Source organism: Streptomyces sp. NPDC014764 (assembly GCF_043082785.1).
GTDB lineage: Bacteria > Actinomycetota > Actinomycetes > Streptomycetales > Streptomycetaceae > Streptomyces > Streptomyces althioticus.
The window spans coordinates 1-88,045 of sequence record NZ_JBIBXY010000025.1; the positions used below are offsets into that span (position 1 = coordinate 1).

General features: G+C 67.9%; 58 protein-coding genes and 10 pseudogenes. 37 read left to right on the forward strand and 31 right to left on the reverse strand.

All coding sequences use genetic code 11. The annotated features are described in order from the left end of the window. Positions 1–139 precede the first annotated feature (139 nt). A pseudogene (locus ACF1AG_RS32510) lies at positions 140–846 on the forward strand (IS5 family transposase); the annotation flags it as partial. A gap of 372 nt (positions 847–1,218) precedes the next feature. Here the strand turns inward: ACF1AG_RS32510 and ACF1AG_RS32515 are convergent. Further along, entirely contained in the window at positions 1,219–2,013 is a 795-nt protein-coding gene (locus ACF1AG_RS32515) for a MerR family transcriptional regulator (RefSeq protein ID WP_391810856.1), read from the reverse strand. A gap of 78 nt (positions 2,014–2,091) precedes the next feature. Between ACF1AG_RS32515 and ACF1AG_RS32520 the strand changes: the two genes are divergently transcribed. From ACF1AG_RS32520 to ACF1AG_RS32530, 3 genes are all read left to right on the forward strand, one after another. Continuing rightward, positions 2,092–2,454, forward strand: a complete 363-nt coding sequence (locus tag ACF1AG_RS32520; RefSeq protein ID WP_359599778.1) for a nuclear transport factor 2 family protein — start codon at positions 2,092–2,094, stop codon at positions 2,452–2,454. A gap of 38 nt (positions 2,455–2,492) precedes the next feature. Continuing rightward, the gene (locus ACF1AG_RS32525; RefSeq protein WP_359599779.1) at positions 2,493–3,278 is read left to right on the forward strand and encodes an SDR family oxidoreductase; all 786 of its coding nucleotides are present in this window, start codon (positions 2,493–2,495) and stop codon (positions 3,276–3,278) included. Between the two features lie 363 nt (positions 3,279–3,641). Beyond that, on the forward strand, positions 3,642–4,250 hold the full coding sequence (locus ACF1AG_RS32530) for a hypothetical protein (protein ID WP_391810857.1): 609 nt from the start codon (positions 3,642–3,644) through the stop codon (positions 4,248–4,250). Here the strand turns inward: ACF1AG_RS32530 and ACF1AG_RS32535 are convergent. After that, a complete protein-coding gene (locus tag ACF1AG_RS32535; RefSeq protein WP_391810858.1) occupies positions 4,172–5,665 on the reverse strand; it encodes a DEAD/DEAH box helicase in 1,494 nt (497 codons plus the stop codon). The genes ACF1AG_RS32530 and ACF1AG_RS32535 overlap by 79 nt on opposite strands. 344 nt (positions 5,666–6,009) lie before the next feature. Beyond that, positions 6,010–6,213 (reverse strand): cold-shock protein, encoded by a 204-nt coding sequence (locus tag ACF1AG_RS32540; RefSeq protein WP_004986771.1) that lies wholly within the window; start codon positions 6,211–6,213, stop codon positions 6,010–6,012. Between the two features lie 277 nt (positions 6,214–6,490). Here ACF1AG_RS32540 and ACF1AG_RS32545 point away from each other — a divergent pair, with 277 nt between their 5' ends. The 3 genes and pseudogenes from ACF1AG_RS32545 to ACF1AG_RS32555 all read left to right on the forward strand — a co-directional run bounded on the left by ACF1AG_RS32545 (position 6,491) and on the right by ACF1AG_RS32555 (position 8,005). Further along, positions 6,491–6,991, forward strand: a complete 501-nt coding sequence (locus ACF1AG_RS32545; RefSeq protein WP_391810859.1) for a transposase — start codon at positions 6,491–6,493, stop codon at positions 6,989–6,991. Between the two features lie 294 nt (positions 6,992–7,285). Continuing rightward, a pseudogene (locus tag ACF1AG_RS32550) lies at positions 7,286–7,543 on the forward strand (DUF6083 domain-containing protein); the annotation flags it as partial. 264 nt (positions 7,544–7,807) lie between these two features. Then, positions 7,808–8,005 carry a hypothetical protein gene (locus tag ACF1AG_RS32555; protein ID WP_391810908.1) on the forward strand — a complete coding sequence of 66 codons (198 nt, stop codon included), beginning with the start codon at positions 7,808–7,810 and terminating at the stop codon, positions 8,003–8,005. 473 nt (positions 8,006–8,478) lie between these two features. Here the strand turns inward: ACF1AG_RS32555 and ACF1AG_RS32560 are convergent. Continuing rightward, positions 8,479–8,700 (reverse strand): annotated as a pseudogene (locus ACF1AG_RS32560) (transposase); the annotation flags it as partial. A 238-nt stretch (positions 8,701–8,938) separates the two neighbouring features. Between ACF1AG_RS32560 and ACF1AG_RS32565 the strand changes: the two are divergent. Beyond that, the gene (locus ACF1AG_RS32565; RefSeq protein WP_391810860.1) at positions 8,939–10,255 is read left to right on the forward strand and encodes a hypothetical protein; all 1,317 of its coding nucleotides are present in this window, start codon (positions 8,939–8,941) and stop codon (positions 10,253–10,255) included. Between the two features lie 2,392 nt (positions 10,256–12,647). Then, the gene (locus ACF1AG_RS32570; protein ID WP_391810861.1) at positions 12,648–13,118 is read left to right on the forward strand and encodes a lamin tail domain-containing protein; all 471 of its coding nucleotides are present in this window, start codon (positions 12,648–12,650) and stop codon (positions 13,116–13,118) included. A 387-nt stretch (positions 13,119–13,505) separates the two neighbouring features. Here the strand turns inward: ACF1AG_RS32570 and ACF1AG_RS32575 are convergent. The 4 genes and pseudogenes from ACF1AG_RS32575 to ACF1AG_RS32590 all read right to left on the reverse strand — a co-directional run bounded on the left by ACF1AG_RS32575 (position 13,506) and on the right by ACF1AG_RS32590 (position 17,999). Beyond that, positions 13,506–13,959, reverse strand: a pseudogene (locus ACF1AG_RS32575) (ATP-binding protein). A gap of 251 nt (positions 13,960–14,210) precedes the next feature. After that, positions 14,211–14,687: a DUF6233 domain-containing protein gene (locus ACF1AG_RS32580; protein WP_391810862.1), complete on the reverse strand. Its 477-nt coding sequence runs from the start codon at positions 14,685–14,687 to the stop codon at positions 14,211–14,213. Positions 14,688–16,249: 1,562 nt separating this feature from the next. Next, positions 16,250–16,870 (reverse strand): annotated as a pseudogene (locus ACF1AG_RS32585) (NmrA family NAD(P)-binding protein); the annotation flags it as partial. Between the two features lie 409 nt (positions 16,871–17,279). Then, complete coding sequence (locus ACF1AG_RS32590) at positions 17,280–17,999, reverse strand: GNAT family N-acetyltransferase (RefSeq protein WP_391810863.1); 720 nt, start codon at positions 17,997–17,999, stop codon at positions 17,280–17,282. A gap of 619 nt (positions 18,000–18,618) precedes the next feature. On the opposite strand from ACF1AG_RS32590, the gene ACF1AG_RS32595 reads away from it, so the two are divergent. Continuing rightward, the gene (locus ACF1AG_RS32595; protein WP_359599789.1) at positions 18,619–18,984 is read left to right on the forward strand and encodes a DUF1330 domain-containing protein; all 366 of its coding nucleotides are present in this window, start codon (positions 18,619–18,621) and stop codon (positions 18,982–18,984) included. 397 nt (positions 18,985–19,381) lie between these two features. On the opposite strand, the gene ACF1AG_RS32600 is transcribed toward ACF1AG_RS32595, so the two are convergent. From ACF1AG_RS32600 to ACF1AG_RS32610, 3 genes are all read right to left on the reverse strand, one after another. Next, the gene (locus tag ACF1AG_RS32600; RefSeq protein WP_391810864.1) at positions 19,382–19,954 is read right to left on the reverse strand and encodes a TetR/AcrR family transcriptional regulator; all 573 of its coding nucleotides are present in this window, start codon (positions 19,952–19,954) and stop codon (positions 19,382–19,384) included. A 340-nt stretch (positions 19,955–20,294) separates the two neighbouring features. Then, positions 20,295–20,429, reverse strand: coding sequence for a BBE domain-containing protein (locus ACF1AG_RS32605; RefSeq protein WP_391810906.1), 135 nt, complete (start codon positions 20,427–20,429; stop codon positions 20,295–20,297). Positions 20,430–20,569: 140 nt separating this feature from the next. Then, on the reverse strand, positions 20,570–21,337 hold the full coding sequence (locus tag ACF1AG_RS32610) for a transposase (RefSeq protein ID WP_391810865.1): 768 nt from the start codon (positions 21,335–21,337) through the stop codon (positions 20,570–20,572). A gap of 80 nt (positions 21,338–21,417) precedes the next feature. Between ACF1AG_RS32610 and ACF1AG_RS32615 the strand changes: the two genes are divergently transcribed. The 3 genes from ACF1AG_RS32615 to ACF1AG_RS32625 all read left to right on the forward strand — a co-directional run bounded on the left by ACF1AG_RS32615 (position 21,418) and on the right by ACF1AG_RS32625 (position 24,694). Further along, positions 21,418–21,783 carry a hypothetical protein gene (locus ACF1AG_RS32615; RefSeq protein ID WP_391810907.1) on the forward strand — a complete coding sequence of 122 codons (366 nt, stop codon included), beginning with the start codon at positions 21,418–21,420 and terminating at the stop codon, positions 21,781–21,783. 271 nt (positions 21,784–22,054) lie between these two features. Continuing rightward, positions 22,055–22,837 carry a transposase family protein gene (locus ACF1AG_RS32620; protein ID WP_391810866.1) on the forward strand — a complete coding sequence of 261 codons (783 nt, stop codon included), beginning with the start codon at positions 22,055–22,057 and terminating at the stop codon, positions 22,835–22,837. Between the two features lie 588 nt (positions 22,838–23,425). Next, positions 23,426–24,694, forward strand: coding sequence for a helix-turn-helix domain-containing protein (locus ACF1AG_RS32625; protein WP_391810867.1), 1,269 nt, complete (start codon positions 23,426–23,428; stop codon positions 24,692–24,694). A 52-nt stretch (positions 24,695–24,746) separates the two neighbouring features. On the opposite strand, the gene ACF1AG_RS32630 is transcribed toward ACF1AG_RS32625, so the two are convergent. Next, positions 24,747–26,147: a hypothetical protein gene (locus ACF1AG_RS32630; protein ID WP_391810868.1), complete on the reverse strand. Its 1,401-nt coding sequence runs from the start codon at positions 26,145–26,147 to the stop codon at positions 24,747–24,749. A gap of 173 nt (positions 26,148–26,320) precedes the next feature. On the opposite strand from ACF1AG_RS32630, the pseudogene ACF1AG_RS32635 reads away from it, so the two are divergent. Together ACF1AG_RS32635 and ACF1AG_RS32640 are read left to right on the forward strand one after the other, a co-directional pair. Next, positions 26,321–26,557: pseudogene (locus tag ACF1AG_RS32635) on the forward strand (hypothetical protein). Positions 26,558–27,257: 700 nt separating this feature from the next. Further along, positions 27,258–28,931, forward strand: a complete 1,674-nt coding sequence (locus ACF1AG_RS32640) for a HEAT repeat domain-containing protein (protein ID WP_391810869.1) — start codon at positions 27,258–27,260, stop codon at positions 28,929–28,931. Between the two features lie 325 nt (positions 28,932–29,256). On the opposite strand, the gene ACF1AG_RS32645 is transcribed toward ACF1AG_RS32640, so the two are convergent. Both ACF1AG_RS32645 and ACF1AG_RS32650 read right to left on the reverse strand, forming a co-directional pair. Next, positions 29,257–30,537, reverse strand: a complete 1,281-nt coding sequence (locus ACF1AG_RS32645; protein WP_391810870.1) for an MFS transporter — start codon at positions 30,535–30,537, stop codon at positions 29,257–29,259. 210 nt (positions 30,538–30,747) lie between these two features. After that, positions 30,748–30,951 carry a DUF6207 family protein gene (locus ACF1AG_RS32650; RefSeq protein ID WP_391810871.1) on the reverse strand — a complete coding sequence of 68 codons (204 nt, stop codon included), beginning with the start codon at positions 30,949–30,951 and terminating at the stop codon, positions 30,748–30,750. 209 nt (positions 30,952–31,160) lie between these two features. Between ACF1AG_RS32650 and ACF1AG_RS32655 the strand changes: the two genes are divergently transcribed. Then, complete coding sequence (locus tag ACF1AG_RS32655; protein ID WP_391810872.1) at positions 31,161–31,820, forward strand: HNH endonuclease family protein; 660 nt, start codon at positions 31,161–31,163, stop codon at positions 31,818–31,820. 317 nt (positions 31,821–32,137) lie between these two features. Here the strand turns inward: ACF1AG_RS32655 and ACF1AG_RS32660 are convergent, their stop codons facing one another. Next, positions 32,138–35,176, reverse strand: a complete 3,039-nt coding sequence (locus ACF1AG_RS32660; RefSeq protein WP_391810873.1) for a VCBS repeat-containing protein — start codon at positions 35,174–35,176, stop codon at positions 32,138–32,140. Between the two features lie 438 nt (positions 35,177–35,614). On the opposite strand from ACF1AG_RS32660, the gene ACF1AG_RS32665 reads away from it, so the two are divergent. Further along, a complete protein-coding gene (locus ACF1AG_RS32665) occupies positions 35,615–41,737 on the forward strand; it encodes an RHS repeat domain-containing protein (RefSeq protein ID WP_391810874.1) in 6,123 nt (2,040 codons plus the stop codon). A 2,134-nt stretch (positions 41,738–43,871) separates the two neighbouring features. Then, complete coding sequence (locus ACF1AG_RS32670; protein WP_391810875.1) at positions 43,872–44,615, forward strand: GIY-YIG nuclease family protein; 744 nt, start codon at positions 43,872–43,874, stop codon at positions 44,613–44,615. Positions 44,616–44,697: 82 nt separating this feature from the next. Here the strand turns inward: ACF1AG_RS32670 and ACF1AG_RS32675 are convergent, their stop codons facing one another. The 3 genes from ACF1AG_RS32675 to ACF1AG_RS32685 form a co-directional block, all read right to left on the reverse strand. Beyond that, positions 44,698–45,387: an AbiV family abortive infection protein gene (locus ACF1AG_RS32675; RefSeq protein ID WP_391810876.1), complete on the reverse strand. Its 690-nt coding sequence runs from the start codon at positions 45,385–45,387 to the stop codon at positions 44,698–44,700. An 82-nt stretch (positions 45,388–45,469) separates the two neighbouring features. Next, complete coding sequence (locus ACF1AG_RS32680) at positions 45,470–45,754, reverse strand: hypothetical protein (RefSeq protein ID WP_391810877.1); 285 nt, start codon at positions 45,752–45,754, stop codon at positions 45,470–45,472. Positions 45,755–46,633: 879 nt separating this feature from the next. Beyond that, positions 46,634–47,221: a transposase family protein gene (locus tag ACF1AG_RS32685; RefSeq protein ID WP_391810878.1), complete on the reverse strand. Its 588-nt coding sequence runs from the start codon at positions 47,219–47,221 to the stop codon at positions 46,634–46,636. Here ACF1AG_RS32685 and ACF1AG_RS32690 point away from each other — a divergent pair. After that, a complete protein-coding gene (locus ACF1AG_RS32690; RefSeq protein WP_391810879.1) occupies positions 47,220–47,570 on the forward strand; it encodes a hypothetical protein in 351 nt (116 codons plus the stop codon). The two genes, ACF1AG_RS32685 and ACF1AG_RS32690, sit on opposite strands and share 2 nt — an antisense overlap. Positions 47,571–47,617: 47 nt before the next feature. On the opposite strand, the gene ACF1AG_RS32695 is transcribed toward ACF1AG_RS32690, so the two are convergent. Beyond that, the gene (locus ACF1AG_RS32695; RefSeq protein ID WP_391810880.1) at positions 47,618–48,112 is read right to left on the reverse strand and encodes a hypothetical protein; all 495 of its coding nucleotides are present in this window, start codon (positions 48,110–48,112) and stop codon (positions 47,618–47,620) included. A 293-nt stretch (positions 48,113–48,405) separates the two neighbouring features. On the opposite strand from ACF1AG_RS32695, the gene ACF1AG_RS32700 reads away from it, so the two are divergent. From ACF1AG_RS32700 to ACF1AG_RS32725, 6 genes and pseudogenes are all read left to right on the forward strand, one after another. Beyond that, positions 48,406–49,248 carry a transposase family protein gene (locus ACF1AG_RS32700; RefSeq protein ID WP_391810881.1) on the forward strand — a complete coding sequence of 281 codons (843 nt, stop codon included), beginning with the start codon at positions 48,406–48,408 and terminating at the stop codon, positions 49,246–49,248. A gap of 1,062 nt (positions 49,249–50,310) precedes the next feature. Further along, positions 50,311–50,697: a hypothetical protein gene (locus tag ACF1AG_RS32705; RefSeq protein ID WP_391810882.1), complete on the forward strand. Its 387-nt coding sequence runs from the start codon at positions 50,311–50,313 to the stop codon at positions 50,695–50,697. Between the two features lie 35 nt (positions 50,698–50,732). Then, entirely contained in the window at positions 50,733–51,284 is a 552-nt protein-coding gene (locus tag ACF1AG_RS32710; RefSeq protein WP_391810883.1) for a zinc-ribbon domain-containing protein, read from the forward strand. 120 nt (positions 51,285–51,404) lie between these two features. Continuing rightward, positions 51,405–51,554: pseudogene (locus ACF1AG_RS32715) on the forward strand (hypothetical protein); the annotation flags it as partial. Between the two features lie 96 nt (positions 51,555–51,650). Further along, positions 51,651–51,980 carry a hypothetical protein gene (locus ACF1AG_RS32720; RefSeq protein WP_391810884.1) on the forward strand — a complete coding sequence of 110 codons (330 nt, stop codon included), beginning with the start codon at positions 51,651–51,653 and terminating at the stop codon, positions 51,978–51,980. 360 nt (positions 51,981–52,340) lie between these two features. Continuing rightward, on the forward strand, positions 52,341–53,633 hold the full coding sequence (locus ACF1AG_RS32725; protein WP_391810885.1) for a pentapeptide repeat-containing protein: 1,293 nt from the start codon (positions 52,341–52,343) through the stop codon (positions 53,631–53,633). Between the two features lie 741 nt (positions 53,634–54,374). On the opposite strand, the gene ACF1AG_RS32730 is transcribed toward ACF1AG_RS32725, so the two are convergent. Then, positions 54,375–58,406 (reverse strand): NACHT domain-containing protein, encoded by a 4,032-nt coding sequence (locus tag ACF1AG_RS32730; RefSeq protein ID WP_391810886.1) that lies wholly within the window; start codon positions 58,404–58,406, stop codon positions 54,375–54,377. 626 nt (positions 58,407–59,032) lie between these two features. On the opposite strand from ACF1AG_RS32730, the gene ACF1AG_RS32735 reads away from it, so the two are divergent. The 9 genes and pseudogenes from ACF1AG_RS32735 to ACF1AG_RS32775 all read left to right on the forward strand — a co-directional run bounded on the left by ACF1AG_RS32735 (position 59,033) and on the right by ACF1AG_RS32775 (position 70,052). Continuing rightward, entirely contained in the window at positions 59,033–61,210 is a 2,178-nt protein-coding gene (locus ACF1AG_RS32735; RefSeq protein ID WP_391810887.1) for a CRISPR-associated endonuclease Cas3'', read from the forward strand. A 59-nt stretch (positions 61,211–61,269) separates the two neighbouring features. Further along, complete coding sequence (locus ACF1AG_RS32740) at positions 61,270–61,896, forward strand: hypothetical protein (RefSeq protein ID WP_391810888.1); 627 nt, start codon at positions 61,270–61,272, stop codon at positions 61,894–61,896. A 627-nt stretch (positions 61,897–62,523) separates the two neighbouring features. Then, positions 62,524–64,130, forward strand: a pseudogene (gene casA, locus ACF1AG_RS32745) (type I-E CRISPR-associated protein Cse1/CasA). A 62-nt stretch (positions 64,131–64,192) separates the two neighbouring features. After that, a complete protein-coding gene (locus ACF1AG_RS32750; RefSeq protein WP_391810889.1) occupies positions 64,193–64,861 on the forward strand; it encodes a type I-E CRISPR-associated protein Cse2/CasB in 669 nt (222 codons plus the stop codon). A gap of 1 nt (position 64,862) precedes the next feature. After that, positions 64,863–66,056 carry a type I-E CRISPR-associated protein Cas7/Cse4/CasC gene (gene cas7e / locus ACF1AG_RS32755; protein ID WP_391810890.1) on the forward strand — a complete coding sequence of 398 codons (1,194 nt, stop codon included), beginning with the start codon at positions 64,863–64,865 and terminating at the stop codon, positions 66,054–66,056. Further along, on the forward strand, positions 66,053–66,844 hold the full coding sequence (cas5e, locus tag ACF1AG_RS32760) for a type I-E CRISPR-associated protein Cas5/CasD (RefSeq protein ID WP_391810891.1): 792 nt from the start codon (positions 66,053–66,055) through the stop codon (positions 66,842–66,844). Before cas7e ends, cas5e begins: the two co-directional genes overlap by 4 nt. Next, on the forward strand, positions 66,841–67,551 hold the full coding sequence (gene cas6e, locus ACF1AG_RS32765) for a type I-E CRISPR-associated protein Cas6/Cse3/CasE (RefSeq protein WP_391810892.1): 711 nt from the start codon (positions 66,841–66,843) through the stop codon (positions 67,549–67,551). The genes cas5e and cas6e overlap by 4 nt, the downstream gene beginning before the upstream one ends. A 48-nt stretch (positions 67,552–67,599) precedes the next feature. After that, the gene (locus tag ACF1AG_RS32770; protein ID WP_391810893.1) at positions 67,600–69,186 is read left to right on the forward strand and encodes a Mu transposase C-terminal domain-containing protein; all 1,587 of its coding nucleotides are present in this window, start codon (positions 67,600–67,602) and stop codon (positions 69,184–69,186) included. Beyond that, on the forward strand, positions 69,183–70,052 hold the full coding sequence (locus ACF1AG_RS32775) for an AAA family ATPase (protein ID WP_391810894.1): 870 nt from the start codon (positions 69,183–69,185) through the stop codon (positions 70,050–70,052). Before ACF1AG_RS32770 ends, ACF1AG_RS32775 begins: the two co-directional genes overlap by 4 nt. Before the next feature lie 542 nt (positions 70,053–70,594). On the opposite strand, the gene ACF1AG_RS32780 is transcribed toward ACF1AG_RS32775, so the two are convergent. The 4 genes and pseudogenes from ACF1AG_RS32780 to ACF1AG_RS32795 form a co-directional block, all read right to left on the reverse strand. After that, positions 70,595–70,804 (reverse strand): hypothetical protein, encoded by a 210-nt coding sequence (locus tag ACF1AG_RS32780; protein ID WP_391810895.1) that lies wholly within the window; start codon positions 70,802–70,804, stop codon positions 70,595–70,597. Between the two features lie 52 nt (positions 70,805–70,856). Then, positions 70,857–72,393: pseudogene (locus ACF1AG_RS32785) on the reverse strand (UvrD-helicase domain-containing protein). 429 nt (positions 72,394–72,822) lie between these two features. After that, positions 72,823–73,719: a DUF6083 domain-containing protein gene (locus ACF1AG_RS32790; protein WP_391810896.1), complete on the reverse strand. Its 897-nt coding sequence runs from the start codon at positions 73,717–73,719 to the stop codon at positions 72,823–72,825. 161 nt (positions 73,720–73,880) lie between these two features. After that, entirely contained in the window at positions 73,881–74,144 is a 264-nt protein-coding gene (locus ACF1AG_RS32795; protein ID WP_331462408.1) for a helix-turn-helix transcriptional regulator, read from the reverse strand. Positions 74,145–74,666: 522 nt separating this feature from the next. Between ACF1AG_RS32795 and ACF1AG_RS32800 the strand changes: the two genes are divergently transcribed. From ACF1AG_RS32800 to tpg, 3 genes are all read left to right on the forward strand, one after another. Then, positions 74,667–75,395 (forward strand): hypothetical protein, encoded by a 729-nt coding sequence (locus tag ACF1AG_RS32800; RefSeq protein ID WP_391810897.1) that lies wholly within the window; start codon positions 74,667–74,669, stop codon positions 75,393–75,395. A gap of 191 nt (positions 75,396–75,586) precedes the next feature. Next, the gene (gene tap / locus ACF1AG_RS32805; protein WP_391810898.1) at positions 75,587–77,833 is read left to right on the forward strand and encodes a telomere-associated protein Tap; all 2,247 of its coding nucleotides are present in this window, start codon (positions 75,587–75,589) and stop codon (positions 77,831–77,833) included. Positions 77,834–77,845: 12 nt separating this feature from the next. Further along, positions 77,846–78,403: a telomere-protecting terminal protein Tpg gene (gene tpg, locus ACF1AG_RS32810; protein ID WP_391810899.1), complete on the forward strand. Its 558-nt coding sequence runs from the start codon at positions 77,846–77,848 to the stop codon at positions 78,401–78,403. A gap of 46 nt (positions 78,404–78,449) precedes the next feature. Here the strand turns inward: tpg and ACF1AG_RS32815 are convergent, their stop codons facing one another. The 7 genes and pseudogenes from ACF1AG_RS32815 to ACF1AG_RS32845 all read right to left on the reverse strand — a co-directional run. Next, positions 78,450–80,300 (reverse strand): TniQ family protein, encoded by a 1,851-nt coding sequence (locus ACF1AG_RS32815; RefSeq protein ID WP_391810900.1) that lies wholly within the window; start codon positions 80,298–80,300, stop codon positions 78,450–78,452. After that, positions 80,297–83,596 carry an AAA family ATPase gene (locus ACF1AG_RS32820; protein ID WP_391810901.1) on the reverse strand — a complete coding sequence of 1,100 codons (3,300 nt, stop codon included), beginning with the start codon at positions 83,594–83,596 and terminating at the stop codon, positions 80,297–80,299. Before ACF1AG_RS32820 ends, ACF1AG_RS32815 begins: the two co-directional genes overlap by 4 nt. Next, a complete protein-coding gene (locus ACF1AG_RS32825) occupies positions 83,589–84,434 on the reverse strand; it encodes a TnsA-like heteromeric transposase endonuclease subunit (protein WP_391810902.1) in 846 nt (281 codons plus the stop codon). Before ACF1AG_RS32825 ends, ACF1AG_RS32820 begins: the two co-directional genes overlap by 8 nt. A gap of 1,249 nt (positions 84,435–85,683) precedes the next feature. Continuing rightward, the gene (locus ACF1AG_RS32830; RefSeq protein ID WP_391810903.1) at positions 85,684–86,079 is read right to left on the reverse strand and encodes a hypothetical protein; all 396 of its coding nucleotides are present in this window, start codon (positions 86,077–86,079) and stop codon (positions 85,684–85,686) included. Between the two features lie 194 nt (positions 86,080–86,273). Continuing rightward, positions 86,274–86,514: pseudogene (locus ACF1AG_RS32835) on the reverse strand (transposase); the annotation flags it as partial. Between the two features lie 222 nt (positions 86,515–86,736). Then, positions 86,737–87,171, reverse strand: coding sequence for an Imm1 family immunity protein (locus tag ACF1AG_RS32840; protein WP_391810904.1), 435 nt, complete (start codon positions 87,169–87,171; stop codon positions 86,737–86,739). Beyond that, positions 87,168–88,045: DddA-like double-stranded DNA deaminase toxin (locus ACF1AG_RS32845; RefSeq protein ID WP_391810905.1), on the reverse strand; the 878-nt coding region annotated here is incomplete at its 5' end. The genes ACF1AG_RS32840 and ACF1AG_RS32845, both read right to left, overlap by 4 nt.

Below are 88,045 nucleotides of genomic sequence, written 5' to 3' on the forward strand. Positions count from 1 at the left end.
TTCGCGATTTCCCACAGCCCGTCCGGAACAATCCAACTCCATGTACCCCGCCCCATGTCGAGGTCAACGACGCCTCACCACGTAGGACACGGTCTTAGAGATCGTCTCAACTGGCTTGATCACCAGGCTGGCGGCCGTGATGGCGATGGCGGGGCGTCTGGTGCCGGACGGGTTGTGGGAGTTGTTCCAGCGGGTGGTCCCGGCTGCGCCGGTGCGTCCGCAGGGTGGCGGCCGACGCCGCTACGGTGATCGCGAAGTGCTGGCGGCGATCCTGTTCGTGGCCACGACGGGGTGTACCTGGCGGCAACTGCCGCCGGTCTTCGGCCCGTCCGGGCCGACCGCGCACCGGCGGTTCACCGAGTGGAGCCGGGCCCGGGTACGGGGCAAGCTGCACCGCCTGGTCCTGGACGAACTCGGCGCGCGTGGCGAGTTGGACCGGTCCCGGTGCGCCATCGACTCCGTGAACATGCGCGCGACGAAAGGGGGGACCTGACGGGTCCGAATCCTGTAGATCGCGGAAAGAAGGGATCAAAGATCCACTTGATCATCGAGCGGACCGGCCTGCCCCTCTCCATCGGGATCTCAGCCGCGAACACCCACGATAGCCGGGGGCTCGAACCCCTGGTGCGCGGCATCCCGCCCATCCGCTCCCGCCGCGGGCCGCGCCGACGACGGCCCGCCATGCTCCATGGCGACAAGGGGTACGACTACGACCACCTGCGCCGGTGGCTGCGCTCTCGGAACATCACCCCGCGCATCGCCCCCAAGGGCATCGAGTCCTCCCAGCGACTGGGCCGTCACCGATGGACCGTGGAACGCACGGTGCACCGACGTCTGGGGCGGGAAGTATCCGGCGATCGTCCGGCTCTGGGAGAGCGCGTGGGCGGAGTTCGTGCCAACTCCACGAACCGCTCCAGCGCGGCCTCCTCGGTCGGCGCGATGTAGACGCGCCTGAGCGCCTTCGCGACCTTCTCCCAGTCCTGCCGCGCCGCGACCAGGCCGCGCTCAAGTGCGTCTACCTGGCCGTCAAGAGCCTGGACGCGACCGGCACCGGACGCAAACGCCGGACCATGCGCTGGAAGGCCGCACTGCAAGCCTTCGACATCACCTTCGACGGCCGGCTCAGTTTGATCAAGCCTCGGTGCTCCAAACTCGTGAGAGCGCGAGGCTCAACGTGTGCGCCCTGTCGTTCCAAGACTCCGCACCGCACTGACCGCCTCAGGTGACACGGAAGACCGGCCAGCCGATCTCGGTGCGCCACGCAGCGGGATCGCTCGTGTCACGGGGGCCGACAAGGTAGACCTCCCGCACCGGCCCGGCCACCGACATCGCGTTCTCCACCACCCAAGCCCCGAGTTCGCCGTACGTGACATCGATGCCGTCGTGCTCGCCGACATGGGTGGTGACCGCAAGTTCCGCGGCCGGCAGACTCACGGGGTGTACGCGTCCGGTGCGAGGTGGCGCAGCTGACGGCAGGTAGACGAGCGCGTGACCGCGCTCCTGCTCGAAAAGGGCGTTGTCGTAGCTGCCGCCCGGCGGTCCGGTCACGTCGGCGCCGACGGCCGCCTCCAATTCGGCCATCGCGCCTGCGTACCAGGTCTCGATGTCGCGATGCCCGACTACGGCCTCCACCGCCGCGACCGTCCGTGCGGGCTCCGCACGTAGCTCGACATTGATGGGCGCGGGAGCGGGCCGCAGCAGGCGGCGCAGCGACACGACTGCGGCCCGGGTGCGGTCGAGCGCGTCCTCGAGACGTTGCAGGTGCTCGGCGACCAGCACCGCCCGGACACCAGGGTCGGGGGTCCGCAGGATCTGCTGCACATCACCCAGGGGGACGTCGAGCTCGCGGAGCCGGTGGATGACCTGCGCGGTCGGGATTTGATCGACGCCGTAGTAACGGTAACCGGTGGTCTCGTCCACCACGGCAGGTTCCAGCAGGGCCGCCTCGTGATACCGGCGCAGGGTCCGCACGCTCAAGTGGGTCAGCCGCGAGAACTCGCCAATGGTCAGCATCCCCCCATTCTGAAGGTTCCCCCTGGGGGAGAGTCCACGGCTTGACCCTCCCGCGCCGCGAGGTCACACGGTGGGCTCATGACACAGCACACCGATCTTCCGTCCGATCTGCTCCCGCCCGCCGTCCGCCAGTTCTTGGGCGCCCACATCGTCCGCGACGCCGACACCGCCTCGTCGTTCCTCGCCGAGGATGCGGTGATCGTCGACCAGGACGAGACCTTCCGCGGCCGGGAGGAGACCGACGCGTTCCTGCGGGACGCCGGGTCCGAGTTCGAATACACGACCGAGCGGATCGGCGCTCACCGTGTCGATGACACCCACTGGGTGGTAACCGTGCGGCTCGAAGGCACCTTCCCGGGAGGCGTCGCCGAGCTCGACTACCGGTTCGCGCTGCGGGACGACCTCATCGCCGAACTCGTCATCGCCAACCACCCGGTCTGACGGAACCTGCACCACCTCAATCTTCAGTGGAGAGAAAAATGTCTAGCTCAGATCGCGATCGTCTCGACGGTCGCCGGGCATTGGTCACGGGCGGTTCGAAGGGCTCGGGCAAGGCCGTCGTAGAGAGACTGCGAGAGATGGGTGCCGACGTGTGGACCACGGCACGCACCATGCCCGGCGGCTACGAGCGCCCCGACCGGTTCATCGAGGCGGACACTTCCACGGTGGGCGGTGTAGAGGTTGTAGTGTCCAAGATTTCTGAGGTAGGTGCGCTGGACATCCTGGTGCACGTTGTCGGAGGATCGTCGACCCCGCCTGGCGGATTCGCCGCAGCGTCTGAGGAGCGCTGGCTGGCGGAGCTCAACCTGAACTTGCTGGGAGCTGTTCGACTGGATCGAGCACTGCTGCCGGCAATGGTGGAGGCAGGATCAGGAGCAGTTGTCCACGTCACGTCGATTCAGCATCAGATGCCGCTGCACGAAGCGACGTTGCCGTATGCGTCGGCGAAGGGTGCCCTGCGTACGTACAGCAAGGGTCTCGCGAACGAACTGGCCCCACGAGGCGTGCGAGTAAACGCCGTCAGCCCCGGGGGGATTCAGACCGGAGCGTATGCGGGCTTCATCGACCAGCTCGCCAAGGGCAACGGACTGACCCGCGAAGAGGCGGAGCAGAGCCTGATGGATTCCCTCGGAGGGGTTCCAATCGGAAGGTTCGCAACGACGGAAGAGGTCGCGGACCTGGTCGGCTTCCTCGTGTCGGACCGAGCCTCATCCATTGTGGGCGCGGAGTACGTCATCGACGGCGGCACTGTTCCAACCGTTTGAGCCAGACACCGGTTCCGAGCAGCCACTCGCGAACAGTTCGATCCGGTGGCGGAATCCCCTCCGTCACAAGGACCATGCGGGTACGACCCGACAAGCTCTGCACCTGGAGAGCGCCTCTTCCCATGCAGCCAACAGGCCGAGAACCCAGCAGCCGAGCCCGCCACGCCACGGCACCGGGCTCACGACGCTGGCCCTACTCGGCCTCGTCTGATGGCCGGCCCGGCTGGTCTCGCGGAAGCGGACCGGCCGGGTCCCTTCACCTACGCCCCTGAGCGATTGAGAGCATGATGAACGCCGGGACGAACTGGCTGTGGCAGCAGCACGCCGTGAACGAGGCGCTGCCGGATGAGGCGCTTCCCCACGGTGGTCGAGGCGCTGTGCTCGACCTCCCGCGCCCACTACGGCGTCGACGGCCGTGGCGAGGAACGCCGTGTCAAGACCCTCGCGGACGCTCTGCCCGTCCTGCTCAGCCGTGTCACCCGCCCCCGACTGCGCCGCCAGCTCCTCCAGCAGGCCGACGACAAGCAGCTCGCCGAACTCGCCGGTCAGGCCGTCGTTGTGGTCGGCGGCCTGCAGCGCCTCCCCCTCCTGATCAACCAGGGGCACCTGCGCGAGCTGGCGTTCACCGGCCGCACCATCGGCGCCGAGCGCGCCGCGGACATCGGCCTGGTCAACGACGTCCACACCGACCCGGCAGCCCTGCGCCACGCGGCCAGAACCCTCACACCTGGATCTGCTGGTCATCGGGCCGGTCACGGTCGAAGGGACCGGACCGCAGGTCTGGCACGACATGACCATCGAGGTGGCGCTGTGCGTGAGGCGATCCTGCAACTGTTCCCAGCGCCAGAAGGTGCGCCCTACGCAGACGGGCGAGGTTCGGACCGGCGGCGGTTCTATGCGGCCGCAGCGGCCGTGGACCGGAGTGCGCCGGAACGCCGGGTTGCCGGGGCGGGGCGACGTCGGCCGCGATAGGTGGCGCGCTTCTTGGGACGTTCGGCCACCGGAGTGGTGATGACGACCGGGATGCCGGTCGGGGTCTGGGCTCCGGTGATCCGGCTGAGGGCCTCGTCGCCCGGGCTGACCTGGGTGGTCTGAGGCCGGATCCCGGCGTCCGCCATGAGGCGGACCATGCCGCGGCGCTGGCTTGGTGTGACGAGCGTGACGACGCTGCCGGACTCGCCGGCCCGGGCGGTACGGCCGCCGCGGTGGAGGTAGTCCTTGTGGTCGGTCGGCGGGTCGACATTGACGACGAGGTCGAGGTTGTCGACGTGGATGCCGCGCGCCGCGACGTTGGTCGCCACCAGCACGGTGACATGCCCGGTCTTGAATTGCCCAAGGGTGCGGGTGCGCTGAGGCTGGGACTTGCCGCCGTGCAGGGCGGCGGCCCGTACCCCGCTGCTCAGCAGGTCCTGCGTCAGCCTGTCGACGGCGTGCTTGGTGTCCAGGAACATGATCACGCGGCCGTCGCGGGCGGCGATCTCGGTGGTGGCCGCGTGTTTGTCGGCGCCGTGGACATGGAGTACGTGGTGCTCCATCGTCGTGACGGCGCCGGCCGAGGGGTCGACGGAGTGCACGACGGGGTCGGTCAGGTAGCGGCGTACGAGCAGGTCGACGTTGCGGTCGAGGGTGGCGGAGAACAGCATGCGCTGGCCTTCGGGGCGGACCTGATCGAGAAGGCCGGTGACCTGCGGCATGAAGCCCATGTCGGCCATCTGGTCGGCCTCGTCGAGGACGGTGACGGAAACTTGGTTCAGCCGGCAGTCGCCACGGTCGATGAGGTCCTTGAGGCGTCCGGGGGTGGCGACGACGACCTCTGCGCCACCGCGCAGCGCGTTCGCCTGCCTGCCGATCGGCATCCCGCCCACGACGGTGGCCAGGCGCAGCTTCACGGAGCGGGCGTACGGGGAAAGCGCGTCGGTGACCTGCTGCGCCAGTTCACGCGTCGGTACGAGAATCAGCCCCAGCGGCTGCCCGGGCTCGGCGCGCCGCCCGGCGGTGCGGGCGAGCAGGGCCAGCCCGAAGGCGAGGGTCTTGCCGGAACCGGTGCGGCCCCGGCCGAGGACGTCGCGGCCGGCGAGGGAGTTCGGCAGGGTCGCGGCCTGGATCGGGAACGGCACAGTCACGCCTTGCGAGCGGAGCGCGGCCAGCAGTTCCCCGGGCATGTCGAGATCGGTGAATCCCTCCACGGCGGGAAGCGCGGGAGTGATCGTCCGGGGCAGCGCGAACTCACCCTGGACGGCGGCGGGCCGACGGCCGTACCCCCCGGAGCGGCTCGGTCCGGCCGACCGGCGCGGCGCCGGCGAACCGAAGCGGCTGCCACCCCTTCCGGAGTCGGCACTGCCATTACGGGTGCGGGCGTATCGGTCATTGTTGCGTGTGCGGTTCATGCGGAACCTTCCTCGATACGGCGCATATCAAGGAATTCCCGAAGCGATGAGCAGCACGGAGAATTGCAAGAATGGGCCGGTGGGCCTTGAAAGTGAATCTGGCCAACAGGAGCTCTGTGCGGCGCAGGCGCTGGAATCTTGGGGGCGCTGTGGGCTCGATATTCGCAGCGCCCACTGCGCTGCAGCTATGAAGGGATGCGTCTGAGGGACGAATCTCGTGCGTGCGCCGACGACGTCGAGTTGTCGTCTGCAGTCGTAGGCGACGCCACTGCGGGTAACGCATGCAGCTGGGGCCCGCACCCCGAGGGATGCGGGCCCCAGCTACAAATATGTGACAGTCAGCGTCAGGCGGGAACGATGTTCTCGGCCGTCGGACCCTTCTGGCCCTGCGCGATGTCGAAGCTCACCTTCTGGCCCTCCAGCAGCTCACGGAAGCCCTGGGCGGCGATGTTCGAGTAGTGGGCGAACACATCGGCGCCGCCACCGTCCTGCTCGATGAAGCCGAAGCCCTTTTCCGCGTTGAACCACTTAACGGTACCAGTAGCCATGTCATTTCTCCTTCGGGGCAGTGCATACGAGGGCCGCACCGTGCGAACCCCGTGTCGCCGCGATGATCACCCCATCCGGAAAAGACCGGAGATACAAAAACGCTGCCGGGGGCACAAGGCCGACCGGAGCACTTGAAGTTTTGGGAACCACAACTGCAACTCACACGACAGTAGCACGCCGCAGCAGCCGCCGTGCCGTGAAGAGCGCCGCCCTCCTTATTACGGGAAAAAATCTATCCGCATGCTCCGGTGAAATCTCAGCCCGCGGGAACAGATATTGCCCCACCTGCGCGAGAGGGCTCCGCAACCCGGGGCCCGGCCGGTCCAGAGGCGGCCTGACCAGCAAGATCCACCTGGCCTGCGACGCTGGGGGCGACCGCTCGCCTTCACCGTCACCGGCGGGAACACCAACCACTGCACGCAGTTCACCGCTGTGATGCAGACGATCCGGGTGCCCCGGCCGGGTCCGACCCGGCCCCGGGTCCGACCGGGCCACGTCATCGGCGGCAAGGGCTACAGCGCCAAGGCCATACGCACCTGGCTGCGGCGACGCGACATCCTGCACACCGTCCCGGAACGGTCCGACCACAGCTTGCAAACCGGCTCCGACGCGGCAGTAAAGGCGGACGCCCGCCGGCCTTCGACAAGCGGCTCTGCAAGCGGCGCTACATCGTCGAACGGTACTTCAACCGCTTCAAGCAGCAGCGCGAGGTCGCCACCCGCTACGACAAGACCGCCGAGTCCCACCAAGCAGCCGTCACCCTCGTATCGCTGCTGATGCGGGCGCGACATGCGACGACAACTCCTGACAGGCGTTCCTTGTGACCGGCGGTCCGACGGACAGGAACGCCGGCCCCGCGGGCGTCCCCTGGTGCCGCGTCAGACGGCCGGCCGGTCCGGAACCACAGCGTGGATGGCGGTCATCAGGCGGTGAACATGAGCGAGGCGGGCAGTCCGCCGGCAGGGAGAGTCCTCCCGGCCGACGCGGGGGTGTTCCGATGACGAGGTCCCGGTGGAACAGGTGCTCGGGGTTTTCCCCGCCGACGGGGGCTGCTGCACGGCCCAGGTGAGCGTGGACCTCACCGGTCGTCAGGCCCTTCGCAGCGAACGACGGCCCCTCGCACCGCACCCAACCGCAGCCGCCACCACCGACGTGCCCGAAGCCTGCCGCCGGCACATCAGCAACGGCATCGCCTACCCCCACGACGACGGCAGCGGATGGTGCCGCCTGCCACACGCTGCCCGGTGCCCCCGGCCCCCCGCCTCCCAGCACCGCGTCACCAGCCCTCGCCAGGCGCTGCTGATCCGAGACCTCGCCGTCCGCTCCCACCGCCTGATCGACAGCGGTGCCCTCACCCCGGCGCCCTGCACATCCACCCTCACCGAAACTACCTCCCCCGACCGGCCCGTCGTACGGATCCTCCTCACGCCCTACCACGCACAAGAGCCCGTCGAAAACATCCGCAGCATCGCCCAAACCCGCCAGCGACACCGCTGCACCCGGTCCATCCTCGACCCACCCCGCCCCGCAGGACGATGGACCCTACTGCCCGTCCAACCTCACCACAGCCACCCCGCCCTCCCCGGCGGCACCATGGCTGTCCACGACCTCAACCACCCGCCCTACGGCGAACAACTGCGCTGGCGCACCCAACGCTGCACCACCCACACGGCCCTACCCGCCGCCGACCTGCCCCTCGCCGACCGGCAGCTCCTTGACCCCCTCCTGCACACCGCCCACATCCACACCCAGCTGCCGCACCCCGCACCTCACCAACCCAACCCGCGGTGACAAATGCCCCACCACGCACTGGAGATCACCCTCACCCACCCACTGCACCCTGCCGAACTCGACACGATCTGCCGCAGCATGCCGCTCGCGGCCAGCCACGACACCACCCGCCTGATGGCACTCGTCCCCGCCAAGACCCCCCAACGGGCCGCCCACCGGCTGCACCGACGTCTCAAAGACCGGGTCCCCATCGACGCGATCACCACGCACTACCCGGACGCGAGCGGACACGTGCTGCTCAACGTCGCTTTACCGCCCGCCGCACGCACAGCTCTTCAGACGACAGCTATTCGCACAGGACAGAAACCCGAGCGCCTCCTGGAACGAGCCGTCCACCGGGCCCTCGCCGAGCACACCGACCATGCGACGATGCAGTCGCCACTGAACACGGCCAGGTCGTCCATGATCGGCACTTCCACGGCCGCGTCGAGCATCCCTGCAACCTCCTGTTGTCTAGCATCCTGCTGGGCACTCTACGAATGTCCTGATCGGCGAAGGCGCCGGTAGCAGATCAGGGCACTGGCGATGCCAACGAGGGCGAGGAAGTGGCCGGCCTTGCGCTCGTAGCGGCGGTGCAGTCGGCGGCATCCATTCAGCCAGGACATCGTCCGCTCGACCACCCAGCGACGCGGACCCAGACGGTTGGAGTTCTCCACCCCGCGGCGGGCGATGCGCGGCACGATCTGCCGACGGCGCAGCCAACCTCGCAAGTGGTCGAAGTCGTGGCCCCGCTCGCCGCAGTTCGAAAGGGTGCTGGAGTACTGGAGCTACACGTGCGGCGGGGAGATGGAAGCGTTCAGCCGAACCCGTAACCGCTTTCGGACAAAGCATGCCCATGCCATGCATCTGCTTGGATCTTGGCCCTAGCGTGACGGACGTCCGTGGCACCTGCTGATCGTCGGTGCTACGCCGCCTACTCGCGAAGGGAAGATTGTGAGATTCGTTCTCAAAACAACCCTGGTAGCACTGACACTTGCTTTACTGCCCGCTCAAGCGATCGCTGCAACATCGCAGAGTCAGACTCCCGGGCCGTCCGAGCGGACCGCTGCCACAGCCGAACTACCAAAGCCGAAGCCGCAGAAAGCGGAGCGCCCTGCCAACAGCACTGCACGGGCCGACGTCGCCAACTCGTGTGAGGCGGTGCGTTCCCGCTTGAAGGCGCTCGCGACCGAAGGACGTAAGGCCGTTGCGTGCTCGGCACCCGCGCCGGCGCGTAAGCCGTCGGTTCCCCAGACCGATGCCTCCGCCCGCGCGGCTCGTCAACCAGTTCCCCTGCCTGACTGGTGCTACGACGCCTCCAACGGTGACGGCACCTGGTACCACACGCGCTCTCACGCCTGCTCGATCGACACAAAACTCCTCGATGTCATCACCGTTCCCGGCGGTGAGCTCATCGGGCAGATCTACTACCAGACGAACGAACTCGTTTACACAACACACGACTTGCCGACCTGGGGTCACCAGGTGACCATCCGCATGTATGGCGGTTGGGGGCAGATCGCCGGCACCACCGTGACGGGCGCTGCCACGTGCCCTGGGCCGTGCAGCCTCTCGGATGCTGACGTCGATTTCCCGGCGCAGTCCGTTTCGGTGGGTAGCGCGCCCTGGGGCGACGCGGTGCCCACGAGCACGGCCACCGCGGCCGGCGCGATCGGGGAGACGAAGTCCACCATGTACTGGGTGTTCGACAACCCGTCGTGGGTCGAAGACAGCGGACTGATCGGTTCCCAGGTGGCCGTGCCCATCCGCTGTGACAACGACCTCAAGGGCGTATCCACACCCGGGTGCGTTTTCAAGGACTACGCCCCCGTCAACGTTGTCAGCCTCAGCGGCCTCTACCCAAACTATGCGCGGCACATCCAGGAGGCGCAGGCGTCCGGGCTGCCTGGTTCGTACCCGGATGGTCAGCCGTTGACGCGGCTGACCGATGACAGTGCGATCAGAGCCAACCGCAGCACAGCATGTCCCCGGGCAGACAGGCCCGGCGGCTATCCGCGACCTGCCGGATACACCTGCGACGAGTACCCCTTTGCCTCGACCAATGAGGGCGCCACCAGCAACCCTCAGCTCGGACGAACGTTCAGTTGGTGCCAGATCAATTCCCTCTCCAGCCGCACCGGCCCCGGCTGGAGCGCATGCATGATCCCCGGTGATGAAAACACCGCCGCCGGGCGTGACGATCTACGCATCTTCTACAACGAGAACCGCGTCCTGAAGGATGACGAGTTTCACGTGTGGATCGTCCAGTAACAGCCTCTAACATGGGCGCATGACGGAGCCAGCGCCCACCACGGCCTCCAGTGTCGTCCGCGTGGACTACCACACGTTCGAACTGGCCGACTCCGACAAGCGCGTTCCGACCGGGTTCGACACGTCGAACGGGCTGGTCTTCTCTCTGCCAGGCCAGGTTGTGATCTGCACTGGCATCAGCGCAGGCTGGGTCAACGTCAGTGTTGAGGTGCGTCGGTGTCCACCCGAGCGGGTGGACACCGACGCATGGGATGAGGTCGTCGACCACAGCGTAGAGACGACCAATGGTGCCCTACGTGTCACAAGCGTCATGAGTGATACTCCGGACCTGCCTGTACTTACGCCGCAGGGGCCAGGGACCTACCGGGTCCGGGTGCATGCGCGAGGCCGCGACACCGCCCCCGATGGAGCCGTTGACGAACCCGTCGAGGAATACTTGCTCATCGTCTGGCCGACAGACCGTCAACCGGACCAGATCCACAGGCAATCCGACCACTACGGTGCCCAGCTCCGAGCCCAGCCGAGTAGGTCGGCGCCTCAGGTGCCAACCGCCCAGGGCGATGACGACATACGACGGCGCATGCGAGAACGGCTCCAACGCCGACGTACGCCGTGATGAGGGTAGATACGTGCGCGACTATGCCGCATGCGGCCTGGTGTCTTGGTGGTGCACGGACTCCCCAGCTCAGTACGAACGGGTGAGCTAAAGCACGGTAAGCGGTCAGGCGCCAGTAGCCCGGGTGCCTTGCAGAACCGGCAAGGGCCGCGCTAGTGCAGCGACAGGGGGACGCTGCACTGGGCGCGGCCCTTGCCACGCGCGGCTCGGGGGGCGTTCCACGGTGGGGTACCGCACGGATGCCCTTGCCCCCGCCGCGCACACGGCGACCGGTCAGGTGACTTCCCGTTGGTGGGTAGCAGGCCCGTCGACGCGCTCCACCTTGACCGGGCCGGGCGCGGCGGGCAGCAGCTCGAACATTACCCGTCGGCCCGAACCGGGCAGACGCTTGAACGAACGGCATCAGGACCTCCAACACCGCGGCGACCTCGTCCTCGTCGCCCATCACTCGAACTCGCGCCATCACGTTCCATTGGATGCCAGTTTGATGAGGTCAGCGAGGTGCTCTCGTCCCCAGTACCGCACGGGCGACGCCGCCCTGCTCGTGGTCCGCGGTCTGGCGTCGTTCCGGTGGAGCGAGGAGCCGCTGAAGCGCGACCTGACATCCTTCGCGATCATGTCGAGCACGCCGTCGGCGTCCCTGAGGGGATGGCGGATGGACCTTGTTCTCTTCCCGGACGGCCGGCTGTCCGTCGCCGGCGTGGCGGCCGAGTTCCACCTGCTCGAGGCCGCGGGCATCCCTTCCGCTCCGCCGGACCACACGGACCGCACGCTGAGCGAGATCCGTGGTGGGGCTCCGAGTGCACGGTGCTGCAGTCGGCCACCACGGTAGGTACGTGACGCAGACGAGTGGTAGGTGACACAACGGTGTGACCGAAGCGGCCCGTCGGGGTTCTTCCCCGGTGGGCCGCTTCGCTGAGCCGGAAGCCGCGGCGCGCGGCAGGGGGTTCCCACGGGACTTCGGTGAACGTGGGCGGGAGGGAGCGGTCATGCCCGCCCTCTTGCACACGGTTGCCTGCCGCGAACGGTCAGCCGGGTATCACGGGGCGACACGAAGGCCTCCGTAAGTGGTGCAGAGTCGAAACCTGCACCACACACGGAGGCATTCGCCCGGCTGGCGGCCGGACGTCGGGGCGGTCGTCGGGTGTGAGGGGCACGGCCACGGCCAGCGCCGTCGACATGGGCTCCGTGGTCCGTGAAAGGCTGGGACGCACCCAGGACCCGGCGGTCCCCACGGACATGCTCGACCCGGCCGCGGCAGCGCGCACGAGGCACGCGGTGCGGTCCCGGAGCTTCGGCCGGGCGGCGTCCCGGCCGGACAGCTCGAACATGTAGGCGCGCTTGCGGGCGAGGTGCGGTCCGTGGGGAGGGCCACGGCGAGTTCGGCGAGGGTGAGGCGAACCGCAACCGGCCGCGCGGGCGCGGCCGTCCGGTGCCGTCTGGGCAGCAGCCGCCGCAAGACCCCGAAGGTTCAGGCCCGAGCCTGTTACTCACTTTCGGGTGACGTCTGTTTTCCGCCGGGGTGGCGTGCCATGGCGGACTTGAGTGCGAGGCCTTGGCGCCCACCGGTCGACGGCCTGATGCGTCGTCAACCTGATGTATATGGATAATGCAGTCGACAGTCTCAGAATTATGCAGAATCTGTAACGTGGGGCACGATTTCTACACATGGTGGGCACGGTGTGGGCAGGGTGTGGCCGCGGCCAGCCGGCCGCACCCGCACCAGGCACCGTCCCGGCCAGCGCCGGCGGTGCCCGCACGAAGCAGGGGGAACCTGTGTCGAAGAACATCACCGCCCGCCGCATCACCGCCGCCGTCCTGACCGCCGGCGCCCTGACCGCGGTTCTGACGGTGCCGACCTCCGCTGCCGAGGCCCGCCCGCACCGGCCGACTGTGGAGATCTCGGACGTGCAGTACGACTCCCCGGGCCGCGACGACCGCTCCAACCGCTCCCTGAACCGCGAGTGGGTGGAGATCACCAACAACAGCCGCCGCGCCGTCAACCTCGACGGCTGGACCCTCCGCGACGAGGACGGCCACCGCTACACTTTCGACGACTTCCGCCTGCGCGGCCGCTCCACCGTCCGCGTCCACACCGGCATCGGTCGCGACACCCGCTCGGACGTCTACCAGGACCGCCGTCACTACGTCTGGGACAACCGCTCCGACACCGCCACCCTCCGCAACGACCGCGGCCGCTACGTCGACAGCGAGTCCTGGGGCCAGCGCCGCGGCGGACGCCGCTAACACCAGCCGATGAACCGGCGGCCCGCACCGCCGACTCGTCCCGACCAGCTGGCGGCACGCCACCACAACGGTGGCGTGCCGCTCCGTCTTTGCCTGCGTGCGGTATTGGGCTGTCTGTCGCGGGCGTGGACGGTTCCGTGAGTGGCTACGCGCTAATACGGGCGGAACCACGACCGCGTCGGACGCTCACGCGGCGGCCTGAACACGAAAGTCCATCTTGCCCGCGACAGCCGCGCCTTGGGAGGGCAGGATGGGCGGCGCGGAGGTCCGGGGGTCGGGGCGTGCTCAGCCGGTTGCGCGTCGGCCGGGCCGCCGCGCCTGTGCCGAGGCATCAGGGCATTGAGGTGCAGCACCGGATGCGGAGAAGCGGCCCGGTAACCGGGCCGGTCACATCAGGCGGCCTGCGGGGTGCCCGCCGGGATCGTCGGCCAGCACGATCGCGGCTTTGACGCGCTTGCCCACCGGCTCGCGGCGGATCTGGAAGCTGCGGCACACTCCATTACGATCTCCAGGCCGTGCTTGCCGATTCGGTTCGGATCGGCGTCCGGCCAGGACAGGATTGCTGTCCCAAACGCTGATCTCCACGGCGCCGTCGTTGACCTCCAGATCCAGCAGGCACGGGCCAGGCGCGTACTTGTGCCCGTTAGTCACCAGCTCGCTGAAGACCAGCTCCGCCAGGCCCATCGCACGCTCCCGACACCGGGGTGCCGTGAACGGCTTGTACCTCGGTCATGAAACGGTGGGCCGCACTACGGGCCTCACCGATCCGCTCCCCACCCTCCGTGGAGACTGTGGACCGTCGGGGACGGCCGGCCAGCGACTGATCCTCGTCTTCGTGCACTACTGGGCCACGCCGCCCCCTTGTCCCGAGCAACCCCGTTAAAGGGGTTCAGTTACCCCCGAAACTTGACCCTACGCAAACCCTCGCATCACTGTTGCACAAGTCACTGAGCGCGGCGGCGACGTCAGGCGGGGAATGCCGGTGGGGGAGAGGTCGGAGCTGGCGTGGCGCAGCGTGCGGGGTGGCTCCACCGGCCGGAGGCATCGCGGGAGACGCCGCACCACCAGCTTGGGTTCCACCAGAGGTGACGTTCAGCGTCTCCCGGCTGCCCGCCCGGCGGAGAAACGACCGGATCGTCCATGGATGACCCATGCCGCGCCCGGCGAGTGGCCCGGCGACAGATGAGCTGGCCGTCCGGGTGAGGGTGGTGGTGCGGCCGGTGTGCAGCAGGAGACCATCGTCGCCGAATAGACCGGTGGGAGCGGCCAGGGAGCCAACCGCGTCCACCCCGACGGCTGCCGGGGCGTCTGCTCAGCACAAGGGTGAGCCCGCACAAGCCACCAGCCAACTAGCTGGCCATGTGCCACGTGTCCCAGCCGAAGCTCGAGGTTGCGGGGTACGCGGCAAGCGATCCGGCGAGACCGGCGATTGCGGCACGCCCTGAGTCCCGTGGCGAAGGGGCAGCGGACTTCGTTCCGTTCGACGGGGCGGCGTGGCTTGCTGGCCATGTGGCAGTTGCCCGCGTGAAGCTGCAGGGGCAGGCGCCCTTCACCCATGCCGAGTTCCACGATCCACTCCGGAGGTGCGGGCTGCCTTCGACGCGCCGGACGGGTGCCGGGGTAGGCGTCCGCTGTCGGTCGTCGAGCAGGCCTCCGGCGTAGCGGCTTCCGTCAGCGCTGTCCGGGCCCAGTCTGTGGAGGCGCCTGGGCAGGCCACGGGTTGGGGGGAGCAGCGGGGGCAGGGGGTGTTTGCCCTGATCCGAAGGGCGCTGAGCCGACGGGCGCCGCACCAAGGGGGGTTGGTGCGAACGAGGCCGGGACGGCTGACGGCGAAGCCTCGACCGAGCGTCCCCTGCGGGCCCCCACCACGACGGAAACGCCCGCGATCTCTAGAGCGATCCCACCCATACCGAGGAGGATCGGAGTGTGCAGGCCGTCCTCGGTGCCGCAGATTTGTACCGGCTCCTGTCCCAGTTCAGTAGCTCGGCACTGCCACCCTGTGGCGTCGTCCATGTCCCACAGGGCGGCATAGGCGAGTAGGGCAAAGCCGGAGAGCGTCAGGGCTATCTGCAAGATGCGGGCCATCGGTGACATGGTCAGTCACCATAGCGGTCAGGTGCGCTCTTCGGGCACTGTCACGTCGGCCGGCCGGATGGGGAGGTCCGACGCCTCGCTCGGGCTGCGGCGGGGCGACGCCGGGGCGGTGCTGCTGCACGCTGCCGGCGCTGGCACTATGAGATCGCCGCGCTCGACACCGGCGAGGGCGGCGGTGTCACCGGCCACACCATCCGGCGCACGGTCGGCGCCGACTTCGAGTCCAACCACCTCTCCGGCACGGCGATCGCCCTGTGCCCCACGGCCTACCCGCTCGCCGGGAGCGAGAGGCTCTGGCCGCACCAGTAGGCGATCGTGCGAGACATCCTCGCGGATTGCGAAGGCATGGTCGTCTGGGGCAGCGATCTGGACCCCGTGAAGGATCTCGCACCTCCATATCGCCGTCCGCCCCGGAGGCAGTGCCCTGGCCCGGGTCGCAGCGCGACTCGCCCTCGTCTGGGCCACCGCGGCGCGGACCCGGATCGCCGGCACGGTCGCCGCCCCGGCCATCCCGTCCCGCCGCGCCAACGCCCGCCGCCTGCACCGGGCTCAGGGGGAGTGAGCCGCGCGGAAAGGTGAGCGCGGCGACGGGCCACACCCAGGTGTCCAGCCCATCCGCGACCGTCAGCCAAGGGCCGGGCAGCCGAATCACCACCGACTACCTGATCACCGGCCCATACTGGTCTCGGCCCCCTCCGGCTCGCCCGGCGGGTCATCCGGCTCGCGCAGCCTGTGGAGGTCGACGGCGGAGCCCTGGTCGACGTTGCCGCGTCGGTCGGCGCGGCTTCCCCCGTACTCCGCTGCTCGGTTCTCCCGGAGCATTTCGTACGGCCCTGGTCGAGGCGGTGCGGGTGGCCTGGTCCGGAGACGCGCTCGTCAGCCCGCAGATTACTGCACGTATGCGGCAGGCTGGCCAACGGGTGCGGCGAATCCTGCAACCACCGCGGCGGGGATGACGGGGCAGGGCTACTCCAACTCCTCGCCCCAGTCCGCCCCGGCGGGCGATGCCGAGCGTCACAGCGCCGGGTACGCCCTAGCTAGCCGGACACGGGTGTCAGCTGCTCATCCACCCACTCGGCGAAGGTGGTGACCGGGATGCCCAACTCCCGGGCGAGCTCGGGCCGGGCGGGCTGGAGAACCGCGTTGTTCCACTCGTGTCCGGCTCCCCACGCCGGCATACCCGCATCGAGGGCCTCTTCCAGGCTCATGGAGGGCGCGGTCACGGGCTCGCTCCATGCGGCGGACAAGGTCTGCGCGATCTGCTCCATCGTGCGCAGGTCACCGGCCAGTTCCAGTTCCAGTTCCACCTGATGGAAACGGTCGGGGTTTCGAAGGGCGTGCGCCGCAGCCGTGCCGATGTCCCGCACGGCCACCAGGGGCCAGTTCGGTATCCGGTTTTAGTACCGTCAGCAGTCCGCCGCGCGGCCCCTTGGGTGCCAGCAGGGGCAGGTTCTCCATGAAGAAGGCGGGCTTGATCACCGTCCAGCGGGCAAAGCCCGCACCCCGCGCCACCTCCATGATCGCCTGCTGGTGTGGAAGTAGTCCGCTTTCGCCGCCCAGCGGCCCTCGGCCCAGCCGGCGGTCCGGGTGTGCTCACCGACTCCGCTGGTCGAGTACTGCACGAACTGCCGTACTCCTTCAGCCTTCGCCGCGTCCACATCGATGAGTTGGTGAGCCGGGCCCAGGCCGAGGGCCTCAGCTGACCGGCGAGAGCGGGCTGCTGAAGCAGCTGACCGAGCGGCTGCCGGAGTCCGCTCCAGAAGGAGGGATCACCGACCACCTCGGTGGCCAACCGGCCGGTCTGGTGGCTCTGGCCGTCACCACCGGCGGCCGGACTGCGGGTGACCGACCTCCAGGTCCGCGACCTCGGTGATCGGGCCCGGGTCGAGGGGACCCGGCGCTCGTATCGCGGACCGCGGCACTTCCGGCACTCGGCGAGGTGCTCGCCGCCGCCGGCTTCGCCAGCCTGCCCCACCAGGTCGAACCCTTCCGCTCGGGACAGCTCAATTCCAAGTCTTGAAAGCCGCTCGGGTGAGCGAGACATACGCCCGGCCGAAAGGGCGGCGATCAGGTCCCGGTCAACGAGGTCCAGGTTTCCGCGGTGCGGAATCCGAGGCTCTCGAAGAGACCTACTGTCTCAGCGGTCGCGTGGAGGTAGGCCGTGTGTGCGCCGGAGGCCCTGCCGTCGCGCAGAATCCTTTCGATCATGACTCGGGCGTGACCCCTTCTACGGTGCTGCGGCGTCGTGGCGACGTTGATGACACCGAGGTGGCCTTCTACAACGACCCCCAGGCCCGCGGCTACGTCGACCCCGTTGGCCTCGGCCACGTAGGCGGTGATCCCCTGCGCATCCAGAACAGCCGGCGTGTACAGGCTGGAGATGATCACCGCGGGCGCACCGAACCCTGCGGCCAGCACCTCGGCGAAATCGTTGTACTCGTCACCGCTCAGGGCGCGCACCCGCACCTGTCCGGTCTTCGGCGGGAGCGTCGGCGCGTCCTGCAGCGGCAGCACCATGAAGGGCTGCTCGGACCTGCCGGTGAGCCCGTACTCGCCGGCCTTGCGCGTGATCGCTTCGTCCGGGCCGCCGCGCAGGCGGATACTCCAGGGGAATCCGCCGAGGCCCGCCTCCGCGGCCGCCACGGCGGCCAGGTCTGCGATCTCCTCCGCGTCGGGCGTCTTCAGCGTGCTCATCACGACGTTGAGAGTGGGTATCTGCGAGCGGGTGAGGGCGAGGTGAGTGCCCTGGGGGCAGCTGCGCCCGGTGGCGCCGGGCACGACACTCACCAGCCTCTCCATGGCCGACCCGAAAGCGTGCGCGGCCGAATCCGCCTGGGAGGCGAGAGACGTGTGATCCATATGAACTCCATTGTCGAGGTGCTGTGAGGCCGGCGGGATGCCGGACGTGGGGGAAGGGCGATGGTGAGGCGAAGAGCGCCCCTGAGGCCGGGTCCTGCTTCACAGGCTGCATGCGATCCTGCGCGGCACTGCTGGGCCATGACGGCGGTTCATCCGGAGAAGCGCCGACCGGGTGACGTTCGAGCCGGTGCCGTCGTGCGAGCGGCGGAAGTCGACTGACAGCGCCTCGCGGGTTCTGGCGGCGAAGTGCCCAACTCCTGGCCGAGCTCCTGTCCATTCGATCTCAGCCGTTCACACGGTCATTCGAACCTAGTGAGGCGAGTGATGCGTCGGGCATGACGTGCTGCCCATCATGGCGGCCGTCACCGCAGAGCGCACGTTATAGATGTCACTGGGAATCCAAGCCTGGGTGGGTACCGACCTTCAATGCGGGATCCGTCCCTCTGGGGTCCTGAGTTGCGGGACTTGTCGCGACGAGGTTAGATCATAAACATAATCTAATCGTCCTGTGCGCCCAGCGCGCGTGGCCTCCTCGAAGGAACCTTCCATGAGCACCTACCTGATCAACCATCTCCGCATCCCCGGCGACGTCCCGAACGAGGAGGGGCTGTCGTACCTGGAGCAGGTCGAGGCCACTGTCCAGCCGTTCGGCGGGAAGTGGCTGGCCAACGGCGCGCCCGACATGATCGAGGGCTCGTGGCCGGGCCTGGTCGTGCTGATGGAGTTCCCCGACCGTGCCGCGGCGGAGGCCTGGTACCGGTCGCCCGAGTACCAGGCGATCCTGCCGCTGCGCGTGCGTAACGCGATCTCGGACCTCGTCATGATCGACAGCCTGCCCCCGGGTTACACCGTCAAGGGGTTCGCCCAGGAGGTGCGCGCCGCGGTCGCGGCGGCGGCCGGCACCTCCGAGTGACAGCGTCATCCCGATCGCGGTCCAGGTGAATTCGGCCGGGACCCTGGAAGCGCAACGGCCGATATCCGTCGGGACTGACCGTGCCGGGCGGCTGCCTCTACGTCATCGAACGCACGGCCTCCTATGCGTTCGGCATGCACAGCCTGACGACGGCACTCAGGCCAATGCGCAACCTGAGCGGTTCATCACCAAAGGGACGTGGTTGGCCAGGGCCGCAGCGTTGCCGGCGTACTGGGCCGCGGCCTTGGCGGTGGCGCGCGGCGCCCTGGTGGCCCATGCCCCTACCCGTCGCGTGCGGCGCCGAGGGTGCGCGCGGGTTCCTCGGCGGGGGTGCCGGCTGTGCCGGGACGGCCTTTCTGACGTCGAGCGGTTGAGAGTGCCCAGGCGGCGTAGAACGTCAGTCGTTCGACGGCTCAGTGCTGTCGGCGGCCCTCGCCGCCGCGGCGTGTGAAGCTCGCAGGATCTGTTCCGACAAAGGCGTGCCCGCGGTGGCGCGGGCAAGCAGAATGCCGCCGACGAGCGTGGCGTAGGCGGCCAGGCCGGCGTCACCAGGCGCAATCCACCCCGCGAGTTCCTGGACGCCCTTGGCGTAGGTCTCCCTGTGCTCGGGCTCGCGCGCGACATCGCCGGCGAACCCGGCCGCCGGGCAACCGGTACCGGGGTTGTCGCGATGCTCGACCGAGAAGTAGGACTCGAGCAGCGACTGCCACGCCGCCTCATGCTCCCCGGCCTCTTGGTCCAAGGCCAGGAGGTCCTGCAAATTGTCGGCGAACGCCTTGGCGGCCGCTTCGTCAACGAGTGCGGCTTTGGATGCGAACTGTTTGTAGAAGCCGCCTTGGGTGAGTCCGATCGACTTCATCACATCCGCGATGCCTACATTGGCCACACCGTCCTCACGGAACAGCCGTGCGGCCGCGGCCACCACTCGCTCTCGGTTCGCACGCGCTTCTGCTTGCGAGACGCGACTCATCCAACAGCCTCCGTGACGTCGAGCAGTCATCTACTGGCACTGTAAAGATTACGCCCACCGTCTATCGGCGGGCGCAGTCGTCCCCCTCTCGCGCCGCCGACAGGCGCAGGCCGGGTCGTGGCCCGCGGCGCAACGGCGGATCGGGCCGGAGCTACGGCCATCCGCACACTGGGGAGAACGGGTGAAGCCAACCCGTTCCAGGCGGGGGCTGTCCTGCTCCCGGCATGGGAGGGGATGCGGTGGCGGCAACAGCGCCTTGAAGGGCCCGCCCGGAGCCCTTTGGGCCGGGCGGGCCCTTCTGACCCCCTGGCACCGGCACCGCCCCGGCGGCCGAATGCCGTCAGGCGGGCGGGATGTTGTGGTTCACCCGGAACATGTTGGTCGGGTCGTACACCTTCTTCGCGGCGGTCAGACGCTGGTAGCGCTCGACGCCGTATGCGGGAACGGGAAATTGGAATTGGACGAAAGCCGGTATTCAGACCGCGGGGACCGGTGTTGGGGGAGGGGGCGGGGTCAAATATTCGGGTCCGACTGTCCAGTCCGTGGCTAAAGGTTGTCCGGTAACTGATCTTGAGGTCGGTTCTGACGTGGTCGACTGCTGCATGCACTCACCTGTCATCCAGCGAGGATGAGGTTGTGCAGGCGAGCGATGCCGAGCATGGCGTAGTGGATGCCGTCGCCCTTGAGGCGGCAGTCGCGCAGGATCTTCCAGCTCTTCATGCCGGCGAAGGTGTGCTCGACGCGGGCCCGGACGCGTTTGTGGGAGCGGTTGTGTTCTTCCTTCCAGGCGGGCAGGTCCTCGCTCTTGGCCCTGCGGTGCGGGATGATCAGGCCGGTGCCCTGGTAGCCGCCGTCGGCGATGGTCACGGTCTTGCCGACGGCGTCCTTGGCGCCGGATTCCTCCCAGCCGCGGGAGTCGTGCCGGTTGCCAGGCAGAGGACGGCCGGCCACGACGACCAGCCTGGTGTCGGCGTCGATGACGACCTGGTGGGCTGTGGAGTAGCGGTAGTTCTTCGACTGCTCGGCGATCGTGCGATCCCGGGTGGGGACCAGTGTGCCGTCCACGATGAGCACGGTGTCCTTCGCGAACCGCCTGCGTGGCTGGAGCGCGAGCTGGGGCCCGAGGTGGTCGATGATCCGGTCGGCCGCCGACTTCGAGATGCCGAACAGCGGGGCGAGCTGGCGCATCGTCAAGTTCGTGCGCCAGTACGCGATGACCAACAGGATGCGGTCCTCCAGCGGCAGTCTCCAGGGGCGCCCGCGATGCTCCTTGGCCGCAGTTTCGCGGCGCACAGCCGTCACCAGCTTGCCGAAACAGCGTGGGCTCAGCCCGGTGAACGGGGCTATCCAGGACGGCTCCGACGCCGTGATCACACCGGCCATCCGGAGATCGTTCCAGTTGCCGGCACTCGTCCTCGCGGCGATCTTGGGCTATGAACGGCCAAGGGGGCAAGGTGGGACTGATGCTCTTCCCGGGCGACGACGACGTGGCGAGTCCGGACGTCTCCTGGTCATACACCGGCTTCAGCATGTTCAGGAAGTGGTTGGCTCAGGCCGAGGGGTTCACCCTCACCGAAATGAACGGGTTCGGCGGAGAGCGGCGCAGTGTCTCCACCACGCTGGCGCCACTGCTCAACCATCCAGACGACGAGGGCTCTCTCGCGCCCGCTCAATGCGCGGCCATGCTGCCCCGTCTGGAAGCGATTCTCGACCAGCGGCAGTCTGACTACAGCGACCCTGTCATCCGACGGCGCATCGAAGACGTCAGGCAGTTGATCACCGTCCTGCGGTTCTGCGTGGACAAGGACGTCGAGCTCATCTTCGGGTAGCCCCGGGAGCGCAGAGTGCCCCGCCCACGGGGATGGGCCGTGGTTACGGGACAGCCTTTACGAGCTCGTGCACGGTAGGCAGGGAGGCGTCGAGCTTCTGATCGTCGATCATGGTCGTGTGGTGGGGAACGCGTCTCGTGCAGCGATCATCAGCGACCGGAGGATCACGGGCCTGTCGGCCGATGTGATCGCTGAACTCGTGGCTGAGCTTGGCCCGTTGTGGCATGAACGGCACCAGGACAGACTTGCCTCCAGGCCGCGGAAGCGCGCTGTGGGCGCTGGTGCGAAGTACCGGCTGGTCTTCGTCGATCGGCTCCTGGCCACCCTCGTGCACCTCCGACACGGGGTCACGCACGACGTGCTGGCCTGCTGGTTCAAGGTGGACCGCTCCACCATCACCCGCGCCATCGGTGAGGTACGACCACTGCTCGCCGAACGCGGCTGCACCATCAGTCCCGGAGTGCGGTTGCGGACTTTGGCCGAGGTCGTCGACCACTTGGGCACCGCCGGAAAGACCGGCATCATCGACGGCACCGAGATCCGGGTCCGCCGGCCGGCCACCGGACGCAAGGACCGGGAGGCGTTCATCTCCGGCAAAAACAAGCAGAACGCCGTCAAGGCCATGGTGGTCACCGACGAGGACGGACGGGTGCTGTTCTGCAGCCCGGCCAAGCCCGGCAGCTGCGCGGACATCACCCACGCCCGCCAGCTCGGGCTGGTCAGGCTCCTGGCCGACGGACCCGCGGTGGAGATCCTTGCCGACGCCGGCTACCAGGGCCTGGGTGCCCAGACCGGCGGACGGGTGATCACACCACCACACCGCAAGTTCAAGAAGAATGCTCCGGACTGGTACGAGGAGATGTACGAGCGCCAGCGCAAGGCGCACTCCTCGAGGCGGATCCGGGTCGAGCACGGCATCGCCCACTTGAAGAACTGGCGGGCCTTGACCCGCCACCTCGGCCGCCGCGAGCACATGAGTCACACCGTCCAGGCCGTCGCCGGTCTGCTGTCCCACCAGCAGACCGCGGACCTGACATCAGCACGACCGATGTGAACGCCGAGCCCCACCGCGATTCTCGACGCCTCCCTGCCTACCGTGCACGAGCTCGTTAGTGTGACGTATCCGCTGGTCAGGCATGAAGCGATTGCTGACGCGGGAGTCTCGGCTTGTTGCCGGGCGAGACGTCGTGGGGGTAGCGAATGCCGTCGATGCGGGCGGTTCTGGAAGCGAGGCAGAAGGCCGGAGCCTCGCAGGTGAAGGAACTCGAAGCCGAACTAGAACGGGTGCGGGCGGCTCTTGCGGACGCGGAAGAGGCGCCTCGTCGCCGGGTGAACGGCCTGGAGCAGTATCTGGAGGCGTTGGTCGAGGAGGGCGCGGACCCCGACGTGGCTGATGAGGGGCCGGGGAGGATGCCGACCGGACCGCGCCGGGCGGTGCATCATCGGCAGAACACAACCGAGGTGCAGAATCGGTCGCCGGACTACCAGGGGCTTCCGGCCCGGAACCAAACTCATCGACAAGCGACGTCCCTACTGCTCGATAGAGCCAATGGGCTGTCGGTCCCCTTCCGTACCCTTGGCACTCAACTGCTGGGGCTTACGGGCCCGCCGGGCCTTGGACCATGGAAAGCGGGACCGCACAGTGACATCGATCTACCTCTCGTCCGACAACCCCCGGTGGGCACCGAAGACCGAAGCGGACCTCCAGGCCGCCATCATCGGTGGCCTGTTCGAGGAAAGCCACTACCTCGACCTCAAGAAGGCCCCGAACAGCAAGGGCGACAACAAGGAACTGGCGCGCGACCTGTCCTCGTTCGCCGTCGACGGCGGCACTCTGATCATCGGCGTGCAGGAGAACAAGGAAAGCCGCACCTTCGAACTCGCCCCCCAGCCGCTGAACGGACTGCCGGAGAAGGTCGAGCAGGTCGCCCGGACGATCCCCGACCCGCCGCTGATCATCCTCACCGAGGAGATCAGCGCGGCGGCCGACGACGGGACCGGCTACCTCGTCGTGCACATCCCGGCGAGCCCCGTCGCACCGCACATGGTCGACAACCGCTACTTCGGCCGAGGTGACAAGACGAAGTACCAGATGGGCGACGCAGAGGTCGTCGCGCTGCACGCACGGCGGCGCAACACCGAGGCCGACACCCTCGCCCTGCTGCGTAAGGAGATGGACGAAGACCCGCTGCGCGACGTGGGAGCCCAGTCCCACCTCTTCCTGGTCGCCCAGCCCACAGCCGGACGGCGGGACATGTGCCTGTCGATCACCGGCGCCCCGGACTGGAACATGCGCCTACACACCCTGATCCGTCGCGTCCAGGACAACCAGCGCCTACGAGCAGCGCTCGAAGGGCAGGGCTTCAAACCCGACCTGAGCCACGCTCACCAAGGGCACAGGCGCGCCAGGGGCGTAGCTCTCAGCTCCTCCGGCCTCCGCTCCGACCGCACACATGTCGCAGACGGCGGCTGGCGCGACGAAGACGTGATCGAAGTCCAGCTCTTCGAGGACGGCGGACTGCGCCTGTTCATGACCCGTCTTTCCGACGGCCTCAAGAGTTATGCCTCGGAGGGCGAAGAGGAACAGGTCCTCTTCGACGCCGGCGCCGTCATCCTCACCTGGCACATGTTGGAGCTGACGCGCCTGATCTCCGACGACGTGGGCTACCACGGAAACTGGGCCGTTGCGGTCGGGGCCAACAGGCTCCGCGGCCGCCGCAGGTTCTCCGGACAGTCACACTGGCCCAGCAGCCACAGGTACAGCGCCGACACCTACGAGGAAAGCACCGGTACCACGCTGGCGGAGCTGCGTGACGCACCGGGCACGGTGACCCGCAGGCTTCTCGGCCCCCTGCTCCGTTCGCTGGACTCCGAAGAGTTGTTCACCAAGGCCCTGACCGACGAAGGGTGAGCGTCGCTCACGAGACACTGCGGGAGGCGAACTTCCGGCTGTCACGGTCGGGTCAAGGGCTTGGGCTGTCGTCTGACATCTTCTCGTCCAGTACCCGCAGTAGGGCGTGCATGTTGAGCATGGCAGGCAGGACGTACACCTCTCGCAACGAGGTGTAGGAAGCCTCGTGGCACACCGCGTGACGGTTGTGCTGATCCTGCACGAGCGCACTGTTTTTGAACACATGGGACATGGGTCGGGTCACCAGGTGCGTGCGCAGGTCGAAAATTCCGACCCGGCGTTCGGGCATCGGGACGTTGCTGAGTACGAATTCCACGGTCGGTCCGGGGCCGTTGATTCCTCGGATCGGCTGGTTATTGTGGTCGCGGACACTGCGGAATTCCCGGCGGTACCACTCGATCCCGTGCTCTTCCATCGCGGAGTACAGAACGTTCGTAGTCAGGGCGAGAGCACCCTCCCACAGGCCGGCTCTCGCGCACTCGATGGCCCGCATGCCAAGCCGCACGAGGTCCTGCAAAGGCTCCTCGGTGACCTCCTGCATCCCTGCGCTCAGCTCATCGAGCAGTTCGTCCTGATGCTGCAGGAGGTAGGCGTAGCGCCCCTCCCGGCTGTCTTCGGCGAGAAGCGCGCGCAGGTGCCCGGCGCTGGGAGCCCACATGAGGCCGATCCCAGCCTCGGTCGTGATGTCGATCAGCTGAGACCACTCGTTACTGGAGAAGCCCTGCAGATTGGGCGGCAGCAGGAGATCTGCCAGTTCCTCCGCCCGGCGCGGAAGGCTCGGCGCCAAGGGCGCGGTAAAACTGTCCAGCAGACCAGGCAGCCAGACCGAAGCAGCGGCGCCACGTGCCGCCGGGAAAATGCTGCCACTGAGCTGGTCAAGTCCGGCCGCCTTCAACACGCCGCCGTAGACCCCGGTCGTCACCGCGCCCTTCCCCCAGCCGAACGGGTCAGCTCCCCAAGATCCGACGCTGCCACTGCCCCGGAAGGCGTCCAGACCCAGCGCGGCCGTCTTGTAGCTGCCGAAGAAGGACTCACCAAGCAGAGACCCCGTCTTCACCGAGTCGAGGACACCGACGGATATCGACCTCTGCGGCCCCAGGAAAGAAAGAGCGCCGATGCCGCGCCCATACTGCTTCAGGACGCTGCCGTAGACACCGGACCTCGCCATGAACAAACTGCCGGTGCTGTTCCCGTACCGCTTCGTGATGCTGTCGAAGACACCCGTTGCCAGGACAGAGGTTCCGAAGGCATTGAACAGCGGTTGTAGTCCCAGCACCTCATACGTGTTCCGCTGCCTCCGCTTGTTGTCACCCATGCCGACATGATCCCGGAACCGACTGACAAACCCTGTCCAGCCGCTTCGCTCGAACCACAGCGCCTGGGCCTCACCGTCGTCGACCCGTACGTCGACCGCGACGTTCTCGCCCGGCAGATCGCCCGCCAGGACGCCCATCGCCGCGCCTTGGTCGCTTTCATGGACGGCTGGGGCGTGGCGGCAGGGAAGCACCGGCGTAGGTCGCTGCGCCGTGGTCGGGGGCGACCACGGCGAGCCGCACTCCGGCCGCGAGGCCAGGGTCCGGCGCGTCCGAAGTGACACGTGATTCGAACGCGCGATCTGATGCCGGTATGGACGTGACCGACTTCCCCGACAACCTGGTGCAGACGCAAACCGCATGAAACGCCACCTACCAAGCACTCGCCGCACCCCGCCCCCGCGACACCACCACCCTGCGCCGCCGCCTGCTGCTCCTGTCCGTGCGGCTGTGGTGGCACCCCTACTGGGAGACCGTCCCCTCGGTGCCGGCGGCACGCTCCGAGCTGCGCCATGTCGCCCGCGCCCACGAAGCTGTCCGGGCCGCGTGACCGGTCGGCCAGGAGCACGAGGTTGCGCTGGGGGTTGTGCCTATCTGTTGCGCTTGAAGTCGCGCTAGGTGTTGCGCGGCCCGCAGGACCGTCTCCGTGTCCGCGCAGGTCACCACGTTGTTTTGCCGTGGTCGGCCTGCTGACATCCCCGTTGCGGCTGTTCTGCCCGTGTCCCTTGGCTGGAGTGAAGGAGGAAGGGGCGGGCGGGATGGGCGGTGCGGCCGCGACCGGGGATTCGGGCGCGCTCAGCCGGTTGCGCGTCGGCCAGGGCCGCCGCGCCGGGCCGCCGTCAGCGCGGCGTTGACGTCAGGTGGGGGAGAGGTCGGGGCAGGCACTGGTGATGCAGCAGAATTCGTAAGCTGCGCTATTCGAGCTGCGGTTGAACCCTCCTTGCGGGCTGGTGGTCAGCCTCGTTCGTCGGTCCGCCTGGTGTGTGGCCCTGTGAGGTGGTGGCGAGATCGTCAGCCAGGGCTCATTGCTGACGTTCAGCATGGTGTGTCTCTGTACCTGAACGGCCGGTCTCGCCTCTCCGTGCGTACAGCGTCGTGCGGCGTCCCTGAGCGTCGGTGGCGTTCAGCCGGTGCCGTGAACGTCAGCGATCCGTTGGAGACTGTCGTCCGTGATCCATGCACATGATGTTGACTGGACGACCGGCCACCTGCCTGGTCAGGTATGCGGGGTCCCGGGCCACCTCCGAAACATGCTCTGCCCGGACGCCGCGGTACGCACCGAGGCGTTCGAGGAGTTCTATGCGGAGGCCCATGACCAAGGGGCCGTCGACCCGTGCACCGCCGCGAGCTTGCCGTTCCTGTTCGACATGGCCGATGAGCCGGCCACCCCCGACCGGGCCAAGATCGTCAGGCTGCTCCTCAGCATTGGACGCGCAGCTCTGGGCTATGACCCTGAGGGCATCTACTTCACGGTGAACGGCGTCGAGTCAACCGCCCACGTTGCCATCACCGCTGAGATGGCCGAGCGTGCGGATGCCTTCGTCCGTTACGCGGCCGACCCGGATCCGTTGGTGCGCCGCCCGGCGATCGAAGCCGTCGGCCTCTTCCTCGCCGACGGCGCGCGTGCCGCCCGCGTCCTGGCCGAGCGCCTACCGGCCGAAGACGGAATCGTGGAGCGGTTGCTGGTCGTCCGTACGCTGGCGCGTCTGGCCGTCCGACTGCCTGAGACCGGGACGACCGTGGCAACCTGGCTGGACGAGTTGGTCGACGGCCCCGAACGGCCTCACAGCGACGCCCCGGTCCGGCTCTCAGCCCTCACCCACCAGGTCCTGATCAACCCGGCCCGGGACACCGCTGACCTCGTGCCTCGCGCGATCACCCTTCTGCGGGAAAGCACCGTGACCCCGACCACCGAGAAGCTGTGCGACGGATGCCGACGGTGCCAATCGTCGTCGCACGTTCGCGGCCGCGATGGCGCCCCCACGGTGCGCCCCGCTCACCTGGCCGTGGAGCGGTTCGATCCCGACCACTGCTGGGAGGAGCACTCCCCGATCAGCAGCGTCCTGCGCACCCTCCACGCCGTCCTGGGCGACCGGATCGCGGATCGCACGGCTCTCCTCGTCGCACAGCTGACCAGCCCTGATGCCGCCACCCGATACGACGCCATCGCCATGGCGAAGGATCTCCCAGGCCCCCTGCCCCGTCCCGTGCTGACTTCTCTTCTCGGCCTGCTCCCGGACGACTGGGCCGCGGCCCGCATCATTCAGGGCGGATTCAGCCAGTGGTGGGGCGGCCGGCTCACGATCGCCCCAGAGGACACCGCTTTCCTCCTGAACGCCCTCGACGACCACATGGCCACCCTGCGCACCACCTACGGTCCGGACGTCTGGGCAACCGACAATCCCCTCATCCGCGAGGCCTACCAAGAGGCGGTCATGGTCCTGGCCGACCATCGCGACACTCGCGCCCTTCCCGACCTGATCCGCTCCTTGGAAACCCGCGTGGACGACTGGCGCGTCCTCTACGGCGTTGGCGGCTACCCACAGGCCGCCGACCGGCTCGTCCCCCTCCTCGCCAACGGCCTGCGGCGCATCGATCCCCACCACCCCCACGCGCCCATACCCGCCAGCCTGTACCTGTCCTGCCTGGCCGAGCTGAAGGACCCGATCGCCATACCCGTGATCACCGACACCCTCAGGTGGGCCGACCAGCACCAAAGCTGGACCGTAGTGACCGACGCGCTCAACGCCCTCGCCACCTTCGGACTCGACGCTCAACCCGCCCTCGCCCTCATCCATCCCTTGACCAACGCCCCTGACGACGCAGTGCGCGCGGCGGCACGGGTCACGCTCGACGCGCTCACCGACGGCCAAGCACCCCAGTCGAAGCGCAGGAACGGTTACGCAGAGGAACCGCCCTACTGAACCTGCTCGACGCGACTCTCGCCAGTTGGCGTGCCGGGCCTGGCCGACCTTCTCCCACCGCTGGTAGAGGAAGCCGCCCTCCTCCTAGGACTCCGGCCACGCGGTGCGCAGCCGCGCCAGGCGCTGCTTGCTCTTCTTGGCTGCGGCAGTTCGAACTGGACGAAGATGCTGTTCGGGCGGTGCTGGCCATTCATCTGCCTGTGCTGCCGAGCGCGTGTCGAAGGCTCGGGCAGGTTTGGCCGAGTGCTGGCCTCGTAGGCCGGAACCGAAGGCGCGGATGCCCGACCGGGCTGACGAAGTTTCGTCCCTGTAGCCCAGGAGGCCGCTATGCGGCCGGGCTGTCCGTGGCCGGGTACGGAGCCGCTTCTGTCGTTGGCGAGGGAACATGCCCGTTGGACAAGCGTTCCCTTCGCCATGGCAGGAGCAGTGCGCTCGCCATGCACAGCAGGCCGGCGATGAGCAGGGCGCCGCGTACGCCTGCGGCGACGGCGAAGACGCCACCGGCGACTACGAAGGCGGCCTGGCACGTCTTCGCGCCCACCGACCAGGAGGTGCCGACGCGGGACATGAAGGCGTCGGGTGTGGCTGCCATGCGGTAGGTGGTGAAGGACGGGTTGAAGACTCCGGCGGAGAGGAGCAGGCCGAAGTCGGCGGCCACGATGACAAACAGGCCGAGGGCGCCGGAGGGCGTCAGCGGCAGCAGGATCGTCCACAGCGTGCGCGCAACGCCGGACGCCAGCAGAATGCGACGCTGTCCGAATTGCCGGGTGAGGAGCGGAGTCAGGCGCGAGCCCAGTACACCGCCCAGGCACGGCAGTCCCAGAGCGAGTCCGTACTGCCACGGTGCCAGTCCGAGGTCGTCCAGCATGAGGACGGCCATCAGCGGGGAGGCCATCATGACGGATCCGCCGAAGAGCAGCGCGTTGAAGAACAGCGGCCGTAGTCCTGGGTGGCGTAGGAGGTACTGCCAGCCGGCCGCGATGTCCCGGCCCAGGTGAGCGGTGGCGGCGCGTGCCGGTGGCGCAGGTTCAGGCTGCCGGATGCATCGGATGCCTACAGCCGATCCGAGGAAGGACAGCGCGTCGACCACCATCGTGGCCGCCGCGCCCAGTGCTCCGATCAGAAGCCCTCCGACGGGCGGGCCGGCACTGACGCTGATCCAGTTGGTCGTCTCGAAGAGGCTGTTGGCGCGAAGACGGTGCTCGGGCGGGACGAGTGCTTTCAGATGTGCCCCGCTCGCCGCGTCGAATGCGACAGACGCGGCCGTCTGGAGAACGCCGACGACACACAGTTGGGTGAAGGTGAGCCTGTCGAAAGCCATGGCGACGGGAATGCTCGCCAGCAGCACGCAGCGGGCCAGATCGGCGGTGATCATGACCGGCCGTTTGTACTGGTGCTCGATGCGCACACCGAGCGGCAGAGCGATCAGCGCGCTGGCCACCGCAGACAACGCAGCAAGCACCGAGACCTGGAACGCCGAGGAATCCAGCACCAGAAGGGCGATCAGCGGCAACGCACCCATGCCGACGGCACTGCCCGCTGCACTGACCGCGTAGGCGCCCCACAACCGCCGGAAGTCCTGCCCGAGCGTGCTCCGCCGTACCAACCGAACCTCCCGACGCGCGAGGGCGCTCAGCGTAGTCAGTCGGACCAAAGACCACCTCGTGATCAGGCCATCAAAGCCGGTCGGTCACAGGGCCCAAGCCTGCTCAGTCCTGTCGTTGCTGGATGCACACGCCGTATCGATTCGGTAGGGGCGGCCAGGGCCGCGGCAGCTGCACGACCCTGGCCACGACCTCCGGTTCCCCGTCTACGTCTAAGGCTGCTGCCGCATGTCCAGGTAGCAGCGCAGTCGTACGCCTGGTTCGCCGGGTTCGTGGGTGGTGCGGTCCGCCGGCGCGATCGCCCACCGTGTGGCGAGCAGTTCCTGGACGGCGAACGCTGTCTCGTCATCGGCGGCGGCGACTTCCACGACCGCGAGTCCCGGTTCGGCTACGTGCCCGTCGTTGATCGGCTTCATATCCGGCACGACGCACTCGGGCCTGCCGGGGGTTCGCGCGTCCGGGCAGCGTCACCCGACCGGGTACGGCGAGAGGGGCGTGCTGACCATCCGCCCGCGAGCTGCAGCGTGGTGCTGCGGCGGTTTCCGGTACGACCATTGCACCCACACGGGCGGCGCACTCGACGAAGACCCGACAGCGCTCCCCACGGGGCCGTTAACAACGGTTCATGCTCACCACCGTGCTGCGCGGCCTGGCCGCCGCATCCCTTGCCGTACTGCCCCTCACCGCGTCCTCTCCTGCCTCCGCGGCGCAGACGCTCCCTCTGGCCGAAGCCGTCGACCGGCTGCCGGTGGAGGCCGAGTCCCGCGACGGCTACGACCGCGACGCCTTCCGCCACTGGAACACCGGAGACGATCCGTCCGACGGCTGCAACACCCGCGCGGAGGTGCTGCTCGACGAGGCCGTCGAGCCGCCCACGGTCGGGCCCCGGTGCCGGCTGTCGGGTGGGCGCTGGTGGTCGTACTACGACCAGGTGTGGGTGACATCCGCCTCCGGTTTGGACATCGACCACATGGTGCCCCTCGCGGAAAGCTGGGACAGCGGAGCGTCCGCGTGGACGGCACAGCGGCGTGAGGCCTACGCCAACGACCAGGGATCGGCCACGAGCCTGGTCGCGGTCACAGCCCGCTCGAACCGCTCCAAGTCGGACCAGGACCCCGCACAGTGGCTGCCGCCGGCGGCCGAGGTGCACTGCCGATACGCCGCGGAGTGGGCCGGCACGAAACTCCGCTGGAGCCTTGCGGCCGACGAGAGCGAGGTGGCGGCCCTGCGCGAGACGGCGGCCGACTGCCCCGATCAGACCGTGACCTACGAACCCGCAGCATGACCCACCTGGTAGCCAACGGACAGGCCGCCGACCACCAAAATAGGGGCGCGTCCGGCCTCGTGCGCGACAACTCGGAGGCCAGAGCATCCCCACGTCGGTGGGACTGCCTGGGCCCGGCGGTCGTGCGGCGTCCAAATCATGGCTGACCATCTGCAACTCGTTGAAGGGTGATGGCGTCGATCAGCTCTTGCCGATCGACGCCATCACTTTCGAGCCGTTTGAAACGGGGCCCTGGCAGCACCGGCCTTGGTCTGCGCCTGGTGTTGGGTCAGCCTACGTAACACCAGGCCGACGGATCGAGGGTGCGGAGGGGCGGCTCAGCTGATTGCTTGGAAGCCGAGCCAGCCGTTGGTTCCTACTACGGTGGGGGTGCCGTGACCGCTGGTGGTGACGGTTGGGTAGAAGTAAAGGCCCTTTCCGGTTTCGGGACTGGTGGCCCACAGGTCGGGTGTGCCGTTGTTGTCCGCGTCTGTGGGTGAGGTGATCAGGGGGCGGTTCGCCGGCCCCCAGTTGGAGCCGATCTGCTGGCGGGTGGGGCCTTGTCCGAGGCCTTCGCCGGCGGGACCGGTGCCGGGGTAGAGGTAGAGGTATCCGGTGCTTGTGTTGCGGGCGATGATGTCGACGTGTCCGTTGCTGTCGACGTCGCCGGGGGCGATCAGGTCGTAGCCGGACCAGCTGCGGGCTCCGACGAGGACGGGTTCTTGTGTTTCGTCGAGGTGGTAGCTGTTGGCTCCGAAGTAGAGCCAGAGGAGTTCGCCTTCCTTGACGAGGAGGTCGGGGAAGCCGGGGACGTCCATGGTTCCGTCGCCGTCGACGTCCAGGGGGCCGTCGACGTCGCCGATGGCGATGACCTGGTCGGCGTTCTGCCAGTGGTTGTTCGCAGGGTCGTAGACGGCGAGTTCTTGCTTGTCTGTTGTGCAGGCGGTGGACCCTGCGGGGTCCTGCTCGCCGGTGGTGGTGCAGGCGTAGCCGTAGCCGTTGTTGGGGTACAACTGCAGTTTCTTGCTGCCGGCCGTGCCCTGCAGGGCGATGAGGTCTTCGTACCCGTCGTCGGTCCAGTCGCCGCGGTGAGTGATGGAGGCACCGTCGAAGCCGGCGGAGCTGGAGACGGAGTAGACACTGACGGTTCCGTCGCCGGTGCCGGAGTATCGCCACAGCGTGCCGTCGGTGCGCACCGCGTACATGTCGCTGTTGCCGTCGCCGTTGAGGTCACCGGGCCGGTCGGCGATGTTCGGGCTGTTGACGTAGAAGAGGTAGGCGGCGCGGTCGGAGGCGTTTCCGCCCGCGTCGACGCTGCGGGCGTACAGCACGTGGGAGCCTGCCGAGGTAGGCGTCACCCTGACATCCATCGCTCCACCGGGCGCAGCAGGAGTTGCGGTGCGTACGGTTGTGTCCCAGTCCGTCCAGTACTCGTACTTCCTGACGTCGGTGACGCCCGAGCTGCTGAGTGTGAAAGTGCCCTCGGTGCGTACGGTTCCGGTGTCGGCCGGCCAGCCGTCGCCGCCGTCGGGGAACTGGACGGATGTGATGGCGGGTGGGCTCGAGGGGCGCGTGGAGTCGAAGCCGAAGTTGCAGGTAGTGGCCGGAGTCCAGGCGGAGTAGTTCTCGCCGTCGTAGGCGCGGACCTTCCAGGAGAAGACGCCCCCTGCTGCGGCTTCCTTCGCCGCGAGTGTGGCCTTCGGAACGCGGGCTCTGGCGACCGTTCCGGACGTCGCGGAGACGGTCGCGTCGTAGATTTCGGCGCCGCCGGAGCGGTTGTTGTAACCCCACAGACGGAACTGCGCGCGAACGGTGCCTCCGTCGGCGTCGCCGACCTTGGCGGTGAGGTAAATGTCCGTGTTCCCAATCACTGTGTAAGGGGCAGCGGTCTTGCAGCCACCGGAGCTGGGGGAAGTGTCGAGGCCCGTCGGCACGTTCGGCACGGTGTTGAAGGTGGTGGACAGCACGGCTGACTTGGCGTCGAACTTCTTCCACCCGTAGACGTCGGACTCGTCAGAGGCTTGGAGGAGCAGGGCGACGGTGTACCACTTGTTGGTGACCGCGCTCTTTGCCACGGATGTGGTGTCGAAGGCCAGGTTGCCTGCGGGACAGTTCGATCCCCAGCCCAGTGACTCGTTGACGGTGTCCAGGAGGGTGGCCTTGCTGGGCTGAGTGTTCCAGGTTGTCGAGGAGTCGAACACGCCGGTGCGCCAGAGCTCTACCTTCCTGTCGTTGCACGACCAGGACCAGGTGTTCTTGATGCGGAACGTGGAGGCCTTGATGACCTTGTCCGTGCTCCACAAATTCTTGACGTTCATGCGGAAGTACGAGCGGGTGAGGCCGTTGGTCTCGTTCTCGTAGCCGGCGCGGGCCGTTGTGGTGCCCTTGGTGCCGTCGGAGTTGATCCAGCCTGCTCCGTTGTAGAAGGAGCTGTTCGGGTTCCGCTTGTCGACGATGGTCCAGGAGTAGCGTGAGCCGCTGATCGACGGGTCGATGTACACCGGGTACTGCGTGGTGTCGCCGGTCAGCAGGTCCAGGTCCGGGGTCAGCGTGAGGGTTTTGCCGTCCGTGTCGACCGGCACCGGGGCCTGCTGGCTACCCGGGGGCGGAGTGAAACCGCCGTCATCCACCGGCCCCTCCGCGTCGGACGACAGACTGCGAGCCGCGCTCGTGGTTGCCGCAGATGTACTGGGGTCGGTGGTGCTGTCCCACATGCGCGGCGCCGGACCGGTGAATACTTCCTGACCGGCCGGGTTGAGGGCGCGCAGATTGTCATCGCCGTCCTCTTCGAGCTCGACGCCGTCGCTGTGGACGTCGTACTCGAGCTGATGCAACTCCGGGTTGGCTGCGGCTTGTGCTGTCTTCACGACGAGGACCTGGCCGAAGCCCGAGGGGGTGGCATGCAGTTTGAGGTCGACGCCGGGCAAAACCTCACGGTAGGTGGCTGTCTCGCCGGATACGTCGGGGGCCGGCAGAGCTTTAGGCCAGGAGAATGCGAGGCTGCGGCCGTCACGGGTGACGGTGGCCATGGGGGCGGTGCCGCCGTTGGAGAAGGTGACCTCGACCTCTGTGGCTGTGGTCTGCAGGCCCTCGGACGTTGCCTGCAGCGTGGGGTCGATGTCGACGAGTTCGTTCCCCTTGCGTACCCATTGGGGCAGCGCGTAGCGCTCCTCGGTGAATGAGCCGTCGGGGTTGGCGAAGACCTGGGAGGTCTCCGTGCGCTGCCCCAGCACTTCGACCTGCTCCCCGGTCTCCTTTGCTTCGGAGAGGGCCGTCTTGCTCTGGGCGTCGATGGACGCGACGGGCTCCTGGGCGGCTGGCGCCGGTGATGCGGCGTGCGCTGTGTTCGGCAGAAGTTGGATCGAAGCGAGCACCATCGCGGCGAGCGCGATGGAGGCAGACCCCCTTCGGCGCATTCGTCTTCTCGTGTGGTGAGCCGGTCTCACGGTGCGGTTTCCCCTCCCTGGTGGTGATGCAACTACGCACCGTAGAGAGATGAGTGATCACGTAACAAGCCCTTTCGGCCCCGCGGCGTCATTCTCGGTTCATATTCAATGTAGTATTCCAAGAATGGGCACTTTCGTTCCCTTTGCACCTATATTTATGAATAAACGGAAAAGGTGGAGTGGTTAATTTGTGTTAGCCCTCTGCCGTTGATCGGCAACCCGGTGTTACGTTCTTGTTGATCTACGTCCAGATCACGTCCCTGACGACTTCCCAGGGGGGGAACTGTGTCCGGTATGCCCGGTGGGGCTGCCCGCCGACCTCGTACTTTGAGGCAGCGCAGACGACTGGTACGCGGCGTCGCCGTCACGGTGGCGGGCTACCTCGCCATCAGCCTGCTTGGCGGACCCGTCGCCGCGGCAGCAGAACTGACGCTGCCTGACCTGAAGGCGCCCGACCCCGTACCAACCGCCAAGGTCAAACCGCACAAACTCAGTCAGCCCGCCCAGATGCCACCCTCGAAGGTTGCACCGAAGGCGAAATGGCCAAACGTCGGCAGCACCACCGTAACCCTCCCGGAAAAGGGGCAAACAGAGACCGGAAAACATGCGATAAGCATCGGAAAAATTCCCCGAGCGCCCAAGAAGGACCCAAGCCCCGGTAAGGCGCAAGTCCAGGTCCTCAGCCGCGCCACCGCTAAGTCACTCGGCGTGGACGGCGTGGTCCTGGCCGTCCGATCCGCGGACGGTTCCGCCGGCCCCGTCAACGTTGAAGTCGACTACTCCGGCTTCCGCCACGCCTACGGCGGTGACTGGGCATCCCGGCTGACGCTCAAGCAGCTGCCGACCTGCGCACTCACCGCGCCGAACAGCACCAACTGCGGGAAGGGCACAGAGCTGCCCGCCCGCAACGACAACGACCACGCCACCCTTGCCAGCGTGGTCAACCTGCCGGCAACGACCGACACCGCCAGCACCGTCGCCCCGGTCACCTCGGCACCCGCCGCCCGCTCAGCCACCGGCATGACCGCGAACGCAGGCACCGTGCTGCTGGCCGTCACCGCCGCCGCTTCAGGAGCAGCAGGCGACTTCACGGCCAGCCCTCTCTCACCCTCCGCCTCCTGGTCCGCGGGCGGCTCCAGCGGAGCCTTCACCTGGAGCTACGACCTCGACACCCCAGAAGTGGCCGCAGGCCCCGGACCGGACCTCAGCCTCTCCTACAGCTCCCAGGCCGTCGACGGACGGACCGCTGCGACCAACAACCAGGCCAACTGGCTCGGTGACGGCTGGACATTGGACGTCGGCTCCATCGAACGGCGTTACATCGCCTGCTCCGAGGACACCACAGACAGCAACGGAACCGACAAGAGCGGCGACCAATGCTGGAAGAACGACAACGCCGTCCTCACCCTCAGCGGCCAGTCCAGCGTCCTGATCAAGGACAAGGACACCGGCGAGTGGCACCTGGAGGACGACGACGGCACCAAAATTGAAAAGCTCGCCGACACCGCCCGCGCCAACGGCGACGACAACGGCGAGTACTGGCGAGTGACCACCCCCGACGGAACCCAGTACCACTTCGGCTACAACAGACTTCCCGGCTACTCGACAGGCAAGACGGAAACCAACTCCACCTGGACCGTGCCCGTCTTCGGCAACCAGAGCGGCGAGCCCTGCCACGCCACCGCCTACAAGGACTCCTGGTGCCAGCAGGCCTGGCGGTGGAACCTCGACTACGTCGTCACCCCGCACGGCGACGCCACGGCCTACTACTGGAAGAAGGAAGCCAACTACTACGGCCTCAACGTCAACCCCAGCACCGGCGCCTCCACCGCCACCGTCTACGACCGCGGCGGCTACCTCGAGCGCATCGAGTACGGTCTGCGTTCCAACACCGTCTACACCCAGAAGGCCGCCGCGCAGGTCTCCTTCACCGTCGCTCCTCGCTGCTTCACCGACTGCGACACCTTCGACGCCGCACACGCCAAGAACTGGCCCGACGTCCCGTTCGACCGTCACTGCGCCGCCGGCCAGGAATGCACCAACCGCTTCTCACCGTCCTTCTGGACCCGCGAGCGCCTGACCCAGATCGACACCAGCATCCTGACCAACGGCGCCTATAAGCCGGTCGACACCTGGAAACTCACCCACCAGTTCCCCTCCACCGGTGACGGCACCGACCCCGCGCTGTGGCTGGCATCCGTCACCCGCACCGGCCACACCGGGACCGGAGACGTCACCCTGCCGACGGTGACCTTCATGGGCCAGCAGCTCGCCAACCGTGTCGAGGGTGCCACCACGGGAGGATCTCCCGACCCGGTACCGCCTCTGAACCGCTACCGCGTCTACCGCGTCAACACCGAAACCGGCTCCAGCATCGGCGTCACCTACTCCCAGGCCGACTGCAAGGCGGGCGACGTACCCGCACCCGAGTCGAACAACCGCCGCTGCTACCCGGTCATCTGGTCACCCCCGGACGCCCCGGCCTCCGGTTACAAGCCCTACCTGGACTGGTTCCACACCTACGTCGCCACCCAGATTCTGGAGAGCGACAACACCGGCGGCGCACCCATCAAGCAGACCGACTACAGCTACCTGGGCGGCATGGCCTGGGGCAAGAGCGAAGACGAGTTCACCAAACCGGCCTACCTGACCTACGGAGACCGGCAAGGCTACGGCCGCGTCCAGGTACGCACCGGATCCCCCGTCGAGGGAACCCGCTCCCTCGAAGAGCACCGCTACTTCCGCGGCATCGCCGGAGCCAAAGTCACCGACCACGAAGGCAACGAAGTCACCGACCACCCCGCCTTCGCCGGCATGCCCCGCGAACACGCCATCTACAGCGGTCACGGCGGCACCGTGCAGAAGACCATCAGCTACACCCCATGGCGCTCCGCGGCCACCGCCACCCAGCCCCGCACGGGCCTGAGCTCCCTCCAGGCCTACGCAACGGGCACCGCCCAGGAAAAGACCCGCACCGCCGTTGCCACCGGATGGCGCGCAGCCCAGATCAACCGCACCTTTGACACCCGCGGGCGCATCCTCACCGAGTCCGACCTCGGTGACCTGTCCAAGACCGGCGACGAGGAATGCACCACCACCTCCTACGCGTCCTCCTCCACCGGCATTCTGGAATTGCCCAAGGAGGTCAAGAACGTCGCGGTCGCCTGCGGCGAAACGCCCTCTCTGCCGGCCGACCTCATCTCCGTTGCCCGCTACTACTACGACGGCGCCACCAGCCTCGACACCCCGGCAACCAAGGGCGACATCACCCGGCTCGACGAGCAGGACACCAAGGGCACCGGCTACATCACCACCGCGCGCCACACCTATGACCAGCACGGCCGGGAACTGACGGACACCAACGCTGCCAACATCACGAGTACCACCGCCTACGACCCGACCACGGTCGAAGCACCCCGGTCCAAGTCAGAGACCAACACTCTCGAGCAGACCGTCACTACCTACTACGAGCCCGCGCGCGGGGCGACGACAGCCGTCGTGGACGCCAACGGCAAGCGCACCGACGCGGTCCTGGACGGCCTCGGCCGCACCCTGAAGGTATGGAGAACAGGCTGGTCCAAGACCGACCACCCCGACCAGCCCAGCACTGAATTCACCTACACCATCTCCAGGACTGCCCCCAACGCAGTCGAGACCAAGACGCTGCAGCACGACGGCACGTACGTCACGACTTACCAGATCTACGACGGCCTGCTGCGCGAGCGCGCCACACAGACACGCGCATACGGCACCACCAACCGGATCACGACCGAGACGAAATACAACAGCCGAGGTCTGCCGGACAAGACCTACAGCGCCTACTACGCAGAAGGCGCACCGTCCCCCGACCTCACCAGCGCCGCCGACAACACAGTGCCTGCCATGGTGGAGAACATCTACGACGGCCAGGGACGCGTCACCGACGCCATCACCCGCCACTTCGGCGACGAGGCATACCGCACCAAGACCCTCTACGCCGGTGACCGCACCACCGTCATCCCGCCCACCGGCGGCACCGCAACCACCACTCTCACCGACGTCCGCGGCCGCACCACCGAACTCCTGCAGTACACCAACACCGCGCGCACCGAATACCAGACGACCCGCTACACCTACGGCAAATACGACGAACCAGACACCATCACCGACCCCGCCGGAAACACCTGGCGCTACACCTTCGACGCCCGCGGCCAGAAAACCGACGCCGACGACCCCGACAAGGGCACCAGCCACACCGAATACGACAACCTCGGCAACCCCACCACCACCACCGACGCCCGAGGCATCACCCTCACCACCAGCTACGACGACCTCGGCCGCAAGCGCACCCTGAAAAAGGGCACCACGCTGCTCGCCGAATGGACCTACGACACCGCGGCCAAGGGCCAGCTCGCCAGCAGCATCCGCTACATCAACGGCCAGCCCTACACCACAGCCATCACCGCATACACGGACGACTACCAGCCCGCCACCAGCACCGTCACCGTCCCGGACGGCGCCGGCACCCTGGCCGGTACCTACACCTGGACCTACGGCTACAACACCTACACCGGCGCCCAGGAATGGATCCGCCACCCTGCCGTCGGCAACCTCCCCAGCGAACGCCAGACCACCATCTATGGTCACCTCAGCCTCCCGCAGAAGACCACCGCCGGAGCCGTCGCCCTCGTCAACGCCACCCAGTACGACGCCTTCTCCCGCGTCAGCGGCCTCGAATTCGGCACCCTCGGCAAGAAGGTCTACCTCACCCGCGCATACGACGAACTCACCGGCCGAATGACCCGGCAAGTCTCCAGCCGGGACCTGGCACCCAAGAGCATCGACGACACCACATACACCTACGACGACGCAGGCAACGTAACCAGCCTCACCACCGCCAGCGGGCAGGACACCGACCGCACCGTCGACACACAGTGCTTCACCAACGACGCTCTCCAACGCCTCACCCAGGCATGGACCACCACGACTGACTGCAACAACGCACCCGCCATCACCAGCGTCGGCGGACCAGCCCCCTACTGGCACAGCTACGCCTACGACGCGATCGGCAACCGCACGAAGCTGACCGACCACCGAACCGGCGCCACCACCGCCTACACCCACAACTCCGCTGGCGGCAGCATCCCCCACGCACCACAGACCGCCACCGTCAGCGGCGGACCGGACAACGGACAGACCAGCACATTCACCTACGACGCGGCAGGCAACGCCAAGACCCGCACCATCGGAAGCCGCACGCAAAACCTCACCTGGGACGACGAAGGACACCTCGCCACCCTCACCGAGGCCGGCAAGACCACCAGCTACCTCTACGACGCCGACGGCAACCGCATGGTCGCCCGTGACGCCGACGGCAGCCAGACACTCACCCTCCCCGGAAACAACGAACTCAAGGTCACAGCCACAGGAGTCAAGGAGGGAACCCGCTACTACACCCATGGCGGCGAAACCATCGCGGTGAGAACCAGCAAGGGATTCAACTACCTCATCAACGACCACCAAGGCACCGCCATGACAGCGGTCGCCATGACCACCCTCACTGTTACCCGTCGCCGGCAACTGCCCTTCGGGCAACTTCGCTCCGAGCAGACGGAGAGTCTCCCCGGCACTCGTGGCTTCGTCAACGGTACCGAAGACTCAACCGGCCTCATCCACATCGGAGCACGCGAATACGACCCCAGCCTGGGTAGCTTCATCTCCGTCGACCCCCTCATCGACATCACTGACCCCTTGCAGATGAACGCCTACGCCTATGCCAACAGTCGGCCCGTCACTGCATCTGACCCCGATGGACAGATGATCTATGACGATCTGACCGGAAAGGGCTACGGCAATGCCAAGGTCATGAAAAGCGCCTACAAAAAGTACGGCTACCTCGACAGTCAGGGTCGCAAGACTAAGAAGTATAAGAAGAAGCTTGCCTCGGAACACGCCCGCTGGAATGCCTACACCAGCTCCAGTGCCTACAAGTGGGTGGAGAAGCAAACTAATGATTACTACGCAAATTCGGCGAAGCGTAAAGCGCAGCCTAGTGTGCAGAAGCAAGGGAAGAGTGCAGAGGAGGTAAAGCAGGACGGATTGTTCGATAGTATCAAAAAGGGCGTGAGTAATGCGTGGGACGAGACCGGCGGAAAAGTAGTCTCCGCTGTTGGTGATCACTTCTCCGAGAACTGGCGTGATTATACGAATGCAGCCATCACGGTGGGAGGGTTTGCCGCCGCTGGATTTTGTGCAGCGAGTGTGGTCTGTGGAGTTGCGGTGGGGGTCACCGTCGGTGCGGCTACCTACACAGTCTCCAATGCGGGAACGGGAAATTGGAATTGGACGAAAGCCGGTATTCAGACCGTGGGGACCGGTGTTGGGGGAGGGGTCGGGGCCAAATATTTGGGTCCGACTGTCCAGTCCGTGGCTAGTGGCCTGAGAACTCGCGTAGCATTCTGGAAGTTGGAACGAAACTTGACGAAAATCAAGAGGGATATATATGGCGACTAAGAAGAAGATAAGAGGGCGTCACTGGACTGTGTGGCTAGCCGGTGTGGCCTCGGTACTCGCTGTTTTCGTTGTCTGTTCGTATCTTCCCGAGCCTTTCGGCATGGTGATTTCCGTCGCCTATGCAGTAGGCCTAGGAAGTATCCTAGGTCGTCGGAGCTGACCTCCACGATCTAGTGGAGGTACCGTGTGCACGCCGTTCTGCATTCGCGATCGATGTATGCAGAACGGCGGGCGCGCTGCGCCGCTTACCCAAGAGCTGCGGCCCGTGTGCCAAATCGACAGCATCACCGCGCTGATCCGCCGCAGAGTGCGCATCGACTGGCCCGCCTGCGAACGTCGGCGCGATGGCGACAGGAGAGTGAGAGCTCGAGGACGCGGGGTGGCAGGAGACCGACCTGCTGCTGTGGAACCCGCCCACGTCGAGGTCCAGCGACAATGCCTTCTTCGTCCCCGAATGGGACGGGCGCCGACGGCGGAACTGGTACGTCAATCTCGAACACCCCGCAACCCGTACCGAGGTCGGCTTCGAGCCTCTCGGCCTGACCGTGGACTTGGTCGTCACCTCCGACCTCACTCATGTGCGACGCCTCGGCCTCGTCTCCGGCACCGGGCCATCGACGCCGCCCGCCGCGAGGCCATGCCGATGCTCACCGAACGCTCCGGGGTCTTCGCGCAGACGGTGGGGTCGAAGCACTGCGGCCGGCCGCCGGCAGCCGTGTGCAGCGCTGCACCGCGGCCGTGAGCCTGGCACCCTGGCGGCTTCGACGTCCGTCTGCAGGTAGGGGCGGCGATGCGAGTGAACTACGTCGCACGAGACGGATGTTGGTCTAATCAGCGATATAGCTAGGACTGTAGGCGGATGGGTTGGTATCGGGTGAAAAATTCCGAAGCGGTCGAGATCGCTGCGCGTGTCTCGTCTGAGATGAGTGTGGGGAGCCTTGTATTCTACGGAGTCTTCTTCGTTCTGGGTGTGCTCATCGTCGGCAATATTGGACAGATGGCTGATCGAGTCTTCCTGTTCTTGACGGAAGTGGTACCCGGTCCTGCGGCACGGTCTCCGCGGTCGATTCGGTTCGCTGCTGGTGTCATGGTATCTCTTTCCCTCGTCGGTGTGGTGGTCGAGGTCAACGAGGGTCTCGCATAACTGGGGTGGGAGCATTGCTCAGTAGCCGAATTCTTGACAGGGTTGCCATGGGCTGTGGGCTCTTCTAAACCTCACTCCGAGCTGCGGGTGAGGATGACCCGAGGCCTTAACCCCTGGTCTACGCGGTACGCCACCGTTGTGGTGGCGTACCGCGTAGATTTCCCCTGGTTCGGGACGCCATTCGGTGGCCCTCTGCATGGCTTGCTGCTTTGGAGTAATGCGATCCGTCGGTGTCGTGGCTTCGATAGCACACGAGGGCGTCGGGATGGCGGTGCGACTTCTCATTGCAGTGTCCCATTTGTTCTCACTTGGATGTCATGCATTCCTGCTGGTCGCAGCGCATACGCGGTGACATCAGATGAGAAAACTTGGTGACATTGATTGAGAATCTCCAGCGCATCGAGATGAGAAGCCCATGGGGGTGGCCGCCTGACCTGCAGTTTTCTATCCCGATCCCGGTGGATGTCGGTTCTGCGGCTGGTCGTCCGGCGGTACCCTGGGCGTCTTCCCCGGAGGCATCAAGAGGCGTGGCCTCGCTGGTCGTTCGCTGCACGTCCGGATCACGTGTCACGTGCTTCGATGGCCGCAAGATCGGTCTGGGGTTTGCCTGAACGCCGGTGCGACAGACCCTTGCGCGTGCGGGGACTTGCGGCCACGCTCAAGGGGCACCGGAGGGACGGTAGCGGTAGCGAAGGGGATCCCGGCGAGAAGGGTGGCCTGGCGGGGCCTGAACTCAGGATGGCGGGACGCCCGGACCTCTGGCCGGCCGTGAAGCAGAGCCCGAGCTCCTCCTTATGCACCCCCAGTTGCCGGGCCTGTCGCAACAACCTCCCGCGAGGGTCCGTCCAGGGACGCGGCCTGCAGGCGCGGTCTTTTGTCAGACCTCGCTGCCATACTCGCGGTCCGCATGCTGGGAGTGCGGTGTCTTCAAAGGAAGGGCCTGCCGGGTCCCCTTTGAGGCAGTGACTGATCTGGAAGGACTCTTGCGTCATGCGTGGTGCAGGTTTCAGCGTCGACTTCAGCTTCAATGGTCACTGGCTGCGCGAGGTCCCGCTGACCGTGACCGTGGCACGCAGGCGCGGTCCCGTCACGCACGAAGTGCTTGAACCCCGCACAGAGATAGACATGCTGGCGGTCATGGAGATGCTGAAGCTGATTGACCGGGGAGCGGTGAGTGCTGCCGACGTGCGCGGTGTACTGGAGGAGGCCGTAGGAGAACTGAGGGAGGAGTTCGAACGTGGAGAGGAACTCTCCGACCAGGACACGGGCGGACTCGTGCAGCGTGATGCCCCTGCTCGGCAGGAGGACCGCGACGACCGCTTGGTTTATGCCGTGTCCTCGCAGGTAGATCCCAAGGCCGTCAAGATCGGCGTGTCCAAGGATGTTCCTGCGCGGCGTAAGACACTGCAGTCCGGCTCCGGTTCACCGCTGGTCGTGCGGTGGACCTCCTGCGGTGGTGGCTGGCTGGAGGAACGCCTGCACGAACACTTTGTCGCACGAGCGCTGGGCGGCGAGTGGTTCGATTTCCGGGACGTCGCGGACCCAATACAGATGATTGAGCGGGCGGCGCGGAAACTGCTGCGGCAGTCCGGAGCGGTCAGCCCCGGGCCGGTGGGCCACAACCCCTCCCCTCCACGACGCGATGGTGCCGGGACAAGTACCGCGAGGCGACCTGGCCTTGCGGCACAGCGAGCTCGCACCGGAACTGACCGCGTGCGATCGGACAGCTTCTGACACGCCCGGGAGGCATTACCGGGAACAGAGCCAGTCTTGTGCTGGGGACACCGGACGGAACAGCCCCCACCCGCGTTGGGGGCTACTCGCCGCTGTCTTCGACTGACCGGTCGGGCCCGTCGGAGGCTGCTGCCCAGTCATCCGGATGGGAGATGGGCAGGAGCCGAAACTGCTGGGCGTGCGTGCTGTCATACGGCGTAGCAGCCGTTTTCATGCGGGTATGGTCGCTGATGAGCAGCATCTCGATCACGCGTGCGGCCGTTTGCAGGTCGTCCGCCGTGGTGCCGGCCTCCATGGCCGTGGGGGAGGAGACTGTGCCGTCCACGCCGCGATCCACATAGAAGCCCTGCTGCTTGGCGAGGTTGGCCTCACCGGCGGCGCGCTCGGCCTCCTCCTGGCGTTTGCGGCGCGCTTCCTCCCATGCCGCATAGCCCGATCCCCCCTCAGGCACGGCACTGTAGTCGCCCCAGAACTCGGCGAGTCCGTCTCCGAAGACGACGGCCGCAAGGTACTTCCTCGTGTGGCTTCGCCCGTGCTGAGCCAGCGCGTCCACCGCCCGTGACCTACCATCGCCCTGGCTCCAGGCCGTTTGGAAGGCGTCATAGATCCACAGCGCCTTCCCGAGTTCCTCCTGCGCGAGGACGGTGAGGGACCGTGCCCGCCCGAAGGACCCTGCGGACAGCAGCGTGTGGGCGTCGGCGATCAGCGAGGACGCGTTGTCCACCAGTGCCTTCCAGAACTCCCGCGCCTGCCGCGGGCTCATCTCGACCATGACTGTCCTGCCCTTTCGTTGTCTGTGGATCCGTCCGACGCCGACCGCGCTTTCATGCCCCGCCAAGCGGCACAATTGCAGTTCAGCGGGCTGCATCGTCCCCCAGAGCGCGTTCTGCGTTGTCCAGGAGCTCTTTGTACGTCACTACCTCGATGCGGCCCAGGTGGGTGTTGACGGTGCGCAGCACGTCATTGATCGTGTCTTCCGGAATGCCGGGCTGCGCGGCGGGATGGCTGATGAGGACGAGGGCGCGAGCCCGCCGCCCCTCCAGGCCGAACTGGTCCCGGATGCGGAGACGGTGCTCGTCCAGGTGCACCAGGTAGTTGAGGGCCTGGCCCACTGCGTCATAGACCTGCGCACTGGGCATCCAGCTGCCGCGGTGCCGCTTCACTAGTTCAGGTCGGGCGGTTGAGGGCCAAGGTCGGAATACGCCGCCGCCTCACGACCCGCCCACACGGGTGCAGGGAAGATCTCGAGGTCGATCCGGCCAAGATGGCTGCGCCGGGCGGCGCTCCATGTGGGTGGAAGCCGCTGCAGGTGTGGTCCCTGCCCGTGCGGGGGTGGGCAGACCCCCACGCGTGCGGGGAAGGCTGGCTGCGTGGAGACGTATCCGAAGATGCCCGACAGGCCCCCACGTGTGTAGGGAAGACAGCCGGGTGATGTGGCCAGCCTGGTGGAAATCGGACTGACCCCCGCGCGTGCGGGGAAGCACCAGAGGGCGAGCCGAGGCGCCCCCCCTCGCGAGCGTGGTGAAAGCTTCCCTGCGCGTGCTGATGTAACCGAAAAGCTCGAACGACCCCCACAGGGTGGAAGAGAGGACGATCCCTCGCAGTGCGCCCTGACGGTCGGCGACAGACTTCCACGTGGTGGGGAGGAAGTCTGCATACCGCTTGCGCGGCACTCTCGCAGACAGACCTCACCGGTGGGGCGCATGGGCCAGGATGAGTCGTTGCCGCAGGGCTGACGGACTCGCACGCGTGTGGGGAGGGCATCGCTGGTATCCCGTCTTTCCCCGCTTGCTGGACGGACCCTCACGTGTGTGGGGAAGACGCGGACATCGGCGAAGGCACCGACGGATGGGAGGACAGACCCCCATGCGTATGGGGAAGACCCTCGCTCACCTGTGCTTTTGGAGATCGGCAAGGCGTTTTTTGGTTCACTTTACATGACCTGGCCGTGCGGGCGAGGGCTGCTGCCTGGTCGCAGTCATCCTTGGTGGTTTGGTGGTTTGGCCTGAACTGCCCAACTAATGAGCTCGTGCACGGTAGGCGGTGAGGCGTCGAAGGCTTCGACATGGCTCCGTGTTCACAGCTGCCGTGCCCAGGCCAGGTCCGCGGTCTGCTGGTGGGACAGCAGGCCGGCGGATGGCCTGGACGGTGTGGCTCATGTGTTCGCGGCGGCCGAGGTGGCGGGTCAGGGTCCGCCAGTTCTTCAGGTGGGCGATGCCGTGTTCGACTCGGATCCGCTTCGAGGAGTGCGCCTTGCGCTGCCGCTCGTGCATCTCCTCGTACCAGTCAGGAGCGTTCTTCTTGAACTCGCGGTGCGGTGGGGTGATCACCCGTCCGCCGGTCTGCGCGCCCAGGCCCTGGTAGCCGGCGTCGGCGAGGATCTCCACCGCGGGTCCGTCGGCCAGAAGCTTGACCAGCCCGAGCTGGCGGGCATGGGTGATGTCCGCGCAGCTGCCGGGCCTGGCCGTGTCGGCGTACTCGAGAATGTGCCCAGTGAAGTACGGACGAACGTGCTCAGCGAGATGACAGGCTGTTCGCTCGGCTCGAGCGGAGTCGTGGCACGATGACTTTGTGGAGAGTCCTGGTCTTTCAGCGCGTCGCCGCATGCTGATCGAGGCGGTCGTTGTGGTCGCGGCGCCTGCTTCGGATCAGGTGGCCTGGCTGGACAAATACGACGTGCCGCCGGATGAGATCGCCTTGAGCTTCGATGATGCCTTCCGCCTCGCTGGCCGACTGGTCGATGAGGGGCAGCTCAGTCGTGCTGTGTTGCCCTCGCTGCAGATGATCGATGAAGTCTTCAGCGAGATGTCCCAGGACACCGACGTGGATCGGTGGACAAGGGAGGCAGTGGCCACCGACGTCGGGTGGGGACGCGCCCGGCAGTTGGCGCAAGAAATCCTCACCGCAGAAGGCGGAGAGTCGTCTCCGTTGCCAGGCATCCGCATCGTTCGATGAGTGCCCAATCCGGCCCCCGCGGTGCAAGGCGTCTCAGGGTGGGCGGATCACCAGAGGCCGAAGAACCGCGTCCACCAGGTGGGCCGCGCTGCGAAGTGCTCCAGCGCGCTGGGGCCCTCGTAGTCGCTCTCCAGCAGTTCTTCGGGGACGCTCGCGTAGCCGAGTTCGGCCAGGGCCTGCTCCACTGTGGCTAGGTCGGCGGGATCCAGCGTGCCTTCCTCACGGGCTTCGTCCGTGCCGAGGAAGGCCCCTGGATTGTCGGCGCAGACCTCAGCCAGGGAGCCGAACTTGCTCACGCAGACCACGATCCGTGTTCTGCAGATCGTCGCGTCCGCGGGCACGTGGATGCGCCCGTACTCACTGGAGTCCTGGGTGTCCCGCTCGGACTCGCACGGGGCTCCGAAGTCCGCTTCGAGCCGGCGGATCAGAGCGCTGAACGCGAGGCCGGTCACGGCGCGGTCGTAGTGCTGCGGTTGTTCCAGTCGCTCGGGGTCGTCGAGTTCGCGCAGGAGGGCCAGCAGTTCCGTCTCGCTCATTGCCATCGCCCCATCCTGCCGCCCAGCGGGCGGCAGCAGAGGGGCAGGGGTATGCAGGAAAGGGCCGATCCGAAGGTAGGGGCCCTAACGAGCTCGTGCACGGTAGGCGGTGAGGCGTCGAGCTTCTGATCGTCGATCATGGTCGTGTGGTGGGGACCGCGTCTCGCGCAGCGATCATCAGTGACCGGAGGATCACGGGCCTGTCGGCCGACGTGATTGCTGAACTCGTTGCAGAGCTTGGCCCGTTGTGGCACGAGCGGCACCAGGCCAGGCTTGCGTCCCGTCCGCGGAAGCGTGCTGTGGGCGCCGGAGCGAAGCACTGGTTGGTGTTCGTCGACCGGCTCCTGGCCACGCTCGTGCACCTCCGGCGTGCCACCACGCACGACGTGCTCGCCTGCTGGTTCGGTGTCGACCGCTCCACCATCACCCGCGCCGTCGCAGAGGTGTGGCCCTTGCTCGCCGAGCGAGGGTGCACCATCAGCCCCGGAGTGCGGCTGCGGACCCTCGCCGAGGTCATCGACCACCTCGGTACCGACGGGAAGACCGGCATCATCGACGGCACCGAGACCCGGGTCCGCCGCCCGGCCGCCGGACGCAAGGACCGCGACAAATTCATCTCCGGCAAAAACAAGCAGAACGCCGTCAAGACCATGGTCGTCACCGACGAGGACGGCCGCGTGCTCTTCTGCAGCCCGACCAAGCCCGGCAGCTGCGCAGACATCACCCACGCCCGCCAATTAGGGCTGGTCAGGCTCCTGGCCGACGGACCCGCGGTGGAGATCCTCGCCAACGCCGGCTACCAGGGCCTGGGTGCCCAGACCGACGGGCGTGTGATCACACCGCCGCACCGCAAGTTCAAGAAGAACGCCCCGGACTGGTACGAGGAGATGCACGAACGACAGCGCAAAGCACACTCCTCACGCCGCATCCGTGTCGAACACGGCATCGCCCACCTGAAGAACTGGCGGACCCTGACCCGCCACCTCGGCCGCCGCGAACACATGAGCCACACCGTCCAGGCCATCCGCCGGCCTGCTGTCCCACCAGCAGACCGCGGACCTGGCCTGGGCACGGCAGCTGTGAACACGGAGCCATGTCGAAGCCTTCGACGCCTCACCGCCTACCGTGCACGAGCTCGTTAGTGAGAAGTTCTGGTGACGTGGTGTGAGAATCCCCAGCGTAACGGAACGAGAAGGCCATAGGAGTGGCTATCTGACCTGTTGTTTTGTGCTTTGCCCTTGTCGGTGGGCGCCGTGCGTGATGGCCGAGAAGATCCCCAAAGAGCGCCGTTGAGGGCGAATGAACCCGAGCGCTGTGACCGGGCATTACTGGGTTGCTGTGTCCGTCCGCCGGTCGATCAGCAATCACCATCCCGCTGAGGGCCGGGACGAGTTCATGGGCCGGTGACCGAGTGGGAGTACGCGCACGGTGCTCCGACGGTTTGTCCGTGGTGAAAGACTCACCTGCATGGGGAAGGCGCCACCTCGGCGATGTCTCACCGCGTGGTCCCCCGAACGAACCTCCATGTGCATGGGGAACGCTGGGCGTCCGAAGTCGGAATCGTCACCGTCGGGGGGACTCCCACATACGGGGGAAGAGAGCATGGCGCGGGCGGTGACGGTGTCGGTGATGGACAGACCCTCACGCGTGTGGGGAAGACCAGCATCCGACCGGCTACCGCAACCTGCGGATGGACAGACCCCCACGTGTGTGGGGAAGACCCTTGCTCACCTGCGGTTCTAGAGACCGGTAGGGCATATTTTTGCTCACTTTACCTGAGCTGGCCGCGCTGGTGGAGCCGCCGCCTGGTGGGGGTTGTCATGGGCGGTTCTGCTTGCACTGCCTGACTATGCGGTGGCCTGGTTTACCAGAAGCGCGGTCATTGTGGTGCGGGAGCGCCTCCTGCGGCCGCTGTGGGGTCGTCCCAGGGCTTGGCCCTCTCGCCGCAGGCGTTGCGGACCCTTTTCGCTCAGGAGACCCCGGGCGGCAGCTGACGAGTGACGTCAGCAAGGAAGAAGCAATTACGTCGCTTCGTGCCCTGGCGCACACACGCCTGCGAGAATCCGTACGTGAGTTCCCTATCGCCCCGTAAGACGACCCAACTGTGCTCTGAGGCGGACTGCGGGCAGCCTGCCGCGTTCTCTACACGTACGAAGAGCACCTGGTGTGACGCCCACATCACGCAGATTCTGCGTGAGGGCGGCTTGGAACCGCTGGAACCGTTCACGAAACCGAAGGCGTGGCGTCTGACCCGGTGCCTGGCATGCGGCTGCGAGGCGCACTATCGCTTCGAGTACACCCTGGAAAAGAACGCCTATGGGGAAGTGACGTGCCGGGCCTGCTACTGGCGGCAGTGGGCCCAGGAGGCTCGACAGGCGATGGGCGCGTACGCCGACCTGAACCCGGTTCCGCAGGCCGAGGCGCGGGAGCACGCCGAGAAGAACGGATACGACTACCTCAGCGCACTGACTGCGCCCTCCTTCTCCGACGACCCGCACCATGTCCGGTGCCGCTACTGCGGCCGGTTGAGCGCCGCGAGGCTGGGGGGGCATCGGATTCGGCTGCCAGTGCCAGGTCACCCCTCGGCGTGAGCGGCAGATGACCAAGCCTGCCGGGCCTAAACGGCGTGACCTCTTCAAGGACAGCGAACTGCCCGTCCTCGACTGAGCACAACGACGCCGCCATCTGGGAGACCGCCACCGTCAAGGCCCGGCGGGAGGCGGCCTGGCGTTGCCCCGGCTGCGGGCTGCGGTTCAGGAAACGGATCCTCGACATGGTCAACATGCGCGAGTGTCCGGAGTGCGAACCGAAGCGACGGGCTGAGTGGGAGGCGGAGCACGCGCGTTATCAGAGGACGCCGGTCGCGGACGTGCCCGAACTGCTCGCCGCCTGGGACGACGAGACAGATCCCCGGACCGTAATGGTCGCGGACTACCGGCACCGTCGGCTATGTTGCCCGCGAGGTCACCACTGTCGCCAGTCTCCGCTCACGTATCTGCGTAACGGCTGCCCGTCCTGCCGCGGCCAGGACACACGCGTGACGCGTCTTGAGGCGATCGAGGCCGATCCTGAGGCCTTGGGACTCAACGCCGAGATCGCCGCACAGTGGCACCCGACAAAGAACGGCAAGACTCAACTGTCGAAGGCGTCGCCCGGTTCACGCAAGCTCGTGTGGTAGCGAGACGAAGACTGCGGCCACGAGTGGCAAGAGACACCGGCCCGTCGGGAACAGGGCCAGCGCCTGCGCTGCCCGGAGTGCCGCACGATCCTCGACTCGCTCGCCCACCACTTCCCTGATCTGGCGGCGGAGTGGTCGCCGGCCAATCCGCTGTCCGCGTGGCAGGTGCGCCCGACCGGCCAGACCTTGTTCACACCTGCCTGGATATGCTCCGCAAACCCGGATCACGCATGGCAGGCTGCCCTGTCCTCACGGGCTAGCGGCAGCGGCTGCCCCGAGTGCAGGGAGCATGGCAAGTCCCGCATAGAGCTGGAACACTGGGCAGCCGCGGAGCGTGCCTTCGGCCGGGCATCGTCCGGCCAGTCAGTGCGGCACGAGGCATTCGCCCGGCGGGCGAGCTGGCTCGTCGACATCACGGTCGAGACGGCAGGGGAGCGGAAGCTCGCCATCGAGTACGACGGCTCCTACTGGCATGCGGACAAGGTTGACCTCGACATCGTGAAGTCCCGTGACCTGCTGGCCGCCGGATACCTGGTGGCCAGGCTGCGCGAGTATCCATTGCCGCCGCTGTCGATCGACGACCCGAACTACGCGGAGTTCGTCGTGTACTCGGCGCTGCCGAAGCCAGACGAGACAATCGGGCGGGTGAGGGACTGGGCAAGCAGGCAAGACGAGGAACTAGCGACCCAGCGCTGAGGCCTGTTGTGGTAGAGATGCAGCAGGAGTTGACAGCCTCCACTCGTGCGGGGGAATACCCGTCGGCCTCGTAGTGAGGCGACAGACCCCCACGCGTGTGGGTAGGGCCACGCTACCCCGCAGACGTTCACTGCCCGCTCGACAGACCCCCACGCGCGTAGGGAGTACCCTTATCGGTCTGCCGGTTCGCGCACCACAAGACTGGTTTCTGTTCACTTTACTCGAGCGGAATCGGCTGCAGCGGCTGGATCGATGCAGCTGGCAGACGTTGAGCTGGCGAGCTCATTCAGAAGCTCAAGGCCACCTCAGTGATGATGCGTTCGGGGATCTGACGCTAAGCGTCCGGTCATCATTGACCGTATGAAGCCGCAGACCCGACGCCTCGTCCTTGCCGTAGTCGGCGCGCTCGCCGCGCTCGCCTACGTCCTGCTTCTGTGGCGCGGGCCGTGGTGGATCGACGGCCCCCACCTCAGGGAGAAAGACCTCCAGCCGGCCGACGGCGTCGTCATCACCGGCTTCCGAACCATGCTCGTCGCACTCGGGGCCGGGGCGGTCGCCGCACTCGGGCTCTACTACACCCATCGCACCCACCAGCATGCAGAGAAGCTGTACGAGCACAGCCAGGAGCAGTTCGCCCACGTGCGCGAGAAGGACCGCGAGCAGGCAGCGTTGACGCGCGAGGGGCAGGTCACCGAGCGGTACATCGCAGCGATCAAGCTGCTCGGGTCCGGTAATCTCCACGAGCGACTAGGTGGCATCTACAGCCTCGAGCGGATCATGAACGACAGCGAGAGGGACCACAGGACAGTCGTCGAGGTGCTCTCGGCATTCGTGCGCACGCCGCCGGCACGCGGCAACAGGCCGGGCCGGGGGAGCGATGAGGCCACGGAAGAGGAGCCCGCGGAACCGGTTGTGTCCCGCGTCCCTGACGTCATGGCGGCCTTGACCGTCCTCGGGCGCCAGCCGACGGGGCGCAGCCATCCGGTGACCGACCTGCGCGGGGCACGCCTCACCGGGGCCGTGATCAGCGACGTGGACCTGAGCGACGCGAACCTGCAGGGAGCCGAGCTCACGGGCGCCCATCTGAACGCCGTCGTGCTCACCGGCGCCCATCTGGCAGCGGCATCCCTGACCGGGGCCACCCTGTGGGATGGCGACCTGTCCGACGCGATCGCCCCGACCGCCGACTTCACCGGTGCGACTGTCGTGGGCACGAAATTCACAAACGCCGTCCTGACCGACGCCGTCCTGGTGGGCGCAGACCTTACACACGTCGACTTCAGCCATGCATCCATAACCGGTGCCAACCTAACGGGCGCGCTCCTCATGAAGGCCACTCTGAGGCACACTCAACTCGAGCACGCCGACCTGAGCGGGGCGAACCTCGAGGGCGCGGACCTCACAGACGCCGACCTCGTCGGCGCAACTCTTGCGGAAGCGGACCTCACCGGGGCCGTACTCAACGGCTCCAACCTGGCCCACGCAGACCTCGCAGACGCCAAACTCGACGCTGCCGACCTTGGTTCCGCCCGCGGGCTGGACGTCCGCCAGATCATCAAGGCGCACCTAACCAAGGACACGAGGCTCCCCGCAAGGGTGGCTGGCGACCCGCAGGTCAAGGACCGGATCGACGAGTGTGGGGCAGCCGATTGAGGAAGAGGCTAGGAGTGAGACGACTTGCACATGGAGGTCACGCCCCGGCCAAGTGCGCGACAGCTCCGCGCGCGGAGGAGTACAACCCATCACGGACGCTAAGCCTCGCGATGGCGGACAGACTCCCATGCGAGGGGGAGCACCTCTGCGCGAGGGATCATGCTTCACATCCGGGGCTTTGGCAGGTGCCGAACGGACTGTGGGGGACAGGCCCCGACACGTATCAGACGGAGGCGATCTTCGTCCGCCGTTGGCTGGGGGCGACGGAGTGACCCCGCAGGAGCGGGTAGAGGTTCCACCCGATCGACGACGACTTTGCCTGGGTGAGAGACGGCCACAGGATGGGGAAGAGATGGCTGCGCTTTCAGCGTATGCCTGTTGGTGGGGCGGACCCCATGCGTACAGGGAGGGCCACCCGGCCGGGATGTGAAGCTGGAGCTGTCCGAAATGCTGACGACTACGACAGACCCCACGCGTATGGGAAGGCTCCTGCTGAGCCGTGAGGCGGTGGACCGACACACCCTATTACTGCCGATTTTACCGGATTTGGTTGCTCTGGTGAGAACCCGTTGTCAGCTACGACAGCAAGATGCCGACGGGTACGAAGGGCCAGGACATGCCGAAGACCGGTCTTGGAACGGCACAGGGTGGCGCTGTTGGGGCTGAAGGACGGCAAGGTGGGCGTCCGACTCGTGCGGTGGCCACTCAGAAGAGGACATCACCGTGCCGGAGCGCGGCGTTTCATCCATCGACAGCCAGAGCATCGTCGTCCAGCGAGGCATCGAGCACACACACGTGAGCAGTGACTCCCTGAGTGGCCAAGGCCCGCGCGTGCTTCTGGAGATCGTCACGGAGCTGCTCCGGGCTGTGGCGGCTCGCCCGGGCGCGGCGGCTGTCGCCGTCATCCCAGGCGCTGCTGCTGTAATGGACAGCCACATACACGCCGGTTGTCCCCATCGGGCCCTGGAGGTAACGGCGGCCGAGCTGGTCCCGAATGGCGGTAACGACTTCTCTGTGCCAGCTGCATTTGACCTCGCCGGGCACGGACATGCCCTGACCACCGGTGGTCTGCGCGACAGCGAGAAGGTCGGGGATGTCACCCATCGTGTGTGCCAGGCGTGGGTTGATCTCCACCTCGCGCAGGACAGCCGCTCTGTCCCGCACTCTTCGCTGCAACTCGCGGGCGAGCCAGGTCGACACCTCGATTTCCTCCTTCGGCACATAACCAGCCCAGACGTTGTCCTTGCGCTGGCGGTGCCAGAGCTGGGCGCGTAGGGCACGGTCCGTGCGCAGGTCGTCCGCGATGTCTTTGAGCGCCTCGGCCATGACGGCGGCGAGCTGTTCCGGGGACCGGATGATCCGGCGGGACGGTGCGGTGAGCACCTCACACACCTCTGCGGCCGTCGGCGGCCGCCAGGCCTGCGCGCGCAGGGCATCCCGCATCTGTGCGGCGTCGGCGCGCAGCCACACACTCTCGGTCTGTGCGGCGAGGTCTTCCAGGATGGCGGCGTTGTCCGAGGAGGGCTGCGCGAGCAGCGGGCTGAGGATGTGGGAGGCGAACTCGTCGGCGGGATCGCTGCGCACTATGCGTCCGGAGGCGACCAGGGGCCGCGGCAGCGCCTGGTGCGCCCACAGGTAGAGCCGTCCACGCTGCGGCGGGGACAGGGCGGACCAGGCGCCGTGGGCGTTTTGATGGGCTCGGTAAATGATGTCCCGTGCGAGTTTGTGGTCGTCTTCGAAGACTCGGAGCAGGCCCTCGAACACCTTCGGCGGCATCGGGCACGCGGCGAGGCAGGCACCGGCAACCAGGGCGGTGTCCTGGTTGCCTGACGTGATCGGTTCCTGCGCAGAGGACGCGGAGGTATGGCGCTGCAGTAGATTGAGGGCCAGTTCGGTGGTCGGGCCGGGCAACGCGGTGGCGGCGATGTCGAGAAGTTCGGCCAGAGCGCGCGCCGGGTATTCACCTTCGGTGAGATGGGTCAGTGCCTGGGCGCTGAGCCGTCGGCTTTTCATATGCCGTTGATGGAAGGCGACCGTGCCGGCGTCCCGGTGCATCTTCTGCGTGAGGAAGCCGATGGTGGTGTCCTCGTCGTGTGCGGCTGCCCGCTCCAGAGCAAGGGACAGCACTGTGTAGCCACCGGGCACGTCCCACAGGCCGGGCAGCCACCCCATCCAGTGGGGCGCGGGGACGCGGTCGAGCCAGGTACGGTCGACGGCTGTGACCACCTGGCAGGCACTCTCGATGAGGTAAGCGTTCACCTCGTCCGCGGCGTCCGGACCGGAACTCAGAAACGACACGGCCCGCTCAGCGACGGCGCGCTGCTGTGCCGGGGTCAGAGCCGGCCAGGCGGGGACCGGCCCCGGTCTGCCGGCCACCTCGGCGCGGTGCTGCAAGCCGCCCATCACCCTGGCGAACTGCGGCTCTTTCAGAACCTGTTCGGCGCTCCATGACCCGCTACCGGCCGCCGCCAGGTGAGGCCGGGCGGCGCGTTCGGCGCGCGCAGTCGCAGCGAACCGTTCGGCCAGGGCATGCCACCGCGGCACCGCTGCCTCTGCCGCATCCGCAACGCGTGAGGCCTCCTCGTCATCGACCGCGTCGGCCAGCGCGTACACGGCGAAGAACGCCGGTGCGCTGACCGCCTGCTGAGCGCCGGCATCGCGCAGATCGTCCAGCCACCAATCAAGATCTTCCTTGTGCAGCAGGCCAGCGTCCTTGAGTCGTGCCGTCACCACGTGTCCGGAGCCGGCCCGCTGCACCAGGTCCTTGACCAGCTGCCGGCGGAGCTGCGGCGCCAGTGCCGTGATCTCGTCACGGCTGATCCCGTGCAGTTCGCCGTTGGCGGCCCACTGCGCATCCAGCAGCCGTCCGCCTGCCCGCCAGGCAGGCGAACCGACCGGGCAGGTCGCGACAGCGGCCCAGGCGGCGCGGCTGAGCATGCGTCGCACCGCCGGGTCACCGTGGGCACCGGATGAAAGAGGCGCAGCCCACGCCTCGAGGTCCTCGACACCGCACCCGCCAGCTTCGGCTTCACGCGCGAGCATGGCCACGACCCGTCGGCCCATGGGGCTGTGCGGCACACGGTCCGCCTCGGCGATCGTCTCCAGCAGCCAGGACATGTCCACGTGCTGGGGCCATAGTACGGGCAGCAGCGCAGCCCGCACCGGCCACGGCTGTGCGGCGTCGGCCGCAAGGCGCTTGGCCCGGTCGAGGACGGCGGGTTCCTTGGTCCCGTGCAGGGCACGGGCAGCCCACTCCGCGGCACGGACGCGGTCGTCGTAGTCCTCACGACCCCGGCCCCGGGCCGCCTGTTCCACAAGGTCCATGAGCGGCCGGTCGAGTTCGCGAACCCCTGTGGCCCGGACCATCAAGGCGGCCTCCTGCTGCCGCCAGGCCGGCTCACCGCTTGCGAGCAGCGGAGCAAGCTGCGATCCCAGACCTGCATGCAGCAAGCCGACATAGCCGGAGCGGATGCCCGGCACCGGAGCCGACGCGAGTCTCGCCACGACCTTCTGAGCAACCCGAGCCCGGGCTGGCTCCGGAAGATCCTGCAGATTGGCCTGCACCAATACCTCGGGCTCGGCACCGGCCAGCCAGTCGACCACGTCCGCCCGCAAGGCGGCCAACCACGCCGCTACCCCGGCCAGCTGGGGCAGGATCCGGTCAGGACGGCCCGGATCGGCCAGCAGGTTGCGCACACTGGCCAAGGGCAGCCTTTCGCACTGCTGCGCGGTGAGGAACTCCTGAATAGTGCGATGCGTCCACTCCCTGCCAGTGCCGCCGTCGGTAAGTAGAGCGCTGGCGAAGACAGCCTGAAGAGCATCAAGGTCCCTTTCGGTATCAGCCACTTCGTTCAGCGCCACGGCGGTGTCGCTCTGCACGGCCTGGGACCGGCGGATGACCCGGGACCGCCCCGACAGCAGACCGACCGCCGCCAGACGCCGCGCCGCGGCGAGCCGCTCATCCAGCGGAGGGTCATCCTGACCCCGCTCCACTCGGCCCGCGTTGGCCTCCGTGACCAGCCCGCTCACCCCCAGGGCGTAAATGCGGTGACGCTGCGACGGCATGCTGCGCTCCAGGCGCGCCACCAGCAGCAGACGCAGGGTCATGGGGGAGGCCGCCAGCAACAGCACGTCGGCCGCTTTCAGGGATGCGACAAAGCCGTCTGGGTCGTCGAGTTCCGTGGCTGCGGCCTGCCGGATGTCCCGCTCCGTCAACGGGGCCAGAACCAGCGAGCCGGTCGCGTCACCAGGCCACCACCGGGCGAACGCCCCGCTCAGCCGATCCCGCCAGGCAGACCGCCTGCTCGTGATCAGCACCCTCAGGTGGTCCCGATCGAGCCGCTCCAACTCGCGTTCCAATACTGCGGCTAGGTTTTGAAGGGCGAACAGCGGCTCGTCGAATCCATCGAGCGCCAAGGTCAGGTCACCCGGCGACCCGGCCGCCCGCCACCTGGCGTCCGCGCCCTGGACGGCATCTCGCACCTCTTCCGCGGTCAGCAAGTCCCCCAGCAGGATGTGCTCGACGTGCTCACCGGCCGTCCTGCGCCGATTGATCTCTGTCTCTAGCTCGGATGACTTGCCCGTCCCAGGATCGCCCAGAAGTACGAGGGCCCGGCACGCCGCGAAGTCCTCCAGCCGCCTCACATGCCGGTTGATGAACTGCGTGTGTTCATTGCGTGGATCCGGCAAGACCCCGTTGAATAGCCTGTTCTCGGCCTGCTCCGGTCCCCACCATCGGGTCCACGCAACATGCTCCCCGGCGACAAAGCCCACCGAACCCCCTTGATCTGTCGCAACCGTGGTCGGCATTCAAGCGCATCGCACAGGCGCCGACCAGCAGCCCAGAGACTGATCCCCCCGGCTGGACAGCTGCGAATAGGAATGGACTTCGCACGTTGGGGACGCACTGCACGTGACTGTCAGTGCGGCGGACCGACGACAGACCCCCACGTGTGGGGAGCACATCAGCCAGAACTACATCGGCCGCCTGGTCGGCGATAGACCCCCACGCGTATGGGGAAGCCAGCGCGTCGAGAAGGCGGCGGGCCTCATCGGTGGACAGACCCCCACGCGTGTGGGGAGGGCGTCGGCCTCGTCGTCATCATGATCCAGAAGGGCACACCCCTGCCCTTGTAGGGAAGGCCGCGTATCGCCCAGCTGGCCGCCCTGCTGTACGGCTGATCCCCACGCGTGTGGGGAAACACAGGTTCCTGAGCGGCCCGTGATGACCAGCAGGGGCGCACCCTCACGGGATGAGGAAACCGGTGAGATCGAATCGTAGGCTACACCCTGCCCTCTCAGGGGGCGCGTACCGGGGGAGATGCTCTACATGCAGCAGGATAGGCCGCAACACCCTTGACTCAAGGGCGAGTTGACGTAGAGCGGAGCGGGAGCATTCGGTGGGGGTGCGGGAGGATGCCCGGCACGGTGGGATCGATCTGACGCCGTGGGGCAAGTTCGACCGTGGCGCGTGGGCGGTGTATCCGCTGCTGTTTCATCTGCTGGATGTCGCGGCGCTCGCGGGCGTGCTCTGGGACCGGTATCTGACCCGCGGTCAGCGTCGGCTGATCGCCGCAGGACTGGCGCTCACCCTGGCCGAGGCGCGCTGTCTGGTGATGTTCATCGCCGGCCTGCACGATCTGGGCAAGCTGTCCGCTTTCCAGGAACAGGAGGCGCATCCCTGGGCCCGGGTCAGCGACACCCTGCGCGCGGACATCCGTGACTGGCGGCGTATGCCGCACGAACGGGCGTCCATGCACAGTGTGCTGCACCTGCTGGCCGAGGCTGGCTATCCGGCGGACACCTCCGACAGCCCCGGAGTGCTCGTCGCCCAGATCCTGGGCGGCCACCACGGCCGCTTCCTGCAGGTCGACATCGACGGTGCAGCCAAAGCCTCCCGGGTCAACCTCGCCCTGGGCGGGCCGGCCTGGCAGGATCTACGTCGCCGCTACTTCGCCCTGCTGCGCCACCTGACCGGCGCCACCGCCGTGCCCTCGGACGTGTCGGCGCCGGCGGCCGTGCTGATCACCGGAATCGGCATCATCGCGGACCGGCTGGCCAGCCAGCGCCACTACTGGCTGCCCAAAGCCCAGGCGCCCGCCTTCGGCGCCAGCGAGCACTTCGCCCAGGCCGTCCGGGACGCCCCCGCTGTGGTCGAGGAGTCCGGGCTGGCCCGCATCACCCTGCCGCAGGTGCCGTTCACCCGGGCCCACGGCGGTCTGGAGGGGCCGAACGCCCTGCAGGCCTCGGTGATCGGGCAACTCACTGCCGCGGTGGGGGAGAAGGGGCCCGGCATCCTGGTGGTCACCGACGCCACCGGCGGCGGAAAGAGCGTCACCGCACTGGAAGCAGCACGGATCTTCAACGCCTGCGGGGACACGGCCGGCATCCTGTGGCTGCTGCCGACGATGGCCACCACCGACGCCGCCTACGACCTCCTCGAGGCCTACGTCGCGGCCCACCATCCCGAGCACGCCCCGGTCTCCCTGGTTCACAGCCACAGCTACGACAACACCGCCTACACCGACCACCGCCTGGCCGCCCACGAACCCTCCACCAGCGACGCCTACTGGCCCGACAGCGGCGACGGCGACGATGACGAGGGCAAGCCGGCTGCGGGGGAGCGGCCCGAAGAACGCGTCACGGTGCCCGACGGCTGGCTGCGCGGCTGGGACAGGGCCCTGCTGGCCCAGTTCACCGTCGCCACCCACGACCAAGCCCTCATGGCCGTCCTGCCGGTCCGCTTCAGCGCCCTGCGCATGCTGGCCCTGTGCGGGCGGACCGTCATCGTCGACGAAGTCCACGCCCTGCCCCCGTACATGCGGCAGACACTGTCCCGGCTGCTGCACTGGCTCGGCGCCTTGGGCTGCCCCGTGGTGCTGCTGTCCGCAACTCTGCCCGGCCACATCAGCAGCCAGCTCGTCCGCAGCTATCTCGACGGCGCCGGCCACCCGCACCCCGCAACAGCCCACCTGGACTGCCGGCCCTCCTACCCGGGCTGGCTCTACGCCGCCGCCTCGGACGCCTCCCTCACCCGCATCGACCCGGCCGCGGCCAAAGCCCATGCCGACCGCCACCGCCGCCGCGTCGACCTCCGTCTCCACCCGGTGCGCCACCCCTCCTGCACCGACCCCGAAGACACCCCCGCCAGGGAGAGCCGCCTGGAGCGGATCACTCAGGAGATCGCCCCCGTCGCCCGCTCGGGCGGCTGCGCCGCGGTGTACTGCGCCACCATGGCCGACGCCCAGACCACCTACACGCATCTGCGTACTGCTCTCGACTGGCCGGACGGCGGCCCTGACGGGCAGCTGCTCCTGCTGCACGCCCGCCTGCCCGGCTACCAACGCGAGGCCCTTACCCGCCGTATCCGCACCGCTCTGGCCTCAGCCGGGGAGCGCCCAGGGCGGCTGGTAGTCGTCACCACCAGTCTGCTGGATATGAGCCTCAATATCGACGTCGACGTCATGGTCAGGACCTGGCGCCCCTGCACACCCTCCTGCAACGCCTGGGCCGCCTGTGGCGCTTCGACCACATCAAACGGCCCGACTGGCTGTGCGGCGGTCGCCGCCCCCGCCTGATCGTCCTGGAGCCCACCGACCATCGCGGCCGCACCCTCTTGCCGCCCGCCTGGCGCCCGTTGGACTCCCCGTTCCTGCCGCTCGCCACCGCCGCCTATCTCGCCCGACGGCCCGAGCAGCCGCTCACCCTGCCCGACGATGTGCAGCAGCTGGTGGAAGCCGTACACGGAGACGCCGACACCCTGGCCCGCACCGATGCCGCCCTGCGCCGCAGCCACACCCTGCACCAGGCCCGCACCCGCACCGAGGAACACCACAGCCTGCTGCACCTGGTCCCCGCCTGGCACGACACCCTCTCGCTGTCCGATCTGCACCGCCAGAACCTGCACCCCCGCGAGGCCGCCACCCGCCTGGGCGCCATGCCCCGCCGCCTCCTGCCCGTCTACCGCATGGCCTGCGGCCGCCTCACTCTGGACGCGGCCGGCACCCGGCCGCTGCCCGAGCACCGCAAACCGACCACCGCTCAGATCCGCACGATCCTCCAGCACACCCTGCCCGTCCCCGTCGCCTGGGTCGCCGGCCGCACAAGAGACCACCACGTCCCAGCGTCCTGGCGCAGTCACGCACTCCTCGCCGACCTCATCCTGCTCGCGCAGGACGCCGGCGATCCCTCCCGGCCGGTGCGCTTTGGCCGGCACCGTCTGCACCTCGACGGCGCCCTGGGACTGGTCCACACCGAAGACTGAGCCGCTTCCCGCCCCACGCCGCCTGCCCGAACCCCTCAATAGGCATCGCTGTTGCAGGAAGGCCGGACCTTCCTGCCCGGGGCACGCAGCTGCGCGGTGCCAGATGACAGAAGGCCGAGCATTCTCATATCAGGCCGCCAGGGCTTCTCATCCGATGCCCCCTTGCCGCGGCTGGGACCAGACAGGACCTGACATCTGAGCGAGAACCGGCAGTGACATCGAAATGAGAAGTGACAGCCGTCGCGCCTGTCGGCACGGATTGAGGAGTGCGATACGGAAATGGCTTACCCTCAAAAAAGGGGCACCGACCGGTAATTGTCGGCTGGACTATGTGGTTCGGAAGCTGCTCGTCTATAGCTAATATGGAAAACGCGGAGCCGGGCTGACGTTCGAGTCCGGTCTCGCGCGCCCTGCCTGCTGCGCTGTGTGCACCGCACCCTTGGTGCCCCCGTGGTGCAGGGGCGGCACGTCGGCGTGGCCTGACCCGGCCCGCGCCCGCACCGTCTGCCCCCTCCTTTCCTGCCGCCCTGGTGCGCTCCTTGTGCCTTGGCCTGCGCAGAATTACCGCTCCGGCGCGCGAGTCTCCCCGAAATACCTCTCCTGTTCGTACCCTGCAATGGATCCTGTGTGTCTTCCCCGCATTTTGAGACCGACAAAGAACCGTGCATTCCCGTCCTCTTCCCGGACGGACGCCAGGAGGAGCTGGGGTGGCGGGACGTGCTGCTGCGCGCCCACCTCATCAAGGACCTGGCACTTCCCGTCCCGCCGGCGGCATCAGCCGTCCTACGCCTGCTCGTGGTGATGGCCGCACGGGTCAGCGGCCTGGACGCACGAGGACGGCGACGAATGACGGCACGACAGTGGGCCGCACGCCGCAGGGAGTTACTGGCACAGCCCGCCGGACTCGACCCCGACGTCGTTCATACCTACTTCGACGCCTACATCTGGGACCTGTTCCACCCGGCGCGGCCCTTCCTGCAAGACCCAAGACTGGCCAGCCAGTGCCCCCAACGCGCCGGCGTCAACAAGCTGGTCTTCGGCCGCCCCGAGGGCAACAACCTTTCCTGGCTCAGCCCGCACTCCGACAGCGACCCGCAGCCGGTGCCCAGCGCCCAGGCACTGTGGCACATGCTCATCCACCACTACTACGGCGCGGCCGGCCAGTGGTCCGTGCGCACCGTAGGCGACCGCTCCCTCAGCCGGGCCAAAGCCGGCCCGCTGCGCTCGAGTCTGTCCTTCCACCCCCTGGGCCGCACCCTGTACGAGACCCTCCTGGCCGGCATACCCAAGCCCGACCCGTCCTGGCCGGACGCAGTGGACCACTGCCCCTGGGAGGAACCCCTGCCCCACCCCGACCCCGACGACGGTGACCCCGTCGACGGTGACCTCGTCCAGGGACCGGACCCCGATGCGGCGCCGCCGCCGGTGTCCTCACCGGGCCGTCTGCTGACCGGCCGCTCGCGTCACGCCGTCCTCCTCATCCCCGCACCGGACGGACGCCACGTGACCGACGCCTACCTGACCTGGGCCACCCAGAAAAACACCCAGCCCTCGACCCTTACCTCATCCATCACGTCCATGCGGACGAGCCCGTCACCCGACGCCACCGACCACGCCGCGCGGACGCCGACCGGGCCCTGTGGCGCGACCTGGACGCGCTGCTGCTGGCGGGCGACGAGGACGACCGCAAAGGCACCCAGGCAAAGAGCGGAAAAGGCCGCTACACCGTTCAGCGCCCCGACGCCTTCACGACCCTCAACGACCTGCCCCCCGACCTGCGCGCCGCCCTGCGGGTGCGGGTCTACGGATTCGACCAGGACGGCAAGACCAAAAACCGCACCTGGTACACGGCCCTGACCCCGCCGATCTGGCCATGGACGCAGGAATGCGACCCTGCCGCGGCCGAACGGATCGCCGCATGCCGCAAGGCCGCCGAAGACATCGGCGCCCACCTCGACCGCCTCTCCCAGGACGCCTGGAAGCAGACCACCAACTCCGGCAGCCCCCGCCACCTGCCGCCCTGGACCCGCAGCGCCCGCACCCTGTACTGGCCCCGCGCCGAGGCCACCTTCTGGATCCTGCTGAACGAACCCGCCCGCAGCGCCCGCGCGGCGTTCGCCGCGGACGCCATCGACGCCCTGCGCACCGCCACCCGCCCGGCGATCGCCCAGCACTTCCGCGCCGCCGAAGCCGTCGCCACCGCCCTGGCCCAGCTGCGCCTGCGCGGCCGCTGACCTCCCTCACCACGTCCCTGTGCCCTCTCCTTCTTGCCGCCTTATCGGAGGCTCTCCCGCTCATGCCCGTCACCACCGCGCAACGCCGCGCCCACTACGACGACTTCGTCCACCAGGTCATCACCGTGTGCGCGGTCAAGGGCATCCGCGCCGACCTCAACTCGGGCTTCGGACGGCCCGTCGCAGAGTGCTCCCGGATGCCAGAGCACCTCACCCGGCACATCGCCGGCTTCGGAGCACGCCGCGCCCACTACACCGTGGCCTCACTCATCGCCCTGCACCGCGACCTGCCCCACGAAGAAGGCCCCTACCAGCCGGAGCAGCCCTTCCCCGGCAAGGACCAGGACGCCGCCACCGCACCGGCCGCGAACACAGCTCCGGCATCCGACCCGTCGGGTTCAGCAGCAGCGGCGGCGAGCACGGCCGAGCGGCCCTGGCGCCGCCGTCCCGATCTCGGCACCCACCTCGCCGTCGCCGTGGCCCGCTACGGCTTCAAAGAAGCCACGATGACCAACCGCGTCAAAACTCTCACCCGGCTCGACACCTCGCTGCTGCACCCGAGGCTGTGGACGCTGACCGGCCACCTCAACAGCCGCGGCGCCGCACGCCTCGACTTCGCCGTCCTGCTGGAAGACCTGGCCTGGTGGGACGACGACCAACTCGAGATAGCGGCCCGCTGGCGCGAGAACTACTTCCTCACCCTGCGCACCCTGACGTCCAAGGAGCAGTGACATGACCGCCTACGCCCCCGCCCGCTACGCCGACTTCCACATCCTGCACCCACTTCCCGCCTCCCTCCTCAACCGAGGAGAAGACGACCTGCCCAAGACACTGAACCTGGGCGGCGTAGTCCGCGCCCTGGTGTCCTCGCAGTCCTGGAAGCGGGCCGTGCGCCTGCACCTGGAGGACGTCCTGGACGAGCACGCAGCCCGCACCCGCATGCTGCCCCTACGGGTGGCCGACGCCCTGCGTGCGGCAGGCTGGCCCACCGACCTGGCCGCCTTCGCCGGAACCCAGATCGTGCGCTCGGCCACCACGGAAGGCCTCAAAACCGAAGAAAACCAGCGCGGCATCACCTCAGCCACCCTCTACCTGCCGCGCGACGTCCTCGATGACCTCACCGACCTGTGCACCGAACACCGCCCGCACCTCGAAGAAGCCCTCGCCAAGGAAACCGCCGCCCAGCCCGCCCCGGCCAAAGGACCCCGCAAGAAGAAGCCCAAGGCGGAAGCCGTCCTGCCCACGCCCAGGGTCGCTTCCGTGATCCGCCGGCGCACCGCGACCATCAACCTCTTCGGCCGCATGCTCGCCGAAGTGCCCGACGCCCACGTCGACGGCGCCGTGCAGATGGCCCCCGCCTTCACCGTTCATGCCAGCTCACCCCAGCCCGACTACTTCACCACCGTCGAGGACTGGGCAGCCCCGAACGAAGCCGGCAGCGCCCACCTGCAGACCGCGTTCTTCACCACCGGCCTGCTCTACCGCTACGCCACGGTCAACCTCACCGAACTGACCCGCAACCTGAACGGCGACCACGAACAGGCCCTGCACCTGCTGGGCCTGTTCGCCGACGCCTTCATCGACGTCATGCCCAGCGCGAAGAAGACCTCCACCGCCCCGCACACCTACCCCCACCTGGTCCACTACACGATCCGTGACCGCCGCCCCGTCTCCTACGCCGGCGCTTTCGAACAGCCCGTCAAGCACGCCCGGGGCGGCGGCTACACCGCTCCCGCCATCACCGCCCTGTCCCAGCACGCCGCCGGGCTGAACCGGCTGCTGGGCACCCGCCGCCTCGTCGGCCGCGGCTACGCCACCCTGCACCCCGACCCCATCGACCACCTCGGCACCGCCCACGCCGGCCTCGACGACCTCATCGACGCCCTCACCAAAAACGCGGCCCTGCCCACCGGGACCCTCGTATGAACGGCATCCTGCTGCGCTTGGCCGCACCGCTGATGTCGTTCGGAGAGCACGCCGCCTTCCACTACCGCGACACCCTCCCCTTCCCCTCCCGCTCGGCCCTCATCGGCCTGTTCGCCGCCGCAGACGGACGCCCCCGCAGCGAAGCCCTCGCCCCCGACCCGGCCACCGGCCAAAACCCCTACACCGACCTGACCTTCACCGTCCGCATCGACCGCCCCGGCACCCGGCACACCGACTACCACACCGTCGGCGGCGGCCGCCCGCACCGCCAGGGCCTGCGCACCAGCAGCGGCGCCTACCGACCCCGCGAGAAGTCCACCCTCATCACCGAACGGGTCTACCTCGCCGACGCCGTCTTCACCCTCGCCGTCCAAGGACCCGACCCGTTCCTCGAACACCTCCTGACGCGGCTCGAACAACCCGCCTTCGGCCCCTACCTCGGCCGGCGCGCCTGCCTCCCCAACGAACCCCTCGTCCTCGGCGGCCCGCACCCCGACCCCATCGGTGAACTCCTCCACCACGTCCCGCTCAGCCTCACCACACCACCGCGCACCGGCCAGGCCACCGTGCCCGTCGCCTTCGTCTGGGAACACCCGCCCTCCCACGTGCCCGCCGCACACAGCGAACGCGAAGTCGCCGACGTCCCCCACGACTTCACTCCCACACGGCGCTTCCACACCACCCGCCGTACCTGGCACACCACCGAAAACCTGCCCGCCACCCTGTACGCCCCACCCCCCGCACTCAACGAACTGACCGCCTACATCCATCAGGACACCACCCCGTGACCAGCACCCCAACCACCGCCCTCACCACCACAGCGGCCCTCACCCGCATCCGCCTCAACCGCCGCAGCCCGGCCGCCCGCCGTGACCTGACCGACGCCGTCAGCCTGCACAAGAGCGTGATGCTCCTGGCCCCCGACAACCTCGGGCAAAACCCCCGACAGCAGGCCGGCCTGCTCTTCCGCCTGGAAGACGCCACCGACGACACCCCACCCACCCTGCTCGTCCAGTCCCACCAGCCGCCCGACCTCACCCGCCTGCCCCACGGCTACGGCAGCGCCGAAACTCGACCCCTGCACCCCATGTTCCAGGCCCTCACCCCCGGCCGAGCGGTGCGCTACCGCATCACCGCCAACGCCAGCGCCGCCCGCCGCGTCCTGGACCACCACCAGCCCGTCGACAACAAGCACGGCCGGAAAATCGTCGCCCTCTACGGCGACGACGCCCTCGCCTGGTGGCAGCGCCGCGCCCACCAAGCCGGCCTCACCCTGGCCACCACCGACATCACCCCCGTCCGCTTCCCCCGCCGACGCCGCCGCGCCGACAAGCCCGGCCAACAAACCCACCCTCCCGGCCCCCTGCACGCACTCACCCGCTTCGACGGCCTGGCCACCATCACCGACCCCCACCAACTCAGCCACGCCCTGCTCACCGGCATCGGCCGCGGCAAGCCCTACGGCGCCGGCCTGCTCACCCTCGCCCCCGCCTGACCCACCCGCGCCGACGCCCACCACCCCAAGGAAGCCCCCCGAACAACCGTGCCCGCCACACCACCACCCAACGGCCCCTACGACCTCACCTCCCTGCGCGCCGCCGCCGTACGCCGACTGCTGCGCCTGCGCGCCGCAGACCGCCTCGCTCACCACGATGTCCGTACCGTCGCCGCCGGGTTCGACGTCCACTGGCGCACGGTGCGCCGCTGGATGGACAACGCCGACGCCCACCACGGCACCTACACCCCCCAAGGCCGCCGCCACTTCACCCTCACCCCGGCCATGCACGACGCCCTGGCCCGCTGGCACGGCAACGCGGCAGCCACCTACCGCGAACTCGTCGCCGACAACATCTTCGGCAACCCGCCCCGCGTATCCCAGGCCACCTTCTACCGCGCCGTAGACCGGGAACTCACCCCCGGCCAGCGTGCCGCCCTCAAAGGGGGCGAAGCCGCCCGCCGCTGGCACGACGTGCACGCCCTGCGCCCACACGGCAACCGCAACGACGTCTGGGAAACCGACCACGTCGAAGCATCCGCCTTCGTCAACGTCGACGGCCGCCGCGTCAAACCGTGGATCACCTGGTTCATCGACCACACCACCGCCGTCATCTGCGGGCTGGCCATCACCCCCCACCAGCCCAGCCAGGACGCCATCCTGGCCGCCGCCCGCGACGCCATCCTCTGCGGCGGCCACCACCGGCCCTTCGGCGGCATCCCCCGCAAGATCCGCACCGACCGCGGCCGTGACTTCCTGGGCAAGTGCGTGGACGAGGCGTTCAAAAAGTTCGGCACCGAACTGATCGTCCTACCGCCCTACAGCCCCCACCTCAAAGGCACCGTCGAAGCCATCAACGGCTCCGCCAAGCACATGCTGTTCAAAGGACTGCCCGGCTACGCCCACACCCCCCGAAGCCGCCGCGACCGCCGCGGCCAGCCCTTATGGGCCCTTCATGAACTCCTCGACTACGAAACCTTCGTCACCGTCGTCCTCGACTGGGTGGACTGGTGGAACAACGACCACACCATCGCCCGCCTCCACCGGCGCACCCCCGCCCAGGCATGGAACGCCGACCTCACCCCCGTCGACACCCTCGACCCCGCCGACCTGCACACCTACACCCTCACCGACGCAGGCCCACCCCGGAAGATCACCAGCAAGGGGGTGCGCTGGAAGAGCGCCTACTACGTCGGCGACTGGATGCACGGCCACTCAAGCGCCGGCGAGATGGTCCGCCTGCGCCACGAACCCCACCACTACCACCGCGTCGAGCTCTACGACGCCGACACCCTCACCTACCGCGGCCCCGCCTTCCGCAGCGACGAGATGAGCCCCCGTCAAGCCCGCGCACTGCGCAACGCCCGCCGACGCGAAGCCGACCGCTACGCCGCCAAAGCCCGCCGAGCCCGCAAGAACGCCACCCCCCGCTACGCCGCCACCAGCGTCGCCGCCGCGCCCGAGCCCCTCAACCGGCTCACCGCCAGCCAGGCAGCCGCCCAGCTACACGAGTTGCACACACCGGAAAGTCAGCTGCAGACCGAGGCCCGGCCCGACCTCCTCAACCGGCCCCATCCCGACTCCGCCCGCTGGACCAAACCCCGGCCCGGCCCCAAGCCCCAGGACACCGAGTGACCCACCCGACCACCACGCCCGACAACCAGCCGACCGCCGGCCCGAACTACCACTACATGGGCCTGCCCGGCGCCCGCGCCATGCTGACCCAGGCCAGCGCAGAGACCTACGCCAACCTTGTCACCACCCTCAACACCGACGCCGGCAAGGGCGCCATCATGTGCGTCCACGGCGGCGTCGGCCTGGGCAAGACCTTCGCCGTCAACAGCCACCTCGACGACCTCGCCCCCCACACCACCCTGCGCATCAAAGTCGGCTCCGCCAAAATCCAGGCCCTGCGCGCCGCCCTGTACAAAAAGCTCGACCTGCCCGGCGAGGCCCCCCTCAACAGCACCCGCTGCGAAACCATCCTCAAGGAAGCCCTGTCGGAAACCCCGCGCGTCCTGGTCGTCGACGAAGCGCAGTGGCTCGACACCCGGGCCTTCGAATTCATCCGCGGGCTCTGGGACGACGAGGACACCCGCCTCGCCGTCGTTCTGGGCGGAGCCGAAACCTGCTACCAGAAGATCAAGAACCGTCCGGCTCTGGACTCCCGCATCCTCGTCTGGCAGCGCTACAAGCCCCTCACCCCGGCCGAAGTCCTCACCGTCATCCCCGAGTACCACCCGCTGTGGGCGGACGTACCCACCGACGAACTGCTGTGGATCGACGATGTCGCCTGCCACGGCAACTTCCGCCAGTGGGCCAAAATCACCTACCTGCTCCGGGAACAGCACGGCGGCCCCGGCTCGAAGGGAGCCGGTAGCACGGGTCCGACGAAACCGCCCACTCCACACGGCGCGGCCGCACCGCTCCCTCCCTACAGCCGGGACCTCGTGCGCGCCGTCCTCAGCCGCCTCGACCCCACCCAACGTCACACCGACTGAAGCGCCGCCCCGGTGTCCGGGCGCATCCGCACCGTCACCGGAGCTGGCGGTGCGGCACGGGCAGCTATCCGTGATACTCCAACGCCCGGTGATCCTCAACGTGGGGGAGCGGCTGGCACCTCCACGCTCCCGGAGGGGGCGAACAATCACCAGCCCGCCCAGCCAACGCACCACACGGGCCGGTTGCTCCGGAGCCCCGTCTCGGTCCACGAAGCCGTACTCGAGCAGCTGGTTGGCCGCGTTCGTTGAGGGCGGACCCCACCCGCGTGGGGAACAACCAGGTGGTGACGCCGCCGGTGGTGCGGCCGTGGATAGACCCCTACTTACGTGGGGATGCCCCCTTGTTGACCTTCGAGGCCAGCTCTATCGATAGAGGATCTTACTCGTGTGGTCCGGGCGGCAGTCAGCAGTGCCTTCTGCCGGAGGGCAAGGCGGAGCACGCGAACCGGGCCGAACAGGCGGGTCGGCCACCGGCAGTGGCCTTGTCGGACGAGCCGCACCTCTCGCGTGGCGGCTCCCTGGGGGCTGTGGGTGCGGGCTGGTTAGTGGCTGTTGTCGGTGAGGGTTCCGCGCTGCACCAGCTCGTCGGCGGTGCAGCCGCGTCGCTGCGCCATTGCGTGGAAGGTTTCCCGCTCGCGCTGCCAGGACAGGGCCCGGTCGGCTGCCGTCTGACAGATGTACTCATCGGCGGACAGGCCGAGAGCGGCGGAGTGGGCGGCGATCGCTTCTCGTTCCGCGGCCGTGAATGTCATCGTGGTGGCCTCCTTTGGCCGGTGGGCCTGCTGCTCGTCGGGGAGCCGGGCGTTAACCCGCGCAGGTCATGACGCTAGCCGTTGCGCGGGTTTCAGCTGGCGCTCGGTGCGGGGCGGGGTGGGTGTTGATCCATGAGAGGCCGCCGAGGTCGAGGTGGTGGCGGGCGCGGGTGACGGCGACGTAGGCGAGGCGGGCATCGGTGTCGCTGACGGGCTCCGGAATGGGGCGTCCGTGGTCGTCGTGCTGGTCGGTGTCCTTGGGCGGGGGGGGGGGGGGGGAAGTCGTCGGCGATTGTGACGGTGGGCCATTCGCGGCCCTTGGCCGTGTGGGCGGTGGAGACGGTGACGTCGGCGTGCTGCTCGTCGGCGAGCTGATCGACGGCGAGCTGATCGACGGCGGTGAGGATGGCGTCGGGTCCATAGGTGTCGATGAGGTCGACGAAGGGCTGGAGGTCACGTCCTGCGGGGTCGTGGGCGGCATAGTCCTGCAGTTCGCCCCAAGAGGCGAAGAGCACGAGTTCGGGGTGGGAGGTGCGGCGGCCGTTCTTGAGGTCGCGGGCCGCGAGGGCGAGCGCGGCCAGCTGCTGGCCGCCTCGGGTGAGGGCGACGCGGTGGCCGGTGGAGAGCAGGCGCATGACTTCGGCCATGGCACCGATGTTGGTACGGCACAGCACTGCGTCCGGCCGGTCGAGGCTGCCGATTTCGGTGGGGATGGTCTCGCTGCCGGTCAGGCGGATGGGGGCGTCGGCGAGGGTGAGCCACCGGTTGGCCTCTTCGGCGATCAGAGGGCCGAAGCGGAAGGAGCGGGTCAGGGTGAGAGGGGTGGCGTCGAAGCCGGTCATCACGTCCCGGGCGCCGCGCCAGCCGTAGATGGCCTGGGCGGAGTCGCCGACCATGACGAGTTGGGCATGGCCGCGCTGGGCGGTGAAGACGTCTTCCAGGACCGGGTTGGTGTCCTGGGCTTCGTCGAGGAAGAGGAAGTCGGCTTCGAGGATCGGCCCGGTCAGGGCCCACATTTTCAGGTAATGGTCGTGTTCGAAACGGACCACACCCTGATCGGGGTTGTGCAGGTCGGCCCAGGCCTTGGTGGCGAACGGCATGACCTCGTCGGCAAGTCGGGCGTGGTCGCCGGGTGTGTCCAGGCCGCGCAGGCGTGGCACGTGGTGGCGGGCCAGGATGCGGTCGGCGGAGTGGCAATAGCGGGTGACCGTGCGCAGCACGGTGTGGGAGAGCGCGCGGGGCCCGATCTCGTGAGCGCCGATACGGACCGGACGCGTGATGCCGAGCGCCTGGCCGGTCTTCCACGCGGGCTGGCGTGGGCTGTTGAGGCGGCGGGTGTAGCGGTGACCGACGGCGGCGAAGGCTGTGGCGTGGGCGGTCTTGCACAGCACCGTGCGGGGGAAGCGGCCGGCGGCGTCTTGGGCGATGTTCTTGTTGAAGGCGAGGTAGCGGCCGCGGCGGTGGGTGCTGGCCGCGAGGAGGCCGAGGGTGCTGGTCTTCCCTGTCCCGGCGCCGGCCTGCAGGACGAGATGGTGACTGGCCCGGAAAACGTCGGCAGCGTGGGCCTGTTCGTCGGTGGGCGTGTGCAACGAGGGCTCCGCGGAAGAGAAGAAAAGTATCGGAAGGGGGAAAGGAGTGATGAGTGAGGGCTGGCAGTGTTGGCTGTCGCCCAGTCAAGGTGCAGCGCCCAGGATGGGCTCACAGCGCTGCCGGGATGCAGTGGTGATGCCGGCCGTGCAGTAGTCGGGCCGCGCAGATGAGAACTTCTTCGACAGTGGGGTGCGCGAGCAGATTCTCGAGCCGGTTCTCCGGGCGCCGAGCGCGTTCATGCTGGGCAAGGTTCCCGGCACCGCACCGGCTGAACACATCCTGCGGCCCGCCGCCCAGGCTGCGCGCTCTGCACCGTCATCAGCCGGGCACGGTCCGCGTTCGCGGTCGGCCGGATGCTTGCCCGGGCGTGCTGGAGCTCGCCCTGCGCGGCTGGCCAGGCAGGGTGAGCTCGAGAACGGGGAAGGGCGTCATGGGTCAACTGCCTCCTGTGCCCTGCCGGCGGGGCCTGAGCGTCGGGTACGGGCGGGAAGGCGGTTGTGGATGTGCGCGTGGTGAGCCAGGGGGTCGAAGGGCTCCCAGTCGGCCACCGCCAGATCGGCGGCCGTGGGGATGGCGGAGTGCCGCAGACAGCGCTGGGCGCGCCAGCGCAGTTGCTCGGCGTACGGGATGGCGCTGAGGTCGTAGATGGCCATGACCGCGGCGGGCAGGGCCAGTTGCCCGCTCGTCGCGGCGGCTGGGACCAGCTTCCAGGTGCCGGCCGGGGTGTCGGGGGAGAGCAGGGTGTTGGTGCAGCGGTGACGGCGCCGGGTCTGGGCGATGCACTGGATCTCGTCCACCGGGCGGGCGGCGAGGTAGCGCACGTACAGCAGCTGTACGACGGGGCGGGCCGGGCGGCAGGCTGCCGGGTTCCCTCGCTGGGGTGCTGGGCTGCCGGGGGAGGCCGGGCAAGGAGTGAAGGCGCCAGCGTCGATCAGACGGCGGGTGTTCACGGCGAGCGACCGGCGCAGCCCGGTCAGCTCGGGAGGGGGCGGGGGAACGTCTCGGGCGGGACAGACGACGGCGTGCGGCAGACGGCACCAGTCGCTGCCGTCTCCGCCCGGGTAGGCGACACCGGAGCTGACATGCCAGCGGCACACGGAGGGCACCCGGGCGGCCGGAAGCTCGTGCGGATGAAGACGGACGGGTCGCTGAGCGCCGCGGTGGTACCACTCGATTCGGTTGCCGCATTCGCGGCACCGGTCGCCCTGGCCGCAGCGCAGCAGCCGGCTGACGCCGTCGGGGGAGACGCGCAGGGAACGGCGCACGCGGTGGGCGAGAGGGCTTCCGTCCCAGCGCCGGGCCGGGGGAGGAGGTGTGGAGCGCATGCGGGCGAACCTGTCATTCAACACGCCGGATCCGCGGCAGGCAGCTCTGCCGGATCGCCCGGTCAGCCTCATACGGTGCGACTGGAGTACGAACACTCGATGGTGCATTCGAGCAGGTCTCGCCAGTTCGGGTGATCTGCGACAGGCGCCCGGGAGGGGAGTCAGTCTTGGGCCGGGCCGGGCAGGTCGTGCCCGCGGCACAGGGTGCTGAAGAGCTCGTCAAGCGGGGTGTCAAGGGCGTGGGCGAGAGCGTGCCAGGTCCTCAGCGTGCCGATGGTGCGGCCCTGCTCGATCTCGATGACGGTGCGTCTTCCCAGGCCGCTACGGGAAGCAAGCTCGTCATAGCTCCACCCGCGCGCGGCCCGCAGGCGCGCGAGTTCGAACCGCAGCGCAGTGAGGTCCGGATCGGGCGGCAAGATCGTCACCCGTCCATCCGACGGTGCAGACCCCTGCACTGCCAGTGCATACCTCTGCCCTATTTCCCCAGGTGACGGCGCCCGCGAGAGGGCAGAGGTCTGCACTACGGTGGGCGGCCGCCCCCACCCCAAGAACGGGACCGGCGCGGACGTGACAAGGAGGAACACGCGCCTATGAGGCTGCGCCCAGCATGTCCGACGACACCACGCGCCTGGACCGTGGAACTGCGCCCGCACGCCGGCGGGCTTGCTCTCGCATGCCGACAATGCCCACACACCAGCGGGCAGATCGCCGCAGCCTCCGCACGCGCAGCCGCCCTCGCCCACCTCGCACGGCACGCACGCGGCAACCTCCTCCCCTCGCACCTACGGATCTGCCAATGCCACGAACGCGGCTGCCACTGGCACCCCCGCCACCGCGGCTGCGCCGGCCCCATCCGCCTCCTCCTCGCACGCGAAAGGGGCGGACGACTATGGCGGCTCGCCGACACCTGCAGCGCCTGCGCCGCAGCGACAGCACAGGCCGCCGTAGTGCCCGACACCGTCCTCGCCCACGCACCGCTGCACCCGACAACCGCCCGGCGGCGCAGACGCCGCCCCAAAGGGCCCGGCGAACAGACCCGGGTACGTGAAATCCTCAGCTACCTGGCCGCTGCCCTTCCAGCCAGCACCTCGGCCGCCGCGCGCCTGCTCGCGCTGCAGTGCGCACTCCGCGTGAACACCGGAATGCACGTCCGACTGCCCAACGGCGTACTGCGCAGCCTCCGCCTCAGCGCAGTCCAGGACCCATGGCGCGAGCTGGAGCACGCACGCTGGCTGCGCATCATCCCCGCGACCGCGGCCAACGAGGTCGCCGCCGAACTACTGGACGCCACGCTGCTCGGCCAAGCCCCGGCCCGCCCCGACCGGATGCGCGCCGCGGACTGGGCACTGCGTGCCGGCTCCCCTTCGACAGCAGGAACAACCGGACCGCTGCCGCAACTGGCGAGCGCCTACCTCGCAGCGAACGCCGACCCGCAGGCCGGCAGTGGCCTGAGCGGGCTCGACCAGATGGCGCGCGCCTGCGGCCTCCCGCTCGCCCAACTACCCACCTTGCTCGACCAACTGACAGCAACCGGGCTGCTCAGGTCATGGCAGTCCTGCCGGCACTCGGGAGACCTGCACTGGACCCTGGCGCTCGGAAGAGGAGTCCACGACACCAACCGTCAGTACGACCCGACCGCTCCAGGGGCCACGGATGAGGGAAGAGCACGAACGTGACTGTGCGACAGCTGCTTGGACGAAAGGCGCCGCAGCACACTTGATCTTGAACGGGACGTCGTCTGCTGGCCCCTCGTACGGCTTCACGTGGCTTACGTCGAGTCACCCGCCGAAAGACTCCGAACGCTGTTCGTACGCAATTCGTACGCGAAACATGCGCTTCAGGCTATGGTTGACACAGGAGGTGTTCCATGCCCGAGCTGTTCGACCGGGTCGACGCGCTGATCGCGTCCCGTGCCGTGCTTCCGCCACCGGCGGAGCGCAAGCGGCTGCGTCAGGCCCACGGCTTCACACTGGACGAAGTGGCTGAGGCCCTGCAGGTGCGTCGGGCGACCGTCAGTGCGTGGGAGTCAGGTAAGACGGAGCCCCGGCCCCCCGAGCGTGACGCGTACGCACGCCTGCTCAGCAAGCTCCTGGAGCTCTACCCTGCCGATCCCAGCGCCACAACCCCGGTACACGACACGGCTGCTCCCGCGACGCTCGCGAGCACCCCCGCCCCCGCTCCGGAAACGCGGACCCTGTCCACAGTCCCGGCCTCCGAGGCTGCGACCACGGCAGTTTCCGAAAACACCGAACCCCGCCCCACCACCACTGCTTCGCCCGCCGCATCACGTCCAGCGCGCATCACCAGCCCGTCGTCGACGTCACGCCGCCCGGCCGCACGCAAGGCCGCCCCGGAAACCACTCCCGCCAGCGCCGATCCGCGCTTCGCCAACGGCCCGCTTGCGGTCGTCGACGTCGACGACAACGGCCACGTGCAGGCGTATTGCGTCGGTGGCCTGGTCCTGGACGTGCCCGCCAAGTCCATCCCGGCCCTGGTCGACTGGACCCTGAAGGAGGCCAGACTCGGGCAGCCAAAGCTGTCCGGGCCGGGCAAAGACGGCGACCCGCTGATCGTGCTCACCGAGACCGCGCTGCAGCGCTACGGCCTGCCCGTCGCCCTCACCGACGAGGAGAAACTCGCCGGACGGATCCCGGAGGGCCACAAGGTCATCAAGCAACTGGCCCGCGCCGACTGGAAGCTCACGAAAAGGGGCTTCGGGCCCTGGGCGAGGATCTACCGCCCGGCACAGGGCTCAGAGCGCAACTGCGTGCAGCTGTGCATCCCGTCCTGGCACGCACTCGACTCCCGCCACTGGGGCGAGGCTGCCCAGCTCCCGGCGGCGGAACTCGCCCGGCTCCTGGGCGTGTACGCGTCGAGGGTGATGACGCCGCGCGGCTCCACCGCCGTAACCGGCCTGGAGCTGATGACCGCGCTGCACCCACCGACCTACGCCGTGCGCGACGAAGCCACCGGCCGCTTCCGGAAGGCGGACAGCAAGAACCCCGGCTCACTGGGCGAGCACCCGGTGGACTGCGCGCCATGCGAAGCTCCGGACGGGCACCCACTCCTCAACGACCTGCCGCGCTTCCACGTCCGCAGCCCGGCCGAAAAGCTGCTCGAGGAGGCCTACGACTGGGCGCGCCCGCTCACCGACGACGAATGCATGCGCCGCAACCTCGTCGGCATCGACGTCAACATGGCATTCGCCGCAGGCGCCAACGGACTGATCGTCGGCCTCGGCGAGCCGACACATGTCAAGAAGCCGGTGTTCGACCCGAAGCTCCCCGGAAGCTGGCTGGTCGACCTGTCCCACGTCGACCTGTCCCGCGTGAAGGTCGCCAAAGACAAGTGGACCGACCTGGACGCCGGCCTGCTGCCCAGCCCGTTCACGCCGAAAGGCGAGCACCCCGAAGGACCGGCCTGGTACGCGACGCCGACAGTGGCGTACGCGGTGGAACTCGGCTACGACGTCGCGCCGCTCGAGGCATACGTGCGGTACGACAACGGCCGCTACCTCGACGCCTGGTACAACCGCCTGCGCGACGCGTACCTCGCCACGATGGCCGACCTCGGCGTCGACGCCGACCTCACACCGGCCGACTTCCTCGCCGCGATGGACGGCTACAAAGACCGTGATCCGGAGCTGGCGATCGTCGTCTCGGCGATCAAGGCGACGGTGAAGGGCGGCCTGGGCAAGCTGCGCGAGCGGCCCCGCGGCGAGGGCTGGAAGCCCGGGCAGCCCTGGCGGGCGCTGTCCCGGCCCACGTGGCGGCCGGACATCCGGGCCGCAGTCATCTCCCGCACCCGGATCAACCTGCACCGCAAGATCGTCAAGCACGCGGCGTTCACCGGGCACTACCCCGTCGCGATCCTGTCGGACTGCGTCGTCTACGCCTCCAACGGGCCCTCGCCGCTGGACTTCCTGCCCTACCGGGACGGCAAGCCGCTGCCCGGCGGCTTCAAGCTCGGCATCAACCCGGGCTTGGTCAAGCACGAGGGCACCCAGAGCGTCCTGTGGGGCGAGGAGGTCCGCGAGCGGTTCAACGCACCGGAGCTCAACCTCGCCCGCTACATCAAGGATGGCACCGTCACCGACATCGACAACGGAGAGTAGGAAAGGGCGACGATGACCCTGTTCGGGGACGGCCTGGAAGCCGCGATGCAGAAGGCGTTCACCCGCCCGGCACCCAAGCGCGCGCCCGCGCAGATGCGGTACCTGGTCAAGCAGTTCAAGGGCACCAAGCCGGTCGCCCAGATGCTGCAGATCTCCCAGCGCACCGTCGAGCGGTACGTGAAGGGCCAAATCAAGAAGCCGCGCCCGGACCTCGCCGCACGCCTGGAGCGCGAGGTGAAGAAGCGGTGGCAGCCCCAGATCCGGGCCAAGGCCCGGCAACAGGCAGCGACGACCGGCGGCATCGTCATCGACACCCGCGCCCGGATCGGCTACACCGCCCCGATCGGCTCCACTGACGAGGACCGCCTCCGCCACCTCACGGTGGCGCTGCCGCCCCGCTACGCCGCCCGTCTCTTCGAGGCCCAGGAGCAGGGCGCCACCGAGCAGCACCTCAAGAGGATCGCGGCCGAAGCGCTCAAGGAGGTGTACTTCCAGGACGGCGGCCGCCGCGCGGGCCAACTGGAGGAGGTCCGCTTCACGGACATCGAGCACCTGGAGTTCGATCTTTAGTACTCCAGCAGTGATTCGTGTTCCGAGCTGCGTGTGACTGAGCGCTTCAGTTGGCGAGTGAGCGTCCGAGTTGGCGAGTTGAGCGGGCTGCGTCGACGGCTCGGGTGAGTTGGGCGGCGTAGGAGTCGAGAAGCGGCTTCATCTGCTGGTAGAAGGGCACTTTGTTCTGCCGGATCCAGTGTCCGATGGTGAACCGGTCTTGGCTCCATGCCGCATCGAGTTCGGGATCGTTGCGGGCTTCGGCCGGTTGTGGGGCGAATTGGGTCTCGCCGTGGGTGACTTGGGTCCAGATGTAGGCCGTGGCGGCGAGGCGTGCGCGGTCGTCGGAGACGTAGCGGGGGCTGGGCTGGCGTTTCAGCTGGTCGGCGATCTGGAGCCATGCGTTTGGTGGCAGTGCCCAGTCGGCGAGAAGGGTGCGGCGGTGCCGGTAGTCGGTCAGCGGTGAGGAGGCGAGGTCTGCGGCGATCGCGTCCAGGGCTTGTTCGTATGCCTCCGGGGTGCCCTGTCGGCGGGCCCATCTGGTGATGGGCCCGCCCAGGCCCTTTCCGTCGATGCCGAGTCCGAGGAATTCGGCGGCGTCGACGATGGTCTTTCCGAGGGCGCGCCGGACGAGGAAGGCGGAGGTTGTGCGCCGCAGGACCGGCGTGCTGAAGGCTGCGGTGAAGGCGCCGAGGTGGCGTTCGGCCCACTCCAGGGGGAGGAACGCCGGAACGTGCTGTGGGCCGTAGTCGAGGCCGCGTTGGGGCAGTCGGCTTCCGCCCCTGCCGCTTCTGCGGTGGGTGGAGACCAGGTATTCGGCGGCGTCCTGGAATCTCTGGGAACAGTCGTCCTGGTAGCGGCGGAACGCGGTGTCCCAGCTGCGGTGACGCTTGGGGGCGATGCCGCTGCGGGTGCGGTTTTCGACTGGTGCGAGCGGAGCCAGCGCGGTTCGTAGGTCGGCGGTCGACAGGATGGCGTCAGCGGCGAGGAGGATGCCCGCGCAGGCCCGGGCATCCTGGGGCGGCGTGCTGACGTGGATGGAGTGCGAGGGGTCTCGCCGGGCGGCCAGCACCTGATCGGTGCGGCGGGTGTCGACGCCCGGGGCGGGGCGGGCCCTCGGCCAAGTGATCATGACGAGTCCGCTGACCATCTGGAGGTCGGTGAAGTACTCGCTGGCCGTCGCCGCGGGGGTGTCTGGGCCCAGCATGGTGGTGATCTTCTTCTGTAGTGCGGTGAGTTCCTCAAGCAGGGGTTCTGCTGGTCCGGGCAGCTGCTGGTCCAGACGGGCGCCGCAAAGGTGGGCCGTCCGTTGTGTGCGGCGGGACCCATGGGCGAGAGGTGCTCGGCACTGGGCCGGGTGGAGTCCGGCGATGGTCGGCCGGGCAATCAGCTGTCCGAAGCGGTCGGTGAGCGGTCGCTGGCATTCGGGACAGAGGTGTTCGAGGAAGCGCTGGTGGTGCGGGCAGGCGAAGACGACGGGCAGTCTCCAGTCGGTCTTCCAGGGGCCGCCGTGGTCCGTCTGCAGCGGGGTCCCGTCGCCGGCGAGGCAGTCGGGGCAGTAGCGGGCTGCTGAGGGGAAGAGCCAGTCCAGCGCGGGGATGCGCTTGCCGGCGCGGACGACGTCGAGGCTGTGGGCGATGGGTGGGTAGCGGGGTGCGAGCGGCAGCAGGGTCAGAGCCGTGGCTTCGGCTGCGGTGAGCCGGGTGGCGGTCTGGAAGTTGTTCATCCGCGGGGCGGGCAGTTCCAGGGAGAGGGTGGTGCGGGTGATGGCCTGGCTGTTGGGCTGGTAGTCGGCCAGGCCGGTGCGGCGCAGGAGGATGTCCGGGGCGACGTCGAGGCGGTGGGCGAGCCGCATCACGAAGCCGGCCAGCAGTTCGCCGGGCAGCGGGTCCAGGCTCCTGGGCAGCGGTGTGATCACCGGGCGCCCTCCTGGGCCGTGCCGAGGGGGCCGCGGTCGTCGAAGACGGTGTTGCGGCCGCGTCGGGGCTTGCGCGGGGCGGGCTTTTCGGGGACGTCAGGAACTTCACCGGCGCCGGCGTCGCGCCGGTCGCTGTCGCGCAGGTCGATGGCGATGCCCTCGAGGAGTTCTTCGTCCAGGCGTTCCCGGCCGGAGTCGATGGCCTCGCGGCAGCCGTCTTCGATCAGCCGTTCCAGGAGGCCGACGACACCGTTGGTGCGGTGGTAGAGGTACTCGGGCATAGTGCCCGCGGTGAGCATGCCGGGGCCGGCATCCAGGAGCCGGAGGCCGCTCTGGACGCCGTGCAGGTGCTGGACCCAGGCGGTGATCTGCGGTGCGGTGCTGTAGTGGAAGCGGTCCAGCTCGATCAGATCGAAGCGCCGTTCGGTCTGTGTGGCCTCCAGCCCGTGGGCCTTGGCGAGCCGGGAGGGTGGGAGCTGCCACTGGCCGGTGGCCTGGTCGTGGCGTCCTTCACGCAGCAGTCCGGAGCCGGGGATGTCGACGCCGACCAGGACCAGGGTGACGTTCATGCTCATGAAGGCGCGGATCAGGTCGAGGGTGTCCTGGTCGTCGGCCCGGTGCATGCGAAGCCTCGTGATGTCGTCCAGGATCAGGACCTTGGTGCCGTGGTCCTGCAGGGACACGGCGACTTGGCGGATCAGTTCGGGCAGGTCCATGCGGGGACCGAGCGGTGCGTCGAAGAAGTTCAGGATCGCTTTGCAGGTGCTCTTCGGTTTCGCGGTCACCGGGGTCTGGACGTAGGCGACGGGGATGTGCAGGTCGCGGGCGCCGGGGCGGGCGTCGGGGTTGAGGTAGTCGTTGAGAGCGAGCCACCGTTCCTGGAAGGCGGCGGCGATCTCGCAGACACATTCGGTCTTGCCCTGGTAGCCGCCGCCGGAGACCATCACCCCGGCCCGGGTGGTGGGCTTGATCTTCAAGGCGTTGGTCTCGATGCGGCCGCTGAGGAGTTTCTCGACCGTCCGGCTCATCGGCGTGTCCAGCAACTGCAGGTTCGCGTGGGTGGCCGTGCGGTGCAGGTTGTGCAGCATCTTCTTGCGCCTGCTCAGCAACGCGAAGGCCGCGCGGTCCATCACCGGCGCCGGGATGAACAGCTTGCGGGTGCGGCACCAGTGCTGCCAGCCGGCCGCGGTGTCGCGGGCCGGCGCGGGGCCGGTCAGGACGAACGGCAGCGTCTCCTTCTCGCCTGTCACTGCGTTCCTTCCCGAACCGGCCCGGCAACAGAACCGGCGTCGTCGTCGGCGTCGGGCAGCGTGAACAGCGAGTGCTCGCGCAGGCCGTCGCCGAGGCGGGGTGGCGAGACGAGCGGGACGCTGCCCGCGGCTTCGCGCCGGCGACGCCGTTCCGCATCGACGGCCTGCTGGTTCTGGCGGACGAAGTTCGGCCGGCCGCGGCGCGACGGACAGCGAGGTCAGGCTGGCGGGGGCCGTCCGGTCGCGTTCGGCGGCGCGGGCGCGGGCGACCTCGCGGGCCCGTTCGGCCCGCTCGGCCTTGGTCATCTGGCTTGGCCAGGAGCCGACCGGGGACCGGGCGCCGATCAAGTCGAGCAGGACGGGCAGGAGTTCGGTGTCGTCGCGGGGCGTCAGCCCGGCCCGGGCGGCCTCGCGCAGGACCTGCTGGACTCGCGCGTCGGAGAACGCGAGGACGTCCTCGCCGGTGGGCAGTCCGTTCCAGGGGAGGGTGTGCCACTGGTCGGCGACCTCGATGAACACCTGTCGGCAGTCGCGGGGGTCGCGGTGCACGACCCATTTGTCCCGGTGCCTGCCGCTGCGAGGGGAGGGAAACAAGCTGAGTTCACCCAGGACAGGGTCGTCGCCGCCGTACCAAAGTCCGCCGATCTTGACCCCGCGACGGCCGTGGATCTTGACGAAGTGCGCGGGCAGAAGGTGGTGGTAGAGGCTCGGGGCCGGGATCTGCAGAGCGATCCCGTCGCGGGCCGCTGCCGTGGCGAACAGCGTGTTCGGGCTGTGCCGCCCGCCGGGGTCCCAGGCCGGCGCGTACTGGTCCAGCCTGCGGTTTTGCCAGATCTTCACGATCCAGGTGGCCAGCAGATGCTCCATCTCGTCCAGGGTCCAGACTGCATCGCCCTCCGGGTCGGCACCCCGGTCGGCGACATCCTGCCCGCGGTAGCCCAGCAGCAACTCCAGCAGCAGCGACTGGATTCCCAAGAACGCGCGTTCGCAGGCAGCCTTGTCCTGCGGGCGCATCGCCCTCGCCGGCAGCACCACCACCCCCAAGGTGCGGGCGACCTGCACCAGATGGTGGTTCTTGTAGACGCTGCCGTGGTCACTGGTCACCGTCTCGGGCGCGAAGAACGGCCGCCCGGCGACCGGATGGCCCGCGAACTCGGTGACCAGCGCGGCCGGGACGCCGGGGTAGTGCCATTCCATGTCCGGCGTCCAGTCCGGGCGCATCGGCAGCGGCAGCATCACGTCCCGCAGCAGCATGGCCACCTCGATGGAGGAGTCCGATCCCGGGGTGAGCCGGAACGCGGCCAGCGAGTGCGTGAACGCGTCCATGCCCAAGGTGAGATCGACGGTGATCGGCTCGCCGAACACGTCGTCGCGCAGCTTCACCGGGAACGGCGTGGTGTCCAGCACCACCACCTGGCCGGGACGGGTGATCGTCACGGTAGAGCCGCCAGTGTCCACTGCGGCCGCCGAACGGAGGTAGCGCTGACGTCCGCTCTCGGGCCCGAACCACTCCTTCCAGACCTTCAGCAGCGTCGTGTAGTGCGGGATCTTCTTCTCCGCCTCCGTGCCGAACTTCTCAAGCACGAACTGGTGGATCATCCGTTCCTTGGTCTTCATGCCGACGCGGGAACGGTGCAGGCACTCGGCATGGACCGCGTGAATCGCCTCCGCCACCTGCAACGTGATCTTGCGGTGCCCCCGCAGCACCGGGGTGAGACGGCCGTCCGCAAGCCCCATGATCCCCTGCTCGGGCCAGGCAGCAGACCACCGTTGCAGCGTGCGCTCGCTGACCTGCCCCAGGCCCAACTGGTGGGCGTTGTCCGGGTGCAGGGCCCTCAGCTCGGCCACCTTGGCGAGCCGCCGCTCGGTCAGCGTGGTCCGCTCCGGGTCGTACTCGGGCCGGGGCTCACCCTCCTGGGCCCAGTGCCGGCTGCCGCTGCGGAAGCCGCTCTCGGCCTCCAGGAAGTGGGCCACCCTCAGCCGGAGCCGCTTCTGGTCATCGTCCTTCAGGTCCTCGAACCGCGCGAGCTGCTGCTTGTCATCCATCACGGCCTCCCACCGGATAGACCCAGATCTCGTCCCCGAACGGCAGAGCCAGATCGACGGCCATCCGCCGGTGCCAGAGGAGATGCACCGCGTGCGTGCGGGCCACCGTCGGAACCTGCGTCTGATCCACCAGTTCCGCGAACCGCCACGGACGTCGGGCAACCGCGGCCAGCAGCTGACACTCAAGCCCCAGAGGGTCGGCCATCGGGCGGCGCCGCACCGACAACGCGTAGATTCCCGCCAGCACCTGCCGACGCCAGCCCGTCAGCACCATGTAGCGCCAGCCCGCAGCGGCGGCCACCTGCGCGGCCGCTGCGAACCGCACCTCGTCTTCCTCCCCGATCAGGCCCCCAGGACGCACGTCCACCAGCCACGAGGCCCCCGCCGCGAGCACGAGGAAGTCCGGAATGTGCGAGCCCTTGCCCTCCGAGGAGGAGAACCGCAGACGGAACGGCTGGGCCAGTACCTCGTCGAACCCGCCGACGAAGTCCAGGACCAGCAGCAGCCAGCGTTCGGCCAGGCTCTCGAAACCGTGCTGCCGGCCGGTCGTCACCAGACACTCCAGCCCCGGCCGGTGACGCTGACCGGTCCGCCAGGAGAACCGGCGTACCGGGACCGACGCCATCGCCGGCCCCGCCGACAGGTCCTTCACCGGGACGATGACATCGGACTTCCCGACCTTCCACGTCACCGTCCACGTGCGTGGCCATCCCGGCCCCAGATCCAGGCACTCGGTGGCCCGCTCGGGCAGCGCGTACGGCAGCGCAAGGTCCTCCAGGCCGCAGGCGTGGGACCACACCGGACCGGCCGGAGCTTCGACGACCTGTACGTCACCCATGGCGAGAGCACACCGCAGAGCAGGCGCCGTACACGGGGAAAGGCCCAAAACAACATCAACAACCGGGCGGTACCGGTACCCTGCTCAACTCGCCAAATCAAATGCTCAGTCACACTGCGTTTTCGGTGGTGGCAGTGGCGGCGACGGCCTGGCGGCGTGTTCTCCAGGCCGACCACTTCAGTGCGTGGGTGATGGGGGCGCGGTCGGCTCGTGGGCGGGGCAGGAGAGCGCCCAGGAGCCGCCGGATCTCTGCCACGGTGAGCGGGACGAGGGCTGATCCGTTTCTGCATCCCCCTTTGCGGCCTCGCCGGCCTGGGCGGCGAGTGCAGTCAGGACGGCGTGGGCGAGCATCGCAGTGTGACGTGCTGATACCACCCGGGATAACGGCGGACCCCGTGGCTTCGTTCACTTCCAGCAGCAGCATTTGTCTGTGAGTTCGGGAGGCCGAATCCGAAGCCGTCCCCGCCGCGCCCCGTCCGCTTCGCCTTGGCCGCGAGGAGACCGGTTCGCCGACCGAACCCGGGCGCGGCACGCCGCCGTTCACGCCCTGCTGAAGGCAGGACACAGTCGGCGCTCGGTCCAGCGGCAGCTGGGGATGACCTATCGCACGGTCAAGCAGTTGGCCGACGTTGAGACGCCGGAGGAGCTGTTAACCGGTCAGTGGCAGAACCGGCCCTTCATTCTCGATGGCTACAAGCCGCACCTGGACGACCGGTGGAACGAGGGCTGCACTAATGCGTGGAAGCAGATCGTGCCGCTCGGCTACAAGGGCAGCTACCAGTGCGTTCGTGCCTACCTGCACGACAAGCGCACCTCACCGCGGCCGGTGACCTCACGGCCGCCCTCTCCCCGGGCTGTCGCCGGATGGATCCTCCGCCGTCCAGAAAGCCTCACCGAGTCCGAGGAACCCCAGCTCAAGACTGCCCGGACGCACTGCCCCGACGCACTCACCCGGCACGTTCGGGACTTCGCGACGATGCTCGTGGAGCGCCAAGGCGAGCGTCTGCCAGGCTGGCTCGACGCCGTCAGACAGGACGACCTGCCCGGCCTCCACACGCTTGCCTCCGGAATCGACCGGGACCGGGACGCCGTCATCGCGGGTCTGACCTGCCCTGGAACTCAGGCGTTGTCGAAGGACACGTCAACCGGATCAAGATGTTCAAGCGACAGATGTTCGGCCGCGCGGGCTTCAAGCTGTTGCGGAAACGGGTATTACTCGCCTGAGCCGACTGGCCGAGTTCCGGCCGTCTCAGGAGCCGGAAGCCGTGGCCTGGTCTCGGTGGAGATAGCCGTCACCAGGGCAGCCGGCATCCGGGTCCCCGGTCGGACACATCACCACCTCGCAGTCTTCGGTGGAGAAGATCAGCGACAGCACGGTGCCGCGTGTTGCGGTCTCGTCAGCGGTGTTGATCTGGTCGGTTTCAGCGGGTGCATAGAAAGCCCAGCGGCCGGACGACAGGGCCGAGGGGTTCTCGCAGTCATGTGCGACGGGCAACTCGTCGAAGCGCTCAGTGGTGAAGGTGTGATCCTCGTGGAAGGTCAGGGATGTGCCCGCCTCGCTGGTCCATCGTCCCTCAACCTGGTCCGCTGAAATCTCTGCAGCATGGATCGCCGCAGCCCAGCCGCATGACACCGTCAGCGCCACTACTGCCCCTATGTAAGCGATTGAGCGCCACAACTGTCGGCCCACTCCAACCCCTCCCCGCATACCCCCGGGCAGCCGCCATCCGGCCTCGTTGGCCGGACCCCGACTATATTTGAACGCGCTCAAATCGCGCACCGGTCCGACACCAGGAAGCCGCGGGAGCTGGTGCGACAGCCGCGGCCTTAGCTTGGCGTTTATCCTCGGCGGGCTTGGTGTTCCTTGATCGACTCAGCGCGTTTGGCCATCTTACCGACGTCGTGCCGTGTGGCCCGGTGCCTGTTCTTCGAGCCGGGAGACCGTCCCGGGTCCGGTTTGGACGGTTCGGTGCGGCCGACGGACGGGCCGCCGTCGCGTGGACGTTGCGAAACCCACGGCGGACGCGGGCGGGGGTGGGCGACGGGGAGAGGCGGGTCGTTCCCAGGGACGGCGCAGGTCAGGTGTCACCTATCCGTGCAGCAGTCCCTGCCGTTCGAAGCGGGCTATCCCAGCTCCAGTACCGTTACGATGTCCTCGACAGCTGTCTCATCGGCACCGGCCTCCGACGCCAGCCACCATGACGACATCACGCATTCAAGGTCAGTAGTACAGAGAGGTCCGCCAGCGAACTGGCGGACCTCTCCAATTGGGACTAGCGCCTCATGCTCAAGTCCGACACGATCACCAGAGTTCTGGTTTTTGCCATTCGATGCAGTCTGGGCGCTGCCCGCCAGAGGACAGGAACTGTTTCACTGCCTGCCGCACAGCAGCGATGGGGATTTCCGACTCGCTTGGGAATTCGGTCAAACTTCCCATGATCGAGTAGGAAGCCTCCCCGCGCTTACTCGAGGGGTTGAACGAAACGAAATTCCCGTCATCCATGAAGGCCAACACGCCGACCTGATCTTTCCCATCGACCCCAACCAGCAATTCGTGGTCTGGGACGCCTGCTGGCATGAGTGGTCGTTCAAGGCTGTGCAGGGCGGCCAGATTCTCTGATGGTTGACTACCAAGAAGGGCGTCGATCAAAGCGTCCACATCACCCGGAGTTTGAATTAGGACCGGGTTATCTCCATGCTCGTTTCGGTAGTAGGCCTGCACCTTGCCGTATGTCATCCTGCACCTCCGTAGGTGTGCTCATTATAGCCACCTCTTCCGTTGGGCCAGTGAACGGTCAGCTTCTTCTTTTCCCCCAGAATCGCGTCAAGCGTTGCATGGCATCCAAGTGGCTGTTTGCACGGTCCGGCTGGATTGTTGATGATCAGTGTCGCCTCATCCAAGCCATCCCGAATCATGACGGCGGCTGCCTTCGGTTCAACGTCGCTTGCGCGTGCAGACGTTGACGTACCCTTCAAGTAGCCGGCCTGCCGGAGACGATTGTTGACTATATCTATCAGTGCCGCGTCTTCCTTCTTCTGTCCACTCTTTAGGCGGTATACGCGCCCAGAGGCCGTGGCTGCTACTCCCTCTGTGTTCTTTTGGAACTTCGGAAGCAGATTTGCTGCCCATTCTTTGAATTTGGCAGAGCCCTTTCCGAGGCCCATGGATCGCGCCCAAACTGGGCCCGGAGTCCATGGAACAATGTTCTGCTTGACCTCGACGTATCCGCAGTACGACCCGTCATCGGTACACATAAGGTGGTATGGGTCTGAAGGGGCAAATAGCCACTTCAGTACCTTCATGACCGGGTCGTTTATGTGCTTGTCGTAAGGGCCGTCGACCGGAGGGGGGCCGGGACTCGGGGCTGGGGTTACATTGCTTGCATTGGAAGTGCCGCAGTTGCTGTTGCAAGGGTGCGGGGTAATCGGCTTGGAATAGTCAACTGCTTCGTTCGGGTGACCGTTTCCTGTGCTGCCGTCGGGGCGTTTCGGACAGCCGTCTGCTGTGGGTCCGTTTCCGCATGCCAGGCCCATTCCGGTGGGGTCGGAGTGGGTGAGGGGGTTCTGGGCGGCGTAGCTGTATCCGTTGAGGGTTTGGTGTTTGTCGAGTT

Coding starts and splice junctions, on each gene's coding strand:
- ACF1AG_RS32515 (WP_391810856.1), bottom strand. CDS start 2,013: ATGCTGACCATTGGCGAGTTCTCGCGGCTGACCCACTTGAGCGTGCGG.
- ACF1AG_RS32520 (WP_359599778.1), top strand. CDS start 2,092: ATGACACAGCACACCGATCTTCCGTCCGATCTGCTCCCGCCCGCCGTC.
- ACF1AG_RS32525 (WP_359599779.1), top strand. CDS start 2,493: ATGTCTAGCTCAGATCGCGATCGTCTCGACGGTCGCCGGGCATTGGTC.
- ACF1AG_RS32535 (WP_391810858.1), bottom strand. CDS start 5,665: ATGAACCGCACACGCAACAATGACCGATACGCCCGCACCCGTAATGGC.
- ACF1AG_RS32540 (WP_004986771.1), bottom strand. CDS start 6,213: ATGGCTACTGGTACCGTTAAGTGGTTCAACGCGGAAAAGGGCTTCGGC.
- ACF1AG_RS32555 (WP_391810908.1), top strand. CDS start 7,808: ATGGCTGTCCACGACCTCAACCACCCGCCCTACGGCGAACAACTGCGC.
- ACF1AG_RS32595 (WP_359599789.1), top strand. CDS start 18,619: ATGAGCACCTACCTGATCAACCATCTCCGCATCCCCGGCGACGTCCCG.
- ACF1AG_RS32600 (WP_391810864.1), bottom strand. CDS start 19,954: ATGAGTCGCGTCTCGCAAGCAGAAGCGCGTGCGAACCGAGAGCGAGTG.
- ACF1AG_RS32610 (WP_391810865.1), bottom strand. CDS start 21,337: ATGGCCGGTGTGATCACGGCGTCGGAGCCGTCCTGGATAGCCCCGTTC.
- ACF1AG_RS32615 (WP_391810907.1), top strand. CDS start 21,418: ATGCTCTTCCCGGGCGACGACGACGTGGCGAGTCCGGACGTCTCCTGG.
- ACF1AG_RS32630 (WP_391810868.1), bottom strand. CDS start 26,147: ATGGGCGTCCTGGCGGGCGATCTGCCGGGCGAGAACGTCGCGGTCGAC.
- ACF1AG_RS32640 (WP_391810869.1), top strand. CDS start 27,258: ATGCTCTGCCCGGACGCCGCGGTACGCACCGAGGCGTTCGAGGAGTTC.
- ACF1AG_RS32650 (WP_391810871.1), bottom strand. CDS start 30,951: ATGAAGCCGATCAACGACGGGCACGTAGCCGAACCGGGACTCGCGGTC.
- ACF1AG_RS32655 (WP_391810872.1), top strand. CDS start 31,161: ATGCTCACCACCGTGCTGCGCGGCCTGGCCGCCGCATCCCTTGCCGTA.
- ACF1AG_RS32660 (WP_391810873.1), bottom strand. CDS start 35,176: ATGGTGCTCGCTTCGATCCAACTTCTGCCGAACACAGCGCACGCCGCA.
- ACF1AG_RS32670 (WP_391810875.1), top strand. CDS start 43,872: ATGCGTGGTGCAGGTTTCAGCGTCGACTTCAGCTTCAATGGTCACTGG.
- ACF1AG_RS32675 (WP_391810876.1), bottom strand. CDS start 45,387: ATGGTCGAGATGAGCCCGCGGCAGGCGCGGGAGTTCTGGAAGGCACTG.
- ACF1AG_RS32680 (WP_391810877.1), bottom strand. CDS start 45,754: ATGCCCAGTGCGCAGGTCTATGACGCAGTGGGCCAGGCCCTCAACTAC.
- ACF1AG_RS32690 (WP_391810879.1), top strand. CDS start 47,220: ATGCTGATCGAGGCGGTCGTTGTGGTCGCGGCGCCTGCTTCGGATCAG.
- ACF1AG_RS32685 (WP_391810878.1), bottom strand. CDS start 47,221: ATGCGGCGACGCGCTGAAAGACCAGGACTCTCCACAAAGTCATCGTGC.
- ACF1AG_RS32695 (WP_391810880.1), bottom strand. CDS start 48,112: ATGGCAATGAGCGAGACGGAACTGCTGGCCCTCCTGCGCGAACTCGAC.
- ACF1AG_RS32725 (WP_391810885.1), top strand. CDS start 52,341: ATGAAGCCGCAGACCCGACGCCTCGTCCTTGCCGTAGTCGGCGCGCTC.
- ACF1AG_RS32750 (WP_391810889.1), top strand. CDS start 64,193: ATGCCCGTCACCACCGCGCAACGCCGCGCCCACTACGACGACTTCGTC.
- cas7e (WP_391810890.1), top strand. CDS start 64,863: ATGACCGCCTACGCCCCCGCCCGCTACGCCGACTTCCACATCCTGCAC.
- cas5e (WP_391810891.1), top strand. CDS start 66,053: ATGAACGGCATCCTGCTGCGCTTGGCCGCACCGCTGATGTCGTTCGGA.
- ACF1AG_RS32780 (WP_391810895.1), bottom strand. CDS start 70,804: ATGACATTCACGGCCGCGGAACGAGAAGCGATCGCCGCCCACTCCGCC.
- ACF1AG_RS32790 (WP_391810896.1), bottom strand. CDS start 73,719: ATGCGCTCCACACCTCCTCCCCCGGCCCGGCGCTGGGACGGAAGCCCT.
- tap (WP_391810898.1), top strand. CDS start 75,587: ATGCCCGAGCTGTTCGACCGGGTCGACGCGCTGATCGCGTCCCGTGCC.
- tpg (WP_391810899.1), top strand. CDS start 77,846: ATGACCCTGTTCGGGGACGGCCTGGAAGCCGCGATGCAGAAGGCGTTC.
- ACF1AG_RS32820 (WP_391810901.1), bottom strand. CDS start 83,596: ATGGATGACAAGCAGCAGCTCGCGCGGTTCGAGGACCTGAAGGACGAT.
- ACF1AG_RS32825 (WP_391810902.1), bottom strand. CDS start 84,434: ATGGGTGACGTACAGGTCGTCGAAGCTCCGGCCGGTCCGGTGTGGTCC.
- ACF1AG_RS32840 (WP_391810904.1), bottom strand. CDS start 87,171: ATGACATACGGCAAGGTGCAGGCCTACTACCGAAACGAGCATGGAGAT.